The following is a 115,343-nucleotide window of genomic DNA, read 5'->3' as shown; positions in this document are numbered from 1 at the left end:
AAAACTGCCAGTTTCAATCTGAGCGATCAGAGTACCAATCATCCAGGCAAATATTAGAATAAAACAAGCTGACAGCATTGAAGCCATCCCTGTATAAATAACTTTTGGCAAAAAAGCCGGCTGGATGCTTTTTGAGACGAGTATTTGTTTTAACACAAAGGCAGAAGCAACGGCTATTCCGATAAACCCACCGTATACGAGGGCGGTGGCTATATCTGTATTTTCGAAAATGGAGAACATGGTTGCCTTTCCTTTAGTTCCCTTATATCCAAGCCAGACAATGCTGGCTATAGTGCCTGATATTAATGCAAAGATCGGCCATATTAAGTCCCCGGTTCCTCCAGCATCACTTATTGGAAAACTTGTTTTTAATTCACCTGGAATCGGTTTTGTACGATCAAATAACTCTCCTGTCTCCTGGGCTTTTTTTTCTGCCAGCTTCATTGGACCTATATTAAAATTGTAAAAGGCAACGAGAAAGGTCATGACAATTGCTGAAATAGCGTACAAATTCATAGGTATAATTTGAAGATATGCTGATAATGGGCTATATTCTGTGATTCCATGTGTGGCTAATATAGAACCTATGATTCCAATCACATAAGCTCCCCAGCTTGAAAAGGGTGAAATGACAACTACAGGGGCGGCTGTCGAGTCAATAAAATACGCAAGCTTTGCCCGAGATATTCTGTGTTGGTCTGTAAGTGGCCTGCTAATCTGTCCCACGGCCATGCAGTTAAAATAATCGTCTATAAAAATCAATACCCCGGCTGTTGTTGTGAAAAGAGAGGCACCTTTTCTCGTTTTCACCCTCTTTAATAACCATGCACCAAATGCTTTTGTACCTCCTAAAATCGTTACCAATCCTGTAAAGATCCCTAGCTGCAGAACAAACACCAGCATGTAAACGTTCCATGTATTAATCCCCCCTTCTATATAGAATATTTGTGAGAAAGTGGTCCATGTAAGTGAAAGTGTTTCACCTACTAACATATTGCTAAGCAAAAACGCCGCTGAAACGATTCCAACCCCAAGGGAAAGTAAAACTCTCCTGGTCAATAGAGCCATTCCTATGGCAAGAATGGGTGGTATAAGTGAATAGATTGTCCCTTCCATTTTTCTCCTCCTTTATGCTTCATCTTAAAGTCACCCTAGTAAACTCCTATACATCCTTTAGGTGATATTAAAGTTGTAAGTTATTTTATGCGGTCTTTTCCTAACCGATTGTATTTTTTCATAGGCATTTAACTAAATTTCAACATCAAACATCCATTCATCCTTTAGACCCAAGGTAAGCATATTAAGTAAAATCTTTTAGTAGATATTAAGTGTAGCTGGAAAGAAACTGGGCAGCCTTAAACAGAAAAGAAGCGGCTTTTAGCGAATATCAACAATGATGTTTAATAAAGCCCAAAAGGATTAATATGTAGGGCAAGATGTGATTGGTAGAAGGAAATCGTTGTGAAAAAGTGGAATAACAATCAAAAAGGAGATTTGTACGTAAGGTTTAATTGAATTTTAATAAAAAAAAATTCAGAGTTAATCTGAATTTAAAATCCTGATAATGCTCTTGCATATTCTAAAGGTTTCGATCTAACTTCATAAAACAGCGATTTATCCTGAAGTTGTTTGAGCGTTTTTGTAAAATATCTTTTATTTATTTCTAAAATCCATATTTTGAAATCCGAGTCAATAATAAAATCTATTGCGACATCACCAAAGTTTCCTACAGACTTATCCAGATATTCGCAAATAGCAGTACAGGTGCTTTTCATGTATTTCTCAATATCATCAACTCGGTCTTCCTTTATATTAAAAACCTTTTTCAAGGTTTCCTTTCCATTTTTAATGACATCTAAATTTTGAGTATTTGTCGTTACTTCGCCTTCTTTAGAGAACCTGGCTATATATCCTGTACTTTTCCAATTCATCGATTTATTTTTTTGCATATAGATCCTAAAATCCACTATCTGTTTATTAAACTCTAAATTTACACCTTTTTGCACAATATACTTGGTGTTTAAGGTCTTCTTCAACCATTCCTCTAATTCAGCTTTTGATTTAAATATAAAAATTTCCCCCGAATGCTTTTTGATTATATATTCTCCATTTTTTAAAATGATTTTAATAATGCCATGTCCTAAAGAACCTCTTGCTGGTTTTAGATAAATCGATGAATGTTTTATTAACATTGTAATTACCTCATTTATATCATGTACAGTCGTAGTATCAGGAAAATGCGTCACAAGATCCTGTTCACTTTTTACATATTCCCATAACTCAACTTTATCGAAAAAATAGGAGTTGAAAATTTTTTCACCCATACTATTTAATAAGTCATGATATATTTTTTCTGGTATTTTTGTTCGTACATAAAGGGAATTGGGAAAAGGGAATATTCCCTTTTTAAACTTCTTCTTTCTGGTTACTGCATTTGGGTCGTAATAGTACCCTTCTATTTGCTTCTTTTCTGTATTAATTCCTTCCACTGTACAAATATAAATTAAACCTGTACTCTCTGAACAATTTCTGAAGCGTGAGGTCGTTCGCTTCAACACCTTCTGGGTAAGGCTCTTCTTTTTTTTATTTACGCAAATGGCTATAATAGGCCCAATGTAGATATTTCTTTCTTCCAACCTGATCTCATAAGCTAGTAAAGTAGGAATACTGACTATTTCTTTGATGTTTTCTGATAAACCTATTACTTCTTTTGAAATCTGATTGGTGAATATTACTCTAACAGGTATCTTAATACAACCCAAATTAATATTTAGCCGATTTGGGATCACCGTAAAGCGCTTTTCTAAGCTTGTATTTAAGTAGACAGAATCATTTTTACCTTCCATCCATTTTATTTGCATACTATACACTCACATTCTGATCTGGATTCTGAGTCAAGGTACTAGAAATTATTTCTAATGGATCAATTTTTTGATATTTGGTATCAATAAATGAAAAAAGTAAGGAAATCTCAGTGCAGCCCGCTAAAAATAAGTCAATATCTTTCTGTTTGTACTTTTCCAGAAGCCTCTGTATATCCTTGAGCCATGGATTATCCCAGGTAAAGCCTGCTTTAATGTCATTAATTATTGATGTTATCAATTCTTGTTCTTCTAGGGTAGGAATCAAAATTTGGTGCCCTCTTTTATAAAATTCTTTCTCATATAAACCGACTTTAATAGTGGCATTGGTAGCTAACAGCAAAATTTTATTTTTATTAAGGTCATAATTTTTCACAGTATAATGAACCGTCCCTTCAATCATGTTGTAGATGGGGACTGAGGTCTTATTTGCGAGTTCCTGATACCAATAATGGGCGGTATTACAAACTAGTATGATGAGGTTGGCACCTGAGTCCTCCAATTTTTTTACCGATTTGATAAGTTCCTTTAAAGGGCTCTCGGTACCTTGCATAATTGCATCGATTCTTGAGGGGATTTTAGGGTTGTTGTAAATAATCATAGGAATATGCTCCTGGTCAACCTTCACGTGTGTTTGTTGAATGATTCTTTTTGCTAACTCTATAGTGGTCAATGGCCCCATGCCGCCTAATATACCAAGAGTTAAAGACATTGTTATCCCCCCATTCTGCTTCTTTTTTGTTCTAAAATCCGGCTAATTTTTTTGCGTATAGCAAATTTGTTAATTTTAATTCCTCGTATAGATCTGGTTTTCCAGCAAAAACCATTATTTCATCATTAGGATAACGGTTATTTACTTCAATGATCCATAATCGTTTATCCTGATCGATTCCAAGGTCTATCGCTAACTTGCCAAAGTGCAGACTTGACGTATCAAGCATTTCTGCCACCATAACGGCAAGGGTTTTCATGTTCTTCTCCAAATCATCTAGTTCTTCCGTGGATATATTAAAAGCTTGCCGCAATATAGCTTCTCCCATTTCCACTTTTCCTCCGCTTGAACGGTTACTGACAACACTTCCGCTTTGACCTTGCCTTCCAACAAAACCTATAACCTTCCATGCTCCTTTTTTGTCTTTATCTATTGTTAAACGAAAATCAACGACTCTATCATTTAAAATATTTAAATTTAAACATGGCTGAATAATATAGGAATTCTTTTTGAAATTTGAGTGGAAAAACTTAGCAGGATTTTTTATAAACGTCGATTCTGATTTCTTGTTTTCAACTGTTTCTAATTTTATTCCGTCATCTATATAAGTTAACTTTGAGACTTTTCTTCCTTTAAATCCTGTAATTGGTTTCATGTATGCACAACGATAGACCATTAAAAATTGTAAGAGCTGATTATAATCTTTATAAAGTAATGTATTTGGAAGGTATTGGTTTATTTCGTCGAACTGACTAAGATATTCATGGACCTCCCACTTGGTTAAAGCCTTTTTATTAAATAACCCGCCTCTTAACATGGTTTGAAAATGTTCACTCCATTTTTGGGTGAGAACAATTTTAGGGAAAATAACATCAGGATACTGGAATGTTCCCTCGGTCCAGGTTTTTGTATCTGGGTTATACATATAACCTTTAATAGTAAACGCGCTGTCATTGATCCCTTGTAAAGAAAAAACAATAAGACATCCTCTTATTTTTTTATAATGCCGTGCATATACTTTCAATTTTTCTAAAGAGTCTTTTAGGTTTCCTTCTTTTTTCTTGGCGAGTATACCTATAAATGGTCCAATTCTTATTTCATCATTTATAACTTTTAGGTCGTATCTTAAATGAGTAAAAAGCTGCAATTTGGTTAGTAAATCTCCTGAAATTTGTAACTCCTTCTTATTGACTTCTTTGTCTATTACAATTTTTACATGGCTTGTTTTCATACCAAATTTTATAAATCTGTCTTTTGCATACTTTAAACCTAATTGTTCTGCCATTTGAGGATTCATTGAGACGGTTAAAAAACCAAATTTATCCTCTAAAATTTTAATATCCTCAATCACAGGATCCCTACTTTCTAGGATTGCTATGGGGTAATATATGCTGCATTCATTTACATGGTTATGAAAAACAAGTCAATGTCATGAAAATAGGCATCTTCCCTCTTCATTTCTCCTCTTGGTGAACACTTCCAGAGAAAAACACGATTACTAGCATACGGGTAACATGTAATTTGAAATTGATGAATGTATAGGCCATGGCTGGAGTGCGTTTTTTTAAAGAATGCATATATATATTGAATGAAGTTAGTGAAAGGAGACCCCTCATGAATTACTCAATTATTTTAAACGATCAGAATGGCGAAGCTTCCCTCTACCTAAATCATAAGACAAAAACAAAGTTAAAAATAAATGATTATATAGTGATTAAATTTGGTGTTTTGGAAAAAAATTTAAAAGTATCCGTGGATAAATCTTTACGAAATGGAGAATTGCGAATCCCGAAAAAATTAACGGATGCCATTTCCATTCCCGATTTACCATTCGAGTTTTACTTTAAAGAGAACAAATTAGTTCTGGGACCTGTAATAGGCTTTATTCCACAGTCATTTCTCTATCAGGATACTGACCTGTTGCTGCCCAGGTTTAGTAATTATGAGGAAATAAAAGGCTTGATATTTATCTTTGAGCAAGAAAATATAAATGGGAATAATTTAACAATAAAAGGAAAATATTATAACCCTAAATCAAAAACATTTGAGGAAGGTGTATTTCCCTTTCCGATGGCTGTGTACTCACGCATCTATATGAAAAAAAAGATAGTTAAATATTTTAAAGATGCCATTGGCAATAACCTATTTAACGTTCCTTATTATATAGGGAAACGTACATTTCATAAGATCATGAAAACATCTCCGAAAATCTCTCATCATTTACCGGTGACTAAGTTAAATAAAGGGAATAATCTCAGAGAAATGTTAAACGACTATAGCAGTATTTATTTAAAACCCTCCAATTTATCAAGAGGAAGAGGGATTTATCATTTAAAATCATCTAAAGGTGGCTATATATTGACTGACAATTTAAGCAATACAACCTTTTATCAAGAAAAAGATGAATTAATTGCTGAAATGTCAAAGAGATTAGATGAGAATTATTTAATCCAGCAAGAAATTATGATGTACCAAGACCATAAAAAGATAGATTTTAGAGTGTTCTTTCAAAAAGATTCTTCCCAAGAGTGGCAGTTTTCAGGTTTAGAGACAAGAGTGGCAAAGAAAGGCAGCATTATATCAAATTGGAATAATAGAGAGGATAATATTGTTGGAGAAAAGGGCCTAAGAAAATACCTCGATTTGAACGCCGATGAAGCAAATTCTATGATAGAGGAAATAACTATACTATGTATAGAGGCATTGAAAATAATGGAACGTAAAGGATATTTAATTGGCGATACAGCTATTGATATAGTCATTGATAAGGAAAAGAAAATATGGTTTCTTGAAGTGCAGCTCAATTATGGTGCCGAATACGTAAAAAAAAGAGGGAAAGAAGAAGATACATTATTGCCTTCAATCATTACTATTCCATTTGAATATGCTAAGTCCCTATCGGGGTTTAAATGAATCGCCGAAGTAATTAATACAAAAAAACTGCAGCCTATCATTTAAAATCATTAGAAAACAGTAGGTTAGCCCTAAATGGTCTGTAAACGTATTCCCCATTTATATAATTAAAAGAAACCTCTCCATCGGAATAGAGGGCACTGAAGAAGTCCTTTAACGATAAAAAAGCAGTAAAACCATTATAGGGTTTACTGCTTATTTCATTGATTATGAAACTATAAAATTTCCAGGTTGTGGATCATAGTATGCGTTGTCTGCATCCGGCTCCTAACCCCTCGAGTCGCTTCGGTCCAGCTCTTTTCCAGTTGCGCCTCCTAGCTAGTCAACCTGAATATACACCTTGGAATGTCTTGCGCAAAGCGTTAGCTTTAAGCATCTCGAGTCGCTTCGGTCTTGCCGATGAAGTCAAAAAGCGACTTAGCGTCTCTTGTACTTCTCCCACCTTCCTATGAGCCTTTTATGCTTCCCGGAGTAATCCTGATCCTCTCTCTGGCTCTTCTATATCACTCTTACTACCTTTCTTTTATTTAGGTATAACGGTCATCATTCTTTTTGGATGGACTAAGTTCAGAAAAATCTTAAAATATCGATTTAAATCGTTACTAATCTTAATGATAGCAATTGCTTTAAAATGTATAGCAACTGCTATCAAATATATATCCGCTTGATATTCATCCTGTATTCTCCTATTTACTCGTGTAAACAGCTTATGTTATCTACTCTATACCAACATAATTAAAGACCGATTTGCCTCACGCTCTGTATATCCCTAAAAAATATCGGTGTCGAATTTTGTTGCTCTCCTAGTCGACTAATCGACTGATAAAGACGTACTTTGTCTGATCGTGCGGTTGCCCGAGAAATAATTCTGAAATTTCCCTCAATTCAGAACGCCTTAATCATAAGCCGATTGTTTTAGGTAGTGGTCATTAATTGTTAAACTAAACTACATACTAAAGTTGAAAGGAGAACAAAAAAAATGAACATTTTAGTTATTGGAGCAAACGGTCAAATTGCCCAGCATTTCATAAAAAAAATAGCCCAAACACAACATAACGCTATCGCAATGATACGAAAAGAGGAACAGGTGGAATTGCTGAAGGCTTCTGGTGCTAATAAAGTAGTTGTAGCTGATCTTGAAAAAGATTTCTCCCATGCTTTTGATGGAATTGATGCTGTGGTGTTTGCAGCTGGATCAGGTGGTCATACTGGCGCCGATAAAACGGTAATGATTGATCTGTGGGGAGCGATTAAAGCGATCGATGAAACGGTTAAACATAACATTAATCGCTTTGTTATGATTAGTGCTATGAGCACTGACGATCCTGATGCTGGGCCAGAGTCGATGCGCCATTACCTAGTAGCCAAAAAATTAGCAGATGATCATTTAAAATCAACAAACCTTAAGTACACCATCGTTCGGCCAGGCCTTCTCACTAATGATGCACCGACTGGGAAAGTAAATCTTCAGGGAAAAATTTCTGACTATGAAGATCGAGCCATCACTCGTGAAGATGTAGCTGCCGTTCTTGCCGAAGTAATTGATAAGGAAAATACTTTCAAAAGAACTTTTGAGCTACTTAATGGCGACGTACCGATTTCTGAAGCTGTTAACAACTTCTCCTAAACAGAAAAAGCTCCTTAACCACGCTTCTTTCGGTTAAGGAGCTTTTTTTATCCATAGTATCCTACAGCAGAAAGGAGTACTACACCCGCGATTGTTATGGCCCAGCCAGTTGCCAATGCAATTCGGAAGGTTCTCCAGTTCTTAGTATCAAGCCAAACCGTCACTGAGATAATAATTGTAAATAAAATACCGAAGAAAATTGCAGCGAATGGGCTTGTTGGAGTTAACATATCGTACCATTTTAACAAGTTAACGTTCACCTTCTCGCCTCCTGTCCGCTAGGCTAGGTTTTTATACAAACTTTGACTGTTTGAATGGCAGGTGCACTAGCCTAAAATTCGAATCGGTCTATACAAATGGATACTTCTCAACTACTCTGCCATGTCTTCCCTTTGTTGATTCTGCTTGAGACATAGAATTAACTACCGCCTCTTCGGCCGCTTCAGCTGCAGCTGTAAAAAGCTGATTCATTATTAAATGATCTTCCCTGAGCTGCTTTCTGGTTTCAAGGCTTGATTGAACTTCATGTTTGATCTTGTTTGCTGTCGAAAATGCGATTACAATATCCCCGCTCCCATGGCTAAAGTGACTGCCAGTTCTTCCTAATCCAATACCGGTTCGTTTGCCAACCCTTTTTAGCTGTCGTTCATTTAATGGAGCATCTGTCCCAAGTATAATGATAATGGATCCATCAGTTGTTTTCTCTAAGCCTTCACACGAGCCTGAAGCAAAATTAGAATGCCGGAATTCTTCTTTTTTCCCAAAATTGCTCAATACTAAACAGCCTACAGTAAAGGTCAGATCTCCAGCATTAGCTAGCCTGGAAGAACACCCAATACCACCTTTGAATCCGAAGCATACCATCCCTTTTCCTGCACCGACTGCACCTTCTTCTGATAGATTTTCAGTTGCGTTATCAATAGCTTGTAGGGCATGTTCAAACTTAACTGGGAAGCGCCGGATTGAATTCAAGTGGGTGTCATTGCATTCACCGACAACAATATTAATCGTACCCGTAGTTTCACCAATTTCAGGATTTTGCCTAACCAGGTACTCTAGAGTACCTTGAGTAACTGCTGGGACACCAAAGGTATTTGTCAGCATAATCGGGGCTTCCAAAAGTCCAAGTTCATCCAATTGGACCAGTCCGGTTGTTTTTCCAAATCCATTCAGAACAAAGCTGGCAGCAGTGACTTTTTCTCTAAATAAGTTACCACCATGAGGCAAAATCGCCGTTACTCCTGTACAGGCATATTCATTACCCGTCTTGTCTAGAGGATAGTCAAGTGTTACATGCCCTACTTTAACTCCTGGTATATCAGTCAGGCAGTTTCTTTGTCCGGGGGGAAGATTCCCGATTTCAATGCCCCTGTCTCTAATTTTCATTATTTTTTGCCTTCAGAGAGCCAGGACGATTGTCGAGAAAATTTTGGTGCGCGAATCCTTTCACCTCATCTTCTTTAAAGTGCTTCAATAACTCGTTAATTAGGTTTTGGTACTTTGATGCGTCCTCAAGTCCTTTAACATAAGAAAAAATTCCGTCAAAATCGGAACCCAGACCCACTTGCTTCACACCGCCAAGGGAGCAGAGATGGTCAATATGCCGAACAACATCCCCTACCTTCGCTTTTCCGTCCTGTTTCACAAAAGGCGGGCAGTATACTACATGAATCATTCCGCCTTTGTCAAACATGGCTCTAGCCTGTTTGTCATACAGATTTCTAGGGTGTTCGCAGAGTGCCCTTGCATTAGAATGACTCGCAATTGGAAAGTGAGCAATTTCCATGACATCCCAAAAAGCGTTTTCACTTAGGTGGGATACATCTGTTAAAATTTCATGGTCATTATTAAATTTGACGATTTCTTTCCCAAGTAACGTCAGCCCGCCACCTCTCGGTTCACCTGCTCCGTCTGCTGCAAGGTTAGCATTGTTCCATGTTAAGCCGATCGAACGGACCCCAAGCTGATGGAGAATATTTAATTTAGTCAGATCGTTGCCAATCGCATCAACACCTTCAAGCGTCAGCATAGCCCCAATCTCGCCTGGCTTTAGATTGTCAAAATCTTCCCAGTTTTTTAAATGCCTCATTTCAGGATTTTTTCCCAGCACTTCCTTGTAAAAAAGATCGATTTGATCGAGAGCTGCCTGAAACTTTAAGTCAAAAGGAAGATCAGGCTCAATAAAAACTGCAAAGCATTGAACCATTACTTCTCCTTTTTGTAAACGTTTTTTATTTGTCTCAAGTTCTGGAGCATCTTCATACCGAAGAGTTCCTTTAGCCTCTGACAGCTTTAGCAATGCATCACAATGCAAGTCAATTATTTTCATATCCTACCCCCTAGATAAAAAAGGTCCGCCTAGACGAACCTTGAATACAAGTTATCTTAGCTATCCCCAGTAACTTGATTTTTCTGCAGTTTTTTACTCCTTTTTAATCAGCTCTAAAAAGTGCTTTAAAACACGCGCGGTCAATCCCCAAATTACTTTTCCTTCATATTGGTAAAATAATTCATCCATTTTCATTGTTTGCCAGTTGTAATTTTCGCCGCCAGCAATGAGATTAAATGGGAATCCTTCGTCAGGAATTACCTGAAAATTAATTTTAAATTGCTCTGGGTCTGATACTTGAAAAAAAGAGATTGGAACAGAAAATACTTCTCCTACCTCTGATGGATTAGGTTTGACTTTTTCTGGGTTTTTGATTGTTCCAACGAAGGGATAGATGATCGTCCCGAAGGCAGACACCATATAATCAAGCGGGAACACATTTTCAATCGATTCCTCGGGAATTCCTAATTCTTCGGATGTTTCGCGAAGAGCACAATGCTGTTCATCACGATCAGACATGTCGATCTTCCCGCCCGGGAAACAGATTTCACCCGGCTGTCTTCTTAAATGCATGGAACGGACTTCAAATAAGATATGAAGTTCGCCGTTCTTTTCGATTAATGGCAAAAGCACGGCATACTTTAAAAACTGCTCATTGCCAAGGACCCCAGGAGTCCGATCTTTTAATTTGCTGACAATCCTTTCAAGTTCCATTAACACACCTCACAACCGTTACCTTATCCTTTTATTATACCGTGAAAAAGCGGGCAACAACATTAGAAAGCTCCCTTTTTATCATACGGAATTTATCATAATCCTTATTTTTGCACAAATAAAAAGGGCATTAATTTTCAATGCCCTTTTTGTCCTTTTATTTGGCAAAAAGCCGTTTGCTGAATGACACCCAGAAACTAGTTCCCTTGGATAGTCCTGCTTTTTTGCTGTTTATTCTGCTAATTTGCTAACCTCTTCCGGCTGCCTTGCCTTTAATCAGATTCCAGATAACTAAAATGACACCGACAACAAGCAAAATATGAATAAGTCCTCCTGCGATCTCAAACATGAACCCTAAAATCCAAAGTACAAGGAGAACTCCAACGATGGTCCATAGCATATTAACTCACCCTCCTCCTATAGCGATTTGTTAAGGTTATCTTACCCGTCCTTTTATTCTTTAAAACAAACAGCCTAATAATTTTTAAACTTGGATAAAATATTATGAGCATGTTTGTGTTTGCATAGGAAAATCCATTGTGTAACACTGTAATCTGTAATTGAAAAATTCTTATTGAGGAGAACTAGTTAATATGGCTGACTATAAGATATTATTTTTGGACATTGACGGAACTATTATAAGACCGGATGACAGAATTGAGGATTCTACTATGGCGGCAATTTCAGAGGTTAAGGATAAAGGCATTCATGTTGTTCTGGCGACTGGCCGTCCGCTGCATGAGATCGCTGATATCGGAAAATTGTTAAATGTAGATACATTTGTAGGGTATAACGGGGCCCTTGCTATTCACAATCATAATGAGATATTTGCAAAACCTATGGATCCGGCAAATGTAGAGTACATCTTAAAAGTAGCACGGGAGCAAAACCATGAACTTGTCCTTTATACGAGCGACAGAAACTACCTGACTACGTATGAGACGGAAGCAATGCAGAAATTTATAGCACAATTTCATCTGTCTCAAAATGAAAAATTCACGATGGATGTGATAGATAAGGTCCTTGGTATAACCGTTCTTACTAATGACCCGTCTGAACAGACAAACTATCAATTTGATGAGGATATTAACCTTGCACAGGTGAACATCGGCGGCATGAATCACTGTTTCGATGTTATAAGACAAAGCGTTAATAAAGGGGTAGCTGTTAAGGTCCTGCTCGAGCATTTCAAATATGAGCGCGCCAGCTCGATCGCTTTTGGGGATGGTCTAAACGATAAAGAAATGCTTGCTTATGTAGGAGAAGGCTTTGCAATGGGCAATGGCCATCCCGATTTATTTCAGCATGCCAAACGAAAAACTACCGACGTCACCAACTCAGGAATCTACAACGGCTTAAAAGAACTTGGCCTTATTGATTAAGAAGAAAAAAGGTGACAGGCACCATCCAGTTTTCTGGATGGTGCCTGTCACCTTTACTTTTCTAAACAGAAACGCTAGAGAAAAATTCATCATACAGAGCATGAACGGCAGCTTTCTCACCGGGTTCCTTTACACCGAACATCATACTCACTTCTGATGAGCCTTGGTTAATCATTTCAAGGTTCACTCCTGCTCGTCCGAATGCATTAGCTGCCCGTGCCATTGTACCGACCCGCTTACGCATTCCTTCCCCGACTATCATGATCAGAGCAAGATCTCGAGTGATCTTTATCTCATCGACCTGCAATTCTTGTTTAAACCGGTCCATGATCGCTTTTTCCTTTTCAGAATCAAGCTGGCTCTGCCTGATGATTACGGAAAGATCATCAATTCCAGAAGGAACATGTTCATATGAAAGGCCAAAATCTTCTAAAATATGTAAAAGTTTTCGCCCGAAACCAACTTCTCTATTCATTAAATACTTGCTGACGTAAATGCTGCAAAAACCAGTATCACTGGCGATTCCTATAACGGGACCATTCGTAGAGGCACGTTCCTGAACGATCCTAGTTCCAGGTGCAGATGGGTTATTAGTATTTTTTATCTGCACGGGGATACCTGCACGGAAAGCAGGTATTAACGCTTCGTCATGAAACACGGCAAAACCGGCATAAGCAAGCTCTCGCATCTCACGATAAGTCAGCTCACGAATTTCGCGAGGGTTTTTGACAATATTAGGATTAACAGAATACACAGCATCCACGTCTGTGAAGTTTTCGTACAATTCTGCCTTTATGGCGTTAGCTAAAATAGAGCCAGTTATATCAGAGCCGCTCCGTGAGAATGTTACGACATCTCCTTGGCTGTTATATCCAAAGAAACCCGGAAAGACAACAATACCCGGCCGCTCACGCAGCTCGTAAAGTTTCTCATAAGATTCAGGCAATACCTGGGCATTTCCAGGTTCATCACTTACAATTAAGCCGGCTTCTCCAGGATTCACATAGCTCGCTTCAAGACCTTGCTGTTGAAAATACGCAGCAACCAGGCGGGCATTATTGTCTTCACCGCTCGCTTTAACAGCTTCCATATAGCGATCAGGATTACTTCTATCACCGTTTAATACGTCAAGGATATTCTTGCGTATCTGGACTGCAATCTCAGCAGGAACCCCGAGATCTGCGGCCAGGCTGGCGAATCGGTCTTCGATTACCCCCACAAGTTCATCTGCTGCTCCTTCTCTGATAAAACGTTCAGCGCAGCCAATTAATAAATCGGTTATTTTAATATCGTCGGCAGACCTCTTTCCCGGTGCTGAGACAACGACCACTTTCCGGCTTGGATCAGATTGGACAATATCAAAAACTTTTTTTAGCTGTTCTCCAGAAGATAAGGAGGAACCGCCGAACTTTATGACTTTCATATTTACATCCCCTGTTCTCTTTATACAGTTTAGTATTTATTATTGCGCGAAATTAGAAAGGAATCAAGGGTTTTTTCTATTCTGTATGGACAAATGTATTTTTATAGAGGACTATCCTTCGGAATTCTGCTGAACTATCATTATTTATATAATAGTTTTTCAAATTATATTAAAAAATTAATAGAGTGAATTTTAACCAATAATTATGATTATTTGACTATTCTTTCTACTAAAGTATAATTAGATAATACTTTTGGATTCCTTATTTTTGTTACATAATTCTGTTCTCTCTTATTTGCCATTTTATTAAGAATCATCTATTTAAGTTAACAAAGAATAATAGTGTGGAACAGACGAAACCCTCTTTTCTTTCCGTAAATATTTATGAAGATTGCACTTTACATTGCCTAAAAATAAACTAAATACAGGGGGGATTTTAATGGATTACCAGCTCCATCCACTGGGCGATCAGGCGGTAGTTATTGAACTGGGCGAAGAAATTAATTTAGAAACTCAGAAAAAGGTCAAAAGGTTATCAACCTTTTTAGAAAAAAATCATGAAACATGGATGGTTGAATACATACCTGCTTTTACAACCGTAACATTATTTTATGATCTGCTTGCTGTATCACAATTATCACAAAACTCAGTCCTTCCCTACCAAGCAGTTTGTTCTTATATAAATAAGATTATAAAGAGTCTTGGCACTGATGAAGAAGTGGATCAAAGGACTATTGAGATACCAGTCTGTTATGGAGGAGAGTTTGGTCCAGATTTAGAGTATGTCGCTGAACATAACGACTTGACACCTGAAGAAGTTATCAAGATTCACTCTGAGGGTGACTACCTAGTCTATATGATCGGCTTTGCCCCAGGTTTTCCTTACATTGGCGGGATGTCAGAAAAGATTGCCACACCCAGAAGGAAATCACCCAGATTAAAAATCCCTCCCAGAACAGTAGGAATTGCGGGGATACAAACGGGTGTTTATCCAATCGAAACTCCAGGCGGCTGGCAATTAATAGGACAAACCCCAATAAAGCTTTTTAGACCACTGGATGATTCACCGAGTCTTCTGCAGGCAGGAGACAAAATAAAATTCTTTCCAATCAGTTACGAAGAATATATGAACTGGGAGGATGACAAATGATTAAAATCCTAAAACCAGGCTTGCTTTCTTCTATTCAGGACTTGGGGAGATATGGGTATCAGAAATACGGTGTGATTGCGAGCGGAGTGATGGATCCCCTTGCACATCGATTAGCCAATTTACTTGTAGGCAACAATGAGCTGGAACCAACAATGGAAATTTCATTACTGGGACCAACCATCCAATTTGAAGAAGACATGCTTATATCTATTGCAGGAGCAGACTTATCTCCTACGATAAATGGTGAAGCTGTAAGTCCTTGGCGTCCCATTTTTGTAAAAAAAGGCGCCGAGTTAAAATTCGGCTACGCAAAATACGGATGCCGTGCCTATCTTGCAGCGGCTGGCGGATTTGCTGTCCCGTCCGTAATGGAGAGTAAATCAACTTATCTGCGTGCTGAAATTGGCGGTTATAACGGAAGGGCTTTAAAAGAAGGCGATATACTAAAGGTTACTCCCCCTTCTGTTCTTTCTCAAAAAATATTTGAATCCTTAAAAGGAAATCAATTGTTTACTGAAATGGACTGGACAGTTGCCGCGGATTTACTTCCGGATTTAGCAGACCAATCTCGTATACGTGTAATACCAGGAAGGCAATTTTCTTTGTTCAATAAAGACAGCCAGATTGCCATTTTTAACGATCCTTTTGAAGTAACGGCCCAGTCTGACCGAATGGGTTACCGTCTGAAAGGCAAAGAGATGGCTTTGGAAAAACAGGAAGATATGATTTCTGAGGCCGTTAGCTTTGGTTCTATCCAAGTTCCTCCTGACGGCAATCCAATCGTTTTATTAGCGGACAGACAAACGACGGGCGGTTATCCTAAAATAGGCCAAATTGCCACGGTCGATCTTCCGCTGATAGCGCAGGCCAAACCGGGTGATTCTATTTCATTTACGGAAGTGACACACGAAGAAGCTCAAAGATTGTATTTAGAGAGAGAAGAAAAGATTCAACAGCTTAAGCAAGGTATAAAGCTAAAATTTAGATAGGAGGAATAAATAATGAATATTGTCGATTTAAACTGTGATATGGGAGAAAGTTTCGGAGCCTACCTAATGGGAAGAGATGAAGAAATTTTGGAGTTTGTTACTTCAGCAAATATTGCTTGTGGTTTTCATGCTGGCGATCCTGCCACAATGCGGAAAACAGTAAAGCTTGCGCTTGAAAAGAATGTAGGTTTAGGGGTCCATCCTGGTTTGGATGATTTGGTTGGATTCGGAAGAAGAGATATCGCCGTTTCCCCACAAGAAGCTTATGACCTTGTAGTCTATCAAATTGGGGCCCTATCTGCTTTTGTAAAAGCTGAAGGAGGAAAACTCCAGCATGTTAAGCCTCATGGTGCTCTATTTAACATGGCCGCAAAAAATGCTCCATTATCTGAAGCAATTGCTGAAGCGGTTTATAAAGTTGATCCTGAACTGGTTCTTTTTGGGCTGGCAGGAGGAGAACTAGTAAAGGCCGGAAAACGTATTGGACTTCGATCTGCTAGTGAAGTCTTTTCTGACCGTACATATCAGGAAGATGGTTCATTAACTTCCAGGCGAGAGGCTAATGCTTTGATTAAAGATCCTAAAACTGCCGTGAGCCAAGTTATTCGTATGGTTAAAGAGGAAAAAGTAACATCCCTACAGGGTTCAGATGTTTCAATTAAAGCGGATACTATCTGCATCCACGGCGACGGGGAAAGTGCTCTGGATTTTGCCAGGTATATCCGGTCTTCTCTGCAAGACGCTGGGATCAAAGTTGCCAAAATAGGTGACTTTTTAACATAAACATATTATTAGGGGGAATTGAAATGGAACAGAAAAAGGCTAGTAGAAGTTTACTTTTGGGTGCCGCCTTTCTTATGGCGACATCCGCAATTGGACCAGGTTTTCTTACGCAAACCACCGTTTTTACAGAAACACTCCTTGCGAGCTTTGGGTTTGTAATTCTGATTTCAATCATCATTGATATCGGAGCTCAGATGAACATTTGGAGAATTATTGCAGTGGCTGAGAAACGTGCTCAGGATATTGCCAATGATGTTTTGCCTGGTTTAGGGTTTTTCCTAGCTGCCTTAATTGTAGCCGGAGGTCTCGCCTTTAACATCGGTAACATTGCAGGTGCAGGTCTAGGTACAAATGTTCTTTTTGGAATTTCACCAGAAATGGGAGCCCTTTTTAGCGGGATTGTAGCGGTCGGTATCTTCCTCGTTCGTGAGGCAGGCAGAGTTATGGACCGTTTTGCTCAGATACTTGGATTTGTGATGATTGCTCTTACTGTTTATGTTATGTTCACGGCGCAGCCCCCTATTGGAGAAGCGGTCGTAAAAACCTTCGTTCCCGATACTATTGATATTCTTGCTATTATTACACTTGTTGGGGGAACGGTTGGAGGATATATAACGTTTGCTGGTGGTCATCGCTTAATTGATGCTGGTATAAAAGGTAGAGAATCTCTGCCAGAAGTAACCAAAAGTTCAATCAGCGCAATTGGTATTGCCTCAATTATGAGGATTTTCCTTTTCCTAGCAGCATTAGGTGTTGTTTCACAGGGCCTAGCTCTTGATCCGGCAAACCCGCCTGCATCAGTCTTCCAGCATGCTGCAGGAAATATTGGTTACAAAATATTCGGTGTCGTCATGTGGGCTGCTGCTGTTACATCTGTTGTAGGAGCTGCTTATACGTCCGTATCGTTTATCAGAACGTTTAGCCCGACTCTAGAGAAGTATCATAAATGGTTAATTGTTGGTTTTATTATAATTTCTACAGCTGTCTTCGTTTCAATAGGTCGACCTGTTAAAATTCTTATTTTAGTTGGGTCCTTGAATGCGTTAATCCTTCCGATCGCTTTAGGGGTAATGCTTATCGCAGCTCACAAAGTAAAAATTGTTGGGGATTATAAGCACCCTCTTTGGATGACTATCTTTGGAATCATTATCGTTGTGGCAATGTCCTATATGGGCGGATACTCTTTAATTAATGGAATTCCACAATTGTTTAAGTAAACTTTAAAAGGAGGATTTATAAAATGAGCAGCAATGCTGAACTTACTCCTGTTAAGGCTAGAGAAATGATAAGAGAGAATCAATGGCTAAAACCTACATCGGGTCTTGCAAATGGATTCATTCAGGGTAATTTGGCCGTCCTACCCAAGGATTTAGCCTTTGAATTTCTATTGTTTTGCCAGCGTAATCCTAAAGCTTGTCCGATTATTGATGTGACTGAACCAGGTTCCGGGATCCCTGCTCTCTCCGCACCCAATGCGGACCTAAGAACAGATATCCCCAAATACAGGATATACCGAAATGGTGAATTCACTGAAGAAAGAACAGATATTTCAGACCTTTGGGACAAAGATATGGTGGGCTTTTTGATAGGATGCAGCTTCACCTTTGAAGAAGCACTGTTAAAGAACGGCATCCCGATTCGCCATATAGAAGAGAGTTGCAATGTTCCAATGTATAAAACAAACATCCCTTGCGTGGAAGCAGGAAGATTTAGCGGTCCAACTGTTGTCAGTATGCGGCCTATGCCGGAAAAAGACGTTGTAAGAGCTGTCCAGGTTACAAGCCGATTTCCATCAGTGCACGGAGCGCCCATTCATATAGGCAACCCAGAAACGATTGGAATCAAGGATATTCATAACCCCGACTTTGGAGACAGTGTCACAATCAAAGACGGCGAGGTTCCTGTCTTTTGGGCCTGCGGAGTAACACCCCAGGCGGTTGCTATGCATATAAAGCCCGACATAATGATAACTCACGCACCAGGCCACATGTTTATAACCGACCTAAAAAACGAACAATTCAGCATTTTATAATTAAAAGCGGAAGCGCCTGTCCAGTCCCGACCAACTTAATGTGAAGCCGACTGTTTAGCTTCGACAAGCGCTGGAGGGCCATCTGTTGAAGTCGTTTTTTGACTTCAACAGATGGACCGAAGCGACTCGAGAAGCTAGGAGGCGAAGCTGGATAACCTAAAAGCGGAGCCGACCGCACAGAAACGAGCAAACTGGAAGCTACTGTTGTTTTACAGACTCTGTTACAAAATACTTATGCTTAAAAAAAGACCATCTTGCTGATATTATCACCCCTTTAAGTAGACATTCAAAAATCCTTCCAAGATATCATGAAGGAAAGAATGTGACTTAAGGGGGTTTTTAGTAAATTAAAGCACCTCTGAATCACCTTTTTATTTTTTCAAACAAAAATTGTACACCGTATAATAAATATGCCTTATAGTGAATGTAGATAAAAAACTGAAGCCGATTTAACCGATTTAGACGTACGATCTTAAATTTTTTAAGAATATCCATGAAAAGAAAAGCAAATAATCCATCAGCAATAGCATTTAGTAACACAAACTTTTTAAAGTTCCCGTACGATATTTTAAGCAACCACATTGAAAGAGGCATGTAAGGCCCTACACTAAAAGGAAGTTCATCCTTTATAAAGGCTTTTGGCTTACCGTAAAACTTCCACCAATTCTGCTTGTGACCATACATATGATTAATAATCTCAAAAATGACAATAAAAACGCCTGCTACAGAATAACGTTTCACACTACGCTTTCCTATAAATAGCAATGATAACCATGGAATCATTATTATAGAAATATTAAATACTAAGTGCCTTCTTGATACCATAAGCGATTTCACCTCAACCTACTTCTCGACTCTTTTTTAAAATATCCAATTTCCTCAAAAAAAACCCCCCCGAGCGATTGATCATTTCCTGTTTATCAATTTTAGCTAGATATTAAGTAAACTAAACCCAAGCCGTTAAAAAGAGGCATCCGATAAAACCGGATGCCTCTTTGCCTAACTTTAAGAAAAACTCATTCCATTGCTGTAGTTAAGTCCTTTAACCAAGGGCGCCCTTTTAGTGGTTCAATCGTTACTACTGATTCATCATCAGCTCTGATGCTGCACAAATATCCAGCTTTCCCATTGATTAGCGCCATGCATTCTTTGCAGGCATTTGCTGATTTGCAAGAATATCTGACAGCGAGGGATGGATCTTCATGTTCACGGATCCAAAATATTAAATCAAGTAAACTCGCCCCCTGTTTATACGGGATTTTATACTCGACGAGGTTACTACCTTGGGTATTGTCCCCTCTCGTAATATTCAATGTGACGTTAGTCAAGTTCATCACTCCCCTATTTTAACGTTCGATTAATTAACACGTTGTCCATAATTCCATTTTTGATTTTCATCCAAAGTAAACCAGGAATGTACAGCGTCCTCCTGCTGTTTCGTGTAGTCCAACCTTACGTGAGCTCCTCTTGATTCTCGTCGTTCGAGTGCACCCAAAATAATGGCCTCACCAATAAAAGTCATATTATAGGCTTCTAGTTTTTCAACTGCGGATAATCCAAAGCTGTTTGCTTTTGCTAACGCTATCTCTTTACATTCTTCACGAAGAGAGCGAATGCTTTTGAGGGCTGTTTGTAGTTCTTGCTCTGTGCGAAGCGGTCCCGCCCCTATCCACATTGTCTTCTGGATTTTCCTTCTGATTTTTAGCATAGAGGCCTCATCAGCCTCCACATTTCTCGGATGCAAGAATGCCTGTAGACGTTCCCATTCATTCTTCATTACTGTATGTACAAGAGTTTCATATTCTCCAGCTTTACCAGCTGCCGCTGCAGTTTCACCCGCGATTCTGCCAGTTACCAAAGCTTCTGTAATCGCATTTCCTGACAAGCGGTTGGCTCCGTGCATTCCAAGGATCAATTCACCGCAGGCAAGCAGTCCCGGGACTTTGGTCTTCATCTCACTGTCAACCTTCACGCCGCCCAGCATGAAATGCGCCATTGGTGCGACCTCGACTAAATCCTCTGTTAAATCAACTCCTTGTGATTTTAAAATATCAATAACAGGACCGAATCCTTCCATTAATTTTTCTCTAGGCACCATTCTAAAATCCAAATAGGCGCCTCCGTGAGGGGTTCCCCTCCCTGCCTCAACCTCTTTAAAAATTGCATAGCTGGTCATATCTCGGGTTGCAGTGTATTTTCCGGCTTGTTCACCTGCGTATTTGTCCATAAATTCCTCTAAGTTTCCGTTTAACAGCCTTCCACCAAGCTTGTAACGGAAGGGATCCCACATAATCGGGTCGATCCCTACCAGTGGTGGATGTAAGTGGGCAATTGGGAAGAATTGAACCATTTCCATATCATAGAGCTCAGCACCTGCCTCAGAGGCAAGCATAAAACCATCGCCAGTCATATTGGTTGAGGCACTGTTTCGTTCATACGCTTCCGTTAGTCCCCCTGTTGCCAAAATGACCTGGGAAGCTGAAATGCTGACAGGCGTCATATCCTCCATAGAGAATCCAACAGCCCCAACGATGTGCTCTTCACTCTTAACAAGTTTCGTTATCATGACATTTTTTAACCTTTGTATTTTCGGATCTTTCCAAATGGATTTTCTGAGTCCCTGAGACGTAGCTCCTCCTGTATTTAAAATATCCACATACACACATCGTTGGCGGGAATGGCCGGGTGAAACTACCTGTGAACGTTTCCCATCCTTTGTCCTCGCCCAATTGACTCCGTAGCCTTCAACCTCAAGAATGACTTCAGGAGCCCTATCCACTATCGTCCTGACGATCTCAGGATCTGCCAGCCCTCTGCTGCCTTCCATTGTATCGGTAAAGTGGATATCAGGGTTATCCTCTTCGGCCTCTCCCAGCGCAACGGCTACAGTCATCTGGGCTAAAATGGTTGCGCCGCCTCTGCCGACTAAGCTTTTATCGGCTATGATTACCTCTGCCCCCTCGTCAGCAGCTGCTCTTGCAGCCATCATGCCAGCTGCTCCTGAACCTATTACCAATACATTTGTACTGTATTTCTCTTCCATACCCATCCTCCCTTAGGCTTTTTTAAAAAAACCAATAATTCAGAAACCATTATATTTTTTATTATCTCATAAGAAGATCTTGCCGAAAAGTAACCTGTATTCCTTTGCTTGTAGGTAGCGTAAATTACTAACTTAATATTTTACTAGGGATTTTCTTTCATATAGAATAGGTTAATACTGGTATTTTGAAAGGGAGGTTCAAATGGCAAGAATCACTGATTTGCTCTCGCGCTATCTGCCCCTGTTAATTCTACTTGTGTCCGTTGGAACCTATCTAACACAAGCACCACTACAAACACCTTCCTGGATTCCAGGGATGTTGTTAGGCTTAGTGATTTTCTTTGCAGGGCTTTCCCTGAATGTCTCATCACTAAAAGATATAAAAAACAAAAAAAAAGAATTGTTTATAGCAGTCTTATTAAAATGGACACTTACCGTACTTGTTTCAATCGCCCTTGCCCTCCTATTTTTCTCCTCCAATCCAGAAATAGCAGCAGGGGTAATTTTGGCAGGAACCGTGCCAAGTGCAACGGTAGCTGTTCTTTATACATTTTTAGCTGCTGGAAATTCATCATTAGTAGTAGCCGCTTCGTTACTAGATGTTTTAATTAGCCCTATTGTGACACCATTATCCCTTTATGCTATCTCAAGTCAAAATATTACTATTTCCTTTTGGGATTTATTACAGTCTTTTCTATACATTGTCTTGCTGCCCCTGGCAGCTGGACTCCTTGTCCAACGTACTTTTCCAATGTTTATTATCTACTCTAAACCGGTAGTTAAATTTGCTTCTTCTCTGTCAATCATCTTGATAGTATTCTCGATTATTGGCAGCGGAAAGTCTGCTATCGCCTCTCAGATTCAATTGCTGCCATTGATAGCGCTCTCGGCTGTCATACAAGTGCTTCTTCCAATGGGGGCCTCTTATTATATTGCAAAAAAACTATCGATTGCTGAGGCAGATGCGCGGGCTATCTTATTTCAGGTAGGTTCCTGCAATGTCGTGCTTGCAGCCATTTTGGCTTATGAATTTATAGGCGAGCTCGCTGCTCTTGCTCCTATCATCACTATGATCATTAATTTATCATCAGGCTCATTTATAGCAAGCTTCTTTTCCAAAAACACCGATTCACCTGTAAAGGCGAAGACAAGTTAATGATCCTTTTGAATGTTGTCACTTCAAAAATTATGAAAAGGTAGTTTAACAGCAAGCTCTCCTTACAATGGCTAGTCACACAAAACGGGATTAATCTGGGTGTAACACTTTCCATGCTGAGGAATGCCATCTCTAGCAGTTGCACAATTTAAATTTAGCAGGTAGGAATTCCCAATCGTATGTCGAATAAAATATAGAGTGCTTTTAAATACGTTTTAAAGGAGATAACTATGAGCGAGGATATCTTATACAAAAAATCTTATTTTAGCAGGATTGCAGAGTTGGGGAAACTTGCACCCGAGGGGTTTAAAGCTTTTGTTCAGTTTGATCAGGCAGCATTAGCCCCAGGAGCGTTAACTGGGAAATTGAAAGAGCTTATTGCTGTGGCAGTGGCCCATACTACCGGATGTCCTTATTGTATCGAAGTACATATCAATAATGTAAAGAATCAGCAGGCGACTAAAGCTGAAGTTTCGGAAGCGATCATGGTAGCAACTGCCCTCAAAGCAGGTTCAGCTCTCGCGCACGGGGTAAACGCGCTTAATGCTTTTGATGGCGGAGCTCCTGATGAGCTGTACAAAAGCTCTTATTTTCAAAGGTTAAAGGAATTCTCAGACTTGAATGGAGATATTTTCAAATCATTTATTGCTTTTGATCAACAGGCAATGAAACCAGGTGAGTTAACGGCTAAAGAAAAAGAATTGGTGGCTGTTGCAGTGGCTCATACGACTGGATGCCCATATTGTATCGATATTCATACTAAAGGAGCAAAAGGACAAGGAGCTGCCCTGGAGGAGATTGCCGAGGCCATTCTTGTAGCTACCGCTTTAAAAGCAGGTTCAGCAATTGCTCACAGTGTAAATGCTCTTAATGCTTATGACCAATAAAAAGAAAACACCTCCGTTAACTAACGGATTCTGTTTTGTAGTACAAAATACGAATTCGTATAGTAATTTGCACTAAAAACCAAATTGGTAAGGTAAATAGAAAATGCTTGGAGGTTATGACTCCAAGCATTTTTTATACCAATCTTATGAAAAAAATAAATAGTCCATAATCTTCAGGGCTTAATACTCGTTAGTGTTAGTAAGCTGCTAATAACATCATTCCTAGCTTCCCTAATTGGCATATGAATTCTCACACTGACAAAAATTAAGTCATTATGTAAAAAGAAGTGCGAATTACAGGGCTTTTTCACTGTTCATTTTGTTAATGACCTATAACCAGAAAAAAAGCAGTCTAATTCAGTTGTGAATAGAACTGCTGATTTATCTTTGTATTCGAAAATCGAACCAGTTATCTCTTTAAAAGAGGTGGTTTTTTTGATGGAAAAAGGCCAGCTTGGCTAGCCTTCCTTCTTAAAAATTATGAGCAAGATCCTTTGCACGAGCTATCCCATTTTCTTTGATTTCTTGTGCTTTGTCAGGCATAGCAGCATGTCCTTCGATAAACAAGCCTTCAAAAGATGGAACTCCGAAGAATTGCATGAGTATGTTAAGGTAACGGTGGCCCATTTCCATTTCAGCAGCTGGACCTTCTGAATAAATTCCACCGCGTGCCTGGATATGCAGTGCCTTTTTATCTGTTAAAAGACCAACTGGGCCTTCTGCAGTATATTTAAACGCCTTCCCTGCAACTGCAACTGAGTCTAAATAAGCTTTCATGACTGGAGGGAAAGAGAAATTCCAAAGCGGTGTGACAAAGACATATTTATCAGCTGAAACAAATTGGTCACTTAATTCAGAAAGACGGCCAACCTTGGCTTTTTCCTCTTCAGATAAATCATCAAATCCCTGGCCCGACTGAAGCTTACCCCAGCCACTAAAAACATCAACATCAATCTGTGGAATATTTTCACGATAAAGGTCAATATGGACCACTTCATCGTTTGGTTTCGCTTGCTGGTACTCGTCAATAAACGCTTTTCCTGCAGCCATGCTGAAGGAAACAGCATCGTCGTGGGGATGAGCTGTAATATATAAAACTTTTGCCATTTTTTTTACCTGCCTTCTCATGTGGTTTTGTCGTTTTAGTTTGCAGCATTTAACTAAAACTCATTCAGTCCTTTGAATTAAGATATTTTTAATTCGAACTAATAGTAATGCTTCCACTGATATTTATCCAATAATTTGCTCATTAAAACACAAACTAATAAAAAAAACGGAAGCGCCTTTAAGTAAACACAGACGCTGAAAATATGAGGCGGATATATCGGAAGTGGGTTAACAGTCAGTCTCGAAATCTGGATCCAACTAAAAAAGAGTGTTGGGTTAATTGGCGAGGCTACTCAAAACTACATGTACATTTTGCGCGGGTTCATTCGAGGACCCAAATCAAGGTCCCGTGGAAACCTAGTACCCTTCAGCGAAAATCAATAAGAAAGTATAAAAAGGCTGAAAAAAAAGGAAATGCCTGAGGCACATCCTTATCTGTTTAATTATTAATTTTCAGTTCCTTCAAAAGGGTTTCCAGAAATGTTCTTTCTCATTTCATCGGTAATTTTGAATTCGTTAACGGCTTGTTCACTGCTTGAAGCACCCTCAACCGGTACACTTCCATCATAGTGAAGGGGTTTATCGTTCATGCCTGTCACCTCCAGGAGTCTTATGTAGAATAGTATGAGCATAATTTTCGATATAATTACATTTAAATAAATTAATTATTTAGAAAATTATAAATCAATTATAATTCAAACGTCCTGGTAAGTATAGGTCTTTTTTCCTCATTCAGGTTTGTTATTCCTATTTAAACCTTTTTGAGCAATGAACGGTCAATTTCAGCTAATGATTTTTTTCCCGATAAGGCCATGGTTAGATCAAGGTCTGCAATTAAATTACGCAGCACTTGCTTGACACCTGCTTCGCCTGCTAGTGCAAGTCCGTAAATATATGGGCGCCCGACAAGTACAGCTTGTGCACCAAGTGCAATAGCCTTTACAACGTCTGCCCCCCTTCTAATGCCGCTATCCATTAGAACAGGCACTCTTCCAGCCACTGCTTCACAAACATCCGGTAAAGCATCAATTGCAGCAATCGCTCCGTCTACCTGTCTGCCGCCATGGTTGCTGACAATAATACCATCCATCCCATGTTCAACTGCGAGTTTTGCATCATCAGGATGGAGGATTCCTTTTAAAAGAATTGGCAGTGAAGTATGCATTCTTATGTATTGTAAATCATCCCAAGTAAGGGTAGGGTTACCGAATACTTGTGACCATAGCTTAGTCGCTGAAGCCATGTCTTCCTTCGGCGGCTTGGCTAGTTTTGAACAAAAGACCGGATCTTCTAGGAAATTTCCAATCCCCTTCCCCTGTATAAACGGCAAATATTTATTTTCAATATCCTTCTCCCTCCAAGCCATCATTGGAGTATCTACTGTTATGACTATAGCTGAATAACCAGCAGCCTCGGCGCGTTTAACCATGCTTGCCGCAATCTCGCGGTCGTTGCTCCAATACAGCTGAAACCATTTTAATCCGTCTCCGGTTGCCTCAGCTACATTCTCTAGTGAATGGGTTGAAGCAGTACTCGAAATAAAGGGGATGTCCATTTCCGAAGCAGCCCGTGCAGATGCCAGTTCTCCTTCAGGATGAATGATAGATTGAACGCCTATAGGAGCACATAAAATTGGATAGCTGAGTTTCTTTCCAAATAATTCGGTGCTCAGGTCTCGCTTTGAAGTGTCACAAAGCATGCGAGGTACGATTTTCCATTTTAAGAAGCCTTCACGATTTGCATCAGCTGTTTCTTCCCCGCCGGCTGATGCAGCGACATAATAATAAGGCGCAGCTTCCAGTTTGTTTTTTGCTTCCCTCTCCAGATCCTCATAGGATACAGGAACTACGGCTTCTTCTAGATGATTATAAACTTTTTGCTGCACTACATTTCCAAAACTCATTTGATATCCTCCTATGGTTATACTATCTTTATAATCTTCTTTGTTACCTGCGATGAATCCTGCTTGTTTCTGAAATTTTTAAATTATCCGCCCTCCTGCTAAGCAAAAAGAGAAAACTCTTTACTAATTAATGGTAAAATAAAATCTTGAAAGAAAAAACAACAGCAAAGTTGGTTTCTTACTATGGATAAACAAACACATGTAAAAATATATGGATTCGGGATTGCCTTGATTACAGCTTTGGCGGGCGGCCTCGTGTTCAATCTGATAAATACTCCAATACCTTGGCTGCTTGGGCCAATGGCAGCCATATTAATTGTCTCTCGTTTCCAAGCTGTCCTCTTATATTGGCCCCCTGTTTTTAGAGATATTGCCCTCATTATAATTGGTTATTCGATTGGACTTGCTTTTACGAAGGAATCTACCCTGCAAATAGCAGGCAGTCTGCCTATTATGCTTTTGATGACAGTATTGGTTATCTCATTTTGTGCAGTGATTGCCTACCTTTTTTCAAAGCTTACAAGAGTAGACTATCCGACGATCTTGACTGGCAGTATTCCGGGCGGCCTTTCACAGATGATTGTATTAGCAGAAGAAACGAAAGGAATTGACGTAACAATCGTTACTTTTTTACAAGTAGCAAGACTTTTGATGATTGTCTTTTTTGTTCCTTTTCTGCTGTTCGGACCTATGGTTGGTGCTGAAAACAGCTTTACTTCAGCTAGTTTCTCGGAAACAGCCGCTGTCCAGGCAAGCATGGGACGCTATATTATTTTTGCAGTAGTGGCTGTAGCAGGAGCACTTATCGCAAAAAAACTGCAGTTTCCGACTGCAGTTTTACTTGGTCCAATGCTTGCGACTGCTATTTTAACGATTAGCGGAATTCAGGGCCCGCCACTTCCAGTGCATGCGTTAGATATATCTCAGTTTTTCCTTGGTGTTTATATAGGAAGGCTGATGAAACCTGAGAAATTAAAGCACAAAACAAAAATGATTTCGCTGGCCTTGCTGAGCGGTATGCTAATGATTATGGCGTCATATGGATTAAGCCTTGTGCTTGTAAATCAGCTTCACATTTCATTGGCAACTGGTTTTCTTAGTCTTGCACCCGGAGGAATGGACCAAATGGCCATTCTAGCTCATGAAGTGAATGCAGATTTATCAATGGTAACAGGCTATCAGTTATTCCGTCTTTTCTTTATTTACTTTGCCATCCCGCCAATACTAAAAGTGTTATTTAAGATTTTTTTGAAAAAAGAAGCTGCAAGTAACTATAAAGTATAAAGACCGGGGCTAAAGCTTTTACAATAAGCATTCCTCCAATGTATCACAATAAAAGAGAGAATTTCTCTCTCAATCGGATTGACGGCAGTAGATAATTCTCCATAATAAGAAATTGATAGTATGTGAATAAAAAACTAGTTATTCGCAAAAATTATTGTTACCTACATAAGGAAATGTTTTGTTAAGAGAAGGAGTTCTTCCCATGATCCAAGATCAGGAGCGGTTAATCTTTTTAAAAGAACTTGACCACCTATTCGATGAATATAAAAACAGTCCGAATGATCAAGTACAACAAACCATTTATGAAGACATTCTTTTGATATGCGAAGCATTAATCATTGAAAAAGCTGATTAATGCTTTTTTATCTTCCATTCATCACGTCAATAATTTGATCAACCGGAACGGCTAGTCCCGCAGCGTCCTCATCTGCCCCAATTTGTGGAATGGTCTTTGCATAAACAACCGAAATTACTTTTCCATTATGATTAATGACTGGACTGCCGCTATTCCCTTTTTCAATCGGTGCAGAAATATGCATCGGAGCTGTGTTTTGCAAGATTTCCCCCTCCATGACAACCTGACTGTATGCCAAAGGGTTCCCAATCACGTAAATTGGGTCTGCAACTTGCCAGTTTTTTTCCTCCTGAAGCTCTAAATAAGGTAATTCATCCCCCTCAATTTTCAACAGAGCAATATCAAGTTCAGGATGAGATTCTATTTCCGTTGCTGTGAAAAATTCTCCATGTGGAAAAATAATTTGAAGGGTTCCTGCATTTTCAATAACATGGTAATTGGTGATGATATAGCCGTGCGGCGAAATGTTAAACCCTGTACCCTTGCTCCGTTCACTTTCTATTGTTACGACTGCTTCCTTATAGTTTTGGATATTTTCTATTTTCGATAGTTCATTGGACTTTTTTATAAATGACGGCAGATTAAAAACCTCCAGCCATACCCCCGTTCCGCTTATTAACAGGGCAGCAGCAATTATTAAAGCAATTAGTTTAGCACTAAACGACCGGTTTTTCTTCCGTTTCTCACTTTCTTCAAGTTCTTCCTCAGTAAAAAGAAAGTCCTCTAGTGGTGGTTCCTGGTCTTCTTCGTTCTCAGTATGGCTTTGTTTGGCTTTATACTGTTCATCTTCATTCATTCGAGTTTCCCCTCGCTTTGTTGATATTTATAGCTATGTTTTTTTCTTTATGCGCATCCTTATTGAGATTCCCAAAATGATGAGACCTGCAGTGAACATTAGCCATGGGTAAATAAACGGAAAAATAAGATTGGGATATCCTTGCAAGATGTTTGAGTAATAGCCCATGGATGATAAACCAGTTAGCGAGAAGTTAATAAGCTTTACTGCCAATGGCCGTTCAGCTCTTTCCTTATAGAAAAATCTTTCCTCTGTTACGCTCTGGTTGTGGTCAATAGTAATGATCTTCCATTGCCTGCTGTCTAAAGGAATCAGATCATCTGTCAGTCTCTGTACAATCTTGATTGAACTCTCTCCTGTTGATCTGTTTTTTACCGTTAATATATCCAGCCAGGAAAAATACCTGCTCCCTCTGCTTCGGTTAGACAGCCAAATTTCATCTGCACTCGAGATTTGCTTCCCATTTAATAAAAAGTGAATCTCGGTTATTTCTCCTGGGGGAACATTTTCGTCCCTGTCCCATTCCGTTAAAGGTGCTAACTGACCTGTAGGCTTTTCTGCAATTCCAATCTGCAATCCATTTACGGTAAGGTGCGGGCTATCGACTATATCCTTCCAGCCATCAGGCCTCTCATAGGCATGCTGTATATCATATTGTGTGTTTATTTTATACCCTGCCCAAAATTCTCTAAAAGTCTGAAACATCGGCCAAAAAGAAGCTGCAATCAAAAACAATGATATTCCAAATAGTATGTAAATCTTTTTCAATTTAAAGCCCCCGAACTGCTGAATCATTTGGATTGTTAAGCAAGGTATGCTTCCCATAGTTAAACAACCCGTTACTAAAACTATACATATCTTTTAATTTATCGGAAAAACTAGAAAAAAGGGGTGATTGTATGGAACTTAATCGTGTGAAGGAAATACTCACATCCAATAAAGAAATACCTGTGCACTTTCATGGCGTCCCGATCTGGATCGAAGATGTTGATGAAACGTCCAGCATGGCAACAGTACATTCCAGAGGAAGCCACGAAGAAAAGCAGCTTGTTTCCATTGATGCGCTAACTGAATCATAACTTAAAGCGTGGATTTCCACTCCATGCTTTTTTATATCAGTCAAAAGCTTATTCCGAAGGACTCGGATCCTGCTTCCGAATAAGACTCGAAAGTGACTTCCGAAAGACTCAAAGCCTTCGAACAAAGTAAAAATACCTCCGAAAGACTCGGAGTCCCCCTGTGAAGAAGCCTTAAACTGATTCTTTCTATTCCTTAAAACCCTACAAATAAACAACAATCATAAATGAACAGCTTTTTTAGGCCGGACTGACAATCTCAACGTGTTTCTTGAGGATAAAATCACACCGCATATTACTATGAACCCGCCTGCTAACTGATACCAGTGCAACTCTTCATTGGTAAACAGGATGGCAAAAGTAACCGCGAAAACCGGCAATAAATTAAGGAAAATCCCTGCCTTGGATGCCCCTACTTTCGATACACCGTTATTCCAGGAAAGAAAGGCCACAATGCTAGCAAAAAGAGCTACATACGCCAAAATTAAGAAACTCCCGGGTGTTAGTAAAATTGGCTGGTGAGCACGGCTCAATTCATAAAAACAGAATGGAAGCAGAATAAGGAGCCCAGTGAATGATGTTGCATAGAGAGTGCTGAAAGCTGGCAGTACCTGTGAATACTTTTTAATAATCACAGAGTATAGGCTCCAGCATACAACAGCAGTTAAAACAAACAGATCTCCCTTGTTAAAGGAAAACTCCTGAAGAACTTGAAAAGAGCCTTTTGAGAGAATAAAAGCAATCCCAAATACCGATAGGATGATCCCAGTTCCCTGCATGGCAGTAAGTTTTTCTCTCAAAATAATCACGGAGAACAAGGCGATGAACAATGGAATAGTAGAATTCACAATGGATGCATTAATAGAAGTCGTATAGTGCAAAGAAAGGTAAATAATCGTATTGTAAGCAGCAACCCCAGTTACGCTTAGCAGCAGAATCACCCATCGATGCCTCCATAAAAGCTTGAAATCCCGCTTAAAAGGTTTAATCATAAATGGGGTTAGCAGTAAGAAAGCGATTGCCCACCTTAAGACTGAAAATGTAATGGGTGGAAAATAATCAGCAGCAATACGGCCAATGACAAAATTCCCGCCCCAAATCATGTTCGCTAAAATTAATAGAAGAAAAGCCGATTGATTCTTTTGAATAGAAGCCACGATAAAAACCTCTTTCTTACAGGAGACAAATGAAAAGACGGTGCCAGGCCTTTATGCTGTCTGACTCTGATGTAATTTTTTTAAAAAACCTAAAATTCTCAGCACAGTATTTCTTTCTATTTCATTATCCGAAATACCTTCAAACGAATGTGATTTTTTCCCATCGCCATTCGGAGGCTCCTTTCGAAAGTGAAAAAATTTATCTTTCTTCTCTATCTTTCCATCATTTTAACGTGTCACCGAACAACTTTTCCCTATTATTTTACAGCAGTTTGCCAAGAAACACGAAAACAGGACACCCAATATTGTCGGAATTTTGACTTGCCCTATTTATGCTGTTGGTTTTATCCGATTTCTGTTGAAGAACCACTTCTTTTGAGAGCTTTTGTCAGGCAGCAGGAATATGCTGGGGTCTGCGCTGAATTGGTATGTAAAGAGAATTCATCTGCACTTACAACCATATTTTGAAAGGATGAGTATTAGTTATGAATGGAAGCCAATTTTTGAAAGCATACACGATTAAGGAAGTTTCAAGAAAGATCAATGTGCCCGCTGGAACGATCAGACAGTGGGAGAAGGATTTGAAAGGACTTTTAATCATCCCTCGAACGAACCAGGGAGCCAGATTTTACACAGAAACTGAAATGAGCCTTTTATTAAAAATTAAAGAAATGCGCGGAAAAAACTTAAGCAAGAATATGATCGCCGATTTGCTTAAAAAGCATTTAACAGAAACTTCACAGGATTTTAAGGAAAAGTCACATGAAGGTTTCGAAACGGAAGAAACCTCCCTAACCGTTTCAAGTGAAATGACAGAGCCTCCAGAGACCACTGCAGTTGCCGAACAAATCAACCTTCACGGATTTATTGAAGCGATGGAAGCGTATAAGGAAACCTTGATAAATGAAGTGAAGTCCGAAATTAAAGCGACGATTCGTAAGGAATTGATCCCAGAAGTAAGACAGGAAATTTCGTCAGGTTCGTTGCAAACGGTTAAAAAATTATCTACCTCGATCCTCAGGTCCAGAGAAAAGACAAAAGCTGAACTTCAAGGGCTGTCTGAAAAGGTTTCGAAACATAGTTCTGAAACGCTCGAACTCTTGTCGGAGGACATTGCGAATGCTTCAAAGGGCACTTCCGAACAGATTTCTTCCCTTGAGCTTCGTATTTCCGATTCTTCAGAAGCAGCTTCTGAAGAATTCAAAACTCTTGTTCACTATATCTCTAATGCTAGTGAGGTCACGAATCATGAAATAACGAGCCTGATTGATACTCTTAATACAGACAGAAAATATTATATTGAAACGATTAATGATGAACGTGAATTATATCTGCAGGAGGTTAAACAACGAGAGGCTGCCTTCCAGGACATGGTCGAGGGCTTTCGGCTAGTGGCAGCAAGCAAAGAAAAAAGCTGGTGGAAAATTTGGAAATAAGCGTAATCACTCTTTGTGAGATTCAATTTTTAAGGAGGAAATTTTATGAATTCGAGTGAAGCGGCACAGTTGCTCGGAGTATCGGCCAGTACAATTCAACGCTGGGTTAAACAGCTTGGTCTCCCGATGGAGAAAAATGAACGTGGCCATTATATTTTTAATACACATGATATTGGACTGTTAAGAGAAATTCAGGAACAAGTTAAAAACGGAGGCCTGCAGGAGCTTGCAGCAGCAGCTGAAAGGCCTGTCAGGAAAGGCGTGATTCAAGCTCAAAGCACAGACTTTGTGATGATGAAGAAAATTCAAATTCGGATGGAGGACATTGAGCGCAGCCTAAACGAAAAAGCAAATGATGTTGTTTCCTATCAGGTTCTTCAGCACCGACAGGAGATTGAAGAACTCCAAAAGCTAGTTGAAAGTCTATCAAGCCGGGTCCAGATCCTGGAAACAAAGCTAGCTGACAAACAACCAAAGTCACCCGCAATAAATGAAGAACCAATCATACTAGACCAACCGACCCCCCTCAAACGAACCAAAAAGAAAAACATCATCCATATGCTATTTAAATAAAAGGGTGCCTGTCACCCCATATTTTTAGGAAGATTCAAAGTCACAATTGTCCCTTCGCCTTCACTGCTATTAATTTCAATGGTTCCGTTATGGTTTTCGATGATTCGTTTGCAGACCATCAATCCCATGCCGGTTCCTTTTTCTTTTGTAGTATAAAATGGCTCAAACAACCGTTTCTTCCTTTCCCCTGTAATACCCGATCCGCTATCTGAAATCCCTATTAAATAGTTGTCCTTCCCTTCTAGCAAAGTTATCACAACATGGTTATTATTCTCACTTGATTCTATTGAATTTTGGATTAAATTGATAATTACCTGTTTTATTTGGTTTGGATCACACAAGGCAAGAAATGGAGGAGCAAAGTTAGTGGTAATCTGAGTGTTTTTTAGGGTGAATTGAGGCCCCATGAATTGAAGAACACTGGAAATTAAGTCATTTATATTTATTTCTTTCACTTCCATATTTTCCTTTGGCTTCGCAATAAACATAAACTCGTTCACGATCGTATTTATCCGATCCAATTCACTAAGCATGATAGTAAGGTATTCCTCAGTTTTTTGGTCGGTAGTCTTTTCCTTCAAAATTTTGGTGAAACCAGTAATAGAAGTTAATGGATTGCGGATTTCATGAGCAATCCCTGCTGCCAATTCCCCGACAAGAGCAAGCTTTTCAATATCCCGGACGCGTTGCTCATTCTTTTTTTCTTGTGTTATGTCGATTGCAGTTCCGCTAACTTCCACAACCTTCGAGTTAGCAAGTAGAGGGCTTAAGGAAACTAAATATAAAACATCTCCGCCACTTCCCTCATAATTAACGGTCTCGCCACTCCATGCGATTTCATAAAAAGTGCGTTTACGATCAGCTTCCCTTTGAGGTAGAAATTCGCACAAAGTTTTACCGATGACCATTTCGGGAGTCATAGACATTTTCGAAAGGAGATCTCCTTCAATAAAGGTATGGATAAAATCATCATTAACTTTTACATATTTAAAAACAAATCCATTCCGTCTTGGAATGAGTTGCTTATAATCAATCTGCCCGTTTGATTTTTCCATTTCAGTGCCCCTTTCGATAATTTAAAAATAATAATTCGATACCAATCAGGAAATCCCTCTTTTTTAAGGATTATCCCATTTTATGGATGGTGCCTGTCACCATGACCTGTTAAAATAGAAATAAACTTTTGGTTGGATGGAGTGCGGTTCATTGAATACTTTTACTGCTTCTTTGCTCCCTTACCCCAGGACGAAGGGAATTGCTCTTGTACTCACTGGGGCGATTTTATGGGGAGTTTCAGGTACGGTTGCTCAATATTTATTTCAAAAGCAGGGGTTTAGTGCCGAATGGCTGGTTGTAACACGTTTGCTAGTGTCTGGTGCTATCCTGCTGTTTTATTCACATGTATTTGCAAAGCAAAATATCTGGAAGGTCTGGGCAAGCAAACAAGATCGAATCAGCTTAGTTCTGTTTGGAATCTTTGGTATGCTGGCAGTTCAGTATACCTACTTTGCTGCCATTCAGCACGGGAATGCAGCAACCGCCACCGTTCTTCAATATCTGGCGCCAGCTATTATTGTTCTTTACCTATGTATTCGCTCCAAATCAATGCCAGCGAAATATCAGGTAACAGCTATTGTTCTTGCATTGCTAGGAACCTATCTACTGGTTACAGGCGGAACGATTCAGTCTTTGGCCATATCTGGACCAGCTATTTTTTGGGGGATCAGTTCAGCGTTTGCACTCGCTTATTATACTCTTCAGCCAGGCCGGCTTCTATCTAACTGGGGCTCTATTTTAACGGTCGGATGGGGAATGATGATTGGCGGGGTTGGGTTCAGCTTTATTAACCCGCCTTGGGAATTTGCCGGGAATTGGTCTGTTCCTTCTGTGTTAGCTGTCATCTTTGTGGTTATTTTCGGAACACTTATTGCCTTTTACTGTTACCTTGAAAGCTTGAAATATATCAGCCCTTCGGAAACTAGCCTGCTTGCAAGCGCAGAACCTTTATCAGCTGCCTTTTTAGCAGTAGCATGGCTTAATGTCCCATTTGGGCTTGCCGAATGGTTCGGCACACTATGCATTATCAGCACGATTTTTATCTTATCGCTAGTTAAAAGATAGATTCATAACAGCTTGTGATAGAAAGGAAGATTGCCATGAAACAGATTATTGCACTGGGTGGCGGAGGTTTTTCAATGGAACCGGAAAATCTGCTACTCGATTTATACATACTCGAACAATCCGGGAAGTCTGTTCCTAACATATGCTTTGTGCCAACAGCCAGTGGAGATTCAGAGAATTACATCGCTAAATTCTATAAAGCTTTTGAAAAATTAAAATGTACCCCTTCTCATTTATCGTTGTTTAGGCCTCCGACCAGGGATTTAGAATCTTTTATTTTGGAAAAGGATATTATTTATGTTGGCGGCGGCAGCACTAAAAATTTAATGGCTCTATGGAAAGAATGGAACGTAGACAAGTATATGAAAAAGGCATGGAATAAGGGGATTATGCTTGCGGGTGTCAGTGCCGGTTCCCTTTGCTGGTTTGAAGACGGCGTAACGGATTCCTATGGTAAAGACATGGATCCAATTAATGGCCTAGGCTTATTAAGAGGAAGCAATTGTCCTCATTATGATGGAGAAGTTAATAGGAGACCTGCATATCAAAAGTTTGTTGCGTCAAAACTAATTCAGGGCGGCATTGCCGCAGATGATGGTGTGGGTCTCCATTTTGTTGATGACTCCTTGAAGAATGTTGTCAGCTCACGTCCTAACGCAAAAGCTTATAAAGTGATGCCGACCGAAGATTTCTTTTATGAAGAAGAAATGGTAACAAAGTACTTGGGGTAAATAATAATTTTTACTGCAAAAAAGACAGGTGTTCCCCCCTGTCTTTTTTCATTGATCTTCTTATCGGCTCCCCCTATATTCCAGTAAGATTTAAATAAACAGGAAGGATACAAAGCATAATGATGGCATACTTGGCATTCCAGCGGATGGACAGGTCAATGATATTTACATTTAGCAGATTGGCTAAAAGATTATTTACTGCGGTTGCAGGAGACACCGTATTCGAGATACCCCAGCTTCCAAGCAAAAGGATCGCAAAATATTCTGGGCTAAAGCCTATTAATTCTGGCTTAATGCTAGTTACAAAAATAGTGATCACAACAATTGGATGGATGCCAATTACTGCTGTTACGACCACAATCAACGACAGAAAATAAGCTGCCCCAAGATGAAATGCTCCGAACGTATTTTGAATAAACTCGATCAGCGCGCTGCTCAGATCAGTATGTACAAACGCTCCGCTAAAAAAGCCAGCAATTAAAAATAGAACGATTTCTTTCTTCATCCTCGGTATTCCTACAAACAAATGCTGTTTGAGTTCGTACAAATACGCGGAACCTTTCCCTGAAACCAAGCACCAAACCAACGGGAAAAATAAAGACACTATACAGATCATTAGGACGATGCTAGACGAAGTTATAAATTCTAAAAATAATACAGCAGCCGTAATGACAAATAAGAAAATAAATAGCTCAGCTACTTTCTTTTTTGCCCAAACCAGGTCCGCTTCAGCTGTGCCTGAGCTTGATGCTTCTGTTTTGTCTGGCATGTTTGCCTTTATATGAACCTGATCCAGCCAAATACTCACCAGTATACTAATAATCGAAAGTCCGAATGAGTAAAAAACAATCGAGGACCATCTGATCGGTATCTGGCTCAATATTAGCGCCATTGCGGAAAAATATGGCGACCAAAATATAGAAGAAACGAACCCTCTATTAATCGCATTAGCAACTAACCGAGGTGCTTTTATATTAGAGGCAGCCGTTAATTGATGCACAATTGAAACAGACCCCATATTTAGAACGACTCCAAGCGTGTGAGTCAGCAGTTTTGTTCCTATGTAAAAAAAGTTGGGCTCATTCATTCTTTGGAACAATACAACCTTCAGCGCATCAACATAACCGCCAGTTCTCACTGGTATTCCAAGCAAAGGGACAAATATAATGATGGCCACAAGTGTAATATTAATCCGTAGAGAATCCATCCATTCCTGCGCCGGCACCCGATGATAGAGCATCAAAGCTATTGCGGTCGTCAGCAGGAATACGCTAATCACCAGCGTAGAGCCCCTTACCCCAGGCAAAACCCAGGCGATTACGGCAATAATGACGAGACTTACGATCCATTCGATTTGCGGCACTGGAAGAATTTTCATTAAAATAAAACTCACCGCAAGAAATCCGATAAAAATACCCTGTAATCTATCTGCGTTTTTGATTGAGAGTCGTGCTTCCCGATGTGCAGATAAAGATGTCTGTCCTTTCAAAACAAGCTCCTTTCCAGAAAATTCGCCTAATCAAAGCTTGATTTTCTGTTTAAATCCTATTTGAACCCAAACTTTTTCCTTTCCAGAAAGTCCTTAATGTGAGGTCTACTAGGCTGATTATAAACCTCAGTAACATAAGAGCTCCAAGTCTGGCTTCGTCTGGAAGAAGATCTTTTTTCATAATAGGTTTTCATTTGTTTGTTATAGTTGAGAATTATATCAGTCTGTTTAATGTTGTCATATGTTTCTTCATGAACAATCGCCTTGGAAGGAAGACGAGGCTTTTGTTAATTGAGATGCTCGGAGTCGGGATAACCTATGCACATTCCAAATACAGGGTAAACGTATTCGGGTATCTTTAACAACTGTGATACCTTTTCTGGCTGATTGCGAATTCCTCCTATAAATACCCCTCCCAGTCCAAGTAATTCAGACGCCAAGAGAACATTCTGACCGTAAATGCTTGCATCAACAGTTGCGACTATAAATGGTTCAACTGTATCAAGATGGTTAGGCTTTTCTTCCAGTTCGTGGCTTATCTTGATTCGATTTAAATCCGCGCAAAACACAAGAAATACTGGACATTCTTTAACATGTCTCTGGCTGCCGCATAATTCAGAAAGAGTTTTTTTAATTGGTCGTCCTTTACAAGGATAACAGAATAAGCTTGAAGGTGATTTGAAGTGGGAGCCCACTGGCTTGCTGTTAATGTTATTCAATACAACCTGGTTGATCTCCTTCTTTAAAAATTTTCGAACTTGATCTGTAGCTGCTTATTATAGTCATTCATTAATAGCACCTCTCCTTTTCTTACCATGAAATAAAAATGAAAGGAGAAAAAGCTAGACAAGCCTTTTTCTCCTTTCATGAGACTGAAGTGCCTTACTGGATAATACCAGCAGCTTTTAAAACCTCTTCGTTCAAGTCATAATCTTTTTGCATGATTTCAGCAAATTCATCAGGTCCAGCATAAGCTGGATTTACGCCAAGCTTTTCAAACGTTTCTACAACCTTTGGATCTTCGAGAGCCTTTTTAAAAGAATCATGCAGTACATCGATAATTTCCTGTGGTGTGCCTTGAGGAGCAATTAAACCTGTCCATACATCTGAAGCCACATCGACACCTTTTTCTGATAATAACGGCACATCTTCAAGACCTTCTGTTTTAAATGATCCTGTATTGACAAGAGCTCTCATATTGCCTGATTCAATATGCGGCATTGCTTCAGTAGTCTGAACAAGCGCTCCCTGAACGTGACCGCCTAGTAAAGCTGCTAAAGCAGGAGCACCGCCCTCAAAAGGAACATGCTTCAATTCCACTCCGGTTTGAGTTGAAAAGGCCTCCATTGAAATATGCTGTGTTAATCCAGCACCTGATGTTCCATAGGAAAACTCACCAGGGTTGCTTTCGGCATACTCATACCATTCTTCGTATGTTTGCCAAGGAGCGTCATTTTGAACGACCAAAACATTTGGCGTGGCCACAACCTGCATAATTGGCTCAATAGTTTCAGGAGTATAAGCAGTATTATCGGTATGCGGCTTAATTGTCATAGGCCCTACTGTTGTCATTCCGATTTTATATCCGTCAGGTTTAGCATTGAACACCTCAGTTGTACCGATTACACCAGCACCGCCTTCCTTATTGACAACATTCGCATTATAGCCATTTGGAAGGTACTCTGAGATAACCGAAGATAGTGCCCGTGATGCTGTATCAGTAGTACCTCCAGGAGCATAAGGTACGATGATGTCAATATCTCTTTCTGGATAGTCTGCAGAACTCGCAGAAGACCCACTTTCCTCGGCACCATTTGAGCACCCCGCAGCAAGCATGGCTGCAAATCCGATAATCGCAAGTTTCTTCATTACTAATTTTTTCATTTTTTTTTCCTCCTTTTATATAGGTAAAATTGCTGCTATCTTGTAGTAATATCCTCATTTGCTTTGGCATTGTCTTTAAACCTGCCTACCAATGACTTTATTAACGGATAGATAAAACTTAGTAGCGCTATTCCTAAAAAGATAGCTGTTATTGGCCTTGTAGCAAATATAGACAAGTCTCCACTTGATCCAATCAGGGATCTTCTGAGATTCGCTTCAATAATAGGTCCCAGTATGATTCCTAAAATCAGCGGGGGGAGAGGATATTTGAACTTTTCGAGCAAAAATCCGATAACCCCAAAAACAAGCGCTATCCATACATCAAACAGATTATTAGAGAGAGAATAACTTCCAATAAAACAAAGCGTTACGACGATCGGAAGCAAAATATTTTTGGGAACATCGACGATTTTCCCGACAAACCGGATAGCAAAAAGTCCGATTAAAAGCATAAAAATGTTGGCGATGATTAAAGTGCTGAATAAACTGTAAACCAAGGTCTCATTATTTTGGAACAATAAAGGTCCTGGAGTTATCCCTTGTATTAACAAGCCTCCTAAAATAACGGCGGTAACGACATCTCCTGGGATACCGAGTGTTAGAAGCGGAATTAACGCTCCGCCTGTAACAGCATTGTTCGAAGTTTCAGTTGAGATCACGCCCTCCGGAATGCCTGTTCCATACTCTTTGCGCCGTGCTGGTTTAGCAAAGCGCTTTGACTCGTTATAGCTTAAAAACGTTGCAATTGATGTTCCCGTTCCTGGGATGATCCCAACAAACGTTCCAATCAGAGCAGACCGTATATATTCCTTCCAATAAGAGAGATTCTCTTTTAAAGAAACAGACTGCTTTTGAAATTTTATTTTAAGCTGATTATTCTTCGTTACCTTCTGTTCGACTTCCTTAATGACCTGTGAGACAGCAAAAAGTCCGATTAAGGCAGGAATAAATGCAACTCCGCTTGACAGGTTGATGCTTCCGAATGTAAATCTGGTCACTCCGCCAATTGGATCCATGCCAACTGTTGCAATTAACAGACCGAGTGCCGCTACCATTAAGCCTTTTACAACGTTTTTTCCAGAAACGGTTCCAACTATGCTTAAGCCAAATACCGCCAAGGCAAAATATTCGGGTGGTCCAAATCTTAAACCGAACTCGGCCAGCTGAGGTGCAATCAATATTAAGATGACACAGCTGATAATACCGCCAACAAATGAGCCAATTGTAGCAAAATTAAGGGCTCGCCCGGCTTGTCCCTTTTCTGCCATCGGATAGCCATCTAAAAGAGTAGCAGCCGCAGATGGCGTACCAGGCGTGCGGATCAATATCGCTGTTATGGCTCCACCATACATACCGCCTATATAAATACCGAGCAGCATACTGATTGCTGGAACCTGTGGCAGTGTAAAGGTATACGGTATCAGCAAAGCTATCCCCATTGTTGCTGTCAATCCTGGAATGGCACTAAAAACGACTCCAAGGAATACTCCGATAAATACCAGCATTAGAGTTTGCAGGTCTAAAACCTGTGCGAGTACTTGCTCCACGAAAAAACCTCCTTTCGTTTAAATGTGTACGTTCAGCACAATCTCAAAGAGCAAGTAGATAGCGCCCACGGATAAGACTGTAACGGAAAATAACATCTTGTAGCTTTTTACTCCGAGCAGAACCATCAATGAAAAAATCAACAGGAAGGTTCCAATCTTGTAATCTATAAAATATAGACTAAAAACATAAGCGGCCATTATTCCCGTCATAATAAGAAATCTCCCAAAACGGAATTCAGATTCACTGCTATCATCTTGTTTTTTTGAAAAAAACAAGATAAGAAGCTGCAGTATATTAAAAGCGATAATGGCATATAAGATCAGCTTCGGAAAAAAACCTGGACCAAGCTCCTGTGTTGCATTAGTAGCAGGCAGCTGATTCACCATATAAAGCATAAAGAAGGAAAAAATGAGCAGGATTACATTAACAAACCCCTCTTTTTTCAAATGAGGTCACCTCCAAATTCGTCTAGCAGGAAAAGCTGGCAGATCAGTCCATACAAAATGGCTGTTCTCTCGGCAATAGATTCAGTCCTTAAGAATTCAAGAGGAGAGTGAGCGCCTCCGCCATATGGCCCGAGACCATCCAAAACAGGGCAGCCTGTTTCAGCGGCATAGTTTCCATCACTTCCGCCACCGACCATTTTTTCGAGATATTTTATACCGAGTTTACTAGCCTCAGTTTTTGCTAGCTGAAACAGTTTTCCCGTCTGCTCTGTTTTTACAAGCGGAGGGCGGTATACAGAACCTGAAACAACTAGCTTTGCTCTGGAGTTACGAACAGACAGACTGTTAAACGCGGCTTCAATTCTCTCGACCTCGCTTGTTTCTAATACTCTTACATCAATCTCAGCTCGAGCAGAATCTGGGACCACATTAAACAAATTTCCGCCCCTTATTTCGCCAGTATTAATGGTTGTCCCTTTTCGTGGATCTGCAAAGGCCATTATTTGAGTTATCTGATAGGCCAATTCCTCAATGGCGTTAGCACCATCCTCTGGATTTAATCCTGCATGGGCTGATACTCCAGTTACCTCAATAGTATACTTTCCGCCACCTTTTCTCGCTGTTTTTACAGCCCCACTATCCGTTGCTGGCTCCAATACCAGAACTGCCTTACTAAGTGCTGCTTCCTTTCGGACAACCGCTTTACCTGTTGGGCTGCCAACCTCTTCATCTGAAGTTAAAAGCCAAACAATTTGATGATTTTTAAGATCAGTATTCTGTAAAAGGTCGAATAGGTGATAAACCATCACATAACTTGCCTTTATATCAATAACGCCCGGACCTTTCACTAAGCCTTTTTCTTTACTGAACGGCATTGTTTCAATTGTGCCCTTTGGATAAACTGTATCCAGATGGCTGATGAGCAGAATTTGATTCTCCCCATCGCCTAATTGAAAGCGAAGGTGGTTTCCAAAGGCCTCTTCCTTATGAACATTAGTCTTTATCGGGAATTCAGAAAACTTCCTGATTAAATGAAGTCCTAGCTTGTCCACACCCGATTTATCATAGGAGAAAGATTCAAGCTCAACAAATTCCTGCAATAAACGGAGGGATTCATGCTCTTTATCTCTTAATCTGTTGAATATGGTTTCCATTAGGATGATCTCCCTGCATTTCGTAATTATAAAACCGAAAAAGCTGGCTTCCTTTGTTCTAAAACGTCAATGACATTCTGTGCCGTCAGCACTCCAACTTCCCGCAAGGCCTCCTCGGTATATCCAGCCATATGCGGAGTTGCAATAAAGTTTGAGAGCTGCAGAAGCGGTGAATCTAGCAGAGGCTCCTTTTCAAAGACATCCATGGCTGCACCTTTTATCTCTTTTGAAGCCAGTGCCTGATAAAGTGCCTGTTCATCTATAATCCCTCCGCGGGCAGCATTGACTAGAAAAGCATTCTTTTTCATCATGGTTAATTCATCCTGCCCAATAAGAGCTTTCGTTTCGTCGTTGAGGTCTGTATGGACCGTAATAAAATCCGCTTCTTCCAGCAGCTCTTGGAAAGCTACGTATCTGCCAAAACCTTGCTTCTCAATCTGGTCATCAGGGTAAAGGTCGAAGCAGAGTACGTTCATGTTAAATCCCTGTGCTCTTTTAATCACTTCCTTGCCAATTCTGCCCGTTCCTATGACACCAAGTGTTTTATTGTAAACTTCATTTCCGACAAGCCGGGGCCACTCTTTACTTTTTATACTTTCAAATGCTGCTGGTATTTGGCGGGCGATGGAGAAAAATAGACCAAACACCAAGTCAGCGACGGCGTGCCGATTTGCACCAGGTGCATTAGCAACAACAATGTTTCTCCTGGCTGCCTCTTTCAGGTCGATATTATCAACGCCAGCACCATGCTTCGCAATAACCTTTAATTTTTCAGCATGCTTGAGAACAGCAGGGCTAATTTTCTCGACACCGACGATTAATGCGTCAGCATCTCTTAGTGCCTCGGAAAATTTCTCCTCATTTGAGGATACTTCACTATGTAATAGCTCGAGATTGTATCCCTTAGATTCCAGCATTTTAACCGGATCCTCCGAATACAAACCGAATGTGGGGGATGACGATACCACTTTAAACAACTTCAAAACCTCCCCTTTATAAAAATTTGAAAACCAATTTAGCTTTTGCTTTTCTCTCTGCAGTCTAGCTTTTTATCATAACCAACAGTTAAATAGTAAAAATTGTTATGAATGTTTCTGCGTAATAATTGGCTATCCCATAAACCGTCCGCCATTGACATCAAGGACCGCACCAGTCATATAGCGAGAATCATCAGATGCCAGGAAGACGGCTGTCTTTGCAATATCATCTTTTTCGCCAAGTGCCTTTAAAGGTATTTCTGAAAAAGTCTGCTTTCTTTGTTCCTCAGAATTTTCTTCATAAAAGACATGATGCATGCGTTCCCCGCTAATGATCAATCCAGGGGCAATCACATTGACATTAATTCCGTATTCCCCAACTTCCTTTGCAAGTCTTCTTGTAAAGGATATGACTCCTCCTTTGGCAGCGGCATATGCTACGCCAGTAATCAGGCTCGCTGTTCGTCCGCCAATGGAAGACATATTGATGATCTTTCCGCCTCCATGATCCTTCGTATGCTGAACAAAGGCTTGGGAAGTTAAAAATGTGCCTTTTAAATTAACAGCCAGAACTTTATCCCAATGCTCCTCTTCAATCTCTTCAAGGGCGCGCGGCGTGTGCAAGCTTCCACCCGCATTGTTAACTAAGATGTTGATTTTTCCAAAACGCTCGATAATTTGCCCAAACATTCTGTTGACATCCTCTTTATTGGAAACGTCACCTAATACATAATCAGCTTCAAAGTCTTTTTGAAGTTCTTCTGCCGACTTTTTGACAAGCTCCTCATTAACATCGTTAAGGACGACCTTGGCACCTTCTTTAGCTAAGCTTATTGCGATTTCAAGGCCTAATCCCCCAGCAGAGCCAGTGATTAGAGCTACTTTGTTATCCAGCTTCCCCATTTCTGTCGCCTCCTCTTTATTAAAATTTTAGAGGGCCAGGTGATTATGTAATTCAACCCTCTTCAATCCTTCTTACTTCCTGACCCATTTTATTTCTCCGTTTCGATCAGACTTGGACGTAAACCGTCCCATTTTCTTCAGTCACATCAAAAGTTTTGACTTTTACTTTCTCAGGATTAAACAATGAGCAGCCTGTTTTAATATCAAATTCCCAGTTATGCCAAGGACATTTTAAAACCTCACCGACTTTTTCCAGATTGTATTCTCCCGGCTCTGATGCCGTGCAGGTACCGTCGAGCGAACCATCCGAAAGAGCTGGGCCTTTATGCGGACAAACGTTACGGAGAGCGTATACCTCGCCGCTTTGCGAACGGATCACAACAATCGATTTCTTATCGATGGTAAAGGCTTTCATTTGGCCCTCTTTTAATTCTTCCGCTTTGCAAACGGTATGCTTCATATAAATTTCCTCCTCCCCCTGATGATGAGATCGTGTTATAGATTATATAAATCCCGTGCGTTTTCATATAAAATTTTATGCTTCAGATCATCCGAAATTTTTGGCGGAAGCGTTCGTTTCGGAGCGTCAAAGTCCCAATGCGGATAGTCAGTTGAAAACATCAGCATTTTATCCGTTCCCATCATATCAATGATATCAAGGAAGTGTTTTGCTGAAATATCATGCCACGGCTGGGTGCTGACTCGCAGGTTATCCCTGAAATAATCACTTGGCATCCGCTTAACCCATGGTGTTTCCTGTCTCAGCCCTTTATAAGCTGCATCCATTCGGTTCATCAAGAACGGAATCCATTCAAAACCGCCTTCAATTAAAGCAACCTTTATATTTGGATATTTATCAAATACACCGTTAGTGATCATCGAGATTACTTGGGTCATATAGGCTTGAGGGTGCGCTGCACGCCAAGCCACATAATACCGGAGGAAATCTCCGCCCTGAACGGTAATGTCAGCAGAAAGATGCATGCCAATCGCTAGTCCGTGCCGATCGGCAGCTTCGAAAATCGGATGGTAATATGGATCTCCCCAGGCAAAATTTCCAATGGACATCATGACCTGAACCATTTGTGGATGCGAACCAACGCGCTCAATTTCACGGACAGCTGCCGCTGGCTCGGCCGGAATGGTAATGCTTCCTAATAACCGTTTGTCTTTTTCTAGCCATTGCTCAATTGTGTAGTCATTATAGGCGGCTGCTCGTGCGGCGGCGAATTCAAACCAGCCAGTTGCCACAGTCGCTTCATGAAACCATCCGCCTAGCACGGCATGGGTAATCTCATGTTCATCTAATAATTGTTTTTTCAAAATTTCAAAGTCTGATCCAGGGGGGCGTTTATTTTCCCCATACGTATCTGCCCTGTATTTAGTAGCGCTGCGGACTTGATGAAATGGTGTCGTTTTAATCGGTTTCCAGCCATATTCCGTAATATAGCGCTTCCAATGGTCTGATAAATAAGGAACAAGATCCTGGACAGAGGCGATATCATGGTGAACATCGGTATCGATCACTTTAAACTCAGTCTTCTTGGAATTTTCCTGTTTTTGTTTAGACAGCTCTGTTTCTCGAGTACTCATCGTTTCCCCTCCTGCATTTATTCTTCCAACATTTAAAGTTATGCTTTAAGCTCAGCTATGTTTAACTGCTTTGACAGTTCATTTAATTTCCTAAAAGTCTGTTCTTCGATTGAGATCCCCGTTTCTTTGTTGCGTTTTTCTTTCAAAAACTCAATTTCGCCTGGCAAATAAATTTGCTCTGTTCCCGCTGCTTTTTTCGAGTCTTTAATATAAGAAACAAGCTGTTTTACACTACTGTAATAGAGTTCCAAAGGAATTAGCTGCTTAATATCGATGGTTAGCATAAAATGCGAGATGGATTGTTTTTGTTTAACATCGTACATAGACGGGATCATTTTTGAAAAATGGCCTCCGGACAGTACTCCGGTTAAAATTTCAGCCATCAAAGCGAGCCCAAACCCTTTCGGCCCGCCCACAGGAGATAAGAAACCGCCGTTTAGCACATCATCGGGGTTTGTGGTCGAAACTCCTTCAGAATCAACACCCCATCCTTTTGGTATCGGCTGGTTTTTTTCTTTTGCAAACAAAACTTTTCCTAGCGCAGTATTGCTGAGAGCCATATCCAAAACAATTGGATCTCCCTCCCCGGACGGTGCAGCGATTGAGATCGGGTTATTGCCTATGACTTTTTCAGCTCCGCCAATTGCAGGCATTAATGGCGAAACATTTGAAATAACAATTCCGATCTTATCTTGCTTTGCTGCCATTAAAGAGTAATAGGCTGTAATACCGAAATGATTGCTGTTTTTAACAGCCACTAATCCGATTCCGGATTGCTCTGCCATTTCAATCGATTTTTCCATTGCCTTATGTGCGACTACCTGGCCGGCCCCATAGTTTCCATCAATTAAAGCAAGAGCAGGATTCTCTTTTTCTATTGATATATCAGCTTTATTGGAAATCAACCCTTTTTGAATGCGCTCAGCATAAATCGGAAGACGCAGGAATCCATGGCTATGTATTTCTCTTAAATCAGCTTCCAGCAGGACTTCTGTAATTATCTCCGCTTCTTCCTTTGGGACATCAAGTGCCAGGAAGCATTCATTTGAAAAGCGGCGCATTTCCTCGAGGTTAATATACATGTAATCTCATCCTTCCTTTTAGGCTTTTAAATTAGCATTTGTTGCCTGATCAGCGGATATTTGCGTACCATCGACAACGCTGTTTCTTAAAATGCCGATTCCTTCAACCTCTAATTCAACTTGATCACCAGGCTTAAGCGGGCCTACTCCGGAAGGAGTTCCAGTAATAATGATATCTCCTGGGTTTAGTGTCATTACCTCGGTTACCTTTTCAATCACAGTTTCAACATCATGAATCAAATCATCAGTATTGGAATGCTGCTTTATTTCTCCGTTAACAGTCAATTTAATTTCAAGTTTGTTAGGGTTTAGACTAGTTTCAATAACTGGGCCTAATGGCTTGAACGTTGCATAGGACTTGGCTCTTGTAAATTGGCCATCCTTCTTTTGAAGATTGCGGTCTGAAACATCATTACAAGTTGTGTAGCCAAAAACATAGTCCAAGGCATTTTCTTTTTTGACATCTTTAGCTTGCTTGCCAATAACAACAGCCAGCTCGGCTTCGTAGTCGATCCGGTTATCAAGGTTTGGCAATGAGATCGCCTCGCCGTCTCCAACTACTGCAGTTGGGGATACCATGAACATCATTGGTTCTTCCGGAATTGGCTTGCCACTTTCCTCTGCGTGTAAGGCATAATTCAAGCCGATTGCAATGATTTGGCCTGGCTCTACCGGTGGCAGAAGCTTCACTTCAGAAAGACTGAATGTGTCACCCGTTGGTTTTGCTTGGTCCTTTAAAAAGTCACCTTTTAATTGAGAAATTTGTTCTCCCTCTAATAGTCCGAAAAAAGTTTGGTTGTTTTTTTCAAAGCGTACATATTTCAATGATATTTCCTCCTTTAGTAAATTTTAGTTGCTTTGACTGGAGATAAGATAATTAAGCTTATCGTAAAATTTTCGTTGGGTTAGCCTAAGGATTTCTCTTCCAGCACGTGTTTTATGCTTAATCATATAATTTTCGGCGAGCATGCTGTCTCTATTTAACAGAGCTTCGTAAATTTCTTCGTGTTCTTCAATTGATGCTTGAATATGGCCATCATTATTTTTAAAAACGGATGGATATCGTTTCGTGTTGCTCCAAAGTTCATCAATCGTACTGATAAGGAGCTGGTTATTGCAGGCAGAGTAAATCTTATTATGAAATTCGATATTCAATGTTTCATAGAGAGCGTACTCTTTTTCCTCATAAGCTTTAATACTCTTATCCAAGATGACTCTCAATTCTGCTAAATGCTGTTCAGTTAACGCTTCAACAGCGAGCCTTGTTGAAAGCCCTTCCAATTCTACCCGAAGTTCGAAGATTTCCTGGATATCCTTTGAGGACAATGTACTGACGACAGCTCCAACATGGGGCTTGAATTGGATAAGTTTATCACTTTCTAACTGACTGATTGCTTCTCTGACAGGAATTTCACTGCTTTCAAATCGTATGGCCAGCCGGCTGATCACAAGCTTTTCACCAAATTTGTACTGACCGTTTAGTATTTCATCTTTAAGAGTTTGGTAGATCATTTCCTTTTTTGTACGGTACTTCTGCAGCTTACCCGCCTCCTCTCGTTATCTTTTAAAAATCATATATGATATATGATATAGAATATATGACCATTTATTTTTTGTCAAACAAGAATATTGTGAAAATTGAAAGCGTTTAAATAAGCTCCTAAAAAAAGAACAGCCATCTGCGGCTGTTCTTTTTCTAATTTACTTACCAATAAACATTTGTGTCCAGTAGTTGCCATCAGCGACATGACCTACTCCAATATGAGTATAAGCACCGTTCATGATATTTTTACGATGTCCTTCGCTGTTCATCCAGGCTGTTACAACTTCTTCTGGTGAACGCTGACCCATAGCAATATTTTCTCCGGCAGTACGGTAACTGATGCCGAATTGCTTCATCATATCAAACGGTGACCCGTATGTTGGGCTTGTATGGCTGAAGTAGTTCTTATTTTTCATATCCAGTGATTTCGCTTTAGCCACTTTGCTAAGCTCCGTATCTAGCTTTAATGCAGACAGACCTTGTTTAGAACGTTCCTGGTTCGTTAACTCCACCACTTTTTGTTCAAATGCGCTCACTTGGGAAGCAACAGGTGCTGCCTCAGCTGGTTTTTCTTGAACAGGAGCTGGCTGCTGCTGAACAGGCGCTGCAGGCTGTTCAGGTTGTGTTTGCTGAGGTTGTTGAACAGGATCAGCGGGCTGCTGAACGGGTTGTTGCACCGGTGCAGATTCCGTCTGTTTATTTAGATTATTCCAATTGAAGGTGTACCCTTTGAAATATTTTTGCAGGAAACTATTAAGTTGTTCAAAGTTTGCATTAGAAGACTGATAAAAATAAACTTTCTTTTCTGGTTGGTAGTTGCTTGCTGCATCTGCCTCGTTAGCTCCAGGAGATGCGACAAGAAGTGCTGCTGTTGCTGCAATTGATAATATAAATTTCTTTTTCATTCTCATTTTCCTCCCTAGGATCGGTTTTTGTTTGTCTCTTGCTCTATTATGATAGCATGCTATTTTTGTAATATTTCAGGAAGGATTTAGCATAATAACAGTATAGTAAAAAAGTTACAGAAATTTTGTATCCTTTTTTAAAACTAGAATAGAAAACTCTATATAGCAGTAAGAAGTAAATCCAATCCATCTAATTTGCCTTTTTTTCGCAGGAAAGGACAAGATTTGAAAATGAACCGGTTATCACCTAAAAAATCAAGGTTGACAGCTTGCTAAATAGCTTTGATTTTTTACATAGGTTACGTGTATGTAACAATTAATATAGAAAGAAGACAGAAAAACTCTAAAAACGGTGAGCAGTGCTTATCCCCTAAATCATGCTAATTAGGTTGTATTTCCTTCTTTTTTACTGTAAATTATTAGAAAAGTGTGATTATTTTGTTTCTATGGAAAAGGAGTGCTGGAATGGAACAAAGTTTACGAAAAAAGATGTGGGCCTATTCTGTGATCGGTATGCTGACTACAATAGTAGTTTTGGCTTTTGCGAGGCTGTCTTATGGTGTTGTACTGCCTTTTATGAGGGAAGGTTTGGACATTAGCTACAAGCAGGCGGGTTATCTAGGCACCACCTCTTCACTTGGTTACTTATGTACCGTCATGTTTGCAGGGATCCTTTCTGCAAAATGGGGAGGCAAAAAGACAATCTTACTGGGGATATCAGTGGTGACAATGGGTCTGGCCGGGTTGTCGGTTACCCCATCATACCCGCTGACTTTTATGTTTATGCTCTTGCTAGGTGTCGGGACTGCGTTCACATACACTCCATTAATTTCTCTTCTGGTCGGCTGGTTTCCGAGTCATCGGGGATTTGTAATTGGAATTACAACAAGTGGTGTTGGAATCGGGCTTTTATTGAGCGGAATGATCGTCCCATATTTTGCAAGCCTTTCCACAGGTATTGGCTGGAGATTCTCGTGGGGATTATTTGCTGCTGTCAGTCTCGCTGTTACGCTGGTGACGTTCTTTTTTATAAAAGATCCTCCCTCAGACCCTGCTGCTGCAAATATGCGTCAAAAGGCTTCCACATATGAAGTATATCGCAATCCCAAGGTTATCCTTATTGGTGTTATCTATGGAATTGTGGGTATTACCTACATTGTTCAAGCCATTTTTGTCATGAGTTTTATGATTGATTCGGGCCTTGAGACGAAAGTGGCTGGGCGCTTAATGGCTGCAAACGGGATTTTGTCTATTTTCAGCGGTCCGATATGGGGATTAATTTCGGATCGGATTGGACGGAGAACAGCTTTAATTTTTACGATCGGGCTTACCGCCTTTTCAATGATCATACCCGTTTTCTTGCCGACCCTGCTTGGGTTTACTCTTCATATTGTCTTGCTCAGCTGCACAGTAACTGGATTGTTTACACTAGTCCAGGCTTCAAGCATGGATAATGTGAAGCCAAGTGAGATGCCAATCGCTTTTGGTTATGCTACTTTTTATTTTGCATTGGGACAATTTATTGGACCAGCGATTGCCGGCTGGCTAATTGAAGATTTCGGCGGATTTAAAAGTGCGTTTATTTTCTCTTCACTCTGTCTTGCTGTTGGTTTATTATTTGCATTGAAAATAAAGAAACCTGCCGAACAGCAAACTTCACTCGCACAGGCAGAGGCTTGACCAAAATTGAGTAAAAAGCTTGTTTAGTTAATATTCTGGTCTCGGTTTTCGAGCATGAAAGTGTGAGGTCGGATCAGCAAGTTATCGTGTCCTAAATTGGAATAATTCTCGTCTTGGAATATATCAGGTTTTTTTGGAATATATTCGTTTTTTTTGGAATATATAAAGATATTTTGGAATATATTCGGTTTTTTTGGAATATCCCAAAACTATGATGGGAAAATTGTCTATTGTGGGCTGAATGAGGATGAAATTTTGATATAGACTCGTAAAAATCAGGAAGGAATGGGTCCCTACTAAGATAAAACACCTATAAATCTGCACCCTATTGAACAAAAGTCAACAAAACTACTGGGAAATTATATATTACTTCTCAGTCTCCCTCTCCAACAAAAAAGACCGGACATTATCGTAATTGCCCGGTCTGTTACTATTTCTCTGAAATCTTATTCCTCTGTCACCTTAACAAGCTGTTTGCCAAGATTATCTCCTCTAAACAGTCCCAAGAAAGCCTCAATGGTATTTTCAAAGCCTTCTACAACGTTTTCACGGTATTGGATTTTTCCATCTCTGACCCACTCGGATAGCTGCTTTAAGCCTTCCTTATTGTGCTCTGCATAATCTGAAACAATGAAGCCCTTCATGAGTGAACTGGTCTTAAGCAATTGGCCGGCGACTCTAGGTCCCATTTCAGGTTTCTCAAGGTTGTATTGGGAAATTTGTCCGCAGATAATAATTCTTGCCTGGAAGTTGATCTGGTTCATTACGGCATCACTAACAGATCCTCCTACATTGTCAAAGTAAATATCAACTCCGCTAGGACAAGCCTCCCGAAGCGTCTTTCCTAAGTGTTCCGCTGTTTTGTAATTGATGGCAGAATCGAACCCTAGCTCATTCGTTAAAAAAGAACATTTTTCATCTGTGCCTGCGATACCTACTACACGACAGCCCTTCAATTTGGCGATTTGGCCAACAATCATACCCACAGCGCCGGATGCGCCTGAAACTACAACTGTTTCGCCTTTCTTAGGTTCCCCTATGTATAGAAGTCCAAAATAAGCGGTTAATCCTGGCATGCCAAGCACATGCAGTGCTGTAGTTACAGGCGCCAAGTCAGGGTTAACACGGCGAATGTTGCTGCCATCTGAAACATTGTAATCCGCCCATTCGAGACGTCCATCGACAAATTGACCAGATTCATATTTTGGATTCTTTGAATCAACTACTTTCCCAACGATACCTCCGATAAAGGGTTCGCCTACTTCATAGGGCTGAGCGTAGGATTTGGCATCTGACATTCTTCCGCGCATATAAGGATCAACCGACAAGTAAACGGATTGAATTAATACCTCTCCCTCTTTTAATTCAGGAATTTGTTCTTCAATCATTTTAAAATGACTAGCATCGGGAGTTCCTGTGGGCCTGCTGGCCAAGAGGATCTTCCTGTTAAGATTGTTTCGCATCCAACCACTCCATTCTGTTATTTTCTAAAAACTCAGCTACTGTACACCTTATTACACTCTTCTCTATGCTTATGCTAATTCCCTGCTTAAACCACTTACTATTACAATTCGTCACAAATAAAAAAACGCCCCGATTTAATTTTTGGGGGCGTCTCCTAGCTTAAAAGGCGTAGCCTTCTTCTTTTTCTTCAGTATGGGTGTGTTTTCCGTCTTTTACAAAAATAAATACTACAAACGACAACAAGGCGAAAATTCCCATGAATCCAAGCAAAATTCCCATGTTGGTAACTGCTGCGGTCATATTATTTAAGGTGATGACGGATTTAAATCCAGAAATTGAATACGTAAACGGCAAGTACTCACTCAAATTCCGCAAATTGTCTGGCAGCATTTCAATTGGCAGGTTTGATCCTGTAGTTGATAACTGGATGATTACAAAAGCTAACGCAATCAATCGCCCGATATTCCCACCAAATGCAGCTAAAAATAGAACGATTGCCGAGAATGAAAGACTGGCAACTACCGCCATTAACAAGAAGCCTAGTAAGCTATCAACCTGTAAATCAAGTAAAACAAGCACCACAAACGAAAGCAGCGCAGCTTGAAGCAATGCTAAACCTGAAAGATTGATAAACTTAACAGTAAACCATTTGACTGCAGATATTTCGGCAGGTCTTCTAAAATTGATAAACATCGACATGATTAAAATTCCAACAAACAATCCTAAAGTTATAACATACGGTGCTGTTGAATCACGATAATACTGATATTCATTAAGAGTATCGCTTTTTAGCTCTACTGGAGCCGAAAACATCTCGATGTTCTTTTGGCCTAAATTAAGGCCGCTTGTTTTCGCAGCACCTTCTTTTAGCCCTGTGGCTAACTGCTGGGTACCGTCATTCACTTTTCCTGCACCATCATTTAGTTTTGTGGCACCATCTGCTAAAGTTACCCAGCCTTGGTTAACTTGGGAGGTTCCGTCATTGACCTGTGCCATACCATTGTCAATTTTGCCAGCTCCATCAGTGAGCTGCTTCCATCCTTGGTTTACTGCCTGGTTTCCTTGATTGATCTGTGAGGCACCGTTATCTAGCCGGGTGACACCATCTGTTAAATCTCCCCAGCCTTTATTAACAGTTGCATTTCCATCAGCAATCTGTTTTGCTCCGTCTTGAAGCTTAGCAGCCCCTGCATCTACCTTTTTCTGGCCTTCAACAAGTTGCTTGAGCCCTTCATTTAAAGATACAGAGCCCGGCTGAGCTTTGGCGAGCCCATCAGATACCTTTTTTGCTCCATCTCTAAGGGAATTTGCTCCTGCTAATAAAGCTTCTGATCCTTCAACTATTTTTTGGAAGTTCGGATCGACTTTTGTTGTTAAATTAAAATTCTGATATTGTTTAATTCCTTCTTCTAATGCTTTAGCGCCAGCAGCCAATTTCGCAGCTCCATCTGTAACCTGTTTACTGCCCGGTGCCAACTGTCCGAGGCCATCACGCAATTGTTTGCTGCCTGGTTCGGCTTTCTGTAATCCAGCTAAAATTTGTCCGGTTCCATCTTTTAGATCCACAGTTCCGGCGTAAAGTTCTTTAGAACCATTCGCTAGCTTATTAATATCTCCTGAACTGCTTTTTAATTTACTTAACAATAAGGATGTACCATCTTTTAACTCTTTTGTCCCGTTAGCAAGTTTTGTTATATCACTCTGCTTTGAAGCGAGAGAGTTGTATAACTGTCCTGTCCCTGCCTTAAGTTGATTCGCGCCATCAGCAAGGCGGGCAATGTCCTTCGTTTTACCTGATACAGATTCATACAATTCACTAGTTCCATCATGTAACTGGACAGTTCCATCGGCAAGCTGGGAAGAACCGTCTGATGCAGCAGCAAATCCCTCGGATATATCTCCAAGACTTGAGAACACCTTTGTTACATATGTCTGCGTAATTGTATCAGCAAGTTTTTCTCTTATTTTTTCAGTTGCTGTTCTGGTTACTTGTGCAGCCAGGAAATTCAAACCCTCATTTTGAATATACTCTAATTCAAGCTTTTGAGGGTTTGGGTCCATTACCGTTGTGACACGTTCGGAAAATCCCTCGGGTATAACAATAGCCATATAATACTTGTCATCCTGAAGCCCTTTCATCGCATGCGTGGAATCAACAAACTCCCAACCTAGGTCCTCGCCTTCCCTTAGGTTATTGACCAGTTCTTCTCCAACATTTACCGGACTTCCGTCTGACATAGCCCCTCGGTCATTGTTTACGACCGCCACCGGAAGGTTGTTCAAGTGATCATACGGTCCCCATGTCGCAGAAAGTAATATTCCCCCGTAGACGACAGGAACAAGAAGTGCTGCGACCACAGACGCGAGGACCCCTTTGCTTGCGGCGAGCTTTGCAAATTCAGAAGAAAGCACGCTAAAAAAACCCATCTAGACACCCCCACATTTTTTAAAATAGTTTTTCTCAAAAATGAATACGGTTACAAGACCTTATGGAAAATTTCTATACCTAAAGAAATTATAAGGGAGTGTCCCTCTTGATTCCTATACAGCAGATGCCATATCTAAATACAACCTAAGTACTATCTTTTATTCAATAAAGAAAAGCCTAGCCTCATTTTTCTAGGCTAAGCTTAAATCATTCACTTTTATCATTTTGGTCCGCGGCTGTTTTTTTCAGACTTTCTTGGTCCTCTACTGGCGCCAGGACTCCTACGCTCATTTTGAGCACGTGAACCGCCCTCTGCAGGACGCTGTCCCTTTTGACTGCCTCGTGTCCGATCCTCTGGTTTTCGCTCGCGAGCCGGCCTTTCCTCATTTTGGCTGGCTCCGCTGCGGATGCCCATTTCTTTACGATTTCCCTTTCTATGGGTACGGCTGTTATCTGAGCGGTCGTTCCTGTCTCCTCGACCCCCTCCAGTGAACCGGCCTGGTCCCTCACCGCGATTGCCTTCAGATCTGGTTCTATTCCCATACGTCGTTCGATTTTCGTTCGTACGGCTCTCACCTGGGCGGCTGCTCTGCCTGTCCCTGCGGCTTCTCTCACCAACAGCCCCTTTGCCCGGCCTGCTGTCACTGCGGTTATCGTCTCTATCTCCCCGCTTGTCTCGGCTTCTGTTTCCCGATCGATCCTCACGGCTGCCCCCAAATTCGTTTCTTTGGCCGTTTACCCGATCTGGTCTTCGGGCTGTTGTATTTCCGCCTTTTGAGCGACCCTTTCGTGAATCGTTTTTATGTTCAGGTTTTCTTCTTCCTCTGCCGCCGTCTTCCCCATCACCATCAGCTTTTCTTGCATTCCCGATGTTTTTCTTTTCAATACGCAATTTTAGTTCCTTTTCAATGGTCTCAAGCATCTGACGGTCATTTGGTGTATAAAAAGAAATCGCTAACCCCTCATTGCCGGCTCGGCCTGTTCTTCCGATTCGATGGATATAGCTTTCAGTATCCTCTGGCATATCATAGTTAAATACATGTGTTACACCTTCCACATCTAACCCTCTTGAAGCAACATCCGTTGCAATCAGAAATTGAATATCCGCATTACGGAATCTTTTCATTACCTGTTCCCTCTTGGCCTGTGAGAGGTCCCCATGAAGTTCATCTGCATTAAATCCCTCGGTTTTTAATGCATCGTAAAGCTTACTGACTCGGCGTTTCGTTCGACAAAAAATAACCGCCAGAAACGGCCTGTATACATTTAAAGCGTCGATTAAATCTGCCTGCTTGGCGCGGTCAATTGTACTGAGGGCAATCTGTTTAATATTTGCAAGCGGAGCCTGTGTTTTCTCGATTTGAATATTTTCAGGCTCACGCATATGCCGACGGGCCAATCTGCGAATTTCATCCGGCATCGTTGCTGAAAACAGTAAAGTCTGCCTCGACGAAGGCGTTTGTTCGATTATATCTTCTACCTCGTTCAAAAAACCTATATGAAGCATCTGATCGGCTTCATCAAGCACAAGAAAGGAAGTTTGTGAAAAATCGACCGTTTCTCTGCGAATATGATCTAACAAACGGCCAGGTGTCCCAATGACGATGTGAATATTTTTTTTGAGTTTTTTTAGCTGGCTCTCAACATCCTGGCCCCCATAAACGGCCAAAATGTTCACACCCTCCATATCAGCAATTAACTTCTTTATTTCATTGGTAATCTGTAAAGCGAGTTCCCTTGTAGGCGTAACAATTAGTGCCTGAATATGCGGATTTCCCGCATCTATTTTTTCAAGAATTGGCAGTACAAACGCAAATGTTTTTCCTGTTCCTGTTTGCGATTGAGCCACAATATCTTTTCCTTCCATTAACAACGGAATAGCCTGAGCCTGAATAGGTGTTGGTACATCTATTCCCTGGCTTTTTAAGGTGTTCACTAATTCATCAGATACTCCAAGTGATTTAAAATTAGACAAAAATATCCCTACTTTCATATTACAACTACTGCTTATGTAGTTTGTTTTCCCAATAACCTTCTAATTATTGCGTTTTTTTACGAAAAATAGCAAATTTTAATCAAAAGTAATCCATTATCAAAATTTCATCCATTAAAATAAGCCAGCGAGGGTTCCGCCAGCTTTAGTTCATCCCTTCATCTTATTTGTTTGTGAGCCTTTCAATTGCCTCCATGATTTGTGCTGTATCAACACTGTTTTTGGCATTTGCCATATCATACAATCCCCTGATTTGATTGTTTTGGTCAATGAGGAACATGGTTGTGTTGTGCGCAATAAAGTTTCCCTCTGTCTTTTTATATTTCATATGGTAAAAGTCCGCAATAGTTTTTGTCTGTTCAGGTGTACCCCTAAGAAATTTCCAGCCTTGTTGATCTGCCTTAAATTTTTTTGCATAAGAAGCTATGACTTCAGAGGTATCAACCTTCGGGTCAAGAGTAATCGCTATCAGCTCTACTTTGGAGCCAAACAATTGCTTTTCTTTTAACTCCTCCTGGAGCTTTGCAAAATCCATCATTGTCATTGGGCAGATGTCAGGACAATTTGTGTAGAAGAAAGCTAAAAGCTTCACTTTTTGATTGTTAGAATCATAAGCTTCTTGGTAAGCATCCTCAAGTATAAAAGGAACAGCCTGATCTAAAACAGGAAGTCCTTCCCCTTCTGGAGAATTTAATTTTGGGATGAGCCCGAAAATAACCCATGCGAGAATCATTAAGCTAAAAAAGAAAAGCTGGACCTTTCGCCAATGTTTCGTTTCCATTGTCATCATTCCCCCTTTAGAGATACGAATTTGGAACATAATGAAAATCTGAATCTATAGGATCGGACTGTATAAACGTAATCGCCTATATTATCGTATGGTGGGCGGCGATAAAGGTGCAGTTTCCCTAAAAAAGAAAAGAGTTTATAGAGTAAGCCCATTTTCCTCGAATGCGGGCGGCTGTATAACCGATTTTCTTATACAAGCATAGCTTGTTAATAGAAAGGGGGGATACAATGGGAGAGTCTTGCTGTCATTGCTTTTACTATCATGAAAAACAATGCTGCTGTAAAAAGTCACGGCTTTATGGGATTAAGTATTGTCCTGGTGACCCTCACTACCCTCAGGGGCGCACTATGCCGCCTAGAAAAAAAATTCTGCACATCGCCCGTCTTGCCGCCGCTAACCCCAGCTAATGAATCTAAACAACAATTGGAAAGGAGGAAAAATATGAACAATGAACATCACTATAATAACCACAAGTGCTCAAGTTGCGGACGAAACTTGGAAGCTTACTTTCCCTTGCATTTTTCAACTGAACATTCAAAGAGGGATTCAGATCCTTCCCACTCTCACACGGATTCTTCTTATGGCCTTTCCGATCCGCAGGGAGAGAACTCTATTCACTCCTTAGGATTCCAGTCAAACAGCAACCTCGATCGTAATAGTTACAACAATGATTACCATTATTCCTATAGCCACTGTAAACATTGCAGGGACCATCACCACTTCAATCGCCATTATGAGAGTTGCAGGGACCACCATCCTTCCCATAACAATTGTGAGCGTTGCAGAGACCGTCACCATTTCTATAGTCGCCATTATTGTGACAGTAACTTTTTGGTTCGTCTTGGCGGACTTCATAGCGGGATGGCATTCAGATTAAGGCAGCTGCTTGATTGCAGAGTGAAGATATGTCTGCATACAGGTGAAGGTTCAAAAATAATTACCGCTAAGCTATGCATGGTAGGTTCTGATTTTATTGAAGTTCGGAGATTGGTTAAAAAAGCTAAATTAAAGAAAACTATAAGAACATGCAACTCACAGAAAACAAAAAGAAGCAGACCTAGAAACTTCCGAATGATTCCGTTTGATACAATTAAATGGATTGAGCTAGATGAGAAAAATTAAATCATGCGAAGGTCAAATAGAAAATAACATCCCCCTGCTGCATCAGGGGGATGTTTTATTTCATAATATAACAGATGCTTTTGATCGGAATGACTCGCTCATTTCCCTTTTGATCTGTTAGCGATAGTGAATTACTGCACACCTCTCTAACATTTCCTGATACAAGTTCATCTGCTGTTTTTACCATAGTCTTTACGGATTCCAGCGTCAGAAGGTATAAAGCAAACGGTAATCCATAAAACAAGTTGATTAAATGCGGGGAAGAAGCTACCGTTTCTCCAAAATGAAAAGTCAGCGAGCGCCTGAAACAAGGGTCAATATCAAGCAGGCTTGGTTCGTCTTCAGATTCCTCTATTCGACTAGAAGATAAGGTAGAAGAAACCTTCTTAAGCGGAATCGCATAGTGATTTTCTTCAACTGATAATAAGACAAAGTCACGCCCCACAAGCTGGACTTTCCCTTCTAATACATTCGTGCTCTTTGTAGTCTTTGCCGAGTTTCCGGCTGAACGTACTCCGCTTCGCTTTAGTTTAGTACGTCTTTTTTTTCCTCTTTTATTCAAGCTCACTTTCTTGCGTTTTTTCTTTCTTGAAAAACCCTGAGCTTCTGTCTTCGCGAGTTTTTCCGATTCATTTGGATTTTCTCTAATTTCTATTGCATTATCAGGTTCTTCAGCTTCTTCAGCGTCACAATTAAGTTTAACTTTGACCATCTTACCGATTAAGCCGGTTAAAGCAATTCGTCGTCCTTCAATTGGCAGATCACCCGAGAGACCTAAATCTAGAAGCAGCCGGTTCGCTTCAGCTATTCTCTTTTCAAGTTCCTCCAATTCGTCTTCTGGCAGACAGGAGGTTGGCGAAGGATACATTGGAGTTTCCTTTCGTTCGGGACAACACTGCTCGGGAATGCAAAAATGGTTATCCTTCTCGGGAGCGCTATGAGTATTTTTCCTTTCGTCCTCCATCCATTCACCTCCCTTCTTATATAAAAAACTCCGTACCGGCAGTCAATCCTCGAGTCTTGGCAAATGTGGCTTCAGCTTGTCATGGACTCTAAAAATCCCCCACATTCCAAGTTCGATATCCCATCGGACATTTCCGGACCGATATAAATAATCACCAGGAAAATGATACGTGCTGCCTGCTCCGCCCAATAGCCGCAGATTTTCGGTTTGACCTGCGACAAGATGTCCGACAAACGACTGAACCATTGAGTCCAAATCCTTACTGTCAAACTTCCAAGCGTGGCCATGCAGATGAAACGTATGAGCCCGTCTCCGTTCTGCAGGATTTGTTAAACGAATCGTAACCGGTTCACCTGGATAAGCTTCAAAAATAGGGGTGGCAGGGTCTCCGAAAAGCTCGGATGAAAAAAGCTTACTCATTTCAGGAAGCTCTCGATAGCGGTTAATCAGGCGTTCTGTGCGGTAGTTAAAGCCTCTTGACCCGTAATCATAGGTGTCAACCTCCAGCTCCTCGACCTCTGGAATGACACCATCCTTTGGGTCAATGATGAGCTGTCCGTTTTTATCCTCAAGCCGTACGCCATCATGCATAATCATGACAAATTCTCTTGTATCCGGAAGAGTTGGATGCTTAAGAACAACATTTGTTCCTGTTTTTACCGGTTGAAGTGAATAAGGATCATGGTAAGATGTAAATCTCGATTCAGCTATAAAAGCCCCGAACGTACCAAAGGACCGGTGATTCCGCAAGTCTGCCATATCCCACATTGCACATGTTCCGTACTGTTGATCAACATACCATCGATAAGTAATCACTTCACCTGGACCAACAGTTTGATCAAGGTTATATCCGGCAGTTTCTCCACTAGAAGTTTTGACATCATAATCCAGTAAATTGGTGTGCAGGGAGATCCTCAAGGATGGCGGGTAAAAAGCTTGTTCTTTTACTGGAGGATATGGGTGGATTCCATCAGGATAAGGAAACAGCTCTTTCTTAAGCATGCTAGTTAACGAGACTTCAACGAGGTCGCCGACATTCCCTCTTAAAACCAATGGTTCAGGATTCTTTTTGCCTGAAAGGATATCTTCTACATCTTCTGCAAGGGCAAAGACGATTCCAAACGGATCATGATCTCCATAAGAGTTATAGATAATCGGTGTCTGAAACGCGACCACATCATATTTTCGCACCGGTGTACCAGGAAATGCGTAAGGCGGCAAACTTGCCTGCGGATTGGCGCGAATCGGCGGTTTGCCTGTCTTTGTTGGAAGCGGCTTCGATCGTGGCGGCAGACATGCCCGATCTGGGAGAACGATTAAATCATCAACAAGTTCGTCATAGGCCCTAATCAGGCCCCAGGTGCCAAGCCATACATCTTCTTCCGTTTCAAAGGCCCAGAGATAATCACCAGAGTAAGGGACTTCCATTTCAAAAGTAAAGGACTCCGAAATCCCAATGTGCTGCTGGGCTTTAGTGTCGGAATTCAAATCCTTCCGTTCCTGACTCCATTTAAGGCCATGTACATTAAAACTGTGTGACTCCTCATGTGCCCCCTGTAAAAGCCGAATTCTGATTGAATCTCCTTCATAGGCACGCAGAATGGGCGTAACTGGATCTCCATGAACATAAGAGCTGAATGAATAAGCTGGGTCACAATCTTTCCCAAGCCGGAATTGAAGTGGTTCACATTTGTAGTTGACGCCGAAAACACCAGGATCATCATCTGACCCAGGATACTCAGGAGGTTGGATCGGGCATCCGTCTTTATTGAACAACAAGGCAAAATCATGAACATAAAGGGTTAGGTCCCGATAATCAGGAATAAGCGGGTGGGATACGGTAACCTGTGTGCCATGATCCACTTCCTCCCCTGTTCTCGAATCGAAAAACTGGGAAAAGCGCGGCTGAATCACCCCTGCACCGAAAACACCATGCTGCTGATGAGCATTTGCAAATAAATGATCATGCAGGAAAAATGCTTTTAGCTCTGTATCGGCATACCATTCGTATTGTATCGTTTCACCTGGTAAAGCTGACGTGTCGTAATTCCATCCTACATTGGCTCCGTCGGTTACAAGTACGTCAAATTTTACGAAATGAATATGAAAACCAACTTCATAGGCCCTGGTCACCAATTGGAACGCATCACCATCAAGAACATGTGGGAGCCTGTTTGTAAGATTCAGTCTGATGCACGTGGCTGCCGGAACATGAAAGACAAGTGGTTCCGGCTCTTTTTTACCAGATAAAACATCGTCCAGTTCTTCATCAAACACATAAAGACGTCCTTTAGGGTCGTGCCAGCCCTGTTTATTGTAGACAAGCGGCATCTCAATTGCAGAAACGTTAAATTCCACTACTGCCGGATCTTCCATGCATGGATCAACAAACACAGCACCCGGTCGTGCATTAGGGATTGCTGCATTTCTCTCCATTTCTGTCATATCCCTGCCTCCGACAATACCGAGCGGCGGCCTAGGTGCCTTAAGACCAACCTTTCCAGGAATAAAGTTAGGGAAACCAGGTCGTTCCAGAGTTGGCCTTGGCGGTTCCGGACGGTCTGGCAGGGGCTGAAGGGCTGCGATCGGTTCCCCGTTCGGGTAACATTGAGAACCATCCTGAAGCGTATCAAATACCCGATTAATTCCCCACATTCCCGCTGCAAAATGGGGATATAAGTGACAGTGAATAATCGCATCCCCTATTGCTCCCTGCAGGCTGCCAAGCCCATAAAGCGGCTGGACATCATAATGGGACTGTGGACTGATGGACTGGGCATCAACGATTTCGGATTGTGTATTTGAAGGGTCACTGAGCCAGGTATGGACATGATAATGAAACACATGGGTTTCCTTTACACCTGCGTGGATTAACCTAATAATGGCAGGGTCTCCTTTGTAGCCGCGAAGAATCGGGGTAGCAGGGTCGCCAAAAACCCATGAATCATGATGAACCTCCTCCCCGTCACAATCTGGACAAACGACTCCTTCATCAATCAAACGTTTTCGATTGGTTGCTGGCTCATAACGCAGGTTTACCCCGTGAAAAGACTCAGCCTCCTGGTTGGTCATCGGGTTTAAAGGGTTATTGCCTGTTAAATCCTTTATTTCCATTTCGTCATTGAAAAACCATGCATACTCTCTAAATGAGGGCAAAAATGGATGATGGATATCAGCATATAAACCGCTGTTCAAAGGCCTGCCAGTTATTGGATCGGTCCAGGATGAGCCTCTCTTTTGAACTAAAAGTGCTCCAAACAACCCTTGAACACTTGAACCCTCTTCAGTGCTAGAAACATTCCCGAGATCTGTGAAGAAACAGGTGCCTTCTCGAGTTGCATAAAGAGTGTATACTATTTTCTCTCCTGGATTTACGGTTGTGTCAGGATTAAAGCCTGCATCTGCCCCGTCCGACGTAAGTACGTTATAATCAATTTCTTGAAAATGCATGCCTGCCGCAAAATTCAGCTGATTTTCAAATAAGATTTCAACGGTATCTCCTTCATTTGCCCGGATTGTCAGCGGTTCTATTAAATCTACCGGTGTAAATGGATTCTTTTTCACAAGATCTTTTGCCTTCTGTTCATTCTCTTTTAAAACATAAATTCTCCCATTAGGATTGTGGTCACCAAACGTATTTACCACAATTCTAATAGGAATGGCAACGATATGATATTTTCTTAACATGGAGTTCCTCCCTTCCGATTGATTAGCACATATCATTTAATTTAGGAATTTTAGGTGCACCTTCTCTTTCAATATAAAAAACTTCTATATTATCAATATGAATGAACCAGGACCGATTCTCTAATTGTGGAAAATGAGTGGTTTCAACAAAGATTTCTACGATATCATCCGCTACACCTAAGATTTCCCCAATAAAAACAAATGGATAGGATGGTGACAACACTAAAACCTTATGCCCTATACCTAAAAAGAAATGGTCAATAAGAGCATTATCATGGGCAGCATTCACATTATTTGAACGGTGAGCCATATACGATGAACCTCCTTTACTATGGAACTGTTATATAAGCGGAAATCTGGTATCACAATCAAAGTCAGGCGTGAAATGGGCAATTTTCTCAAATGGAATAGATATTGGTGTAGGGAATTCATAAAAGGGTGCATTCAACAGCTTTACCGTTACAGGTGTAAGGGTAATATGGCCAAGCTCTACTTCTGCAACCCGCCCGCAAAATATCGGCCGAAACGTTTGCCCAAATAGATTTAACTGCTGTGTTTCCGTAATAACCAGTACCTGTCTGCCCAACAAGTAATTAAACTGCCTGAAGAGTTCATCAGGACTTTCATCTTCGAGGTCGTCTTGGATGTCATCGAGCTCTTCTTCAATCTCCTCTAACTTCTCTTCAATCTCTTCAAGGTCGTCTTCTGTGGCTTCTTTTATATCATCGAACTTGTTTTCAAATTCTTTTTTAAGTTTCTCTATTTGCTGTTGTTGGTCGTCCTGAATTTTATTATCTTCGTTCATTTCAAGTACCTTCCTTTCGTTAATACTTTATAAAGCCATCAACTAAGTGAGGAAAAACACTTCTGTACCATACTTTTTCCGGCAAGGTACCACCCTTTAAGGAACCTAAAAGAAGAAATTTGCTTGACAGCCTCCCAAGGAATTTCAGTTTGATTCGATAGGAGCAGATGCTTGTTCGAAGTTCCTTCAATCCGGCCAATAACCTCATAATCAGCAGTGCTTACCTGCACCCAGAGCCCAATCCAAGAATTCAAATTTGTTAGAAGCGACTCCTCGTAAAACTGCTGAATCAAAGCATCCCGTTTTGAAACGGTTTTTCCAAAACTTTTCAGCAGCTTCTTTTTTAAGTCATTATCATAGAGGAAGTATTGATGTGAGTTTGTAAACGTCGGAACACCCGGCGGAATGTTTGCGGCCTTTATTGATTCGTAAGGTATCCAAATTCGTTCAACTAGATTGGTCAGCATAACAAAGTCCCGGCCAATCGCACTCACTTTGCCAGAAGTCTTTGCAAAATCTTCATTTTTTTTCAACGTATAAATAAGCACCTCTTGGCTGCGCTTCATTTTAAAGAACTTCTTCAAAACTAAATGTTTTTTTAAAAGCGGCATTGAATTGGACAAAAGCTGGATGTTCTTTTGTTCCATATATTCCGTCAATAGCCGGTTCTCTTCAAAGCTAACTGCACTCGGAGGAGACGTAATGCTATCCCCTATTTCGTGAATGGGATGAATGTTGCGTTTTTCCAGCTTCCTTTTTTCCAAAAGCGCTTTAACATATTCTTGATGACGCAAGCCTGTTTTCACACAATCCCCCCCTTTTTTTAGAACATTTCAATATCATATGAGTCAAATTTCCTAACGGACATATAAATTTGGAAATTGAGCAAACACCTAGCCGATCTACCGCATAATGTGGATTAAATAACTGCTCGTTGCCGCTTTTTGGAAAATGATCTTTTACAGGAAATATAAATGAGGTGATTAAAAATGCCGCAATGGATCGTATGGTTTTTAGCCGCCAACCTTGCTCTAGCATGTACTGCTTATTTTTTTCTTTATCCGCGCAGAAAACGAATCGGCTTCCATCTTGGAATGAATATTGCTATGACTGCTGGTGGTGGACTTGCTCTCGGGACGGGCGTGATATTAATCAATGTATTGCCGCTTCATTATAAGGAAGTTACGATAGCTGCCGCGCTGACTGGAATTATAGCAGGCGCCCTCTTTGGTGCTCTGTTTGATTATCAAACGATTTTATCAGGATATATTAATGGCCTTATGATGGGCTTAATGGCTCCTATGGTAGGAGCTGCCGCTTCAGAGGGACCATTATTCATCATTTTCATTGAACTTTTCATAACAAGCTGTTTTATTCTTTTATTGGCTTCGGCCAATAGGTCATGAAAAGCAGTATGTCAGGATAAATGTACCGGAGGAAGGCTATGTTCACTTTTTTAGTTTTCGTACTTATAACAAATGCTGCCGCCGCCGCCTGGATTTACTTCTCGCTAGGAACAAAACGCTATTTGTTTAATGAGAGATTTGCATTTAGCATAACGTTAGCTGCTAGTACTTACATCAGCCTTGTGACGGGGCTCAACCTTTTTTTGCTTTTTCCAAATGAGTTTTTATTTATTAGCACCTTTAACCTGTTTTTGGGGATAGGAATTGGTATTTTGTTTGGAAGTATGGTAAACATGCAGTCCCTAATAGCAGGTTTCTATAATGGAGGTATTGGAGGGGTGATGGGGTCGATGATTGGAGCAGTCGCCCTGGATCCGAGCCTTTGTGGTTTACCGGCTAGCCTATGGACAGAACAAAGTATGGTTCTGTTTATGTCTTTGTTAAGCTTGGTCGTTCAGGGTTTATCTTCAATCATTTTGTTGTTTTCAATGAAAGCTTGACCCTTTTTGATCCACTTTCAAAATGCTCACGGCATATGCCTGTGTTTCATATAATAGAAACAATAAGGCACAGAGGAGAGTCGATTACAGATGGAGCATTCCGCCTATTTTTCTAAAAATATTTCTCCCAGTATTTATGCGGGCGATATAAAGAAACTGTTAAAAATAAATCAGCGCACCTATACCTATAAGAAGCAGCAGGAGCAGAAAGAAGAATCCAAGAAACAAAAAATTAAATCAGCCGATTCTGAATTAGAGGTTCTTAAGCAAGAAGTAAAGGAGATTAAAGAAAGCGTCAATACTTTAAGGAAAATGCTTTGCCAGACTCATAAAAGAGAGCTTGAGATTTATGGAAGATTCATAACAACGGTTAACAGCTATGAAAGTGTCCATGATCATCTCTTTCAAAAAGTCGAAGCTCAAATTTCAGCTCATGAAGCAATTTTGGAACAGCTTAGCCATAGCAACTCGGAGGCACCTGAACAAAAGGATAAATGGGCAGAACAAAAGGAATTCAATGAAACTATTCTTAAGCAGCTTGACAGCTTATCCGGAAAAATTAGTGAATCAGCAGTAACAGATGGAAATATGGACCAAAATCAACAAATAGCAGAGCGATTAAATGACAATCAGGAGCAGTTGGTCTCATTAATCGAGCAATGTCAGGAGTCAGGAACAGCTGATTCTGAGTTAGTTTTAAAAAAGGAAAAAGGGTTTCTTGAATTATTTCAAGGCTTGCCTGTTCATTACCCTGTTAATTGTGTTTTAATTGACGGAGCCCAAATACCAGTGAACACTTTTGTAAGTTATGATCCAGAACAGCAGCTCGTTTATTTTGAGGACCGTGGCAACGTAATAAGTTTTAATTGTTTAAAAATTGACGGTATTATTATGAAAGCGGCTGGTTGCGAAAGTGCGGATTAGTGGGTAAGGGGGAAAGCAACTGAGCCCTTTTCCCCGTTATGTGTTTCTAAAAATAAAGATAGCTGATATGAGTTAACATATCAGCTGACAAAAAAAAATAACGCAGCTGTGACAGCGTGCCTATTGTAAAGTAAACACTGACATGCTGGACGCTAGTTACTTATTTTAAGCCTCTGCCTCTTCCTCCTCAGCTTCAGCCCCTGCTGCATCCGCAGCACCGAACACCATTCCATCTACCTTAGAGCAGTCATATACAGCAACTTGCCCATCAGTGATGAAGTATGCAAGGCCGTTGGAGTAATTAGAAAAAGTAGTTGTCTCTGCAAGAAATCCATTTACCACCATTCCTGCAACTGGATGTCCAGGTGATAGCTTTTTCATTACATCTTCGATTGTATATTTTCCTGGGTTCATTATAGTTTCACCTCCTGGTAAAGAATTTCCCTTTTTGTGAGGGATAGTACATGATATTAATATTGTCGTTGTTCGTTTGGACAAATCTATTAAGTTAGACAAAAAAAGGCGTCTTTATTAACATTTTGAAGACAAAATCCAAAGTGCCCTTTGAGCTATGCATCAACTTGGGACATATATACATGAATTAGAAAGATGAAATAATATATTTACTAAACAACGATAAAAGGCACGGTCTCTGTTAGGACTGTACCTTTTTTACTGGTGTATTATTCAAAGTCATCTTCAAACTCTTCAAATGGCTCGGCAACACCGAATATGATTCCATCAATACGATCCCCGTTAACTATGCAGATTTGAGAGTCCAAACTAACAAAGTAGGCTAAACCGTTTGAATAATTTGAAAAGCTGGCTACGGGCATCTCTGCCCCATTTACATATAAAATTCCTACGGGACAGTTTGGCGGAAGTTTTTTTAGAAGTTCACTAATTCGCTCAGGCTCTGTATTACTCACTATGTTGATCATCCTTTCTCAGATATCCATTCTTTTCAGCTCTATATACTATATTTTGAGAACAGAAATCCGTATAGACAGACGCACATATCCCGAAAAAGAAGCGGGCAATCTTCAGGCTAGAGTCTGAGTTCCGAGGATTCGGACAGCATGAGTATGAAATCAGTGGAGCAAGTCCGAATGTGAGGCTGATTCGGACAGCGAGACCAGGACTGTTATTTCAGAGGTAAACTCAAATATGCTTTACATATTTTTAAAGGCTTTATTCTAAAAGATTGTTGTTTTTTACATTAGTTGTGAAAGCAAAGTTGATTGGAGCTGTAGATGCGAGACTCCTCGAAAATACTATCGCAGCATCGGAAGCGGAAATCAACGACTGCTTGTTAAATAGCAACAAAGTTTACTTGAAATAGCATTTTAAAAGACCAAATCACATGTGATTTGGTCTGGTACTAACTTTTATCGGTGAAACGTCACTTTTAACTAATCATTATACCCATCTGGATGCTTTGAATGCCAGTTCCAAGCATGAGTGATAATCTCCTCTAGAGTTGGATATTTCGGGATCCAGCCGAGTTCAGCCCGCGCTTTTGAAGATGAAGCAATCAGCACTGCCGGGTCACCGGCTCGGCGGGGAGCTGTTTTTGAAGCGATTGTTTTTTCAGTCACCCTGCGGCAAGTATCTATCACTTGTTTTACAGAGAAGCCAGTCCCATTTCCCAGATTGTATATGCCACTCTTTCTTGTGTTATTTAATTTCCTCAAAGCTAGATAATGAGCAGCAGCAAGATCAAGCACATGAATATAATCACGGATACATGTTCCGTCCTCAGTCGGATAATCATCACCAAAAATTGAAACGTTATCACGCTGGCCAAGTGCAGCCTGCAGGACAATCGGAATTAAGTGAGATTCTGGTGTGTGATCCTCGCCAATTCTGCCTTCAGGATCGGCACCAGCAGCATTAAAATAGCGGAGACACACTGATTTTAAGCCGTATGCTCCATCAGCCCACTGAAGCAACTTTTCAATGGCCAGCTTTGTATCGCCATAAGGGTTGGTTGGTATCGTAGGATCTTCTTCCTGAATCGGGACTCTGGTGGGGTTGCCGTATGTTGCAGCAGTTGATGAAAATACGATTTTATTAATCCCGTGCTCAACCATTTTCTTGATGAGATGGTGCGATCCAATTACATTGTTTTCGTAGTACTCAAGTGGTTTTTCCACACTTTCTCCGACGAGAGAATTCGCCGCAAAGTGAATCACAGCATCAATGTTATTTGTGTTGAAAATCTCATCCAAAAGCAGGTCGTCCCTCAGATCGCCTTTATAAAATGTTGTATCTAATAAGGCGTCCCGATGTCCTTTTTCCAGGTTATCAAGTACAATAACCTCTTCTCCCTGCGCTTTTAAATGTAAAACAGTATGGCTGCCGATGTAACCAGCACCGCCTGTAACCAATACGGCCATAATCTACACTCCTTCTCCTCAATTCCCTTTTTGCATAGTTAAAATGGCGCCAGACAACCTCTTTAACCCTTCTGAAAACCATATATAACTGTAAAAATCAGAAAAACCTCTAACTTCAGTTTTTATCTTACCGAACTATCTATAAAAAGAACAGAATATGATTGCTCTTTGCGGAGTTTAATTGTATTTACATATATCTTTGTTCTAAAAGAAACACTAGATAAGAGCTAATGGAAAGGATTGATGATTAAATGTTTTTCCATATTAAAGAACTGCAATACAACGCAAAGCCAGATCGCCCAGATCCCGTTTATGCAAAAAAGCTTCAAGAGGTACTAGGTGGACAATTCGGAGAGATTACAGTAATGATGCAATATTTATTCCAGGGTTGGAATTGCAGAGGAGACCAAAAATATCGGGACATGCTCCTTGACATCGGAACCGAGGAAATTGCCCATGTTGAGATGCTGACCACGATGATTGCCCAGCTTTTAGATAATGCTCCAGTGGAAGATCAGGAGGAAGCTGCAAAAGATCCAATTATTGGAGCTGTTATGGGAGGAATGAACCCACAGCATGCGATTGTGGGAGGATTAGGTGCAAAACCTGATGATAGTGTTGGGTATCCGTGGACTGCAAGATACACCATTTCAAGCGGAAATTTATTGGCCGATTTTAGAGCCAATCTTAACGCTGAATCCCAGGGCAGGCTGCAGGTCGTCCGTCTTTATGAAATGACAACTGACAAAGGTGTAAGAGACATGCTATCGTTTTTAATTGCGAGAGACACGATGCACCAGAATCAATGGATGGCTGCTATACATGAATTACAGGAAAAAGAAGGATTTGTTGTTCCGAATACATTTAACAGGGAATATGAGAAGCAAGAAGTTTCCCATTCATTTATGAACTTTTCAAAAGGAACAGAAAGCCAAGATGGCAGATGGGCATCTGGACCAAGCATGGATGGCAACGGAAAATTCGAATACATTTCAAATCCAGAGGCAATGGGACAAATACCTGCCCTAAACCTTGCTCCATTGAATGTTCACAATACAATTCCTGAGAAAATGCCACCTGCACCTAAAAATGTATAAGTGAAGAAATAAGAATCGAAAAAGGTGCCCATTAATGGACACCTTTTTTCTGTAAGATTATTAAGTATAGTCGTCTGAATCGCCCTCTACAAGATGCTGCAGAGCAGATAACTTGTTGTCCCAATAAAGTTCAAAAAATTGCAGCCAATCCTGCAGTTCCTTTAACGGGGTAGCATTTAAAATATATCTTGTCTCTCGGCCCGCTTTCCTCACTTTGACAAGTCCTGTTTCTGAAAGTAATCGGAGATGCTTAGAAACGGCCGTTCTGCTTATTGGAAAATGCCCGCTAATAGCAGTCACAGACATTTCTTTCTCACTCAGAAGTTTTAACAGCTGTCGTCTGGTTGGATCCGCGATAGCTTGAAAAACGTCATGTGATGCCTGACTAGACGGCATTATGCTTCTACATGTTCTCGCAGGGATTTGTTTACCAGGCCTGTCCAGCCATTGTTCATGTTATCTCTGACGGCTGAATGTGGAGCTCCAAACTCAGTAACCTTATCAATATCCCAGCCAGAATGAGTTAAGGTGAATTCAGTTTTACCTTCTAATTCTTTTAGCTCAAATGTAATAGTCCAATCCTTCCCCCAGTTGAATGAAAGACGGTTGGGAGGCTCGACCATTGTGACCTTGCATGGTGACATCCCAAATTGTCCCGAGTTAAGATGAAAATCATGGCCTTCAATTGGCTCAAAATCATTTGGCATAAACCAAGCCGCAATTCCTTCAGCAGTGGCAACGGCTTCCCACACCTTTTGGATTGGAGCATTAAAAATTACTTTTTTAATAATATCAGTTAGCTGCTCGTTCTTTTCCATTATATCTATCTCCTCTGGATTATTTACTTTTTTGTCTTTACTTTGTCCTTTTGTCTGAAGCGGACTGCTGACCATATTTCATCAACAGCCACATTGGAAACAGCTCTGTAGGAGCTCGCCTCTTCAACCATTTTCCATAAAACGTCACGATTAATATCCGTCTTTACTTTTGAACTTTTCTTTGGGTATGTAATCCAAAACACGGCATTATCTGTCAGCAGCGGCAGAGCCGTTGGCAGCCATCTAGCAACGTCCTCACTATTATGTACAAAAACTTGAACAAACTCGTATTCTGTTAACTCCTCTTCAGATTCAATTCCTAGCTTGTATTCTTTCGGTGCATTTAAAACAACCGCTGGACCAGCCTTGTATCGCAATTTTTTTAGCAATTCATCCATTAATGCAGCCCTTCTTTCCTTTATATGAAACCAATTGGTTTCGCATTGTAATCTTAAACTAGCATATCAATGACGTCAAGGTGCTGCAATCTTTCTGTCAAATTTAGGCTCTTTAATAGTCGGAAGCCACTACCTTTACCTAAGGACAACTGCGTCCTCAGCACGAACCCATAAAACAAGCCAGCTTACACATAGCAAGCTGGCTTGTTTGTAACATTTACTTAGCTGTTTTAACGTTTATTGGTGGTGGGAGGATCATGTTGGAACGTCTGTTGTTTGTAGCGATAATATAAACGGCGGCAACTGCAATACCTACGGCAATGAAGGAACCGAGGTTGAATATGCCTTTCTGTGAATACCATACAATCGAGTATCCAACAGAGCCAGATAAAAGTGCGTAATAGAAGAACGGGAATAAAGTCTTACGAATAACGGCGCCTTCTTTTCCGACAAGTCCTACAACTGCTGATGCTGCTACTACGTTATGGACACAGATCATGTTGCCGGCTGCTCCGCCTACTGCCTGCAGGGCAACAATCCAAGTAGCATCTACGCCAATTTGTGATCCAACATCATATTGGAACAAGGCAAACATCATGTTACTAACTGTATTACTTCCAGCAATAAAGGCTCCGATTCCCCCAATGAAAGTTGAGAAAAACGGCCAGTATTCTCCTGCCAAAGCTGCAACACCGTTTGCAAGTTCAATCGGCATTCTTTCAAAACCAGCTGCTCCACCACCTGTATTTAAGAACACTTGCACCATTGGAACAGTAAATATAAGGGCTGTTGAGGCGGCTAACATCGTTTTTCCTGATTGTGACCAGGCCCGTTTGTATCCGCTGCTGTTCATTCCGTGAATAAAGAAAGTAATCACGGATACAACTATAAAAATAGTTCCTGGTGAATAGAGTGGCTGAAAGCTTGCTGTAATGGTTGAACCAAATATGTTCTCCCATTTGAGTACAACTGCTTGAAGCCAATCTACTATAGGAAGCGCTTTCAATCTTGTCAAAACAAGGAATAATCCAATTAAAATATAAGGAGACCATGCACGGACCATGCTCATGCTTCCGCTTTTATGGGCAACATCCTTAATTTCAAGAGAACCGATCCAGTCTGGGTCCCATTTACTTTTCTCCTCAAAATCCCATTCCTGCTCTTTTGGAGGCATTAAGAATCCTTTCTTTGCTGCAAAAACAACGATTGCAAGGCCGACAAGGCCGCCAACCATGGACGGGAATTCTGGTCCTAGAACGTTCGCCACAATTACATAAGGAATCGTCATAGAGAAAGCTGCAAACAAAGCGAACTTCCAAACTTTGATACCTTCGGAGAAAGACTTGTTTTTGCCGAAGTATCTTGTCATAAGGGCTACAACGAATAAAGGAACAAGTGTGCCAGCAATCAAATGGAGAATGGCTACTTTACCACCAATTAATGTAGTCAATGCCAGAAAATTGTTTGTTATGTTCGGGTCAGCAGCTAAACCGCTTTGCACACCAACAAGCATAGGCGTACCAACTGCACCAAATGAAACGGGTGTACTCTGGATGACCATACCGGCAACAACAGCTGCCATAGCAGGGAATCCTAAGCCAACTAGTAAAGGAACAGCTACTGCCGCTGGTGTGCCAAAGCCTGCAGAGCCTTCAATAAAGGAACCAAAAAGCCATGCAATTATGATAACCTGAATGCGGCGGTCTCCTGAAATATCAGTGAACCCTTGGCGAATTGTTTTAATGCCGCCGCTTTCCTGCAAAGTATTAAGCAGTAAGATTGCACCGAAAATAATGAATAAAAGAGTTCCTGCGACAACAAGCCCGTTGACCGAAGCAGCAGCGACATTAGCACCTGGGACTTTCCACACAAATAATGCCAAAACAACTGCAACGACATATGAAATCGGCATTGCCTTACTGGCAGGCCATCTCATACCAACTAAGAACACTGCAACAACAATAATTGGTAAAAGCGATAAGAAAGCTAGCATTCCTGTACCCATAAACATTTCCCCCTTTAGTTTTGTAAAAACAAACAAGGCATTTTGTTACAGACATCAGACCATTGGTGGATAACGAACATTGATTTGTTATGCCACAATGCTTCGGTCTAATAATATTATATAGTCCTTTTTTATAATAACAACAATATTCGGAAAATTTAGAAGGGTTTTCTGGGGGTAAATTACCCGGTATAACCATGGTTAAAGAAATACCGGGCAAACTGAAATTCTCTCGATACCATTGACATTCGTGCAAATAGATTTACACGTTGAGGACCAAACAGGTTAAAGGTTTAAAGCCCTTATCCTGGAATTTTGAAAGTGCTTTTTTCTTACTTCAAGACCTGAAGCTGACCTATTCGTCTCCTAAGGTTTTAGACCGTTTTTACATCTACACGCGAAGCTGTAAACGTATTGCGGAGTGTTCCGATCTCTTTAATTTCGCATTCAATAACATCACCTGAATGGACCATTTCTGCTCCGGCTGGGCTGCCTGTAAGGATAACATCACCAGGCTTTAAAGTCATAACGTTTGTCAGATAGGATATCATTTTGCGGATCGGAACGATCATTAATTCAGTGCTGCTGTTCTGCTTCTCTGCACCATTTAACTTTGCTTCAACATTTACAAGAAAAGGATCAAGTTCTGTTTCAATAACCGGACCCAGCGGTGTAAAAGTATCAAATGCTTTACCGACAGTCCAGTGGCCGTCGTTATGGAAAAATTGTGGAGCAGTTACGTCATTTCCCACTGTATAGCCAAAAACATAATCAAGCACATCGGATTCAGAAACATTCTTTGCTTCTTTTCCGATTATGACAGCAAGCTCTGATTCGAACTTTATTTGTTCAATCCCATTAGGAATGACAATGTTGTCTTCCGGGCCAATAACAGAGGAAACCGGCTTGAAAAAGAATACTGGTATTTCAGGCAAAGTCTCAGGCAAATCGGAAGCTGCCGTTACATAGTTCGCTCCAATGCCGATAATTTGGTTAGGAACAAGCGGTGCCAGCTGCTTTACTTCATTTTTTGAGAAAGACTGTCCAGTATACTCCCAATCTCCAAAGAGACCGCCTCTGATTTCTCTTATTTTTTCTTCCTCAATAACCCCTGTATGTATAGTTGAGTTCACTTCAAATCTAGTAAATTTCATTTATTTAAACTCCTTTCACTTTTACAATTTAATGGGGCAGCCGCATCAACTTAGAGGCGGCTGCCCGCTTTTATTAGGAAATGGCCTGGGTTTTCATTTCTTGTTTTATTTCAACACAACGGCTCGGTGATGGGAAAAGCTTCCCTGCATTAAGCAGATTATCAGGATTAAAGACTTCCCTAATTTCTGTTTGAGCAGCAATCTCTTCTTCAGTAAAAACAAACCGCATTTCTTCTCTTTTTTCAATTCCTACTCCGTGTTCGCCTGTTATCGTTCCGCCCACATCAGCGCATGCTTTTAGGCACAGGCTTCCTGCTTCTAGCGCTTTCTCTGATTCCCCAGAGACCCTGGAATCAAAAAGCACAAGGGGATGCAAATTGCCATCGCCTGCATGAAAAATATTTGCAATTCTTAATCCGGATTCTACGCTGATTTGATTGATTTTCCGCAGCACTTCTGGAAGTTTACTTCTGGGAATTACCCCATCTTGTACGAGATAATCGGGAGAGATAGCTCCCATAGCGCCAAAGCCAGTCTTTCGGTTGGCCCACCACCTTGCTCTTTCCGCTTCATTTTTAGCGGCGCGAACTTCACGGACATTCCTGCTTCGGCATACTTCGAGAATCTGTTCGATCTGTTCATTTATCCCAGCAGCGATCCCGTCGACTTCGATAAGCAGAACAGCTTCGATATCCTTTGGGTGGCCAACTGGAAAGGCTGCTGATTCTACCCCTTCAATGGCTATTTTATCCATCATCTCAAGAGCTGCCGGAACGATACCTGCTGATATAATATCGGAAACTGCCTGGCTCCCATCCTCCACACTGTCAAAGTAGGCAAGGACAGTTTGTTTTCCTTCCGGATTTTTTAAAATGCGGACGGTTATCTTTGTCACGATTCCCAATGTACCTTCAGAGCCTGTAATAAGTCCTAGCAAATCATATCCTGGTGCATCAGGAATTCCATCCTGGCCGATTTCAATGATTTCCCCATTTGGCATCACAACTTCCAGCCCAAGGATATGATTAGTGGTGACTCCGTACTTTAGACAATGGGCGCCACCAGCATTTTCGGCTACATTACCACCGATGGTGCAGCAAGATTGACTCGATGGATCTGGTGCGTAATAGTACCCTTTATCTGAAATCGAATTAGTCAGCTTAAGATTAACGAAGCCAGGCTCCACAACGGCTCTTCTATTTTCAAGATCAACGCTTAAAAGCTTTTTCATCTTTACCATACTAATAATGATTTCTCCGTTCAGCGGTATGGCACCACCGCTCAAACCTGTTCCGGCTCCCCTAGCAAGAAAGGGAAGTTCATTTTTAGAGCAATATTTTACAATCTCGGCTACTTCCTGTGTGTTTTTCGGAAAAACAACTGCTTTGGGTAAATGCTTATGAATGGTAAAACCGTCGCAGTCATAGGCAAGTAAATCTGTTTCTTGATAAAGAATAGATCTTGCACCGCCAACAATTGCAGCCAAATTTTTAATATGTTTATCCTTTGTTTTAAGATCCTTTACCTTTACCTTCATTACACTCCCTCCTTCACGCCATCTTCCTTTTGATAAGCCCAATCTAGAAGCTGTACAGTATGAACAATCTTTTGATTGCGGCCGTATTTTTGGACACCCATCGCCATTTGCAGCATGCAGCCTGGATTGCCCATTGATATCATTTCGACATCATCAGGGACATTTTCCATTTTGCTTTCAAGAACGGCATTCGCCATCTCAGGATTGGTTATATTATAAATGCCTGCACTTCCGCAGCAGCGGTCTGAATTAGGCATCGAAACCATGTCGACTCCCGGTATATTTAACAGGATGTCGCGGGGCTGCTGGCGAATTCCCTGCCCATGCGCAAGATGGCAGGCATCATGGTAAGTGATTTTCGTTTTCATTTCAGTTTTTGGTTTTTCATAGCCAGTATCATGGAGATGTTTCGAAATATCCTCTACCTTTTCAGAGAATTTTTCCGCTTTAGCGTGCATTTCCCGATCTTCCTTGAAAAGTTCGGCGTACTCCTTCATCATGCATCCGCAGCCTGCAGCATTGACGATAATTTTATCGAAATCCTCGAATGCCTCCATATTTTGTTTTGCCAGCTTTCGTCCCATATCACGGTCACCAGCGTGAACATGAAGGGCCCCGCAGCATGTCTGATTTTGCGGAATAACGACATCATTCCCATTTCGGGTTAACACATTTATTGTCGATTCATTTATGTCACTGAACATAACATCCATGATACAACCGGTCAGCATAGCTACTTCTCGCTTTGTTTCTCCTTTAGACTTAATTACTTTTACGTCTTTGTACTTCTTTTTAACAGGACTTTTTACCTCAGGCATGATGGCTTCCATATCCGCTAGGTGCTGTGGCATAATATTGAGCAGCTTTGTCTTCCGGACTACCTTTTGCATCCCGCTTTTTTGGTAAAATTTCAATAGGCTTCCAACAGTATTCAAGCGATTTTGATGAGGGAATAAATCATGAAGGAATAGTTTGCTTACTGCCCCCTTCAAGCCTGTTAAAGGCATTGCCTGCCGTATTTGCCCTCTCGCTTCCTCTATTAAACCTCCTACATCAACATCTGCCGGACATGCGGTTGTACAGGCTCGGCAATCAAGGCATTGAAAAACTGGATCGATGAATTGCTCGTTGACCTGAAGCTTACCTTCAGCAACAGATTTGATCAGATGAACACGTCCTCGCGGCGAGTGCTGTTCCTGCCCTGTCTGCTCATAAGTAGGACAGGATTCCAAGCACATTCCACAATGGACACAGTCAGCCCATTTATTTTCATCAGGCGGATCGCTCCAAAGATAGTTTCCCAGGCTTGTTGTACATGGCGGATCCTGCTTTAAGTCATGTTCTTGGACGCTCACTTATATCCCTCCTACAAACCGGTTTGGGTTCAATGTTTTTTTCGGATCTACTGTTGCTTTAATCCCCTGAAGAAGGAAGAAATACGATGGGCTTTTTCCCCATACATCAACTTCTTTTCTAAGTTTAAATGGGAGGTGCTTTAGAACCGCATACCCGCCCTCTTTTTCTGCGATCTCTCTTGCTTCTGTAACTGCAGCAGCTACATCCTTGCCTGCGCCTCTAATATGTATCTGGCTCAGCCCATGACCCAAGCCTCCGTGGGCTTCAACTGAAACATTAAACTGATCCTGAAGCAGCTCCGAATTTTTTAAAATTTGCAATACCTTAAGGTTGACGGACCCAACCTTCAATGAAGCCTCTGTTTCTGACGTAATCTCTGCTGCTCCGTTTGGGATATGATGGTAAAACTTTTTCCAGAACACATCTGCCTCTTCTTTAGAGACTATTTTCAATTCAGTACCTTCAGGAAGAATGTTTTTTATGAAATTCTCCTGATATTGGACTGAGCTTTCCACATCCTCAAAACTCAGTACCAGTGTGTAGTTTTTTTGCCCGGTAAGTCTGTCAGCCAAGGTTGGATTTAGAAGTTCCAGCGAAACCGGTTCGATCATGGAATCCAGTACTTTTACAGCGAAGGGTTGGATTTTGTCCTGGTGTCCTTCGGGGAAAGATACGAGTACCAGGCTCTCACACTTAGGAAGCGGCCGTAATTTTACGGTGACCTCAGAAACAACACCCAGCGTCCCCATGCTGCCGATAAAAAGCTTATTCATATCATAACCGGCGACATTTTTTACAACTTTTCCCCCTGAACGAATTACCTTTCCATCAGGATAAACGGTCCTTAATCCAATAACGGCATCACGTGCCGATCCATATCCCAGCCGTTTGGGTCCGCTTTCATTTGCTGCAATAATTCCGCCTATGGTCGCCTGTTCAGGCCAGAACGGATCGAGAGATATCTTCTGCTTATGCTTTGCCAAGTAGTCCTGGAGTTCCTTAAAAGGTGTTCCTGCCTTTACAGTTAGCGTCATATCACCGGGAGTATGCTCGACAATCCCTCTGTGTCTTTCAAGAGAAAGGAGAATATCGGTCGTTTCAGTTAGGCCGCCATATCCCCTTTTTGTACCGCCACCCATAACAGTAATTGTTAAGCCTTTTGTATTGGCATATTTCAATATGGCAGATATATCTTCCTCCGATTCAGGATAAACGACTGCATGGCCAGAGTTCCCAAAGGGATGGGCCTCGTTTTCTCCTGCCATAACCAAGTCTTCTCTGATAAACTCTTTTAATTCATTCATTGATTCTGCTGTAATCAAAACGAACACCTCCTATTGTTTAGCAATAACAAACAACGTTTCTAGTAATTTGTAAAAAGTATTTTTTAGTATAAATGCACTTGTAAAATACTTCTTTGCAATAACTGTTCTACCAAATCCAAATGGTCAATCATATATTTATGTGCTTGCTCAGCTTGCTGGTTTAGTATCGATAAATAAATGTTCCTATGCTGGTCTTCTATCTGTTTAACTAGCTCAGGTTGTTGTTGTATGTAAAGGTGAAAATCCATCATCGATTTCTTCAGAGTTTCAGAGATAAACTGAACAAACTGGATGAGGATTTCATTTCCTGCAGCATGGGCAATTGCCATATGAAACTCGTAGTCCGCCTCCCATCCCAGGGCGGACGATTCAGAAAACAGATCAGCCATTTTGTTTAGATCTGCTTCTGAACGGTTTTTCGCAGCCATTTCAGCAAGTCCGGTTTCAACCATTTTTCTAGCCTGAAATAATTCCTGGATGTCTTTAATGCCAGGAAGCAAGTGGTGGCTGTTAAATAGTCTCGAGGAATCAAACTCGCAAACATACGTTCCTTCCCCCTGTTTCACCTGAACAATTCCCTTTCCTTGCAAGGAGGTAAGAGCATCCCGGATCGCAGACCGTCCAACTCCGAACATTTCGCAAAGTTCACGTACTGATGGCAGCTTCTCACCAGGCTTAAAGGAATCTTTTTCAATCATTTCCTGAATCTGCTCTGCTGCAATATCAGATATTTTGCGGTTCGAAATCTTTTTTACATTCACGAACATGCCTCCTTTCACTTCAGATATCACATATCTGATAAGTTGTTTGTTAATTCATATTAAAACACGTTGATTCATAATACTCAACAAATATTTAGAATTTAGTAAATATTTAATAAACATTTACATTTAATTTTCACAAAATAACCCATGGTTCTCCTTTCCTGCAGGGATTTTTTCTGTTGGCAATTCCTTTCAAACGGAGGCCAGCTAGCCGCAAATGCTAAGCTGAACCCAGGCCTTTGAGAATGTACTCTTGTAAAGCTGTCTTGAATGCTAAAAGACTCATCTTTGCTATACCAATCGATAATCGGACTGAGGAACTCAGAGTTTTTGTTTCCCTTCATCGACCCGACGGCACATTCCCCATGGATATAGTGAATGCACTGGCTGCAATTTTTTCTCATTGAGTGCCAGTTTCGGATTTGAATTACATGGAGGCCTACTTAATGGACACTGATTAGAGCATTTGTCGGGACTGTTCTAGGGTTCGTTTTAGACTGTTTATAGAAGTAGTTTTAAAAATAAAAAAAGAGTGCTTCGAGGTTAGCGTTCTGAGAATATTCTCATCGTAGAAAGTGATGTTGGACAAGCTGATTTAATCGAGAATATTCTCTGGAATCATTATGTATTAGGCGTTGCTAAGGTGAAGACTTTGACGCTTCACTTATAGCAACAATAGGCTTCAACAAAACAAAGGGTGTTACCCCATAATAAAGTAACACCTTAAAGTCTGGCTTATGACTATTAAAAAGTATCTATTTAAAAGTTCACTGTTCTTCTGGACTCTCATATAAATGCTTCTCTAGTTCTTCTCGAATATGGGTAGGAATTGGTTCGGATTTCTGTGCTTCTACATTAAAGTTGACATATACAACGGTTCCCCTTGCACAGAGCCTGCCCTCTTGATGAATTTCTTCATATAATTCTAAGCTCGTATTACCCAGCCTTTTTACCCAGGTCGACACCTCGACATTTTTGCCAAAGTAGATCTGATCAACATAATCGACGTTCATATTTAAAATAATCATTCGCCAATTTTTAAATGAACCGTCTGGCGTAAAAAGTTTAAACAATGGATTTCGGGCCGCCTCGAACCAGACGGGTACTGTCGTATTATTGATATGGCCCACACCGTCGGTTTCAGATACTCGCGGTTCTATCGTTGTTTTATACATAAAAACCTGCCTCTCGTTGTTAATAGAATAATTTATCTTCTAGGATAATTCGCCAAGTATTCCTGAACTCCTTTCTAAATGTGCACTATGAGGGAAATTGATCTGATGGCCCCAATACGCACCGATAGAAAGAAATAAGAAAACAGCCCGCAATTAGATGTTTGCGGGCTGTTTGTTTAGACCGTGGTAATTGCGTTTAAAGCGACCAACGCTTCGGCCTCGATTGCTTTTGCTACCAAGTCAGTATTCGGGTTGTAATCCTCACGAAGGTCCGCATCGGCAAACCCATCAATGGCAAGGATGGCTCCAGCTTTAACCCCTTTTAAAGCAGCAATAACAAATAAGGCGGAGTTTTCCATTTCCACTGCGACAACTCCAGCTTTTTTATAAAGCTGATGAGGAAATTCAATGACTCCTGAATAAAATGCATCAAGCGTAAGTGTAATGCCTTCTTTTACAGATAAATCTTCTTTTTGCTGAGATGCAGCCTTTAGTAAAGAGCCAATGATTTGCCGGTCAGCAACGGCTGGAAACCCTGCCGGTACAAGCTGGCTAGTCAGTCCATCGCATCTTACAGCGGCTGTACTAATAACGAGGCTGCCAGGGGTTACCTCTTTTTGGTAAGAGCCAGCCGTTCCAACGCGGATAATCGATGTTGCTCCCCCCATGATCAGCTCTTCAAAGCAAACAGCAGCTCCCGGGGCACCTACTCCGTGACTGACAACAGAGACCTTTATGCCATTCCAGAATCCAGTGAAACTGTGGTATTCCCGGTTCTCAGCTAGTGTGGTCATGTCATCTAGCAAACTAGCAATTTTTTTTGCTCGTCCCGGATCGCCGCAAACGAGAACCCGTTCAGCCAGATTTTCGGGATCTATTTTTAAATTGGGCAATAATTTAGTCAAAGTCTTTTCTCTCCCATTCGTCCTCAGGTATTGGGAGATCCTCGCCGGAAAACCGCTCTTCCTTAAAGGGTTCTCCATTCATGTGAAATCCATTTTTCTCCCAAAATCCCGGTTCATTCTCCTCGATAAATTCAATGCCTCTAATCCACTTCACACTTTTCCAAAAATAAAGCTGTGGTACAACGAGCCTTAATGGCCAGCCGTGTTTGTCGGTTAATGGTTTGCCATCAAAAGAGTGTGCTAAAAGGACATCCTCCCGCACCAGGTCCGTTAAGGCCAGGTTTGCCGTATAGTCTTGGTCTCCATGCAGCATCACATACTTACTGTTTGGCGTAACGTCAATATGCTTCAAAAAGTCCGTGAATTTTACTCCAGTAAATGAGTTGTCAAAGCGTGACCACCTCGTTACGCAGTGAATATCCACCGTTATGGTCGTTTGCGGCATTTTTAAAATGTCCTCATATGATAAAACTAATTCTTTATCTACAGCTCCAAATACTTTTAAATCCCACTTTTTCATATCGTATTCAGGAACCTCTCCCTCAGTAAGGATAGGAAAACGCTCGGTTAAAACCTGTCCGGGGGGGAGGCGTTTTGACAGCTCAGGGTTGACAGCCGGAACTTTCGTTTTCTTGATCCTGTCTGCTTTACTCATCGTCATAAAATCCCTCCTATTTTTCAGAAAAATTACCTTGAACTTTGTTGGCCTGCTAATGAGTCTGTTCCGCGGTCTTTCAAAAAGAACATCGCAAGAATGGTAATTACATAAGGCAGCATAGCTGTGAATTGGGTTGGCATAGAGAAACCTTGAAGTCTGATGCTTAAAGCGTCCATTAAACCGAACAGCATGCTAGAGCCAATGATCCCGATTGGATGAGATTGTCCGAGCATTGTTGCGACCAGCGCAATAAATCCCCGCCCTGCCGTCATTCCTTCCGTGAACATCGTTACCTGTCCCAATGATAATTGTGCACCGGCTAACCCGCACAGCACGCCGCTTAATATAACAGCTCCGTATTGAAGGGTCGTAACCTTCAAGCCAAGACTTCGGGCAGCTGCAGGATTTTTCCCAACCGCTAGAAGACGGAAACCTGTTACTGTCCGGTAAAGAAAGATATAAAGAACAACCGCCGCTATAAAAGCAACATAAACTAAGGGTGAGTGACCGGATATCAGCTTTCCTATAACGGGAATATCCTCTAGAAAGGGGATATGCACCTTAGGAAGCCCGGCCATATCTTTATCGTAATAGGCCCCTTTTACATCAAAAATGGCCCGTAAGGCAAAGGTCGTTAAACCAAGCATAAGGAAGTTAATCGCGATTCCGGCCACAATAGGATTGGATTTCAGATGGATGGTCGCCACCCCGAATACCAAGGATACCACAACAGACATAGCCACACCGCTTAGCACAGCTAGAAAGATATTTTCAGTAAAATGGTTGCCGACGATTGCGGAAAATGCTCCAGCCAGGATCAATCCTTCCAAGCCGACATTGAAGATGCCTACTCTTGCACATAACGCCCCTCCCAGTGCAGCTAGAAGAATCGGGCTTACCATTCGGATCGCGGAAACAAACAGGGAATAATCAAACAGTTCCACTAACATCCCCCTCTTTCTTACGAAGCTTCCACCAGTTAATTGTAAATTTGGCAGAAACGAACAGAATTAAAACAGCTTGAATGACACTTGCTACTTCTAAAGGCACCTCAGTATTTCTCTCCATTCCCATTGCACCAGTTTGAAGAGCTGCCAAGAGGATCGCAGCAACGGCTGTTCCAAGCGGGTTGGAGTTTGCCAGTAAAGCAGCCATCAAGCCTGTCCAAGCAAAGCCAGGTGCAGTTAAGAAACCATCTACATATCGATATTGTGTGCCCAGTACCTCTACCGTTCCGGCAAGCCCAGCAAGTGCGCCGCTAAAAAACATACTAAGCAAAAGGACCTTAACTTTATTAACTCCCCCATATTCAGCGAAAAATGGATTAAGTCCAAGCATTTTGACTTCGTATCCTGAAGTTGTAAACCGCAAAATAATAACCAATAACAGAGCACAAAAGACAGCAATGACAAAACCCATGTGGACGCTCATACCAGTAAAAAGCTTTGGAAGCCAGGCGCCTTGCTCAATCATCGGCGTCTGTGCAAGAGCCGCCGATCCGGATCTGTCTTGAAAGGGCTCGGCGACAAGGTAGCTTGCAAACAAGATTGCAACATAATTCATTAAAAGAGTAGAAATTAATAATTGCACTTTGAATCTGCTTTCCATCCAGCCTGCCAATAGCGCCCATAAGCCGCCAGCAAGCATCCCGGCAATAAGTGCTGCTACTAGCTTTACGGCAGGTGGTCCTGGAAAATAAAGGGCAGCTAATGCAGCACTTACCGCTCCAAGCACCATTTGCCCCTCTCCACCCAGATTAAAAACACCAGCACGAAATGCAAGAGCCACACCAAGTCCAACTAACAGGATTGGGGTCGCCCGCGCCAACGTAGAAGTCAGGAAATAAAAATTTCCAAAAGCTCCATTCCACATGACTATATACGTATCAAGGATTGGTTCGCCGACTATAGCAATCGCAACAGCTCCGGTTATAATGCCTATTAATACAGCAAAAAACGGCTGCACTAATGGTTTAAGAAGTTTCTGAAGTTTTTTTTGTAGGTACATTCTCTATTCCCCCTGCCATTAGTACACTGAGGCGTTCTTCATTCGCATCTTTCCGCTCCAATTCACCGACTATCTTACCTTCATACAAAACGATAATTCGGTCAGACAGGGCAAGGATCTCCGATAACTCAGATGAAACCAGCAATATGCCATCGCCGCTGTTTCGCTTTTCTATCAAAGCATCATGGATGTATTCCATTGCCCCAATATCCACACCCCTTGTTGGTTCAGCAGCAATCAAAAATGGTGTTTTGAAGGCTAGCTCTCTTGCAACAATCAGTTTTTGAAGATTTCCCCCAGATAGATTTCCTGACTTTTCTTCAAGTGATGATGCTTTAATCTCAAATCGGTTGATCCATTCCTTCACAGTGCTCCGGAAAGCTCTCTTTTGAATAAATGACCGATTGTTATACTCAGGTTTCCGCTGCGAACCCATAAGCCCTGTTTCTTCAACGGTTGCATCCTTAGCGGCACCCCAGAGATAGCGATCCTCCGGAATATGGGACAAACCTGCCGCTCTTCTAGCTTCGACTGGCTGATCTGTCAGGTCATTTCCCTTAAGAAGAATCCGACCTTCATTAACTAAGCTGAGCCCTGAGATGGCCTGGATTAATTCTGATTGGCCGTTTCCGGATACACCGGCGACCCCGAGAATTTCCCCATGCCTAACCGTTAACGACACTTTGTCAAGAAGAGGTTTTTCGCCTTTACTTGCCATGGTGATTCCTTTTATTTTTAAAAGAGTGTCACCGTCAAGGTTATCCCTTTCGTTTAGTTTTTGAAGCTTCCGGCCTACCATCATTTGGGCAAGCTGGTCTGACGTTGTTTCAGTTTTAGAAACACTTCCGGTTACCTTTCCATTCCTTAGAACGGTTACTCGATCAGCAACCTTCATAACCTCACGCAGCTTATGTGTGATTAAGATAATACTTTTTCCCTGATCAGCAAGAAACCGAATCGTTTTTAACAATTCATCAACTTCAAAAGGAGTTAAAACGGCCGTTGGCTCGTCAAGAATGATAATATCAGCCCCTTGATAAAGGACCTTTAAGATTTCTATTCTCTGTTGTTCTCCGACCGAACAATCCCCTGCTTTTTTTGTTGGGCTGACGTTAATTCTAAATTGCTCAGCGATCTGGTTTACCGAACGTACAGCATCATTTCGTTTAAAAAATCCGAATTTTTTAGGTTCATGTCCAATAACAATATTCTCTGCTACTGAAAAATCATGAAAAAGCATAAAATGCTGGTGAACCATTCCAATTCCGTTTGCAATTGCATCGAGTGGTCCAGAAAATGTGACGGGTTTTCCATTAAGCAGGATTTGTCCGCTGGAAGGCTGCTCCAGCCCATATAGCATTTTCATTAAGGTCGTTTTCCCAGCACCATTTTCACCAACAATCGCTAGAACTTCCCCTTTTCCCACGCTGATTGAAACCCCATCATTAGCGAGAAATTCACCGTATTTTTTTGACATTCCCTTCATCTCTAACAAATTAGCCACATAATCACCTCGTTTTTTAAAAGCGTAGCCGACTGCCCAGAAACGCAGAAACTGGAGACTCCGACAAAGAAGCGTTTTTTGCTTCTGTAGGAGGAGTTGAAGTTTCAGAGTTTCTAGGAGGCGAAGCTGGATAAATATATAAAGTGGAAGCGCCTTGTTCAGCTCCGACAAGCGCTGGAGATCCTGAAGGTGAAGTCGTTTTTTGACTTCAGCAGCAGGACCGAAGCGACTCGAGGAGCTAGGCGCTGGACCTGGAAAAAGAAAAGCGTAGCCGACTGATCAACTCCGACAAGCACTGGAGGGCTTGACCTTTTCCAATAAATAACTTTTCCTCTTTAAAAATGGAAACCGACTACAATAAGCTTGCAGTCGGTTTTGTGTTTAATTGTTTAATGGGTTTGAAACTTCTTTTTGACCTGAAGTGATTTCTTCAGCAAGAACCTTTACCTTGTCGACAACGTCCTGGCCTATAAAATCATGGAGTGGAGTTTCGCTGTCACGTGTAACATACGTTAAGCCAACGCCACCTGACTTTAATCCATATTCTACGATTCCTGGCTTAAACGAACCGTCTGCAAAAGCTTTTACCGTTTCATAGGCAGCAGTATCTGTACCCTTTAACTGTGATAAAACAATATGGTCAGGATCCATTTCTGTCCGGTCAATATCCTGGCCTGCAGTATAGAAACCTTCTTCTTTAGCTGCTTCGAAAACTCCAAGATCTCCAACTGCCGCTGCGCCAGCGATAAAGTCAGCACCTTGCGAAGCTTGCAGGATAGCCAATTCTTTCGCTTTAGCAGGGTCTGTAAAGCTTCCAACATAGTTTACAAGGAATTTCGCATCTGGGTTTGTTTCCTTAAGACCCTCTTCAAATGGAACGGTCCATTTTTTTAGGAGAGGAATGTCCATGGCAGCAACCATTCCAACAATGTTAGACTCAGTAGCTAAACCAGCAGCTGCTCCAAGCAGGTATGCTGCTTCATGCTCTTTAAAGTTAATGCTTTGAACGTTAGGAAGGTCAACAACCGTATCAATAATCGCAAATTCACGATCAGGATTTTCTGCAGCTACCTTCTTTAAGGCGTCCTCTGCTTCAAATGAAGAAGTGATGATTAAATCGTAACCTTCTGCTACTGCAACTCGAAGATTTTCTTCGATTGCTGAATGGTCACTTGACTCAATTGTTTTTAATTCAACACCAAATTCTTCTGCTGCTTTTTTAGCACCATCATCCATTTGCTGGAAGAAAGGGTTAACTCCAATTTTTTCAGGTAAAATCAAGGCGATCTTTTGCTTCTTTTCAGTAGATACGTTAGCTGGTTTGGCCTCTTCACTATCTCCAGAACAGCCCACAAGGAAAATGGCAATCAGTGTAAACAAAGCTACTAGTTTTTTCATAAGATGTCTCCTTAGTTCGTATTTTGTTTGGTATAGTATTAATTTACTAGATAACCAGTATAAAAATCAATATAAATCTTAATATTTATATGTAATTTATGTTTTATCATTCGTGTTTTCAGCCTCCTCTTCTTCAAAAAAACCTCTGCCTTTTAAAAAGGAAGAGGTTTATATCATCACTCTTCCTTATCTTTCAGAACAATGTGTTCTGCAGGATTTGGCACCATTCTATTTTTAAAAAATAGCGGTTGCCGGGCGTCATAGGGCCAGTCCCTCTGCCTCTCTTGATAAGGAATCCTTATTTAATTGGGATTTTTTAGTATTACAATATAATGATATTAGTAAACTAGTTATTATTATAAAGAGTTTTTTAAGAATTACAATGTTTTTTATTATTAGAATCTTTTATTAGTTATCTATTCAATTTGGATAACCTGCAGAGATGGATGAGTAAAACTGCAGCCGTCCGGGATATCTGCAACTAGTTTTACTAAGTCCCCTTCTAAAAGTGACAATAACAGGGAGGAATTTAGTATAGCTGATGCTGACGAATCCGTCATTGATGATGTTGCTTTAACGGTATCGTTAATTACTATCTGGAACCTGGCAGGAACATTCACATTTGTACGACACTCTACTAAAACCTTATAACTAATCTGGTATACACCCGATTTAAAAATGTGCATGCCTTGAGAATCCAAATTAATTTCCTGCATAGGACCTGCAACCGTAAATTTAACATTGCCGCCCTGCACACTGTCTAACGGAGAATATGCAAACCCAAATCCACCCGATCTTGAAATACCAGCAGAACCCGGATTTCCTTGGGGTCCCTGCAAACCGCGTTCCCTGCTTGAACCTCTTAATCCGGGGAGACCCTGTTCTCCTCGAAGTGCTTGAACTCCTTGAAGATCGCGCTCACCACTTAGTCCTGGTAATAAGGGAGTTTTTCTTTCTCCCTGAGCCCCCTGCTTTCCTCTTGGTCCTGTCTCTCCTTTTCGTCCCCGTGGTCCCTGACGGCCCGGCGTACCAGCAGTGCCCCATTTAGGCTTGCAACAGCTGCAGGAGCAGCAATATGGACAATATTTCATAGTAATCTTCCCTTTCAATGGTAAATTTATTTTTACTTAACTTTTTGGCTAACAATAATTGGTGCATTTCTTAGTGTACAGCCTGAATAAAACCATTCGCCGCTTTAATTTGTGTGTAGATAGCTGTAACTCCATCAGAGCCAGCAATCTTAGATATCTTTCCGATTAGTGAAAATTGACTTGTTTCAATGGAGTTATCAGAGTCAATGCCTGGAGTAGTTGAGCAGTTTGGGAAAACCGTTTCTAATTCCAGGTCCTTCGATACTAAAAAAAGTTTAGATCCTCTCCAAATCGGTCGGTTATCTTACTGCATGTTATCTGGGGAGGTTGATTGGGATCACCAGAATAGTTTTCCGGAGCTAGTAGAGCATTCGCTGGGTCCCATATACGAAAATGGATGAATACGAGTCGCTCCCTTGGTCCAGTTTCCATTTCAGTTTCGGCATCATGGTAAAATGCCTGACTGGGATAATTGTGCCGAAAAGTAACAGGAAGCGATGGATTCTGCAAATCATAGGACAGCTTTCATAAAAGCACTCCTAAAAAAAGGTGTCGGCAGCCAAGCTCATTTATTCAGAACTTGGACATCCATAGTTTATTTAATGAAAATCGGACAAATATGTGCAAAAAAAGGTGACCAAAAAAAGGTGACAGGCACCATCCATAAAAATGGATGGTGCCTGTCACCTTTTCGTTATGACAAAACTGAAATCCTGTCTTTAACAGGCTGTTTTCTAAATATAAATGGTAAAAAAATGAATCCCAAAACTGTCATCAGCTTCAAAATGTTTTTTCAGACAAGAACCACACACTTCCTTAATTAATAGAGTGTGATTTTTATGTAATCTTTATGATTTTTCTGCAGTTGAAAAATGAAGCACACTATTTGTGCATGGCTGAATAGATTTTAAATGAATCGCAATAGGTAATTTTAAAAAGGAATTAGTAAAACTATAACGAATTAGTATCTATCCCGTTAATAAAGGAGTGGATTTATGGAATCATCAGTTTTAGCTAGCGATCCATATGTTCGAAAAAGAGTTAAAGTACTAGATGCAGAAATTGCTTACATTGATGAAGGAACCGGTAATCCGATTGTTTTTTTACATGGTAATCCAACTTCCAGCTATTTATGGAGAAATGTTATCCCGGAAGTTCAGGATCAAGGACGCTGTCTTGCCCCTGATTTAGTCGGTATGGGTCAATCCGGACCAAACCCAACCGGATCTTATCGATTTGCAGACCATGCCCGATACCTTGATGCATGGTTTGACGAATTGGAATTAAATAATGTCACACTTGTGATTCATGATTGGGGTTCTGCGCTGGGATTTGATTGGGCGAACCGTCATCGGGATCGCGTTAAAGCAATTGTCTATATGGAAGGATTTGTTCGCACAGTTTCATGGGAAGACTGGCCAGAATCAGCTCGAAACATTTTTAAAAAGATGCGATCCTCACGTGGGGAAAAGTTCATTCTTGAGGAAAATGGCTTTATCGAAAAAATATTGCCAGCCAGTATACTTCGGTCTTTGACCGAAACCGAAATGAACAATTACCGAAGCCCATTCAAGGAGCCAGGCGAGCAACGCCGACCTATGTTAACATGGCCGCGTGAAATCCCTTTTGAGGGTGAGAAACCAGAGGATGTATACCATATTGTTGAAGATTATTCATCATGGTTATCAACCAGTATAATTCCCAAGCTGTTTATCAATTGTGACCCAGGGATGATTCTTACTGGACCACAAAGAGAGTTCTGCAGAACATGGCCTAACCAGACAGAAATTACTGTTAAGGGGCTGCATTTTGTCCAGGAAGACTCCCCAAAAGAAATAGGCCAAGCCGTCTCAGACTTTCTGAGATCAATTTGAAGGTAAAGGTGACAGGCACCATCCAATTAATTGGATGGTGCCTGTCACCTTACATGTTCGTGAAAAATGTAACGGCTCATGCCATAATTCGATGAATGATATCAGGTTCTAAAGAAACTCACCAATCACCATTCTTTCATCCTTGACCTGTTTTTAATTTTGGCGAATATTCGTTCATCCAGGCAGGAATATCATTTCCCTGTCCTCTAGAGAGGTCAGCCTCAATCCGATTTTTCCCTTTTTCAATCCATGCTTCAAGGATATAGCTATCCCCTTCTTTAAACACAGCGAGATCAGTAATGCTTGGCGGGTAAGGACTTTTCCTCATATGAAGATGCAGCTTTTTGACTACTTTTTCAAAGTCCATCAGCTGGCAATAGCGGAACCAATTGGTGACTGTCTCGTCCCTCGTCATGCAATAGGAGTATACAGCTTCGATTTGTACTAGGAGTTTAATAACCTCTGCTTTCGTCATTTCCATCCTCCTTCACACGAATTTCTATTTCTGGATTAACCTCTCCACTCTTCGGCTATCCTTCTTCTAGGATTCTACATCTATCATTGGCTGAATCGCCTGTTTATAATACATGGGACTGTTTATGCTTTATTCAGACACCTGTAGTTGTACGTTCTTCCTGTAAGAGAGATTGAACTAGTTTTTCATTCTAAATTCTGAAATACTATTTGAGTTTTAATTTTAACAGCATCACAGGCAACTAATTGGACTACAAAGAGAAGAGATAGGTATACTAATGGAAGAAATTTATGGAGGTGCAACAGATGTTAATTGAAATGTGGACCGATTTTTCATGACCGTTTTGCTATATTGGCAAAAAGCGTCTGGAAGACGCCCTTCAGAAGATTAACCATCCCGTTGAAGTTGTATACCGCAGCTTCGAGCTCGACCCTACTGCAAAAAGGGATATTAAAGAAAACATTTATGAAAAACTTGCAAGCAAATATGGAATGAGCATTGGTCAAGCCAAAGCCAACACTGATAATATGGTGCAAATGGCGAAGTCGATTGGACTAGATTATCAAATGGAGACAATGGTTTTGACCAATACGTTTGATGCACACCGATTGGCGATGTTTGCGAAAAACAAAGGTTTAATGAATGAAATGACCGACCGCCTTTTACGTGCTTATTATACCGAGTCAAAGCATATTGGAGACCATGAAACACTAATTGGTCTCGCCGCTGAAGTTGGATTGGACAGAGATCAAGTCGCAAAAATGCTCGCGAGTGACGAAATGAGTGATGCCGTGCGTGCAGATGAACAGGAAGCTGCTAATCTCGGCATCAATAGTATTCCCTTTTTCCTTATAAACAAAAAATACGCTGTGACCGGTGCCCAATCAGAGGAAGTATTTATTCAAACGATTGAGCAAGTTCTTGAACAAGACGGTCCTTATGAAGGGTAAAATCAAATAGAAACAAATCAAAATTCGCAAGGCAGATCTTTACTATCTGCTTGCGAATTTTTTGTTGTTTAGATATTTCTCTTATATGATCAAAAAATAAGTCATTTAAATATCTGAAAGAAAATGATAAGTCTTTATCTGTAATTAATATTCGAAAAACAATTGGATTTATTAACCCAAATATTCTGCACGACTTCTTAACACATAAAAGGTGACAGGTACCATCCATTTTTCTGGATGGTGCCTGTCACCTTTTATAAGAAAAAATTTGAAGGATTTCCTCTAAAAAAGAAGAATATGTATTTATTCAAGTTTGTGATTTGGTTCTAGTTGGTTTTAGGCAACCAGAAAAACCGAAACAGAGGGGAGTATCTTACTTTGGAAGCGACTTACTATCAAAGAGATAAAATAACGGAATTTATAACCCATAATAGAGAGGGTTTTGAACAAAGGCTGTTAACAGAGGCTGTTAATGTGGCATCAAAAATTAATGATATATTACAGACTGGCAATATCGATCTCTTGAAAAATGCTGAAAAACTTGTCCTATTTGTTGTTGAGGAAAAGGAAAATGAGCTAATTGCCTTCGCTCAACAGGAGGGAATGGCTTGGGCAAAATATTCATTAACTCTTTCATTCAAGTTGGAATGGGTTCAAGCAATCAGAAGAACTCTATGGCATTTCCTTTATCAATATGATAAGGTCAATGGCCTCTCCCCTACCCGCAATGACTTTTACGACCTAGAGATGAGGATAAATAACCTATTAGATCAATTTCTCAATACCTTCTTCATAAGCTATTCCAATTCAAAAGATGAAATAATTAACGCACAAAAAAAGTTGGTTCAGCATTTATCAGTACCTATAATTCCTTTAAGTCCTTACGTGGCAGTTCTCCCTTTGATTGGAAACATTGATTTACAACGGATGAAAACAATCGAAGAAAAGGTACTACAGGAAATTGCAGCATTAAAAATTCCAACCTTGATTCTAGATCTCTCTGGTGTAGCTTTCATGGAGGCAGATGTGATGCACCAGTTCCACAAGGTGCTTAGCGGTGTGTCTATGATGGGATGCAAAGCCGTAATAACCGGATTACGAGCAGACCTGGTCAAAAAAATAGTTCAAGCGGGCATACCTTTTGAACAAAAAGCAGAAACAAAAGGTACCTTGCAGCAGACACTTAAGGAATACTTAGTAATCTGATCACTTGGTACTAGGGTTCTCTTTCTACCTCCCTTTCCTTGCCAAAAAGAAGCATTTATGTTTAATAAGTTGCATTAATTGAAAGAAACTTTTACCTTATGTACAATAACTATATACATAATTTTCTGATAAAGGGGCGGCTATATGAATTTGATTGAAGAAAGAGACATGCTTTTGCGAGCGGAGAATGCGATTAAAAATCATCAATTAAAACCTGAAGAGCTGTTTTTGTTCAGGCTGTTTGATTTTAAATTTTCTTATACGGATGATCCAGAAACCTGTACAATCGAAGCGCCATTAAACGAAATCATGCTCGGACCCCTGAGATTTATTCATGGAGGTTTTATCACTTATTTGGCTGATACCTGTATGGGCCATCTTTGCTTTAAGTATCTGGACGAACCTTTTGTTGCATTGGAGCTTAAAACCCAATATTTAAAATCTGTTCAAGATGGAATTGTAGTCGCTGAAGCGCGGTTTAGAAAAAAAGGCAAGAAGATTTTATTCATTGACTGTGATATCCGAACCAAGGAAGGCACCCCCCTTTCCACCATCTCCGCAACCTTTTACGTCCTGCCCGATAAAAAATAAGTAAAGGTGACAGGCACCATCCATTTTTCTGGATGGTGCCTGTCCACCTAGGTTTATCAGGTTTTATTAATAGTTTCCCGAAAATTCTAAATTCTGTAGTATACTAAATTTAAAAGGAGGAGTGTTTATGAAAGAATTTAGAAATTATCAAGAATTTTGGCCTTTTTATCTGACCCAGCACAGTAAGAAATCAACGAGGTGCTGGCACTTTGTCGGTACATCCTTTGTCTTTGTATGTATAGCTTTAGCTATTTTAAATGGAAATGCCTGGTTTATTCTATTAGCTCCTGTAATCGCTTACAGCTTTGCGTGGGTTTCTCACTTTTTTATTGAAGGCAATAAGCCAGCTACATTTGGACACCCTTTTTGGTCATTAAGGGCAGATTTCCAGATGTATTTCTTCATCTTGTTTGGAAAGTTAAATGCTGAGCTATCAAAATTAGAAGAGCTTAAGAAAATAGCAAAATAACATTCTTTTGGCTAGCAATGTCTAGATACATACTTGAGCTGTAATGGCGGAAAATACGCCCAGGGTTGTGTAAAATCGAACTGTTCTTTGTAGTTGAACTCATTCTTCATAACTCATAAAAACATGAAAAACACTCCACAAAATGGAGTGTTTTTTTATGCTTTTTACCTCACCTGTCCGTTACCGCTCATTTTAAATTTGATTGTGGTTAATGCCGGTAATCCCATTGGGCCGCGGGCATGGAGCTTTTGAGTTGATATTCCAATTTCTGCACCAAATCCTAACGCACTTCCATCGGTAAAGCGTGTTGAAGCATTATGATAAATAGCAGAAGCATCGACTAAATTCATGAACAGTTCTGCATTTTGTTGATTTTCAGTAATAATGGCTTCAGAATGTTTTGTACCGTACTCGTCAATGTGGTCAACGGCTTCTTCCAGGTTGCTGACTGTTTTAACAGCAATATCGAGGCTTAAATATTCGTTTTTCCAATCATCTTCTCCGGCTGGGACAGCATTAGGAATAAGTTTAACTGCCAGTTCGTCACCGTGAACAGTGATATTGTGTTCCCTGAAGGTATCAATCAGCAAAGATAAATGCGTCTCTAACCATTCTTTATGAACAATCACTGTCTCAGCTGCATTACAAACGGCTGGTCTGTCTGTTTTGGCGTTAATTAAAATATTCATAGCCTTAACAGGATCTGCTTCTTTATCAATATACAAGTGGCAGTTGCCCACACCTGTTTCAAGTACAGGAACGGTTGCGTTATTGACTACAGCATTAATTAAGGAAGCACCGCCGCGCGGGATCAGCACATCAATATGCTCTTTCATTGTAAACAGCTGCTGTGTTGCCTCTCGGTCTGTGCTGGATATGAATTGAACTGCTTCTTTAGGGATTTTCGTGTTTTCCAGCGCTTGATGAATGACATCCACAATAGCCTGGTTTGAAGAAATCGCTGAAGAACCTCCTTTTAAAACAATGGCATTTCCAGATTTAAGCGCCAGTCCGGTCGCGTCAGCCGTCACATTTGGACGCGCTTCATAAATCATTCCAATAACGCCAAGCGGAACAGTTACTTTTTCAACAAGCAAATCGTTTTCTAAAGTCCAGCTGGAAGCAATTATTCCTGTTGGATCTTCAAGCTTTGCCACCTGTCTAAGACCATCAGCAAATTCAAAGACTCTTTCTTTAGATAAAGCGAGTCTATCCATATAGGCCTCATCATAGCCCTTTTCACGGCCAGTTTGTAAATCAGCTTCATTTGCTTCTAAAATAGTTAGATAGTTAGCTTCTAAAGTGTCCGCAATGACTTGAAGTGCTTCATTTTTTTCCTCGGTTGTTAGAAGGCTGATTTTTCGGGCAGCTTTTTTAGCTGCAATCGCCTGGGCTTCTACATTTACTTGTTCTTTAATTAAAGTCATCAAATACCTCCCGTTATTTTAAACGCCTACTGGCATTGAGAATTCTAGGTTACAGACAAAATCTTCCGTTTTTACAACTGCACTTTTAAGAGTATTTTCATTGTCATTGAGCTGTTCTAGTTCATCGCTGGAAAAATTGACGACACCGAGGCCGATTTCCTTACCGAAGGTGTCAATAATACGGATGACCGCACCCTTATCAAACTGGCCGCTTACACCAGTAATTCCTGCAGCGAGAAGGTTTTTATCTCGATCAATGATTCTGCCTTTCGCAATTTGGTCGATGGTCACTTCACCTTCAGGACCTGAGTTAAAGGCAATCCATTTTTTCTTTTGATTTAAATTAACCATATTAGGCTCTGTTTTAAAATAGGTCCCTTTAGCCTGTTCATTTACTGCATCAATCAGGACGTTAGCAACGCCTGCTTTTCCTAAATAGGTTGTAATTCCAGATGCCATTGCAATTTTCACAGCATCAATTTTAGATTTCATTCCACCGGTTCCTACAGAGCTTCCTGAACCACCAGCAGCGGCTTCAATTTCCGGTGTGATTTCATATACTTTTTCAAGCAAAACAGCATCTTTATCTTTTCTTGGATCCGCATTATACAACCCATCAATATCTGAAAGGATAATAAGCTGATCTGAATCGACAAGTCCTGCTACCTTGGCTGATAAAGTATCGTTGTCGCCAAATTTTAAGCGGTCGACTGTTACCGTATCGTTTTCGTTGACGATAGGTATGATGCCTCTGTCTAGTAATACGTTCAGCGTATTACGAACATTCTTATACCTGTCTTCGTCTGAAAAGTCGCTTCTTGTTATCAAAATTTGTGAAGCGACATAGCCGTGGGATAAAAACATTTTTGAGTAGGCTTCTATTAATAATCCCTGGCCAATTGAAGCGGCTGCTTGTTTTTCTGGTAATGTGTCCGGACGGTTTAAACAACCAAGCTTCCGATAGCCTGCAGCTACTGCTCCTGAAGAAACAAGGACGACCTCATGTCCTGCATCCTTTAATAAAACAATTTCGTCTGCTAGCTTTTCTAGCTTACGTCTGCTTATTTCTCCGTGAAGGCTTGTTAATGAACTGCTGCCTATCTTAATTACTACTCGTTGTTTCTTGGTGTCTGGGCTCATTCTATCACTCCTGAGTTATTTTTTTCTTCTATAAATATCATCTTACTTTTAAGGGATGACGTATGCTTTGTCTGCATCCTAGCTACTTGTGTACTTTGCTGACTTTTTCTTAAGACTCTGAATTGAGCACCTTCACCCTTCGTTGGTCTCCAGTTCATAAGGAGCCTAACGAGTGATTGTTCTTTTCGTCTTTATATAGCTTGAAGCTGTTTGATATGTTTTTCTTCTTGTTGAGAGCTAATTTCTTTTGAACGGTTAGCGGCTTGCTTGATCGCCTGTGAAATGGCTTTTCCACCGCCATGTTTGCTAAGAGCATCTAAACCGGCTGCCGTCGTTCCGTTTGGAGACGTTACGTTTTCTCTTAAGACGGTTGGTGTTTCGTCTTGCTCCTGAATCATCCTTGCTGCGCCAACAATCGTCTGGGCGATGATTTGGCGTGTGGTTTCTTCATCAAGTCCACCGCTTAATCCAGCCTGTTCCATATGCTCCATTAAATAGTAGAAATAGGCTGGGCCACTTCCTGCTATCCCTGTAAAAATATCCATTTTGTCTTCCTCAATAATGAACACTTCTCCAATACATTTAAGCAGCTCTTGTGCAATTTTGATATTAGATTGAGTGGTGTGTTTACCAGGAGATAAGGCGGTTGCAGATTCTCCAATCATGCTCGAAGTATTCGGCATGACACGAATAACCTGTTGCCCTGCTGAAAGATTGTTTTCCATAAACGAGGTAGATATGCCCGCTAATACAGATAAAACTAGATGATCTTGATGTAAATCTTCTTTTAGTGAGAGTAAAGCAAATTCAGCATCCTTTGGCTTCATTGCCAGAAAAATGACATCAATTTCATCAAAATTCAATTCGTCTCTTGTAATTCCTCGAATTCCATACTTTGTTTCAAGTTCAGTTAAACGTACATGATTGCTTTTATTTGATGCAATAATATGTTCTGGTGCGACTAATTCACTGTTTACAATTCCTGAGATCATCGCTTCTGCCATTGAACCTGCACCTAAAAATGCGATTGTTTTATTTTGTAACATTAATACACCCCTATACTGTTCGCTTTTGTGTTCTCATTTACACAACGTTTTTATACTAACATCCTCATAAATAGATTCAAGGGAATATAGGAAAGTCATAAGGATATAAGCCAATTAGTCAGTGTAAACGCTGTCATTTAGACCTGAATGGAACAGATCCGCTCTGATGATGAAATAAAGCGTGTCAGGCTGATATATGGAGATAATTTTTGTTGCAGAATCGAGCCGGCAAACCGCTTTTCTTTAGAGGAAGAACAAAAGTTGATGGGAATCAATGTTGGGAGGTGAGCGAAGGACACTAGGCACTGGATAATGACAACACGTACATTATCCGCAACTTGGAAGTTTTTAAAGTTACCTCACAATGAAAAAAAGCTGCCTTGGGTGGCAGCTTAATTTTTACGTAAAGGGTCTATTTGGAAGTGTCACCCCCACTATTTTTTGTCAAAAGAATCACTTTCATCTGCAGACTTCTCAGCATTACCATGTTTGACACCTTTGCTTTTATATGGCTTTGCGCTTTTGGCTTTGTTAACCTTTGCTTGCCAGCGTGTCCAGCCCTTCTTTCCCGTACCTCTGCCAGTGCCGCCCTTGCCCTTAGCTTTACTCATTGAATCAACTCCATTATTCTTGTCCATTTAAGTAGTCATTCGTTAGTCTTGTCCATTTTACCCAAGTAAAACCCTAACACAATGAATTATTTAACCTTACCAAAGCAAGGTTGTTTACACAACAAATAGCAGACGTTGAGTTTAGTTTTTTATTCTAACAAGCACCGTTCAGCTCGGTAAAATTAATAAGATTAGCAGAAAATATACTCAACAGCAGAACCAAATATTTAAACCTAAGTATCTGGATTTTAATAAAAAAAATATCGAATATATTGACCGATAATATCTGATAATAACTTGGTCTACCTTGCAGTTAGCTGATTGCAAGGTAGCTAAAATGGGGGTGCATTACCATTAATGGAATGTTGATCTTCCTGGTTTTTCTGTTATTCGCTGCAGGTTTAGCAATGGTTGTAAATAGAGCAAGGGTCAATAACCAGCCCGTTCCTGCTCCTATACCAACAACTGAACAGCTGTCAAAAAATCGATTTATGGAGGAATACGGCATGGAAAAAGAAACTAAAGTTATTAAAGAAAGAGTTAAAACACCTGAAAACAACAAAGTTGAGCAATTGGCAGCAAAGGCAGAAGTAGAAATTGCAGAAGAGTTAATGCCTTTAAGAGGCCAATTAGAATCTATGCAAAATGCATTAAACCAGCTACAAACTAGTGGACAGCAGGCTTCCTCCATGAATTATTCAGGCGGACAACAGTCTTCTTCAATGAATACATCTGGCGGGGGAAATCAACAACAATCTAATGAACTTTTAAGGCAAATGCAGCAGTTTAGTTCTCAAGCACAGCAGCAACAGCAAAAAACATTCCAACAATTACAGCAATCTATTCACCAAGCTGCACAAACATTGATAAACGTTGAACAGTCGCTTCAATCCGTTAATGTATTAAACCAAATTTCACAGCAGATTAATCAATCACAACAGCAATTACAACAACAGGGGCAAGGCCAGTCACAACAAGGATCTTCAAATCAACAACAAGGCTACAATAACCAATCATACCAGCAATAGTCTTTTTGCCCAAACAGACCTGATGATCTACTGATCATCAGGTCTTCAATTTTGATTTCAATCGCCTATGTGAAGAAGTCCAGTTTACGAGAAAGATTCCAATGAAAATGAGCAGGCCGCCAAAATAAACATACCAGGAGACCACTTCATTCAATAATACCCATCCAGAAAGTACTCCGAAAAATGGTGCCAAAAACAGGAATGCACTTGTCTTTCCTGGATCACCTTCATTCAATAAATAAAACCATATAGCAAACTGCACGATGGAGGCCATAATCGCCAGCCACATAATAATAAAAATCGACGTTGCGTTTAAGATTAATTTTTGTGTCTCTAAGGCTGTACTCATTAGTAAAAGAATAACCCCACCAAACATCATCTGATAAGCTGTTAACACCCAAATATTAAAGCGGCTTCCCCATTTTTTGATTAAAATGGTGGCTATTGACCATGATACTGCTGCTCCAAGTCCAAACAAGGTCCCTTCGCTCAGCTGTAAGTGAAATCCTAATGTAATAAACACACCGCAAAACCCAATAAACACACCAGCCCAACGGTAAAATTGGTATCTTATCCCGAGAAAAATAGTGCTAAGTATAACAACGAGCAAAGGATTGCTAAATGTTAAAATTGAAGATTCTCCAGCTGTAATGGTTCTTAAACTTAAAAATATGCAGCCCATCACTCCTGCGGTCTGAAAAAAACCTATGGTAAGCATCTTAATCCAATCAAGCGGCAGTTTGGGATGGGGCTTTCGGTTGACCAACAGAGCCATGAGCACCCCAGCGAGTGTAAATCGAAGACCAACTAATAAAAGTGGCGAAACATAGGTTAAGCCGATCTTACCAACGGTGAAGGAAGATCCCATCAGAAAAGTGGTAAGAATTACGAGCATTCCGTAAAAAATAGGGTTCATAATCAAGTTCACTGCCTTTGTTTATCCAATCACGGATGAATGGTTTCTAGTTTTCTGATGACAAGCAGACAGATTACCTGGGAATATTCGCTTCTCCGATCGGTGATATAAGGCCGTCCATGCTAGTGGAGTTCTTTTGTAAGCGATAGTCAGCTAATTCCTGTTCACTTTTATTATTTGTCCATTTTTGTAACGTATCACGTTCTGCTTGGTAGGAGAACAATGGAACACTGAATCCGCATGACGTTTTAACCAAGTCGATCCTAACTTTAATGATTTGCCTGGCACCAGGGAGAATGTCAAAATTCACAGACATGTTATCCCATTCTGGTGTATCTGGGAGAATCGTTTTGCCTTTGCCATATAATCTCAAAATCATTGGCGCCCCTTCAAAAGCTAAAAACATTAAGGTGATTCTGCCATTTTCTTTTAAATGAGCACTTGTCTCATTCCCGCTCCCTGTCAAATCCAAATAAGCAACCTCATTTGGTGAAAAAATCCGCAGCACATCATGCCCTTTTGGTGAAAGGTTAACATGTCCATCTTCAGTTAATGGCGCAGATCCTACGAAAAAAATCTTTTGCTTCCTAATAAACTCTTGATGCTGCGGAAGCATTTCCGGAAAGTTTTTAGCCACTTAAATTCTCCTTTTTAGTAAAAATTGACTATTTTTAGTTCAAGCACAACCCTTAAATGTATATTTCTGTTTACTTAGGCCAATTACCTTCTTGGAATGAAGGGCTATTTCCTATCTTTCGTATTTCCGGATATCAATCCGTAAGGCCCGGACCATTTTCTCAAAAAAACAGGAGCTGCCTCTCAGCAGCTCCAATTTAACGCAGACCTCAGCCAGTATTTCAACCATTACATTAAATCATCAATATCTCCCGAATGTCCTCTTCAGTTAGAGCGGAAGCAGTCGTTTCACTAGTATCGATAATCTCTTCAATTAGGTGTCGCTTTTTTTCCTGTAGTTCATTCATTTTATCTTCAATTGTACCACGAGCTAGAAGTTTAATGACCTGCACCACATTTTTCTGGCCCATTCGGTGGGCACGGTCGGCTGCTTGCTCCTCGACTGCGGGGTTCCACCATAAATCATAGAGAATGACCGTGTCAGCACCCGTTAAATTAAGGCCTGTTCCGCCTGCTTTTAGGGAAATCAGGAACAGGTCCCGTTCTCCTGTGTTGAAGCGATTGCACACTGCAACTCGTTCTGCTGATGGCGTTTGTCCATCTAAATAGAAATAAGGCAAGCCTTGAATGGCTAACTCCTTGCCAATCAAATCGAGCATTTTAGTGAATTGAGAAAATATTAGGACCCTTCTTCCCGACAGCTTAGCCTCTTCAACAATCCGGAGAAGCTGTTCGAATTTGGCTGAACCTCCATTATACCCATCCACAAATAACGCGGGGTGACAGCAAATTTGCCTTAGGCGGGTTAAACCTGCGAGAATCTTAATCCGATTCTTTCGGAGTGTATCCTTATTCAAATGCTTCATTGTGTCATGCTGGAGCTTGGCCAGATAAGCAGCGTACAGCTTCTTTTGGTCAGGGAGCAGGTCAGCTGCCTCTATAGATTCGGTTTTTTCAGGCAGTTCGGCAAGGACGTCTTCCTTTAAACGGCGCAGTAAAAAAGGCCTGACTCTTCGTGCAATTTTTTTCCTTGAAAGGTGGCTGAATTCTTTTAACCCATTAAATAATTCCGGAAAAACCACATGAAATATGGACCAAAGCTCCTCTAGAGAATTCTCGACTGGTGTCCCGGTGAGAGCAAAACGGTGCTTAGCCCGGATCTTCTTAACAGCTCTAGCTGTTTGGGTAACAGGGTTTTTAAAGGCCTGAGCCTCATCAAAAAACACCGTATGAAAAGACTGCTTTTCATACCATAATATATCTCTTCGCAGCAGCGGGTAGGAGACGATCATGACATCAATTTCCCCTGCATCCTGCTGAATTCTGGCCCGCTCTTTTTTTTCTCCATCGACAACAATAGCTTTGATGTCAGGTGTGAATTTCATGAGTTCACTCAGCCAGTTATATGTCAAAGAGGATGGACACACAATAAGGGCCGGAAGCCCTTTTTTACGGACTTCAGGGAGCTCAGAAAAAATAAAGGTAATGCCCTGTAACGTCTTGCCCAGTCCCATATCGTCAGCTAGAATTCCGCCAAAACCGTAATGAGCGAGTGTTTTCAGCCATTGAAAACCTTGCTTCTGATAGTCACGCAGGATTGAATCCAGCTGCCTTGGAACCAGGAACTCCAGGCGGCCGGGTGTTTCGAGATGATCCAGGAATTGGCGGAACGATTCTTCGAGCTTAAATACATTTGGATCATCTACAGAATCCATGAGCTGCATCCCTTTTAAAAATGGAACAGTTAAGCTGCTTTCTAAATCTTCATTTTGAACGGGGAGAGCATTCAGAAAACGATTTATTTCCTCAAACTCCCTTGTTTCCAAAGATAGCAGGGTGCCGTTCCGCAATCTGTAGTATTTTCGCTTTTCCTCCAAGGCCTCTAACACGTCACGAATTTGTGCTTCGGGGATGCCATCCATTTCAAATTTGAATTCTAGCCAGTCAGTTCGTTCTTTTTTCATTTTCACCCTAACCTGAGGTCGCGCATTTCCTTTAAAAATTCTGTTCCTTACTGCAGTAGTCGCGTATAGCTGAACTAATTTTTCAAGCTTTGGGATCATATGATACAAAAACTGGTACTCCAGTTCTTCGTTATGCAGAAAATAACCGCCATCCGTTTTGGCGAACGAGCTTTCTTCCATCAGCTGAAGAATGAGTTCCTCCTTTTGTTGATCTCTTATCAGCATGTTGCTCAACCCGCTTGCTCTTGGTTCAAATGGATCAATGACGACATTATCATAGTGAAACTCAAGGCCAGCAAGGAGCCGGTGATTGACTCGATCCAAGTACAGCTTAGCAAGCAGCGGTGTTTTTGCCGTCTTTTGCGTAATGGCTTTTGATAGATGAACTTCACCAAGCTTTTTCAAGCCTGGAACCACTTTATCGAGAAAATAATTCACTTGTTCCAGTGAAATTGGAATTTGATCTGTACCAGAGGCATCGAGCATCTTTTTAAGATCTGCTATGCGTTTTGCGTCTTCATTGTTCAGCTTGAATAGCTTCCCTTCAAATAAAACAGACTCGTAGAGTTCAAGCACGGCCATCCGGTCTAACCCTGAAATTTTCAGCTGGTACCCTTGAGATACTGCTTCATCAAAGTAAAACTGTAAAGGCAGCGGCTCATCAGATATGTGAAGGCTATCAAATGTTTGTCCATTATACTCTAGCTTAACAAGAGGTGCTTTATTGAGCAGCGGGACTAGCTCCTCCCAGGAAGAGGCTGGAATCAGCAAAGTTTGCTGTCCGGCTGGGAGCTTATTAGAATCAGGTAAAGCGTCAGCATATACTTTTTCAGTACTGATCACTTCGATAAGCTTTTTAATGATTGAATCTGCCTCTGTTGAAAAGCAATATAAATTTGAATTATAGGTCATTGAAAGAGATAAAGGGACCTGATTGCCATTTTTCAGTTGCTCTAGAAAGAAATGAATATTTTGGACGATTGTTGAACCGATTTTTATATCTATCCCGAACAAATGCTGTGTTTCTTTGATTGTAACTGGTTTGCAGATGAACTGAACATCAAGCTGTTGCCTGTTTTCAAAATGGCGCTGGCTGCCAGTCGACCGCACAGACTGATCTTTAAAAAGCGTTAACAGCCCTTCACTTAAGGCCTGATCTGCAGAAAAATCATTTTGCAGTGAAAAAGGGGTTGTTCCCTTGCGTTGATGTTCGAATATCGACAATAAAACAGCAGCTATGTGCTGGCAGTCTTTTTCGAAGGATGCCAGCGCAGGACAACTGCATTTAGTTTGAAAACTGCCATCCCCCTTCTTTGTTATTTGAACATGAAAATCTTCTGTTACTGTCACTGTTGCTACACACAGATTAGAACTGAAACTTTCAAAGTTTACTTTATTTGCCCGATAAAAAGCGTCTCCTCTTTTGAAGGAGACGGTTCCGCACATATCTATAATCATTTTCTGAGTTAACTTTATATCCAAATGCCTTGCTCCTTACCGATGAATTGATCTTCTGCTTCTCAAGAATTCTTAATCATTAAATTACTTATTATTAAATCTTAAAAGCTCGTCCATCCTAGTCATTTAATTATATCTTAAAATTGACCCCACCAAAACCAACAACCCTCCCAAGGTTATAATCATAGGGAGGGTTACCACTGTTCGTATCTGTGACAATTATATCTAGCTGTTTGTGTGGGTACTTCCCTATTTTTCCCTCTATGAAGGAACAGCTTCAGATCCTACTTCCAGTGTCTGGTCCAGTTTATCCTGCTGGCTATCAATAGTAAATACACGGATTTGTATACCATTGACCTTCTTTTCTTTCATAACTGGTTTATTATAATAGAATTCTATTGATCCGAAAAGTAACAAAAGGATCGTTCAGGAGGAATCATTTATAGTAAAAAAAGAGGCTCCGAAGAACCCCTGAAATTGTAGCAATTAATTATTTTCTCTATAGCTGTCTTCAAGCTCATCAATTAGCTTCCCAACATGGGCGACTGCCTGGCGAATCGCATCTGGTTTTGACATGTCAACTCCGGCTTTTTTTATAAGATCGAGAGGTTTCATCGTTCCGCCGGCTTTTAAAACATCTATCCACTTTTCAACGGCTGGCTCACCTTCATCAATGATATGCTGGGAGACGATAGTTGATACGGTTAAGCCCGCTGAATATGTGTAAGGATAGAGCCCCATGTAATAGTGCGGCTGGTGCATCCAAGTGAGGCTTGCTCCTTCATCAATCTCAACGGAGTCTCCCCAGAACGTGCTAAGGGCTTCTGCTTTCTGTTCTGATAGGACACTAGCTGTGAGAGGTTCTCCTTCTTCTACTAGTTTATAGACTCTCCTTTGCAGCTCTCCCTCCAGAATATGAGTTACAAAATTATGAAAGTAGGTACCTAACTGCTGGAGGATAACCCAGCGCCTAGTCCGTTTATCTTTCGTAGTGGATAATAAATGATGTCCAAGCAGCATTTCGTTCATTGTGGATGGTGCTTCAATAAAATAACGTGATGGACGTGTATTTGTCATTCGCTGGTTCTTCCCGGCCAAATAAAAGTGTCCTGCATGTCCAAGTTCATGGGCAAGGGTAAAAGCGCCTCTCATGGAATCAGGCCATGTCATTAACACATATGGATGAGCCCCATAAGGACTTGAACAAAAGGCTCCGGTGGACTTGCCAACATTGTCTGCATAATCTACCCATCTATTCGATAAAGCTGTTTTAATCATGTCACTATAATCAGATCCCATGATTTCAAGTGCTGTTTGAACGGTTTCTGCAGCTTCCTCATAGGTTGTTTCCAGTTCAAAATCAGGATCTAAAGGAGCTTTTATATCGGCGTATGTCATATGAGCAAGACCTAGAACCCGTTTCTTCAGTTCCGCATACCTCCTCATATGCGGAGACAATTCTTCTTGTATGACATCTAGCTGATTATGGTACATTTCTTTCGTGACCTGTTGCTCATCCAGGAGCATATCTGTAACAGAATCATAATTTCGCAGCCTTGAGGTCATTATCTCCTGATTTACCTGCGTAGCGTAGGCTTCAGCAAAGGTATGTTTATATTGATTTAACGTCTTGTTAAAAGATTCATAGGCGTTTCGGCGAATTTTGGTAGACGGTGAGGAACTATATTTGCCGGCATATAAGGCAAAAGAAATCGGCAGCTCTTTGTCGTTCTCATCCACAATTGGATCAAACTGCATATCAGACAGCTTTCCTCGGCTATAGATGTTGTATGGAGCGCTAAATAGTGAACCATATGCGGCCAAAGTTTCCTCGGTTTCCTGGCCAAGTGCATGAGGCTTTTTTTCCTGCAAGTCAAGCAGGTACTTTTTGAATGCTTGCAGCCTTTCTTCTTCCTGTAAAAAGTTTTCCATCGTCTGTTTCGGTATTCCGATAATCTCTGTTTCAACAAATGCCAGGCTAGCGTTTACAGTTGATTCAGCTTCGGCAACTCTGGCAACGTCCTTTTGTTTGGTCGAATCTGTAAAATCAACACTCTGATGTAAATTCGCATACATGGAAACAAGGTTAAAGCGTTCAAGCAAATTTTCTTTTGCCACTAAACAATTGAACAGCTCTCTTGAACTGTTTCCTAGCTTCCCTTTGAATTCAGTTACATCAGGAAGATCCTTTTTTACAGCATTTAGTTCTTTTTCCCAGTCAGCTCTCGTTTTAAATAAATGGGTTAGGTCCCATGTTTGCTCTTCAGGAATATTTTCACGTTTTACACGGTCATTTGGTTTATTTGTCATATACGACCCTCCTAGTCTAGTTAAAAAATCTGTGATTTATATCTCCTTCTTGGTACATTACTAGTTTTACCACAATAAGAAAGGCAATAACCTTTAACAAAGCAGTGCTTAATTTATACTCCAGTCTTGCTCGCTTTCCGCCGGGGTACTCCAAAAAAAATAATGCTCAGTTGTTTAGTAGCTTATTTCAAACAAAAAAACAAAAAACCAGCCTGATTTTCAATTGGAATCAGGCTGGTTTATAGTCATTAGTCATTTAGAAAATTATAAAGTGCATTGTCAGATCCAGTTATCCTGCGCATGTCGAAGCTAGACAGTCGGCTTCATAAGGTTTGGTATGGACTGTGTTCCTAAGGAAAGCTGCCAAGAGAATAATCTTGGCAGGAAAAAGCTGTTTTTTGCAAAGGCGCTTCTGTTTTTGTTCTTATGGTAAAACTGAACTTCCCATCAGATAACGATCTACTTCGCGTGCTACTTCGCGCCCTTCGTTTATCGCCCAAACGATCAAGCTTTGCCCTCTGCGTGCATCGCCGGCAGCGTATACACCTTCAACGTTCGTGGTGTACTCTCCGTAAACGGCTGCAACCTTGTTGTTTTGTGTTTCCACACCAAACTGAGCCAATAAGGGCTGCTCCGTACCTTCAAAGCCGATTGCGATGAAGACAAACTGGGCTGGCCAAATTTTTTCCGTTCCAGGAATTTCTTCAAAATAGAATCGGCCGGTCTCATCTCTTAGCTTCTCCATTTGAATGGTATGAAGCTCTTTTAAATTACCCTTATCATCTGAAACAACTTTTTTCGTTTGAATAGAATACTGGCGTGGATCACTTCCAAATTTTGATGCTGCTTCTTCATAAGCATAATCCATTGTAAAAACATTCGCATCAGCCGGCCACATATTGTCTGCAGAACGTGTTTCAGGAAGCTGCGGGTGTTTACCAAATTGGACAACACTCCGGCACTCCTGCCGAAGGGCTGTAGCGACACAGTCAGCACCAGTATCTCCCCCGCCAATCACGATTACATCTTTGCCTTTTGTATCAATAAACTGGCCATCTTCAAAGTTTGAATCCAGCAAGCTTTTCGTTGCTGTTGTAAGATAATCCATCGCAAAATGAATTCCTTTTGCTTCGCGTCCTTCAATAACTAGATCGCGCTGTTTTTGAGCGCCTGTACAAAGGATAACAGAATCGTATTGCTCGCGTAACTCCTCGGCTGTGATGTCTTTGCCAACTTCGGTATTTACGACAAAATCAATGCCTTCCTCGTTCAGCAAATTGATGCGGCGCTCGACAATTTCCTTTTCCAGCTTCATGTTTGGAATTCCGTACATAAGTAAGCCGCCAGGACGGTCGGCTCTTTCATAAACAGTTACCGAATGACCGGCCTGGTTCAGTTGATCCGCACTCGCTAATCCAGCAGGACCAGATCCGATAATGGCCACTTTTTTACCTGTTCGCTTAGCTGGAATGCGAGGAGAAATCCAGCCATTATCAAAGCCTTTATCAATTATCGTCCGCTCAATGCTTTTGATCGTTACTGCAGGATCTGAAATAGCTAACGTACAAGATCCCTCACACGGAGCCGGACAAACCCGTCCTGTGAATTCAGGGAAGTTATTGGTTTTTAACAGACGCTCAAGTGCTTCCTGCCAGCGTCCGCGATAGACTAAATCATTCCACTCAGGTATTAGATTGTTGATGGGGCAGCCTGCAGTAGTTCCTTCAAGTTCAGTACCCATATGGCAGAAGGGGGTGCCGCAATCCATGCACCTTGCCCCTTGCTTGCTTAACATCTCATCAGAGAAAGGAGCTGAATATTCTTTCCAGTCGTTCGTTCGTGTTAAAGGATTTCGTTCCTTTGGTTTTTCACGAGTGTACTCCATAAATCCTGTTGCTTTTCCCATGTTCCTCTCTCCTTTCCGTTAAATGACGGCTTCCTTTGTAACAGGTTGGCTGCCTTGGGCCGCATTTGCCTGAAAGGCACTCATTACGGCTTCTTTATCCGTTAATCCGGCCTCTTTTTGCTCTTCAATTTGTTCCATCATTCGTTTGTAATCTTTTGGAATGACTTTTACAAACTTCCTCACAACACTGTCCCAGTTTTCTAGAACATAAGTCGCTTTTGCACTTTGAGTATATTGATGATGCTTTTGAATCATTTCTTTTACTGCATTCAGCTCTTTTTTATTGGTCAACGATTCAAATTCAATCATCTCTTGATTGCATTGATGTTTAAACTCTTCCTGATCGTCTGTGAGGATGTATGCAATTCCTCCTGACATGCCGGCAGCGAAATTTTTGCCAGCTACACCTAGGATGACAACACGTCCGCCCGTCATATATTCACAGCCATGATCGCCAATCCCTTCAACGACAACATCTGCCCCACTATTACGCACAGCAAAACGTTCACCTGCGCGTCCATTTATATAAGCCTCACCGCTAGTAGCTCCATATAAGGCCACATTTCCAGCAATTACATTTTCACCGGAAAATAACTTTGTAGATTCATCAGCGTTTATAATCAGTTTGCCGCCTGACAAGCCTTTTCCTAAGTAATCATTGACATCACCTGTGATATACATTGACATTCCTTTTGGAACAAACGCTCCAAAGCTTTGTCCAGCTGAACCAGTAAATCTAAGCGTAATCGTATCTTCTGGCAGTCCTGCTTCACCGTACCGTTTTGACACTTCACTTCCTGTAATCGTCCCGACAACGCGGTTGATATTCCGAATTGGGAAGGAAGCATCCACAGGTTTCTGGAACTCAAGAGCAGGCTGAACCGCAGGCAAAATTTGTCTAATGTCCAGTGATTCATTTATTTTATGATTCTGAGGTGTTTTAAAGGTACGAACACCTTCAGGCTTAAAGAGCAATGCAGTTAAATCGAGCTGTTTCGCTTTCCAATGATCCTGGGTGCGTTCGCTGACTTCTAGAACATCTGTCCGGCCAACCATTTCTTCCAAAGATCTAAAACCTAGTTCAGCCATGATTTCACGAACTTCCTCCGCTACAAAGTTCATAAAGTTGACAACATGGTCTGCTCCGCCAGTGAACTTTTTGCGCAGTTCAGGATTTTGCGTGGCAATTCCGACTGGACAGGTATCAAGATGGCAGGCCCGCATCATCACGCAGCCAAGAACAACAAGCGGTGCTGTTGCAAACGCAAATTCCTCAGCACCAAGCAAAGCAGCCATAACGACATCCTTGCCTGTCATCAGCTTGCCGTCAGTTTCCAGAACAACTCGTTCACGCAAACCATTTAACATGAGTGTTTGATGAGTTTCTGCAAGACCAAGCTCCCATGGAAGTCCGGTATGCTTAATACTCGTTTTCGGTGATGCACCGGTGCCGCCATCATAGCCGCTAATAACAATTACATCGGCTGCACCTTTTGCAACACCCGCTGCGATTGTACCAACTCCAGCCTTAGCTACGAGCTTTACACTGATCCTTGCATCACGGTTAGCATTTTTTAGGTCATGGATCAGCTGAGACAAGTCCTCAATTGAGTATATATCATGGTGCGGAGGAGGAGATATTAGTCCAACTCCAGGTGTTGAACCACGGACTCCGGCAACCCATGGGTACACCTTGTTTCCAGGAAGCTGTCCGCCTTCACCAGGTTTTGCCCCCTGAGCCATTTTAATCTGCAGCTCATCCGCATTTACTAAATAGTGGCTCTTTACACCGAATCGTCCTGATGCAATTTGTTTGATCGCACTTCTGCGTAAATCTCCATTCTCATCTGCTTGATAACGTCTAGGATCTTCGCCGCCTTCACCGCTATTGCTTTTGCCTCCAAGGCGGTTCATTGCTATTGCTAATGTTTCATGGGCTTCCTTGCTTAAAGATCCAAAAGACATAGCGCCCGTTTTAAAGCGGCGAACAATTGATTCAACCGGTTCGACTTCATCTATTGAGACAGGGCTGCGTGATTTATCAAATGAAAATAAAATACGCAAAAATCCTATTCGTTCTTCATTCGCTGCTTTTGAAAATTGTTTAAATAATCCGTAATCCCCTTTGCGAGTTGCCCATTGCAGCGTATGGATCGTTTTTGGATTAAACGCATGATGTTCACCCGTTTTTCTCCATTGAAAATCACTGCCAGAATCCAGCACGGTATCATAGGATTCAGTATAAGCATCAACGTGGCGAATCAGCGTTTCTTTTTCAATCGTCTGCAAGTCGATGCCGCCAAGTTGTGAAGCTGTTCCGCTGAAATACTCTTCAATTACACCTTGGCCAATTCCGACTGCTTCAAAAATTTGCGCACCGCGGTAGCTTTGAATCGTCGAAATTCCCATCTTGGACATCACTTTTACAACGCCTTCTGTTACACCTTTAACATACTTGCGGACTGCATCATCATAACTTACATCAAGTCTGCCATCAGAAATGGCCTGCTGGTAAGTGGAATATGCAAGATAAGGATTAATCGCGTTTACACCAAAACCAAGTAAGGCAGCAAAATGGTGTACTTCACGCACCTCACCAGATTCGATAATAATGGATACCTTTGTACGGACACCTTTGCGAACTAAGTGCTGATGCAAGCCGCTTGCAACCAGCAATACTGGAATGGCTACTTGTCTTTTGTCCATTCCCCGATCTGATAAAATGAAGATGCTAACCCCTTCGGCCATGGCTTGTTCAGCTTCATTAAAAACAGTGCGAAGCGCTTTATCCAAGTCATTCGTAAACAGCGTGTTAATTACTTTGCTTTTAAATCCAGGAACAGAATTAGCTTTTATCTGTCCAAGTTCACTATTTGTCATTATTGGTGTCTCAAGCTGAATCCTGCGGCAGTTTGACTCACCAGGCTGAAGCAGGTTGCCTTCTCCACCTAAATAAGTAACGGTTGAAGTAACCAGCTCTTCTCTTATGGCATCAATTGGCGGATTTGTTACCTGAGCAAATAATTGCTTGAAATAATTGAACAAAGATTGAGGCCGATCCGATAAGACCGCTAGCGGTGTATCATTACCCATCGAACCTAGTGGATCCTTCCCTTCGGTTACTATTGGGATTAAGTATTTATTTATATCCTCATAGGTATATCCGAATGCACGCTGGCGGGACAATAAGTCGGTCATCGTGTCCTCTGCTGCTTCCTTTTCAGGTACATTAATTTTTCCAAGCTGATTTTCAAGCCATTCCTGATATGGAAGTGCCTGAGCCATTTCTGACTTGATTTCTTCATCAGAAATGATCCGCCCCTCTTCTAAATCAATCAGAAGCATTTTTCCAGGGCTCAGACGGTCTTTATATAACACGTTTTCTGGTTCAACATCAATGACACCAACTTCAGATGAAAAAATGATATAATCATCCTTTGTTACATAATAACGGGCAGGCCTTAAACCATTTCGGTCTAAAATCGCACCAATTTGCTTCCCGTCTGTAAACGAGATTGCTGTCGGCCCATCCCATGGTTCCATCAGGCAGCTGTGGTATTCATAAAACGCTCTTTTTTCCTCAGAAATATGTGGGTTCTGGGTCCATGGCTCAGGAATAAGCATCATAGCAGTATGAGCAGGTTTCCGACCAGCTAAAACGAGAAATTCAAATGCATTATCTAGAATTGATGAATCACTTCCATCTGTATTTAAGATTGGGAGAACCTTATTAAGGTCATCGCCAAAAGCATCGGAAATGAATTGCTGTTCGCGAGCTTTCATCCAGTTAATGTTGCCTCTTAATGTGTTAATTTCGCCGTTATGCATGAGATAGCGATTTGGGTGCGCTCTTTCCCAGCTTGGAAATGTATTTGTACTAAAACGTGAATGGACTAAAGAAAAAGCTGATACAAAGCTTTCATCTTGAAGGTCGATGTAAAAGGCATCCACTTGTTCGGGAGTGAGCAGACCTTTGTAAACGATGGTTCTCGTTGACAGACTAGCAAAATAAAATGGCTTTTCTGAAACCGTAGACCATTTTTCCGCTTGCTTTCTTATAATGTATAACTTCCGTTCAAAGACTAAATCGTCCGTGAGTGAGTCATTTGCGCCAATAAATACTTGTCGAATAACAGGGCAGCTTTTTCTGCCGAGGTCACCGAGTTTATTGGCATCAACTGGTACAGTCCGCCAGCCGATCACTTTTTGGCCTTCTAGTTCAATTAATTTATTGATATGGGATTCTACTTCTAATCGATCGCCATCTTCATCGGTGAAGAAAATCATACCAACCCCATAGCGTCCTTTAGCAGGCAGATTCAGTTCAGGGCAGTTCTTTCGGTAAAAGGCGTCAGGTATTTGCACCATCAATCCTGCTCCATCTCCTGTAAGAGGATCACTCCCCTGGCCTGCACGATGGTCCAATTGACAAAGCATTTGAAGTCCTTTTTTTACAATGTCATGTGTTGCTTTACCTTTTATATGGGCATATAAGCCAATTCCACAAGCATCATGTTCAAATTCCGGACGGTATAGCCCCTGGGCCTCTGGCATTTGATTATATGTCATACTAGCTCACCTTCTTTACAAAAATTCAGACAAATTTCCATGTATTCTTATTTTAGATACAAAAATCAATACAAACAATATATAATTTAGATTAAAACAATCTCTTTTTGAGATGAGTTGGTAAAAGGAGTGATAAAATGGAGCTTCGTCAGCTACGTTATTTTATAGAGGTTGCCGAGCGGGAACATGTTACTGAGGCTGCTGAACATCTTCACGTAGCCCAGTCAGCCGTAAGCCTGCAGATCTCCAAATTGGAAGCAGAGCTCGGGGTTGTGCTGTTTGAAAGAGTCGGCAGAAATGTAAAGTTGACTGCAATCGGTGAAGTGTTTTTATATCATATAAAAAAAGCCATGAAAAATCTTGAATATGCAAAAGAGAAAATAGACGAGTATCTTGATCCTGAAAAAGGGACAATTAAAATCGGTTATCCAACCAGTCTGGCAAGCTATTTGCTTCCTACGGTTGTTTCAGCATTTAAAACAAAGCAGCCAAAGGTGGCATTTCATCTGCGCCAAGGTTCTTATACTAGCTTAATTGATTCTGTCAAAAACGGCGATATTGATTTAGCCTTCATTGGCCCAGTGCCTGCGAAGGATCCTGAGCTTAATACGCATATCCTATTTACCGAAAGCATTTCGGCCTTGCTGCCGAGCACCCACCCACTCGCCAGCCGGAAAAGTGTATCCCTTGGCGAATTGAGAGAAGATGACTTTGTCCTGTTCCCGCGTGGATATGTTTTAAGGGAGATGGCCATTGATGCCTGCAAGCAATCGGGCTTCTCTCCAAAGATAACCTCAGAGGGTGAAGATATGGATGCGATTAAAGGCTTGGTTTCAGCTGGAATTGGGGTCAGCCTGCTGCCGGAAAGCACATTCTATGATTCTTCGCCAAGATTTACAACAAGAGTTCAGCTCGAAAATCAAATGGTAAGAAGGACTGTTGGGATTATTACCCCAAAAAACCGCGATCTTGCACCATCAGAAAAAGTGTTTTATCTATTTGTAAAAGAGTTCTTTTCCGTGCTTGAGCGATATCAGTAAAGCAAACTTAAAAATAGAAAAACCGGGCAAAAATTGCCCGGTTAGCTACTTTTTTCACTAATTTCCGCTAAGTTTACTTACAAACCAGCTCTAACTTAGGTGAATCTTTCATATTCAAGTTGGTTTTTCAGCTTAGGATTCTTTTTGAGCAAATATATTCCCAAAAAAACAGATATATTCCAAAAAAATCGAATATATTCCAAAAAAATCGAATATATTCCAAAAAAATCGAATATATTCCAAAAAAAACACGTATATTCCAAGACGATAATTATTCTAAACTACAAAGGCAAAAACTGCTTGAGAAGG

The 115,343-nt window shown here is 40.9% G+C and carries 103 protein-coding genes, 1 pseudogene and 1 riboswitch (1 of these 105 cut by a window edge); of the genes and pseudogenes, 29 read left to right on the top strand and 75 right to left on the bottom strand.

The annotated features are described in order from the left end of the window. The 4 genes from HRJ06_RS09695 to HRJ06_RS23575 all read right to left on the bottom strand — a co-directional run. Window positions 1-1,116, bottom strand: partial view of a Na+/H+ antiporter NhaC family protein gene (locus HRJ06_RS09695; RefSeq protein WP_174732462.1) — the 5' portion only. It extends 450 nt beyond the left edge of the window; only the first 1,116 of its 1,566 coding nucleotides appear in the window; the start codon lies at window positions 1,114-1,116; the stop codon falls past the left edge of the window. A 434-nt stretch (window positions 1,117-1,550) separates the two neighbouring features. Then, window positions 1,551-2,861: a YheC/YheD family endospore coat-associated protein gene (locus tag HRJ06_RS09690; protein WP_174732460.1), complete on the bottom strand. Its 1,311-nt coding sequence runs from the start codon at window positions 2,859-2,861 to the stop codon at window positions 1,551-1,553. Window position 2,862: 1 nt separating this feature from the next. Next, the gene (gene cuyB, locus HRJ06_RS09685; RefSeq protein ID WP_174732459.1) at window positions 2,863-3,573 is read right to left on the bottom strand and encodes a cysteate racemase; all 711 of its coding nucleotides are present in this window, start codon (window positions 3,571-3,573) and stop codon (window positions 2,863-2,865) included. Between the two features lie 31 nt (window positions 3,574-3,604). Next, the gene (locus tag HRJ06_RS23575; RefSeq protein WP_174732457.1) at window positions 3,605-4,924 is read right to left on the bottom strand and encodes a YheC/YheD family protein; all 1,320 of its coding nucleotides are present in this window, start codon (window positions 4,922-4,924) and stop codon (window positions 3,605-3,607) included. Between the two features lie 263 nt (window positions 4,925-5,187). On the opposite strand from HRJ06_RS23575, the gene HRJ06_RS09675 reads away from it, so the two are divergent. Both HRJ06_RS09675 and HRJ06_RS09670 read left to right on the top strand, forming a co-directional pair. Continuing rightward, the gene (locus HRJ06_RS09675; protein WP_174732455.1) at window positions 5,188-6,486 is read left to right on the top strand and encodes a YheC/YheD family protein; all 1,299 of its coding nucleotides are present in this window, start codon (window positions 5,188-5,190) and stop codon (window positions 6,484-6,486) included. 979 nt (window positions 6,487-7,465) lie between these two features. Further along, on the top strand, window positions 7,466-8,113 hold the full coding sequence (locus tag HRJ06_RS09670) for an SDR family oxidoreductase (RefSeq protein WP_174732453.1): 648 nt from the start codon (window positions 7,466-7,468) through the stop codon (window positions 8,111-8,113). A gap of 47 nt (window positions 8,114-8,160) precedes the next feature. Here HRJ06_RS09670 and HRJ06_RS09665 read toward each other — a convergent pair whose 3' ends face one another. From HRJ06_RS09665 to HRJ06_RS09645, 5 genes are all read right to left on the bottom strand, one after another. Further along, window positions 8,161-8,373: a hypothetical protein gene (locus HRJ06_RS09665; protein ID WP_174732451.1), complete on the bottom strand. Its 213-nt coding sequence runs from the start codon at window positions 8,371-8,373 to the stop codon at window positions 8,161-8,163. Window positions 8,374-8,461: 88 nt separating this feature from the next. Further along, window positions 8,462-9,499 (bottom strand): DmpA family aminopeptidase, encoded by a 1,038-nt coding sequence (locus HRJ06_RS09660; RefSeq protein WP_174732449.1) that lies wholly within the window; start codon window positions 9,497-9,499, stop codon window positions 8,462-8,464. Then, complete coding sequence (locus tag HRJ06_RS09655; protein ID WP_174732447.1) at window positions 9,489-10,442, bottom strand: dipeptidase; 954 nt, start codon at window positions 10,440-10,442, stop codon at window positions 9,489-9,491. Before HRJ06_RS09655 ends, HRJ06_RS09660 begins: the two co-directional genes overlap by 11 nt. A gap of 93 nt (window positions 10,443-10,535) precedes the next feature. Next, window positions 10,536-11,156 (bottom strand): NUDIX hydrolase, encoded by a 621-nt coding sequence (locus HRJ06_RS09650; protein WP_174732445.1) that lies wholly within the window; start codon window positions 11,154-11,156, stop codon window positions 10,536-10,538. A 247-nt stretch (window positions 11,157-11,403) separates the two neighbouring features. Continuing rightward, a complete protein-coding gene (locus HRJ06_RS09645) occupies window positions 11,404-11,556 on the bottom strand; it encodes a lmo0937 family membrane protein (protein ID WP_174732442.1) in 153 nt (50 codons plus the stop codon). Window positions 11,557-11,749: 193 nt separating this feature from the next. On the opposite strand from HRJ06_RS09645, the gene HRJ06_RS09640 reads away from it, so the two are divergent. Next, window positions 11,750-12,538: an HAD family hydrolase gene (locus tag HRJ06_RS09640; protein WP_174732440.1), complete on the top strand. Its 789-nt coding sequence runs from the start codon at window positions 11,750-11,752 to the stop codon at window positions 12,536-12,538. Between the two features lie 61 nt (window positions 12,539-12,599). Here HRJ06_RS09640 and HRJ06_RS09635 read toward each other — a convergent pair whose 3' ends face one another. Further along, window positions 12,600-13,961: an aspartate kinase gene (locus HRJ06_RS09635; RefSeq protein ID WP_174732438.1), complete on the bottom strand. Its 1,362-nt coding sequence runs from the start codon at window positions 13,959-13,961 to the stop codon at window positions 12,600-12,602. Window positions 13,962-14,400: 439 nt separating this feature from the next. Between HRJ06_RS09635 and pxpB the strand changes: the two genes are divergently transcribed. The 5 genes from pxpB to HRJ06_RS09610 are packed head-to-tail and all read left to right on the top strand — an operon-like array spanning window position 14,401 to window position 18,915. Further along, on the top strand, window positions 14,401-15,111 hold the full coding sequence (gene pxpB / locus HRJ06_RS09630; RefSeq protein WP_197969904.1) for a 5-oxoprolinase subunit PxpB: 711 nt from the start codon (window positions 14,401-14,403) through the stop codon (window positions 15,109-15,111). After that, entirely contained in the window at window positions 15,108-16,100 is a 993-nt protein-coding gene (locus HRJ06_RS09625) for a 5-oxoprolinase subunit C family protein (protein WP_174732436.1), read from the top strand. The genes pxpB and HRJ06_RS09625 overlap by 4 nt, the downstream gene beginning before the upstream one ends. Before the next feature lie 12 nt (window positions 16,101-16,112). Next, window positions 16,113-16,883, top strand: a complete 771-nt coding sequence (locus HRJ06_RS09620) for a LamB/YcsF family protein (RefSeq protein WP_174732434.1) — start codon at window positions 16,113-16,115, stop codon at window positions 16,881-16,883. A 23-nt stretch (window positions 16,884-16,906) separates the two neighbouring features. Continuing rightward, window positions 16,907-18,100: an NRAMP family divalent metal transporter gene (locus HRJ06_RS09615; protein WP_174732432.1), complete on the top strand. Its 1,194-nt coding sequence runs from the start codon at window positions 16,907-16,909 to the stop codon at window positions 18,098-18,100. A 23-nt stretch (window positions 18,101-18,123) separates the two neighbouring features. Continuing rightward, window positions 18,124-18,915, top strand: coding sequence for a putative hydro-lyase (locus HRJ06_RS09610; protein ID WP_174732430.1), 792 nt, complete (start codon window positions 18,124-18,126; stop codon window positions 18,913-18,915). Window positions 18,916-19,278: 363 nt separating this feature from the next. Here the strand turns inward: HRJ06_RS09610 and HRJ06_RS09605 are convergent, their stop codons facing one another. The 3 genes from HRJ06_RS09605 to HRJ06_RS09595 form a co-directional block, all read right to left on the bottom strand. Further along, a complete protein-coding gene (locus HRJ06_RS09605; RefSeq protein WP_174732428.1) occupies window positions 19,279-19,740 on the bottom strand; it encodes a hypothetical protein in 462 nt (153 codons plus the stop codon). A gap of 191 nt (window positions 19,741-19,931) precedes the next feature. Continuing rightward, on the bottom strand, window positions 19,932-20,249 hold the full coding sequence (locus tag HRJ06_RS09600) for a 2Fe-2S iron-sulfur cluster-binding protein (RefSeq protein ID WP_174732511.1): 318 nt from the start codon (window positions 20,247-20,249) through the stop codon (window positions 19,932-19,934). Between the two features lie 23 nt (window positions 20,250-20,272). After that, window positions 20,273-21,958, bottom strand: a complete 1,686-nt coding sequence (locus HRJ06_RS09595; RefSeq protein ID WP_174732426.1) for an FAD-binding protein — start codon at window positions 21,956-21,958, stop codon at window positions 20,273-20,275. A gap of 202 nt (window positions 21,959-22,160) precedes the next feature. Between HRJ06_RS09595 and HRJ06_RS09590 the strand changes: the two genes are divergently transcribed. Both HRJ06_RS09590 and HRJ06_RS09585 read left to right on the top strand, forming a co-directional pair. Further along, entirely contained in the window at window positions 22,161-23,114 is a 954-nt protein-coding gene (locus HRJ06_RS09590; protein ID WP_174732424.1) for a bile acid:sodium symporter family protein, read from the top strand. Between the two features lie 230 nt (window positions 23,115-23,344). Continuing rightward, complete coding sequence (locus HRJ06_RS09585; protein WP_174732421.1) at window positions 23,345-24,001, top strand: carboxymuconolactone decarboxylase family protein; 657 nt, start codon at window positions 23,345-23,347, stop codon at window positions 23,999-24,001. Window positions 24,002-24,472: 471 nt separating this feature from the next. On the opposite strand, the gene HRJ06_RS09580 is transcribed toward HRJ06_RS09585, so the two are convergent. From HRJ06_RS09580 to HRJ06_RS09570, 3 genes are all read right to left on the bottom strand, one after another. Next, the gene (locus HRJ06_RS09580) at window positions 24,473-25,108 is read right to left on the bottom strand and encodes an FMN-dependent NADH-azoreductase (protein ID WP_174732419.1); all 636 of its coding nucleotides are present in this window, start codon (window positions 25,106-25,108) and stop codon (window positions 24,473-24,475) included. Between the two features lie 446 nt (window positions 25,109-25,554). Further along, window positions 25,555-25,698, bottom strand: a complete 144-nt coding sequence (locus HRJ06_RS09575; protein WP_174732417.1) for a hypothetical protein — start codon at window positions 25,696-25,698, stop codon at window positions 25,555-25,557. Window positions 25,699-25,859: 161 nt separating this feature from the next. After that, the gene (locus HRJ06_RS09570; RefSeq protein ID WP_174732415.1) at window positions 25,860-27,011 is read right to left on the bottom strand and encodes a lactate 2-monooxygenase; all 1,152 of its coding nucleotides are present in this window, start codon (window positions 27,009-27,011) and stop codon (window positions 25,860-25,862) included. A 183-nt stretch (window positions 27,012-27,194) separates the two neighbouring features. Here HRJ06_RS09570 and HRJ06_RS09565 point away from each other — a divergent pair, with 183 nt between their 5' ends. Both HRJ06_RS09565 and HRJ06_RS09560 read left to right on the top strand, forming a co-directional pair. Continuing rightward, a complete protein-coding gene (locus tag HRJ06_RS09565; RefSeq protein ID WP_174732414.1) occupies window positions 27,195-28,295 on the top strand; it encodes an AbrB family transcriptional regulator in 1,101 nt (366 codons plus the stop codon). Between the two features lie 202 nt (window positions 28,296-28,497). Next, window positions 28,498-28,650: a hypothetical protein gene (locus HRJ06_RS09560; RefSeq protein WP_174732413.1), complete on the top strand. Its 153-nt coding sequence runs from the start codon at window positions 28,498-28,500 to the stop codon at window positions 28,648-28,650. A 7-nt stretch (window positions 28,651-28,657) separates the two neighbouring features. Here the strand turns inward: HRJ06_RS09560 and HRJ06_RS09555 are convergent, their stop codons facing one another. Continuing rightward, window positions 28,658-29,446, bottom strand: a complete 789-nt coding sequence (locus HRJ06_RS09555) for a S1C family serine protease (protein ID WP_174732412.1) — start codon at window positions 29,444-29,446, stop codon at window positions 28,658-28,660. A gap of 33 nt (window positions 29,447-29,479) precedes the next feature. Next, window positions 29,480-30,214: a hypothetical protein gene (locus HRJ06_RS09550; protein WP_174732411.1), complete on the bottom strand. Its 735-nt coding sequence runs from the start codon at window positions 30,212-30,214 to the stop codon at window positions 29,480-29,482. 131 nt (window positions 30,215-30,345) lie between these two features. On the opposite strand from HRJ06_RS09550, the gene HRJ06_RS09545 reads away from it, so the two are divergent. Then, entirely contained in the window at window positions 30,346-30,525 is a 180-nt protein-coding gene (locus HRJ06_RS09545) for an H-type small acid-soluble spore protein (protein WP_174732410.1), read from the top strand. Window positions 30,526-30,743: 218 nt separating this feature from the next. Here HRJ06_RS09545 and HRJ06_RS23570 read toward each other — a convergent pair whose 3' ends face one another. Further along, entirely contained in the window at window positions 30,744-31,679 is a 936-nt protein-coding gene (locus tag HRJ06_RS23570; protein ID WP_338421071.1) for a DMT family transporter, read from the bottom strand. Between the two features lie 485 nt (window positions 31,680-32,164). Here HRJ06_RS23570 and HRJ06_RS09535 point away from each other — a divergent pair, with 485 nt between their 5' ends. Further along, window positions 32,165-33,115, top strand: coding sequence for a MerR family transcriptional regulator (locus tag HRJ06_RS09535; RefSeq protein ID WP_174732409.1), 951 nt, complete (start codon window positions 32,165-32,167; stop codon window positions 33,113-33,115). A gap of 45 nt (window positions 33,116-33,160) precedes the next feature. Then, window positions 33,161-33,688 (top strand): MerR family transcriptional regulator, encoded by a 528-nt coding sequence (locus tag HRJ06_RS09530; RefSeq protein WP_174732408.1) that lies wholly within the window; start codon window positions 33,161-33,163, stop codon window positions 33,686-33,688. Between the two features lie 11 nt (window positions 33,689-33,699). Here HRJ06_RS09530 and HRJ06_RS09525 read toward each other — a convergent pair whose 3' ends face one another. Beyond that, window positions 33,700-34,743 (bottom strand): ATP-binding protein, encoded by a 1,044-nt coding sequence (locus HRJ06_RS09525; RefSeq protein WP_174732406.1) that lies wholly within the window; start codon window positions 34,741-34,743, stop codon window positions 33,700-33,702. Window positions 34,744-34,894: 151 nt separating this feature from the next. Here HRJ06_RS09525 and HRJ06_RS09520 point away from each other — a divergent pair, with 151 nt between their 5' ends. Together HRJ06_RS09520 and HRJ06_RS09515 are read left to right on the top strand one after the other, a co-directional pair. Next, the gene (locus HRJ06_RS09520) at window positions 34,895-35,809 is read left to right on the top strand and encodes a DMT family transporter (protein ID WP_422392724.1); all 915 of its coding nucleotides are present in this window, start codon (window positions 34,895-34,897) and stop codon (window positions 35,807-35,809) included. Between the two features lie 35 nt (window positions 35,810-35,844). Then, window positions 35,845-36,540 (top strand): Type 1 glutamine amidotransferase-like domain-containing protein, encoded by a 696-nt coding sequence (locus HRJ06_RS09515; protein ID WP_174732402.1) that lies wholly within the window; start codon window positions 35,845-35,847, stop codon window positions 36,538-36,540. Window positions 36,541-36,613: 73 nt separating this feature from the next. Here HRJ06_RS09515 and HRJ06_RS09510 read toward each other — a convergent pair whose 3' ends face one another. From HRJ06_RS09510 to HRJ06_RS09445, 14 genes are all read right to left on the bottom strand, one after another. After that, window positions 36,614-38,029, bottom strand: a complete 1,416-nt coding sequence (locus tag HRJ06_RS09510) for a hypothetical protein (RefSeq protein WP_174732400.1) — start codon at window positions 38,027-38,029, stop codon at window positions 36,614-36,616. Between the two features lie 287 nt (window positions 38,030-38,316). After that, window positions 38,317-38,748 (bottom strand): nitroreductase family protein, encoded by a 432-nt coding sequence (locus tag HRJ06_RS09505; RefSeq protein WP_174732398.1) that lies wholly within the window; start codon window positions 38,746-38,748, stop codon window positions 38,317-38,319. A 163-nt stretch (window positions 38,749-38,911) separates the two neighbouring features. After that, the gene (locus HRJ06_RS09500; RefSeq protein WP_174732396.1) at window positions 38,912-39,913 is read right to left on the bottom strand and encodes a Bug family tripartite tricarboxylate transporter substrate binding protein; all 1,002 of its coding nucleotides are present in this window, start codon (window positions 39,911-39,913) and stop codon (window positions 38,912-38,914) included. A gap of 35 nt (window positions 39,914-39,948) precedes the next feature. After that, entirely contained in the window at window positions 39,949-41,460 is a 1,512-nt protein-coding gene (locus tag HRJ06_RS09495; RefSeq protein ID WP_338421070.1) for a tripartite tricarboxylate transporter permease, read from the bottom strand. 18 nt (window positions 41,461-41,478) lie between these two features. After that, window positions 41,479-41,907 (bottom strand): tripartite tricarboxylate transporter TctB family protein, encoded by a 429-nt coding sequence (locus HRJ06_RS09490; RefSeq protein ID WP_174732394.1) that lies wholly within the window; start codon window positions 41,905-41,907, stop codon window positions 41,479-41,481. Beyond that, window positions 41,904-43,061, bottom strand: a complete 1,158-nt coding sequence (locus HRJ06_RS09485; RefSeq protein ID WP_174732391.1) for a M20 family metallopeptidase — start codon at window positions 43,059-43,061, stop codon at window positions 41,904-41,906. The genes HRJ06_RS09490 and HRJ06_RS09485 overlap by 4 nt, the downstream gene beginning before the upstream one ends. A 26-nt stretch (window positions 43,062-43,087) precedes the next feature. Beyond that, window positions 43,088-44,029, bottom strand: coding sequence for a phosphoglycerate dehydrogenase (locus HRJ06_RS09480; RefSeq protein WP_338421073.1), 942 nt, complete (start codon window positions 44,027-44,029; stop codon window positions 43,088-43,090). Between the two features lie 141 nt (window positions 44,030-44,170). Beyond that, a complete protein-coding gene (locus HRJ06_RS09475) occupies window positions 44,171-44,941 on the bottom strand; it encodes an SDR family NAD(P)-dependent oxidoreductase (protein WP_174732389.1) in 771 nt (256 codons plus the stop codon). A gap of 106 nt (window positions 44,942-45,047) precedes the next feature. Beyond that, window positions 45,048-45,401, bottom strand: a complete 354-nt coding sequence (locus HRJ06_RS09470; protein WP_174732387.1) for a Rieske (2Fe-2S) protein — start codon at window positions 45,399-45,401, stop codon at window positions 45,048-45,050. Between the two features lie 35 nt (window positions 45,402-45,436). Continuing rightward, entirely contained in the window at window positions 45,437-46,534 is a 1,098-nt protein-coding gene (locus HRJ06_RS09465; RefSeq protein WP_174732386.1) for an amidohydrolase family protein, read from the bottom strand. Window positions 46,535-46,572: 38 nt separating this feature from the next. Further along, complete coding sequence (locus tag HRJ06_RS09460; RefSeq protein WP_174732383.1) at window positions 46,573-47,616, bottom strand: Ldh family oxidoreductase; 1,044 nt, start codon at window positions 47,614-47,616, stop codon at window positions 46,573-46,575. Window positions 47,617-47,634: 18 nt separating this feature from the next. Next, a complete protein-coding gene (locus tag HRJ06_RS09455) occupies window positions 47,635-48,441 on the bottom strand; it encodes a fumarylacetoacetate hydrolase family protein (protein ID WP_174732381.1) in 807 nt (268 codons plus the stop codon). Window positions 48,442-48,465: 24 nt separating this feature from the next. Then, window positions 48,466-49,128 carry a GntR family transcriptional regulator gene (locus HRJ06_RS09450; protein ID WP_174732379.1) on the bottom strand — a complete coding sequence of 221 codons (663 nt, stop codon included), beginning with the start codon at window positions 49,126-49,128 and terminating at the stop codon, window positions 48,466-48,468. A 189-nt stretch (window positions 49,129-49,317) separates the two neighbouring features. Beyond that, complete coding sequence (locus HRJ06_RS09445) at window positions 49,318-50,064, bottom strand: CAP domain-containing protein (protein WP_174732377.1); 747 nt, start codon at window positions 50,062-50,064, stop codon at window positions 49,318-49,320. A gap of 465 nt (window positions 50,065-50,529) precedes the next feature. Between HRJ06_RS09445 and HRJ06_RS09440 the strand changes: the two genes are divergently transcribed. Further along, the gene (locus tag HRJ06_RS09440) at window positions 50,530-51,744 is read left to right on the top strand and encodes an MFS transporter (protein WP_174732375.1); all 1,215 of its coding nucleotides are present in this window, start codon (window positions 50,530-50,532) and stop codon (window positions 51,742-51,744) included. A gap of 446 nt (window positions 51,745-52,190) precedes the next feature. Here HRJ06_RS09440 and HRJ06_RS09435 read toward each other — a convergent pair whose 3' ends face one another. The 10 genes from HRJ06_RS09435 to HRJ06_RS09390 all read right to left on the bottom strand — a co-directional run bounded on the left by HRJ06_RS09435 (window position 52,191) and on the right by HRJ06_RS09390 (window position 65,803). Beyond that, window positions 52,191-53,207 (bottom strand): NADP-dependent oxidoreductase, encoded by a 1,017-nt coding sequence (locus HRJ06_RS09435; RefSeq protein ID WP_174732374.1) that lies wholly within the window; start codon window positions 53,205-53,207, stop codon window positions 52,191-52,193. Window positions 53,208-53,367: 160 nt separating this feature from the next. Then, entirely contained in the window at window positions 53,368-55,635 is a 2,268-nt protein-coding gene (locus HRJ06_RS09430; protein ID WP_174732372.1) for a YhgE/Pip family protein, read from the bottom strand. Between the two features lie 221 nt (window positions 55,636-55,856). Further along, a complete protein-coding gene (locus HRJ06_RS09425; RefSeq protein WP_422392723.1) occupies window positions 55,857-57,611 on the bottom strand; it encodes a DEAD/DEAH box helicase in 1,755 nt (584 codons plus the stop codon). Window positions 57,612-57,792: 181 nt separating this feature from the next. Then, window positions 57,793-58,410: an SCO family protein gene (locus HRJ06_RS09420; RefSeq protein WP_174732368.1), complete on the bottom strand. Its 618-nt coding sequence runs from the start codon at window positions 58,408-58,410 to the stop codon at window positions 57,793-57,795. 642 nt (window positions 58,411-59,052) lie between these two features. After that, a complete protein-coding gene (locus tag HRJ06_RS09415; protein WP_174732341.1) occupies window positions 59,053-59,274 on the bottom strand; it encodes a hypothetical protein in 222 nt (73 codons plus the stop codon). A gap of 322 nt (window positions 59,275-59,596) precedes the next feature. Then, window positions 59,597-60,505, bottom strand: a complete 909-nt coding sequence (locus tag HRJ06_RS09410) for a hypothetical protein (RefSeq protein ID WP_174732339.1) — start codon at window positions 60,503-60,505, stop codon at window positions 59,597-59,599. 42 nt (window positions 60,506-60,547) lie between these two features. Continuing rightward, window positions 60,548-64,192, bottom strand: coding sequence for a multicopper oxidase domain-containing protein (locus HRJ06_RS09405; protein ID WP_174732337.1), 3,645 nt, complete (start codon window positions 64,190-64,192; stop codon window positions 60,548-60,550). A 22-nt stretch (window positions 64,193-64,214) separates the two neighbouring features. Beyond that, on the bottom strand, window positions 64,215-64,502 hold the full coding sequence (locus tag HRJ06_RS09400) for a hypothetical protein (protein ID WP_174732334.1): 288 nt from the start codon (window positions 64,500-64,502) through the stop codon (window positions 64,215-64,217). Window positions 64,503-64,532: 30 nt separating this feature from the next. Further along, window positions 64,533-64,997: a hypothetical protein gene (locus HRJ06_RS23195; RefSeq protein WP_242035182.1), complete on the bottom strand. Its 465-nt coding sequence runs from the start codon at window positions 64,995-64,997 to the stop codon at window positions 64,533-64,535. A 38-nt stretch (window positions 64,998-65,035) separates the two neighbouring features. Further along, entirely contained in the window at window positions 65,036-65,803 is a 768-nt protein-coding gene (locus HRJ06_RS09390; protein WP_174732332.1) for a hypothetical protein, read from the bottom strand. 183 nt (window positions 65,804-65,986) lie between these two features. Here HRJ06_RS09390 and HRJ06_RS09385 point away from each other — a divergent pair, with 183 nt between their 5' ends. The 3 genes from HRJ06_RS09385 (at window position 65,987) to HRJ06_RS09375 (ending at window position 67,827) form a co-directional block, all read left to right on the top strand. Beyond that, window positions 65,987-66,403 carry a hypothetical protein gene (locus HRJ06_RS09385; protein ID WP_174732330.1) on the top strand — a complete coding sequence of 139 codons (417 nt, stop codon included), beginning with the start codon at window positions 65,987-65,989 and terminating at the stop codon, window positions 66,401-66,403. 38 nt (window positions 66,404-66,441) lie between these two features. Continuing rightward, the gene (locus HRJ06_RS09380; protein ID WP_174732328.1) at window positions 66,442-66,903 is read left to right on the top strand and encodes a hypothetical protein; all 462 of its coding nucleotides are present in this window, start codon (window positions 66,442-66,444) and stop codon (window positions 66,901-66,903) included. A gap of 90 nt (window positions 66,904-66,993) precedes the next feature. Next, window positions 66,994-67,827: a hypothetical protein gene (locus HRJ06_RS09375; RefSeq protein WP_174732326.1), complete on the top strand. Its 834-nt coding sequence runs from the start codon at window positions 66,994-66,996 to the stop codon at window positions 67,825-67,827. Between the two features lie 165 nt (window positions 67,828-67,992). Here the strand turns inward: HRJ06_RS09375 and HRJ06_RS09370 are convergent, their stop codons facing one another. The 3 genes from HRJ06_RS09370 to galE all read right to left on the bottom strand — a co-directional run bounded on the left by HRJ06_RS09370 (window position 67,993) and on the right by galE (window position 70,226). Next, window positions 67,993-68,241 (bottom strand): hypothetical protein, encoded by a 249-nt coding sequence (locus tag HRJ06_RS09370; RefSeq protein ID WP_174732324.1) that lies wholly within the window; start codon window positions 68,239-68,241, stop codon window positions 67,993-67,995. A gap of 269 nt (window positions 68,242-68,510) precedes the next feature. Beyond that, window positions 68,511-68,756, bottom strand: a complete 246-nt coding sequence (locus tag HRJ06_RS09365; RefSeq protein ID WP_174732322.1) for a hypothetical protein — start codon at window positions 68,754-68,756, stop codon at window positions 68,511-68,513. Window positions 68,757-69,239: 483 nt separating this feature from the next. Continuing rightward, window positions 69,240-70,226 carry a UDP-glucose 4-epimerase GalE gene (gene galE, locus HRJ06_RS09360; RefSeq protein ID WP_174732320.1) on the bottom strand — a complete coding sequence of 329 codons (987 nt, stop codon included), beginning with the start codon at window positions 70,224-70,226 and terminating at the stop codon, window positions 69,240-69,242. Between the two features lie 251 nt (window positions 70,227-70,477). Between galE and HRJ06_RS09355 the strand changes: the two genes are divergently transcribed. Further along, window positions 70,478-71,323 carry a manganese catalase gene (locus HRJ06_RS09355; RefSeq protein WP_174732318.1) on the top strand — a complete coding sequence of 282 codons (846 nt, stop codon included), beginning with the start codon at window positions 70,478-70,480 and terminating at the stop codon, window positions 71,321-71,323. A gap of 60 nt (window positions 71,324-71,383) precedes the next feature. On the opposite strand, the gene HRJ06_RS09350 is transcribed toward HRJ06_RS09355, so the two are convergent. From HRJ06_RS09350 to HRJ06_RS09270, 17 genes are all read right to left on the bottom strand, one after another. After that, window positions 71,384-71,719: an ArsR/SmtB family transcription factor gene (locus tag HRJ06_RS09350; RefSeq protein WP_174732316.1), complete on the bottom strand. Its 336-nt coding sequence runs from the start codon at window positions 71,717-71,719 to the stop codon at window positions 71,384-71,386. Beyond that, window positions 71,719-72,141 carry an SRPBCC family protein gene (locus HRJ06_RS09345; RefSeq protein WP_174732314.1) on the bottom strand — a complete coding sequence of 141 codons (423 nt, stop codon included), beginning with the start codon at window positions 72,139-72,141 and terminating at the stop codon, window positions 71,719-71,721. The genes HRJ06_RS09350 and HRJ06_RS09345 overlap by 1 nt, the downstream gene beginning before the upstream one ends. A gap of 23 nt (window positions 72,142-72,164) precedes the next feature. After that, window positions 72,165-72,539, bottom strand: coding sequence for a hypothetical protein (locus HRJ06_RS09340; RefSeq protein ID WP_174732312.1), 375 nt, complete (start codon window positions 72,537-72,539; stop codon window positions 72,165-72,167). Between the two features lie 217 nt (window positions 72,540-72,756). Continuing rightward, window positions 72,757-74,544, bottom strand: coding sequence for an L-lactate permease (locus HRJ06_RS09335; RefSeq protein ID WP_174732311.1), 1,788 nt, complete (start codon window positions 74,542-74,544; stop codon window positions 72,757-72,759). A gap of 374 nt (window positions 74,545-74,918) precedes the next feature. Next, a complete protein-coding gene (locus tag HRJ06_RS09330; protein WP_174732309.1) occupies window positions 74,919-75,698 on the bottom strand; it encodes a fumarylacetoacetate hydrolase family protein in 780 nt (259 codons plus the stop codon). Window positions 75,699-75,771: 73 nt separating this feature from the next. Beyond that, window positions 75,772-77,235, bottom strand: coding sequence for an FAD-linked oxidase C-terminal domain-containing protein (locus HRJ06_RS09325; RefSeq protein ID WP_174732307.1), 1,464 nt, complete (start codon window positions 77,233-77,235; stop codon window positions 75,772-75,774). After that, a complete protein-coding gene (locus HRJ06_RS09320) occupies window positions 77,235-78,590 on the bottom strand; it encodes a heterodisulfide reductase-related iron-sulfur binding cluster (RefSeq protein WP_174732305.1) in 1,356 nt (451 codons plus the stop codon). The genes HRJ06_RS09325 and HRJ06_RS09320 overlap by 1 nt, the downstream gene beginning before the upstream one ends. Continuing rightward, window positions 78,591-79,913, bottom strand: a complete 1,323-nt coding sequence (locus tag HRJ06_RS09315) for an FAD-binding oxidoreductase (protein WP_174732303.1) — start codon at window positions 79,911-79,913, stop codon at window positions 78,591-78,593. A gap of 65 nt (window positions 79,914-79,978) precedes the next feature. Further along, window positions 79,979-80,683, bottom strand: coding sequence for a FadR/GntR family transcriptional regulator (locus HRJ06_RS09310; protein ID WP_197969903.1), 705 nt, complete (start codon window positions 80,681-80,683; stop codon window positions 79,979-79,981). A 764-nt stretch (window positions 80,684-81,447) separates the two neighbouring features. Beyond that, on the bottom strand, window positions 81,448-81,855 hold the full coding sequence (locus HRJ06_RS09305; protein ID WP_174732299.1) for an acyl-CoA thioesterase: 408 nt from the start codon (window positions 81,853-81,855) through the stop codon (window positions 81,448-81,450). 176 nt (window positions 81,856-82,031) lie between these two features. Then, the gene (locus HRJ06_RS09300) at window positions 82,032-82,760 is read right to left on the bottom strand and encodes a nucleoside phosphorylase (RefSeq protein WP_242035181.1); all 729 of its coding nucleotides are present in this window, start codon (window positions 82,758-82,760) and stop codon (window positions 82,032-82,034) included. Continuing rightward, complete coding sequence (locus tag HRJ06_RS09295) at window positions 82,753-83,415, bottom strand: sulfite oxidase-like oxidoreductase (RefSeq protein ID WP_174732501.1); 663 nt, start codon at window positions 83,413-83,415, stop codon at window positions 82,753-82,755. Before HRJ06_RS09295 ends, HRJ06_RS09300 begins: the two co-directional genes overlap by 8 nt. 32 nt (window positions 83,416-83,447) lie before the next feature. Beyond that, window positions 83,448-84,362 carry an ABC transporter permease subunit gene (locus tag HRJ06_RS09290; protein WP_174732295.1) on the bottom strand — a complete coding sequence of 305 codons (915 nt, stop codon included), beginning with the start codon at window positions 84,360-84,362 and terminating at the stop codon, window positions 83,448-83,450. Then, on the bottom strand, window positions 84,349-85,425 hold the full coding sequence (locus HRJ06_RS09285) for an ABC transporter permease (RefSeq protein WP_174732293.1): 1,077 nt from the start codon (window positions 85,423-85,425) through the stop codon (window positions 84,349-84,351). Before HRJ06_RS09285 ends, HRJ06_RS09290 begins: the two co-directional genes overlap by 14 nt. Then, complete coding sequence (locus HRJ06_RS09280) at window positions 85,391-86,929, bottom strand: ATP-binding cassette domain-containing protein (protein ID WP_174732291.1); 1,539 nt, start codon at window positions 86,927-86,929, stop codon at window positions 85,391-85,393. The genes HRJ06_RS09285 and HRJ06_RS09280 overlap by 35 nt, the downstream gene beginning before the upstream one ends. Before the next feature lie 381 nt (window positions 86,930-87,310). Continuing rightward, complete coding sequence (locus HRJ06_RS09275; RefSeq protein WP_174732289.1) at window positions 87,311-88,327, bottom strand: BMP family protein; 1,017 nt, start codon at window positions 88,325-88,327, stop codon at window positions 87,311-87,313. A 183-nt stretch (window positions 88,328-88,510) separates the two neighbouring features. Beyond that, window positions 88,511-88,621, bottom strand: a riboswitch (SAM riboswitch). A 122-nt stretch (window positions 88,622-88,743) separates the two neighbouring features. Beyond that, window positions 88,744-89,418 (bottom strand): collagen-like protein, encoded by a 675-nt coding sequence (locus HRJ06_RS09270; protein ID WP_174732287.1) that lies wholly within the window; start codon window positions 89,416-89,418, stop codon window positions 88,744-88,746. 995 nt (window positions 89,419-90,413) lie between these two features. Between HRJ06_RS09270 and HRJ06_RS09265 the strand changes: the two genes are divergently transcribed. Beyond that, window positions 90,414-91,292 (top strand): haloalkane dehalogenase, encoded by an 879-nt coding sequence (locus HRJ06_RS09265; RefSeq protein ID WP_174732285.1) that lies wholly within the window; start codon window positions 90,414-90,416, stop codon window positions 91,290-91,292. A gap of 136 nt (window positions 91,293-91,428) precedes the next feature. Here HRJ06_RS09265 and HRJ06_RS09260 read toward each other — a convergent pair whose 3' ends face one another. Next, window positions 91,429-91,767 (bottom strand): hypothetical protein, encoded by a 339-nt coding sequence (locus tag HRJ06_RS09260; protein ID WP_174732283.1) that lies wholly within the window; start codon window positions 91,765-91,767, stop codon window positions 91,429-91,431. 350 nt (window positions 91,768-92,117) lie between these two features. On the opposite strand from HRJ06_RS09260, the gene HRJ06_RS09255 reads away from it, so the two are divergent. The 4 genes from HRJ06_RS09255 to HRJ06_RS09240 all read left to right on the top strand — a co-directional run bounded on the left by HRJ06_RS09255 (window position 92,118) and on the right by HRJ06_RS09240 (window position 94,983). Further along, the gene (locus tag HRJ06_RS09255) at window positions 92,118-92,717 is read left to right on the top strand and encodes a DsbA family protein (RefSeq protein ID WP_174732499.1); all 600 of its coding nucleotides are present in this window, start codon (window positions 92,118-92,120) and stop codon (window positions 92,715-92,717) included. A gap of 378 nt (window positions 92,718-93,095) precedes the next feature. Further along, window positions 93,096-93,923: an STAS domain-containing protein gene (locus tag HRJ06_RS09250; RefSeq protein WP_174732281.1), complete on the top strand. Its 828-nt coding sequence runs from the start codon at window positions 93,096-93,098 to the stop codon at window positions 93,921-93,923. Window positions 93,924-94,067: 144 nt separating this feature from the next. After that, window positions 94,068-94,514, top strand: a complete 447-nt coding sequence (locus tag HRJ06_RS09245) for a PaaI family thioesterase (protein WP_174732279.1) — start codon at window positions 94,068-94,070, stop codon at window positions 94,512-94,514. A 127-nt stretch (window positions 94,515-94,641) separates the two neighbouring features. Further along, window positions 94,642-94,983, top strand: coding sequence for an Mpo1-like protein (locus HRJ06_RS09240; protein ID WP_174732277.1), 342 nt, complete (start codon window positions 94,642-94,644; stop codon window positions 94,981-94,983). A 164-nt stretch (window positions 94,984-95,147) separates the two neighbouring features. Here HRJ06_RS09240 and HRJ06_RS09235 read toward each other — a convergent pair whose 3' ends face one another. The 4 genes from HRJ06_RS09235 to HRJ06_RS09220 all read right to left on the bottom strand — a co-directional run bounded on the left by HRJ06_RS09235 (window position 95,148) and on the right by HRJ06_RS09220 (window position 99,207). Further along, a complete protein-coding gene (locus tag HRJ06_RS09235) occupies window positions 95,148-96,410 on the bottom strand; it encodes a glutamate-5-semialdehyde dehydrogenase (RefSeq protein ID WP_174732275.1) in 1,263 nt (420 codons plus the stop codon). 18 nt (window positions 96,411-96,428) lie between these two features. Beyond that, complete coding sequence (proB, locus tag HRJ06_RS09230) at window positions 96,429-97,550, bottom strand: glutamate 5-kinase (RefSeq protein ID WP_174732273.1); 1,122 nt, start codon at window positions 97,548-97,550, stop codon at window positions 96,429-96,431. A 191-nt stretch (window positions 97,551-97,741) separates the two neighbouring features. Then, on the bottom strand, window positions 97,742-98,596 hold the full coding sequence (proC, locus tag HRJ06_RS09225) for a pyrroline-5-carboxylate reductase (RefSeq protein ID WP_174732271.1): 855 nt from the start codon (window positions 98,594-98,596) through the stop codon (window positions 97,742-97,744). Between the two features lie 434 nt (window positions 98,597-99,030). Beyond that, window positions 99,031-99,207 (bottom strand): DUF3934 family protein, encoded by a 177-nt coding sequence (locus tag HRJ06_RS09220; RefSeq protein WP_174732269.1) that lies wholly within the window; start codon window positions 99,205-99,207, stop codon window positions 99,031-99,033. 506 nt (window positions 99,208-99,713) lie between these two features. Between HRJ06_RS09220 and HRJ06_RS09215 the strand changes: the two genes are divergently transcribed. Next, entirely contained in the window at window positions 99,714-100,235 is a 522-nt protein-coding gene (locus HRJ06_RS09215; RefSeq protein ID WP_174732267.1) for a hypothetical protein, read from the top strand. A 37-nt stretch (window positions 100,236-100,272) separates the two neighbouring features. Here HRJ06_RS09215 and HRJ06_RS09210 read toward each other — a convergent pair whose 3' ends face one another. The 6 genes and pseudogenes from HRJ06_RS09210 to gltB form a co-directional block, all read right to left on the bottom strand. Then, the gene (locus HRJ06_RS09210) at window positions 100,273-101,151 is read right to left on the bottom strand and encodes a DMT family transporter (RefSeq protein WP_174732266.1); all 879 of its coding nucleotides are present in this window, start codon (window positions 101,149-101,151) and stop codon (window positions 100,273-100,275) included. 73 nt (window positions 101,152-101,224) lie between these two features. Continuing rightward, a complete protein-coding gene (locus tag HRJ06_RS09205; protein WP_174732264.1) occupies window positions 101,225-101,788 on the bottom strand; it encodes a pyridoxamine 5'-phosphate oxidase family protein in 564 nt (187 codons plus the stop codon). Between the two features lie 232 nt (window positions 101,789-102,020). Next, the gene (locus HRJ06_RS09200) at window positions 102,021-105,233 is read right to left on the bottom strand and encodes a DEAD/DEAH box helicase (RefSeq protein WP_174732262.1); all 3,213 of its coding nucleotides are present in this window, start codon (window positions 105,231-105,233) and stop codon (window positions 102,021-102,023) included. A 462-nt stretch (window positions 105,234-105,695) separates the two neighbouring features. Then, window positions 105,696-107,519, bottom strand: coding sequence for an oligoendopeptidase F (gene pepF, locus HRJ06_RS09195; RefSeq protein ID WP_174732260.1), 1,824 nt, complete (start codon window positions 107,517-107,519; stop codon window positions 105,696-105,698). Window positions 107,520-107,943: 424 nt separating this feature from the next. After that, complete coding sequence (gene gltD / locus HRJ06_RS09190) at window positions 107,944-109,425, bottom strand: glutamate synthase small subunit (RefSeq protein ID WP_174732258.1); 1,482 nt, start codon at window positions 109,423-109,425, stop codon at window positions 107,944-107,946. After that, window positions 109,388-113,994 (bottom strand): annotated as a pseudogene (gene gltB / locus HRJ06_RS09185) (glutamate synthase large subunit). Before gltB ends, gltD begins: the two are co-directional and overlap by 38 nt. A 137-nt stretch (window positions 113,995-114,131) precedes the next feature. On the opposite strand from gltB, the gene gltC reads away from it, so the two are divergent. Next, complete coding sequence (gene gltC / locus HRJ06_RS09180; RefSeq protein WP_174732253.1) at window positions 114,132-115,034, top strand: glutamate biosynthesis transcriptional regulator GltC; 903 nt, start codon at window positions 114,132-114,134, stop codon at window positions 115,032-115,034. The last annotated feature ends 309 nt before the right edge of the window (window positions 115,035-115,343 follow it).

The organism is Mesobacillus harenae (genome assembly GCF_013343715.1).
Lineage (GTDB): Bacteria > Bacillota > Bacilli > Bacillales > Cytobacillaceae > Mesobacillus_A > Mesobacillus_A harenae.
Note: the sequence above shows the minus strand (reverse complement) of the source record. Positions and strands in the feature narration are given on the sequence as shown.

What these genes read in the sequence shown, in the direction of transcription:
- HRJ06_RS09340 (WP_174732312.1), bottom strand. Translation starts at nt 72,539, where the DNA reads ATGGATGAATTGCTAAAAAAATTGCGATACAAGGCTGGTCCAGCGGTT.
- HRJ06_RS09420 (WP_174732368.1), bottom strand. Translation starts at nt 58,410, where the DNA reads ATGGAAACGAAACATTGGCGAAAGGTCCAGCTTTTCTTTTTTAGCTTA.
- HRJ06_RS09210 (WP_174732266.1), bottom strand. Translation starts at nt 101,151, where the DNA reads ATGAACCCTATTTTTTACGGAATGCTCGTAATTCTTACCACTTTTCTG.
- HRJ06_RS09345 (WP_174732314.1), bottom strand. Translation starts at nt 72,141, where the DNA reads ATGGAAAAGAACGAGCAGCTAACTGATATTATTAAAAAAGTAATTTTT.
- HRJ06_RS09575 (WP_174732417.1), bottom strand. Translation starts at nt 25,698, where the DNA reads ATGAACGATAAACCCCTTCACTATGATGGAAGTGTACCGGTTGAGGGT.
- HRJ06_RS09410 (WP_174732339.1), bottom strand. Translation starts at nt 60,505, where the DNA reads ATGGAGGACGAAAGGAAAAATACTCATAGCGCTCCCGAGAAGGATAAC.
- HRJ06_RS09380 (WP_174732328.1), top strand. Translation starts at nt 66,442, where the DNA reads ATGTTCACTTTTTTAGTTTTCGTACTTATAACAAATGCTGCCGCCGCC.
- HRJ06_RS09615 (WP_174732432.1), top strand. Translation starts at nt 16,907, where the DNA reads ATGGAACAGAAAAAGGCTAGTAGAAGTTTACTTTTGGGTGCCGCCTTT.
- gltD (WP_174732258.1), bottom strand. Translation starts at nt 109,425, where the DNA reads ATGGGAAAAGCAACAGGATTTATGGAGTACACTCGTGAAAAACCAAAG.
- HRJ06_RS09450 (WP_174732379.1), bottom strand. Translation starts at nt 49,128, where the DNA reads ATGATCTACCAAACTCTTAAAGATGAAATACTAAACGGTCAGTACAAA.
- cuyB (WP_174732459.1), bottom strand. Translation starts at nt 3,573, where the DNA reads ATGTCTTTAACTCTTGGTATATTAGGCGGCATGGGGCCATTGACCACT.
- HRJ06_RS23195 (WP_242035182.1), bottom strand. Translation starts at nt 64,997, where the DNA reads ATGAACGAAGATAATAAAATTCAGGACGACCAACAACAGCAAATAGAG.
- HRJ06_RS09310 (WP_197969903.1), bottom strand. Translation starts at nt 80,683, where the DNA reads ATGTTCGTGAATGTAAAAAAGATTTCGAACCGCAAAATATCTGATATT.
- HRJ06_RS09215 (WP_174732267.1), top strand. Translation starts at nt 99,714, where the DNA reads ATGGAAAAAGAAACTAAAGTTATTAAAGAAAGAGTTAAAACACCTGAA.
- HRJ06_RS09335 (WP_174732311.1), bottom strand. Translation starts at nt 74,544, where the DNA reads ATGGGTACAGGAATGCTAGCTTTCTTATCGCTTTTACCAATTATTGTT.
- HRJ06_RS09220 (WP_174732269.1), bottom strand. Translation starts at nt 99,207, where the DNA reads ATGAGTAAAGCTAAGGGCAAGGGCGGCACTGGCAGAGGTACGGGAAAG.
- HRJ06_RS09405 (WP_174732337.1), bottom strand. Translation starts at nt 64,192, where the DNA reads ATGTTAAGAAAATATCATATCGTTGCCATTCCTATTAGAATTGTGGTA.
- HRJ06_RS09570 (WP_174732415.1), bottom strand. Translation starts at nt 27,011, where the DNA reads ATGAGTTTTGGAAATGTAGTGCAGCAAAAAGTTTATAATCATCTAGAA.
- HRJ06_RS09375 (WP_174732326.1), top strand. Translation starts at nt 66,994, where the DNA reads ATGGAGCATTCCGCCTATTTTTCTAAAAATATTTCTCCCAGTATTTAT.
- HRJ06_RS09440 (WP_174732375.1), top strand. Translation starts at nt 50,530, where the DNA reads ATGGAACAAAGTTTACGAAAAAAGATGTGGGCCTATTCTGTGATCGGT.
- HRJ06_RS09675 (WP_174732455.1), top strand. Translation starts at nt 5,188, where the DNA reads ATGAATTACTCAATTATTTTAAACGATCAGAATGGCGAAGCTTCCCTC.
- galE (WP_174732320.1), bottom strand. Translation starts at nt 70,226, where the DNA reads ATGGCCGTATTGGTTACAGGCGGTGCTGGTTACATCGGCAGCCATACT.
- HRJ06_RS09385 (WP_174732330.1), top strand. Translation starts at nt 65,987, where the DNA reads ATGCCGCAATGGATCGTATGGTTTTTAGCCGCCAACCTTGCTCTAGCA.
- pxpB (WP_197969904.1), top strand. Translation starts at nt 14,401, where the DNA reads ATGGATTACCAGCTCCATCCACTGGGCGATCAGGCGGTAGTTATTGAA.
- HRJ06_RS09245 (WP_174732279.1), top strand. Translation starts at nt 94,068, where the DNA reads ATGAATTTGATTGAAGAAAGAGACATGCTTTTGCGAGCGGAGAATGCG.
- HRJ06_RS09600 (WP_174732511.1), bottom strand. Translation starts at nt 20,249, where the DNA reads ATGAACTTGACTAACGTCACATTGAATATTACGAGAGGGGACAATACC.
- HRJ06_RS09270 (WP_174732287.1), bottom strand. Translation starts at nt 89,418, where the DNA reads ATGAAATATTGTCCATATTGCTGCTCCTGCAGCTGTTGCAAGCCTAAA.
- gltC (WP_174732253.1), top strand. Translation starts at nt 114,132, where the DNA reads ATGGAGCTTCGTCAGCTACGTTATTTTATAGAGGTTGCCGAGCGGGAA.
- HRJ06_RS09605 (WP_174732428.1), bottom strand. Translation starts at nt 19,740, where the DNA reads ATGGTATCAAGAAGGCACTTAGTATTTAATATTTCTATAATAATGATT.
- proB (WP_174732273.1), bottom strand. Translation starts at nt 97,550, where the DNA reads ATGAGCCCAGACACCAAGAAACAACGAGTAGTAATTAAGATAGGCAGC.
- HRJ06_RS09590 (WP_174732424.1), top strand. Translation starts at nt 22,161, where the DNA reads ATGGCAAGAATCACTGATTTGCTCTCGCGCTATCTGCCCCTGTTAATT.
- HRJ06_RS09460 (WP_174732383.1), bottom strand. Translation starts at nt 47,616, where the DNA reads ATGTATATTAACCTCGAGGAAATGCGCCGCTTTTCAAATGAATGCTTC.
- pepF (WP_174732260.1), bottom strand. Translation starts at nt 107,519, where the DNA reads ATGACAAATAAACCAAATGACCGTGTAAAACGTGAAAATATTCCTGAA.
- HRJ06_RS09470 (WP_174732387.1), bottom strand. Translation starts at nt 45,401, where the DNA reads ATGAAGCATACCGTTTGCAAAGCGGAAGAATTAAAAGAGGGCCAAATG.
- HRJ06_RS09295 (WP_174732501.1), bottom strand. Translation starts at nt 83,415, where the DNA reads ATGAGTAAAGCAGACAGGATCAAGAAAACGAAAGTTCCGGCTGTCAAC.
- HRJ06_RS09610 (WP_174732430.1), top strand. Translation starts at nt 18,124, where the DNA reads ATGAGCAGCAATGCTGAACTTACTCCTGTTAAGGCTAGAGAAATGATA.
- proC (WP_174732271.1), bottom strand. Translation starts at nt 98,596, where the DNA reads ATGTTACAAAATAAAACAATCGCATTTTTAGGTGCAGGTTCAATGGCA.
- HRJ06_RS09595 (WP_174732426.1), bottom strand. Translation starts at nt 21,958, where the DNA reads ATGGAAGAGAAATACAGTACAAATGTATTGGTAATAGGTTCAGGAGCA.
- HRJ06_RS09670 (WP_174732453.1), top strand. Translation starts at nt 7,466, where the DNA reads ATGAACATTTTAGTTATTGGAGCAAACGGTCAAATTGCCCAGCATTTC.
- HRJ06_RS09635 (WP_174732438.1), bottom strand. Translation starts at nt 13,961, where the DNA reads ATGAAAGTCATAAAGTTCGGCGGTTCCTCCTTATCTTCTGGAGAACAG.
- HRJ06_RS09555 (WP_174732412.1), bottom strand. Translation starts at nt 29,446, where the DNA reads ATGAATGAAGATGAACAGTATAAAGCCAAACAAAGCCATACTGAGAAC.
- HRJ06_RS09620 (WP_174732434.1), top strand. Translation starts at nt 16,113, where the DNA reads ATGAATATTGTCGATTTAAACTGTGATATGGGAGAAAGTTTCGGAGCC.
- HRJ06_RS09355 (WP_174732318.1), top strand. Translation starts at nt 70,478, where the DNA reads ATGTTTTTCCATATTAAAGAACTGCAATACAACGCAAAGCCAGATCGC.
- HRJ06_RS09325 (WP_174732307.1), bottom strand. Translation starts at nt 77,235, where the DNA reads ATGAAGGTAAAGGTAAAGGATCTTAAAACAAAGGATAAACATATTAAA.
- HRJ06_RS09580 (WP_174732419.1), bottom strand. Translation starts at nt 25,108, where the DNA reads ATGGCAAAAGTTTTATATATTACAGCTCATCCCCACGACGATGCTGTT.
- HRJ06_RS09530 (WP_174732408.1), top strand. Translation starts at nt 33,161, where the DNA reads ATGAATTCGAGTGAAGCGGCACAGTTGCTCGGAGTATCGGCCAGTACA.
- HRJ06_RS09645 (WP_174732442.1), bottom strand. Translation starts at nt 11,556, where the DNA reads ATGCTATGGACCATCGTTGGAGTTCTCCTTGTACTTTGGATTTTAGGG.
- HRJ06_RS09545 (WP_174732410.1), top strand. Translation starts at nt 30,346, where the DNA reads ATGGAACTTAATCGTGTGAAGGAAATACTCACATCCAATAAAGAAATA.
- HRJ06_RS09265 (WP_174732285.1), top strand. Translation starts at nt 90,414, where the DNA reads ATGGAATCATCAGTTTTAGCTAGCGATCCATATGTTCGAAAAAGAGTT.
- HRJ06_RS09330 (WP_174732309.1), bottom strand. Translation starts at nt 75,698, where the DNA reads ATGAAATTTACTAGATTTGAAGTGAACTCAACTATACATACAGGGGTT.
- HRJ06_RS09515 (WP_174732402.1), top strand. Translation starts at nt 35,845, where the DNA reads ATGAAACAGATTATTGCACTGGGTGGCGGAGGTTTTTCAATGGAACCG.
- HRJ06_RS09640 (WP_174732440.1), top strand. Translation starts at nt 11,750, where the DNA reads ATGGCTGACTATAAGATATTATTTTTGGACATTGACGGAACTATTATA.
- HRJ06_RS09275 (WP_174732289.1), bottom strand. Translation starts at nt 88,327, where the DNA reads ATGAAAAAACTAGTAGCTTTGTTTACACTGATTGCCATTTTCCTTGTG.
- HRJ06_RS09465 (WP_174732386.1), bottom strand. Translation starts at nt 46,534, where the DNA reads ATGAGTACTCGAGAAACAGAGCTGTCTAAACAAAAACAGGAAAATTCC.
- HRJ06_RS09400 (WP_174732334.1), bottom strand. Translation starts at nt 64,502, where the DNA reads ATGGCTCACCGTTCAAATAATGTGAATGCTGCCCATGATAATGCTCTT.
- HRJ06_RS09485 (WP_174732391.1), bottom strand. Translation starts at nt 43,061, where the DNA reads ATGGAAACCATATTCAACAGATTAAGAGATAAAGAGCATGAATCCCTC.
- HRJ06_RS09565 (WP_174732414.1), top strand. Translation starts at nt 27,195, where the DNA reads ATGGATAAACAAACACATGTAAAAATATATGGATTCGGGATTGCCTTG.
- HRJ06_RS09525 (WP_174732406.1), bottom strand. Translation starts at nt 34,743, where the DNA reads ATGGAAAAATCAAACGGGCAGATTGATTATAAGCAACTCATTCCAAGA.
- HRJ06_RS09430 (WP_174732372.1), bottom strand. Translation starts at nt 55,635, where the DNA reads ATGGGTTTTTTTAGCGTGCTTTCTTCTGAATTTGCAAAGCTCGCCGCA.
- HRJ06_RS09560 (WP_174732413.1), top strand. Translation starts at nt 28,498, where the DNA reads ATGATCCAAGATCAGGAGCGGTTAATCTTTTTAAAAGAACTTGACCAC.
- HRJ06_RS09370 (WP_174732324.1), bottom strand. Translation starts at nt 68,241, where the DNA reads ATGAACCCAGGAAAATATACAATCGAAGATGTAATGAAAAAGCTATCA.
- HRJ06_RS09475 (WP_174732389.1), bottom strand. Translation starts at nt 44,941, where the DNA reads ATGGGGAAGCTGGATAACAAAGTAGCTCTAATCACTGGCTCTGCTGGG.
- HRJ06_RS09585 (WP_174732421.1), top strand. Translation starts at nt 23,345, where the DNA reads ATGAGCGAGGATATCTTATACAAAAAATCTTATTTTAGCAGGATTGCA.
- HRJ06_RS09285 (WP_174732293.1), bottom strand. Translation starts at nt 85,425, where the DNA reads ATGTACCTACAAAAAAAACTTCAGAAACTTCTTAAACCATTAGTGCAG.
- HRJ06_RS09445 (WP_174732377.1), bottom strand. Translation starts at nt 50,064, where the DNA reads ATGAAAAAGAAATTTATATTATCAATTGCAGCAACAGCAGCACTTCTT.
- HRJ06_RS09535 (WP_174732409.1), top strand. Translation starts at nt 32,165, where the DNA reads ATGAATGGAAGCCAATTTTTGAAAGCATACACGATTAAGGAAGTTTCA.
- HRJ06_RS09350 (WP_174732316.1), bottom strand. Translation starts at nt 71,719, where the DNA reads ATGCCGTCTAGTCAGGCATCACATGACGTTTTTCAAGCTATCGCGGAT.
- HRJ06_RS09690 (WP_174732460.1), bottom strand. Translation starts at nt 2,861, where the DNA reads ATGCAAATAAAATGGATGGAAGGTAAAAATGATTCTGTCTACTTAAAT.
- HRJ06_RS09625 (WP_174732436.1), top strand. Translation starts at nt 15,108, where the DNA reads ATGATTAAAATCCTAAAACCAGGCTTGCTTTCTTCTATTCAGGACTTG.
- HRJ06_RS09415 (WP_174732341.1), bottom strand. Translation starts at nt 59,274, where the DNA reads ATGAAGTCCGCCAAGACGAACCAAAAAGTTACTGTCACAATAATGGCG.
- HRJ06_RS09260 (WP_174732283.1), bottom strand. Translation starts at nt 91,767, where the DNA reads ATGACGAAAGCAGAGGTTATTAAACTCCTAGTACAAATCGAAGCTGTA.
- HRJ06_RS09305 (WP_174732299.1), bottom strand. Translation starts at nt 81,855, where the DNA reads ATGTATAAAACAACGATAGAACCGCGAGTATCTGAAACCGACGGTGTG.
- HRJ06_RS09660 (WP_174732449.1), bottom strand. Translation starts at nt 9,499, where the DNA reads ATGAAAATTAGAGACAGGGGCATTGAAATCGGGAATCTTCCCCCCGGA.
- HRJ06_RS09235 (WP_174732275.1), bottom strand. Translation starts at nt 96,410, where the DNA reads ATGACTTTAATTAAAGAACAAGTAAATGTAGAAGCCCAGGCGATTGCA.
- HRJ06_RS09655 (WP_174732447.1), bottom strand. Translation starts at nt 10,442, where the DNA reads ATGAAAATAATTGACTTGCATTGTGATGCATTGCTAAAGCTGTCAGAG.
- HRJ06_RS09240 (WP_174732277.1), top strand. Translation starts at nt 94,642, where the DNA reads ATGAAAGAATTTAGAAATTATCAAGAATTTTGGCCTTTTTATCTGACC.
- HRJ06_RS09435 (WP_174732374.1), bottom strand. Translation starts at nt 53,207, where the DNA reads ATGCGAAACAATCTTAACAGGAAGATCCTCTTGGCCAGCAGGCCCACA.
- HRJ06_RS09650 (WP_174732445.1), bottom strand. Translation starts at nt 11,156, where the DNA reads ATGGAACTTGAAAGGATTGTCAGCAAATTAAAAGATCGGACTCCTGGG.
- HRJ06_RS09500 (WP_174732396.1), bottom strand. Translation starts at nt 39,913, where the DNA reads ATGAAAAAATTAGTAATGAAGAAACTTGCGATTATCGGATTTGCAGCC.